This window comes from Salmonella sp. SAL00653 (genome assembly GCF_046552515.1).
GTDB lineage: Bacteria > Pseudomonadota > Gammaproteobacteria > Enterobacterales > Enterobacteriaceae > Salmonella > Salmonella enterica.
In genome coordinates this window covers 1-114,098 of the sequence record NZ_JBGDTY010000015.1, presented here as the reverse complement: position 1 = coordinate 114,098, position 114,098 = coordinate 1, and the positions used below count along the sequence as shown (strand labels likewise).

The 114,098-nt window shown below is 49.9% G+C and carries 104 protein-coding genes, 1 tRNA gene and 6 pseudogenes (1 of these 111 running past the window's edge); 53 read left to right on the top strand and 58 right to left on the bottom strand.

Annotated features, from left to right (window positions below; translation table 11 throughout):
* On the bottom strand, window positions 1-174 hold the beginning of the coding sequence (locus ACLJRU_RS17315; RefSeq protein WP_001119448.1) for an OapA family protein. Its footprint begins 462 nt before the window's first position; 174 of the gene's 636 nt are visible here — the first part of the coding sequence; it begins with the start codon at window positions 172-174; its stop codon lies beyond the left edge, outside the window.
* Window positions 175-393: 219 nt separating this feature from the next.
* Between ACLJRU_RS17315 and fklB the strand changes: the two genes are divergently transcribed.
* The 4 genes from fklB to ACLJRU_RS17295 all read left to right on the top strand — a co-directional run bounded on the left by fklB (window position 394) and on the right by ACLJRU_RS17295 (window position 5,593).
* Window positions 394-1,014, top strand: a complete 621-nt coding sequence (fklB, locus tag ACLJRU_RS17310) for an FKBP-type peptidyl-prolyl cis-trans isomerase (RefSeq protein ID WP_011264460.1) — start codon at window positions 394-396, stop codon at window positions 1,012-1,014.
* A gap of 295 nt (window positions 1,015-1,309) precedes the next feature.
* On the top strand, window positions 1,310-2,713 hold the full coding sequence (cycA, locus tag ACLJRU_RS17305) for a D-serine/D-alanine/glycine transporter (RefSeq protein ID WP_001541380.1): 1,404 nt from the start codon (window positions 1,310-1,312) through the stop codon (window positions 2,711-2,713).
* 337 nt (window positions 2,714-3,050) lie between these two features.
* A complete protein-coding gene (locus ACLJRU_RS17300; protein ID WP_023235484.1) occupies window positions 3,051-4,190 on the top strand; it encodes a DKNYY domain-containing protein in 1,140 nt (379 codons plus the stop codon).
* Window positions 4,191-4,204: 14 nt separating this feature from the next.
* A complete protein-coding gene (locus tag ACLJRU_RS17295) occupies window positions 4,205-5,593 on the top strand; it encodes a hypothetical protein (protein WP_001541382.1) in 1,389 nt (462 codons plus the stop codon).
* Window positions 5,594-5,659: 66 nt separating this feature from the next.
* Here ACLJRU_RS17295 and ytfE read toward each other — a convergent pair whose 3' ends face one another.
* The 3 genes from ytfE to ACLJRU_RS17280 form a co-directional block, all read right to left on the bottom strand.
* Complete coding sequence (gene ytfE, locus ACLJRU_RS17290) at window positions 5,660-6,322, bottom strand: iron-sulfur cluster repair protein YtfE (RefSeq protein ID WP_001541383.1); 663 nt, start codon at window positions 6,320-6,322, stop codon at window positions 5,660-5,662.
* 102 nt (window positions 6,323-6,424) lie between these two features.
* Window positions 6,425-7,390, bottom strand: coding sequence for a DMT family transporter (locus tag ACLJRU_RS17285; protein ID WP_000623290.1), 966 nt, complete (start codon window positions 7,388-7,390; stop codon window positions 6,425-6,427).
* Between the two features lie 80 nt (window positions 7,391-7,470).
* On the bottom strand, window positions 7,471-8,319 hold the full coding sequence (locus tag ACLJRU_RS17280) for an SDR family oxidoreductase (RefSeq protein WP_000560608.1): 849 nt from the start codon (window positions 8,317-8,319) through the stop codon (window positions 7,471-7,473).
* 87 nt (window positions 8,320-8,406) lie between these two features.
* Here ACLJRU_RS17280 and ACLJRU_RS17275 point away from each other — a divergent pair, with 87 nt between their 5' ends.
* Window positions 8,407-8,793: a winged helix-turn-helix transcriptional regulator gene (locus tag ACLJRU_RS17275; protein WP_001201299.1), complete on the top strand. Its 387-nt coding sequence runs from the start codon at window positions 8,407-8,409 to the stop codon at window positions 8,791-8,793.
* 57 nt (window positions 8,794-8,850) lie between these two features.
* On the opposite strand, the gene ACLJRU_RS17270 is transcribed toward ACLJRU_RS17275, so the two are convergent.
* Window positions 8,851-10,794, bottom strand: coding sequence for a bifunctional 2',3'-cyclic-nucleotide 2'-phosphodiesterase/3'-nucleotidase (locus ACLJRU_RS17270; protein WP_001541385.1), 1,944 nt, complete (start codon window positions 10,792-10,794; stop codon window positions 8,851-8,853).
* A gap of 267 nt (window positions 10,795-11,061) precedes the next feature.
* On the opposite strand from ACLJRU_RS17270, the gene cysQ reads away from it, so the two are divergent.
* Window positions 11,062-11,802 (top strand): 3'(2'),5'-bisphosphate nucleotidase CysQ, encoded by a 741-nt coding sequence (cysQ, locus tag ACLJRU_RS17265; RefSeq protein WP_000893398.1) that lies wholly within the window; start codon window positions 11,062-11,064, stop codon window positions 11,800-11,802.
* Here the strand turns inward: cysQ and ACLJRU_RS17260 are convergent.
* Window positions 11,792-12,349, bottom strand: a complete 558-nt coding sequence (locus tag ACLJRU_RS17260; RefSeq protein ID WP_001541388.1) for a YtfJ family protein — start codon at window positions 12,347-12,349, stop codon at window positions 11,792-11,794. The two genes, cysQ and ACLJRU_RS17260, sit on opposite strands and share 11 nt — an antisense overlap.
* 326 nt (window positions 12,350-12,675) lie before the next feature.
* On the opposite strand from ACLJRU_RS17260, the gene ACLJRU_RS17255 reads away from it, so the two are divergent.
* Window positions 12,676-12,882, top strand: coding sequence for a DUF1107 domain-containing protein (locus ACLJRU_RS17255; RefSeq protein ID WP_000689229.1), 207 nt, complete (start codon window positions 12,676-12,678; stop codon window positions 12,880-12,882).
* An 84-nt stretch (window positions 12,883-12,966) separates the two neighbouring features.
* On the opposite strand, the gene ACLJRU_RS17250 is transcribed toward ACLJRU_RS17255, so the two are convergent.
* The gene (locus tag ACLJRU_RS17250; RefSeq protein ID WP_000934974.1) at window positions 12,967-14,310 is read right to left on the bottom strand and encodes a hemolysin family protein; all 1,344 of its coding nucleotides are present in this window, start codon (window positions 14,308-14,310) and stop codon (window positions 12,967-12,969) included.
* 182 nt (window positions 14,311-14,492) lie between these two features.
* Window positions 14,493-15,131, bottom strand: a complete 639-nt coding sequence (gene msrA / locus ACLJRU_RS17245; protein WP_038394075.1) for a peptide-methionine (S)-S-oxide reductase MsrA — start codon at window positions 15,129-15,131, stop codon at window positions 14,493-14,495.
* A gap of 212 nt (window positions 15,132-15,343) precedes the next feature.
* Between msrA and tamA the strand changes: the two genes are divergently transcribed.
* Genes tamA through ACLJRU_RS17230 form a run of 3 tightly spaced genes read left to right on the top strand, consistent with a single transcriptional unit; the run spans window position 15,344 to window position 21,200 of the window.
* On the top strand, window positions 15,344-17,077 hold the full coding sequence (tamA, locus tag ACLJRU_RS17240; protein ID WP_038394076.1) for an autotransporter assembly complex protein TamA: 1,734 nt from the start codon (window positions 15,344-15,346) through the stop codon (window positions 17,075-17,077).
* A complete protein-coding gene (gene tamB, locus ACLJRU_RS17235; protein ID WP_001541392.1) occupies window positions 17,074-20,853 on the top strand; it encodes an autotransporter assembly complex protein TamB in 3,780 nt (1,259 codons plus the stop codon). The genes tamA and tamB overlap by 4 nt, the downstream gene beginning before the upstream one ends.
* Before the next feature lie 2 nt (window positions 20,854-20,855).
* Window positions 20,856-21,200: a gamma-glutamylcyclotransferase gene (locus ACLJRU_RS17230; protein ID WP_001219167.1), complete on the top strand. Its 345-nt coding sequence runs from the start codon at window positions 20,856-20,858 to the stop codon at window positions 21,198-21,200.
* A gap of 53 nt (window positions 21,201-21,253) precedes the next feature.
* Here ACLJRU_RS17230 and ACLJRU_RS17225 read toward each other — a convergent pair whose 3' ends face one another.
* The 4 genes and pseudogenes from ACLJRU_RS17225 to fbp form a co-directional block, all read right to left on the bottom strand.
* A complete protein-coding gene (locus ACLJRU_RS17225; protein ID WP_000203131.1) occupies window positions 21,254-22,462 on the bottom strand; it encodes an MFS transporter in 1,209 nt (402 codons plus the stop codon).
* Window positions 22,459-23,621 (bottom strand): annotated as a pseudogene (locus ACLJRU_RS17220) (metallo-dependent hydrolase). Before ACLJRU_RS17220 ends, ACLJRU_RS17225 begins: the two are co-directional and overlap by 4 nt.
* A gap of 409 nt (window positions 23,622-24,030) precedes the next feature.
* The gene (ppa, locus tag ACLJRU_RS17215; protein WP_000055079.1) at window positions 24,031-24,561 is read right to left on the bottom strand and encodes an inorganic diphosphatase; all 531 of its coding nucleotides are present in this window, start codon (window positions 24,559-24,561) and stop codon (window positions 24,031-24,033) included.
* 226 nt (window positions 24,562-24,787) lie between these two features.
* Window positions 24,788-25,786: a class 1 fructose-bisphosphatase gene (fbp, locus tag ACLJRU_RS17210; RefSeq protein ID WP_000853764.1), complete on the bottom strand. Its 999-nt coding sequence runs from the start codon at window positions 25,784-25,786 to the stop codon at window positions 24,788-24,790.
* 174 nt (window positions 25,787-25,960) lie between these two features.
* Between fbp and mpl the strand changes: the two genes are divergently transcribed.
* Window positions 25,961-27,334 (top strand): UDP-N-acetylmuramate:L-alanyl-gamma-D-glutamyl-meso-diaminopimelate ligase, encoded by a 1,374-nt coding sequence (gene mpl / locus ACLJRU_RS17205; protein ID WP_001219832.1) that lies wholly within the window; start codon window positions 25,961-25,963, stop codon window positions 27,332-27,334.
* 106 nt (window positions 27,335-27,440) lie between these two features.
* On the opposite strand, the gene yjgA is transcribed toward mpl, so the two are convergent.
* The gene (yjgA, locus tag ACLJRU_RS17200; protein ID WP_000166287.1) at window positions 27,441-27,992 is read right to left on the bottom strand and encodes a ribosome biogenesis factor YjgA; all 552 of its coding nucleotides are present in this window, start codon (window positions 27,990-27,992) and stop codon (window positions 27,441-27,443) included.
* Window positions 27,993-28,087: 95 nt separating this feature from the next.
* On the opposite strand from yjgA, the gene pmbA reads away from it, so the two are divergent.
* The 13 genes and pseudogenes from pmbA (at window position 28,088) to ACLJRU_RS17135 (ending at window position 38,256) form a co-directional block, all read left to right on the top strand.
* Complete coding sequence (gene pmbA, locus ACLJRU_RS17195; RefSeq protein WP_000852994.1) at window positions 28,088-29,440, top strand: metalloprotease PmbA; 1,353 nt, start codon at window positions 28,088-28,090, stop codon at window positions 29,438-29,440.
* A gap of 98 nt (window positions 29,441-29,538) precedes the next feature.
* A complete protein-coding gene (cybC, locus tag ACLJRU_RS17190; RefSeq protein WP_001232231.1) occupies window positions 29,539-29,925 on the top strand; it encodes a cytochrome b562 in 387 nt (128 codons plus the stop codon).
* Between the two features lie 287 nt (window positions 29,926-30,212).
* Complete coding sequence (locus ACLJRU_RS17185) at window positions 30,213-30,551, top strand: glycine dehydrogenase (protein WP_001255103.1); 339 nt, start codon at window positions 30,213-30,215, stop codon at window positions 30,549-30,551.
* 10 nt (window positions 30,552-30,561) lie between these two features.
* Window positions 30,562-30,924, top strand: a complete 363-nt coding sequence (locus ACLJRU_RS17180; protein ID WP_001541395.1) for an SFCGS family glycine-rich protein — start codon at window positions 30,562-30,564, stop codon at window positions 30,922-30,924.
* The gene (locus ACLJRU_RS17175; protein ID WP_000975187.1) at window positions 30,924-31,226 is read left to right on the top strand and encodes a DUF4312 family protein; all 303 of its coding nucleotides are present in this window, start codon (window positions 30,924-30,926) and stop codon (window positions 31,224-31,226) included. The genes ACLJRU_RS17180 and ACLJRU_RS17175 overlap by 1 nt, the downstream gene beginning before the upstream one ends.
* Before the next feature lie 22 nt (window positions 31,227-31,248).
* Entirely contained in the window at window positions 31,249-32,025 is a 777-nt protein-coding gene (locus ACLJRU_RS17170; RefSeq protein ID WP_023235486.1) for a DUF4311 domain-containing protein, read from the top strand.
* Window positions 32,026-32,036: 11 nt separating this feature from the next.
* On the top strand, window positions 32,037-32,681 hold the full coding sequence (locus ACLJRU_RS17165; protein ID WP_000392127.1) for a DUF4310 family protein: 645 nt from the start codon (window positions 32,037-32,039) through the stop codon (window positions 32,679-32,681).
* 58 nt (window positions 32,682-32,739) lie between these two features.
* Window positions 32,740-33,873: an amidohydrolase/deacetylase family metallohydrolase gene (locus ACLJRU_RS17160; RefSeq protein WP_000459940.1), complete on the top strand. Its 1,134-nt coding sequence runs from the start codon at window positions 32,740-32,742 to the stop codon at window positions 33,871-33,873.
* Complete coding sequence (locus tag ACLJRU_RS17155) at window positions 33,857-34,975, top strand: DgaE family pyridoxal phosphate-dependent ammonia lyase (protein ID WP_038394077.1); 1,119 nt, start codon at window positions 33,857-33,859, stop codon at window positions 34,973-34,975. Before ACLJRU_RS17160 ends, ACLJRU_RS17155 begins: the two co-directional genes overlap by 17 nt.
* Window positions 34,972-35,712 carry a 2-dehydro-3-deoxy-phosphogluconate aldolase gene (dagF, locus tag ACLJRU_RS17150; protein WP_000779257.1) on the top strand — a complete coding sequence of 247 codons (741 nt, stop codon included), beginning with the start codon at window positions 34,972-34,974 and terminating at the stop codon, window positions 35,710-35,712. The genes ACLJRU_RS17155 and dagF overlap by 4 nt, the downstream gene beginning before the upstream one ends.
* A gap of 16 nt (window positions 35,713-35,728) precedes the next feature.
* Window positions 35,729-37,662: pseudogene (locus tag ACLJRU_RS17145) on the top strand (BglG family transcription antiterminator).
* Between the two features lie 77 nt (window positions 37,663-37,739).
* Window positions 37,740-37,982 (top strand): type II toxin-antitoxin system RelB/DinJ family antitoxin, encoded by a 243-nt coding sequence (locus tag ACLJRU_RS17140; RefSeq protein ID WP_000212724.1) that lies wholly within the window; start codon window positions 37,740-37,742, stop codon window positions 37,980-37,982.
* On the top strand, window positions 37,972-38,256 hold the full coding sequence (locus ACLJRU_RS17135; protein ID WP_000220578.1) for a type II toxin-antitoxin system RelE family toxin: 285 nt from the start codon (window positions 37,972-37,974) through the stop codon (window positions 38,254-38,256). The genes ACLJRU_RS17140 and ACLJRU_RS17135 overlap by 11 nt, the downstream gene beginning before the upstream one ends.
* A 3-nt stretch (window positions 38,257-38,259) precedes the next feature.
* Here the strand turns inward: ACLJRU_RS17135 and nrdG are convergent, their stop codons facing one another.
* From nrdG to treR, 5 genes and pseudogenes are all read right to left on the bottom strand, one after another.
* Window positions 38,260-38,724, bottom strand: coding sequence for an anaerobic ribonucleoside-triphosphate reductase-activating protein (gene nrdG, locus ACLJRU_RS17130; protein ID WP_001009177.1), 465 nt, complete (start codon window positions 38,722-38,724; stop codon window positions 38,260-38,262).
* Window positions 38,725-38,940: 216 nt separating this feature from the next.
* On the bottom strand, window positions 38,941-41,079 hold the full coding sequence (nrdD, locus tag ACLJRU_RS17125) for an anaerobic ribonucleoside-triphosphate reductase (RefSeq protein WP_001541406.1): 2,139 nt from the start codon (window positions 41,077-41,079) through the stop codon (window positions 38,941-38,943).
* Between the two features lie 408 nt (window positions 41,080-41,487).
* Window positions 41,488-43,136: pseudogene (gene treC, locus ACLJRU_RS17120) on the bottom strand (alpha,alpha-phosphotrehalase).
* A gap of 49 nt (window positions 43,137-43,185) precedes the next feature.
* On the bottom strand, window positions 43,186-44,505 hold the full coding sequence (treB, locus tag ACLJRU_RS17115) for a PTS trehalose transporter subunit IIBC (protein ID WP_001541408.1): 1,320 nt from the start codon (window positions 44,503-44,505) through the stop codon (window positions 43,186-43,188).
* Window positions 44,506-44,642: 137 nt separating this feature from the next.
* Window positions 44,643-45,590, bottom strand: a complete 948-nt coding sequence (gene treR, locus ACLJRU_RS17110) for a trehalose operon repressor TreR (RefSeq protein WP_023235488.1) — start codon at window positions 45,588-45,590, stop codon at window positions 44,643-44,645.
* A 144-nt stretch (window positions 45,591-45,734) separates the two neighbouring features.
* Here treR and mgtL point away from each other — a divergent pair, with 144 nt between their 5' ends.
* Both mgtL and mgtA read left to right on the top strand, forming a co-directional pair.
* Window positions 45,735-45,833 (top strand): mgtA regulatory leader peptide MgtL, encoded by a 99-nt coding sequence (gene mgtL / locus ACLJRU_RS17105; protein WP_105789234.1) that lies wholly within the window; start codon window positions 45,735-45,737, stop codon window positions 45,831-45,833.
* A 140-nt stretch (window positions 45,834-45,973) separates the two neighbouring features.
* Window positions 45,974-48,682, top strand: coding sequence for a magnesium-translocating P-type ATPase (gene mgtA, locus ACLJRU_RS17100; protein WP_023235489.1), 2,709 nt, complete (start codon window positions 45,974-45,976; stop codon window positions 48,680-48,682).
* Window positions 48,683-48,767: 85 nt separating this feature from the next.
* On the opposite strand, the gene ridA is transcribed toward mgtA, so the two are convergent.
* The 4 genes from ridA to pyrL form a co-directional block, all read right to left on the bottom strand.
* Window positions 48,768-49,154: a 2-iminobutanoate/2-iminopropanoate deaminase gene (ridA, locus tag ACLJRU_RS17095; protein WP_000047544.1), complete on the bottom strand. Its 387-nt coding sequence runs from the start codon at window positions 49,152-49,154 to the stop codon at window positions 48,768-48,770.
* Window positions 49,155-49,230: 76 nt separating this feature from the next.
* Window positions 49,231-49,692, bottom strand: coding sequence for an aspartate carbamoyltransferase regulatory subunit (gene pyrI / locus ACLJRU_RS17090; RefSeq protein ID WP_000148570.1), 462 nt, complete (start codon window positions 49,690-49,692; stop codon window positions 49,231-49,233).
* A gap of 12 nt (window positions 49,693-49,704) precedes the next feature.
* Window positions 49,705-50,640 (bottom strand): aspartate carbamoyltransferase, encoded by a 936-nt coding sequence (gene pyrB, locus ACLJRU_RS17085; RefSeq protein ID WP_000013055.1) that lies wholly within the window; start codon window positions 50,638-50,640, stop codon window positions 49,705-49,707.
* Window positions 50,641-50,675: 35 nt separating this feature from the next.
* Entirely contained in the window at window positions 50,676-50,777 is a 102-nt protein-coding gene (gene pyrL / locus ACLJRU_RS17080; protein ID WP_000249504.1) for a pyr operon leader peptide, read from the bottom strand.
* Between pyrL and ACLJRU_RS17075 the strand changes: the two genes are divergently transcribed.
* Window positions 50,757-50,897, top strand: a complete 141-nt coding sequence (locus ACLJRU_RS17075; RefSeq protein ID WP_001541415.1) for a hypothetical protein — start codon at window positions 50,757-50,759, stop codon at window positions 50,895-50,897. The genes pyrL and ACLJRU_RS17075 overlap by 21 nt on opposite strands.
* Here ACLJRU_RS17075 and ACLJRU_RS17070 read toward each other — a convergent pair.
* From ACLJRU_RS17070 to arcA, 5 genes are all read right to left on the bottom strand, one after another.
* Complete coding sequence (locus tag ACLJRU_RS17070) at window positions 50,867-51,355, bottom strand: arginine repressor (RefSeq protein WP_000666051.1); 489 nt, start codon at window positions 51,353-51,355, stop codon at window positions 50,867-50,869. The two genes, ACLJRU_RS17075 and ACLJRU_RS17070, sit on opposite strands and share 31 nt — an antisense overlap.
* Window positions 51,356-51,541: 186 nt before the next feature.
* Complete coding sequence (locus tag ACLJRU_RS17065; RefSeq protein ID WP_000514421.1) at window positions 51,542-52,945, bottom strand: YfcC family protein; 1,404 nt, start codon at window positions 52,943-52,945, stop codon at window positions 51,542-51,544.
* Between the two features lie 55 nt (window positions 52,946-53,000).
* Window positions 53,001-54,005, bottom strand: coding sequence for an ornithine carbamoyltransferase (argF, locus tag ACLJRU_RS17060; RefSeq protein ID WP_000237031.1), 1,005 nt, complete (start codon window positions 54,003-54,005; stop codon window positions 53,001-53,003).
* A 111-nt stretch (window positions 54,006-54,116) separates the two neighbouring features.
* Window positions 54,117-55,049 (bottom strand): carbamate kinase, encoded by a 933-nt coding sequence (arcC, locus tag ACLJRU_RS17055; RefSeq protein ID WP_000428751.1) that lies wholly within the window; start codon window positions 55,047-55,049, stop codon window positions 54,117-54,119.
* Window positions 55,050-55,059: 10 nt separating this feature from the next.
* Window positions 55,060-56,280 carry an arginine deiminase gene (gene arcA / locus ACLJRU_RS17050; protein WP_000410844.1) on the bottom strand — a complete coding sequence of 407 codons (1,221 nt, stop codon included), beginning with the start codon at window positions 56,278-56,280 and terminating at the stop codon, window positions 55,060-55,062.
* Window positions 56,281-56,955: 675 nt separating this feature from the next.
* Here arcA and ACLJRU_RS17045 point away from each other — a divergent pair.
* Complete coding sequence (locus ACLJRU_RS17045) at window positions 56,956-57,408, top strand: YhcH/YjgK/YiaL family protein (RefSeq protein ID WP_000583455.1); 453 nt, start codon at window positions 56,956-56,958, stop codon at window positions 57,406-57,408.
* Window positions 57,409-57,481: 73 nt separating this feature from the next.
* Here ACLJRU_RS17045 and argF (ACLJRU_RS17040) read toward each other — a convergent pair whose 3' ends face one another.
* Entirely contained in the window at window positions 57,482-58,486 is a 1,005-nt protein-coding gene (argF, locus tag ACLJRU_RS17040) for an ornithine carbamoyltransferase (protein ID WP_001541421.1), read from the bottom strand.
* Window positions 58,456-58,551: a putative translational regulatory protein ArgL gene (argL, locus tag ACLJRU_RS17035; protein WP_223557565.1), complete on the bottom strand. Its 96-nt coding sequence runs from the start codon at window positions 58,549-58,551 to the stop codon at window positions 58,456-58,458. The genes argF (ACLJRU_RS17040) and argL overlap by 31 nt, the downstream gene beginning before the upstream one ends.
* A gap of 100 nt (window positions 58,552-58,651) precedes the next feature.
* Here argL and rraB point away from each other — a divergent pair, with 100 nt between their 5' ends.
* Window positions 58,652-59,068 (top strand): ribonuclease E inhibitor RraB, encoded by a 417-nt coding sequence (gene rraB / locus ACLJRU_RS17030; RefSeq protein ID WP_000002940.1) that lies wholly within the window; start codon window positions 58,652-58,654, stop codon window positions 59,066-59,068.
* Window positions 59,069-59,079: 11 nt separating this feature from the next.
* Window positions 59,080-59,892 (top strand): tRNA isopentenyl-2-thiomethyl-A-37 hydroxylase MiaE, encoded by an 813-nt coding sequence (gene miaE, locus ACLJRU_RS17025; RefSeq protein WP_000218458.1) that lies wholly within the window; start codon window positions 59,080-59,082, stop codon window positions 59,890-59,892.
* A gap of 32 nt (window positions 59,893-59,924) precedes the next feature.
* Here the strand turns inward: miaE and ACLJRU_RS17020 are convergent, their stop codons facing one another.
* The 3 genes from ACLJRU_RS17020 to ACLJRU_RS17010 all read right to left on the bottom strand — a co-directional run bounded on the left by ACLJRU_RS17020 (window position 59,925) and on the right by ACLJRU_RS17010 (window position 61,224).
* A complete protein-coding gene (locus ACLJRU_RS17020) occupies window positions 59,925-60,047 on the bottom strand; it encodes a hypothetical protein (RefSeq protein WP_001541428.1) in 123 nt (40 codons plus the stop codon).
* Between the two features lie 78 nt (window positions 60,048-60,125).
* The gene (locus ACLJRU_RS17015; RefSeq protein ID WP_000197498.1) at window positions 60,126-60,614 is read right to left on the bottom strand and encodes a DUF3617 domain-containing protein; all 489 of its coding nucleotides are present in this window, start codon (window positions 60,612-60,614) and stop codon (window positions 60,126-60,128) included.
* 106 nt (window positions 60,615-60,720) lie between these two features.
* Window positions 60,721-61,224, bottom strand: coding sequence for a GNAT family N-acetyltransferase (locus tag ACLJRU_RS17010; protein WP_023235492.1), 504 nt, complete (start codon window positions 61,222-61,224; stop codon window positions 60,721-60,723).
* A gap of 194 nt (window positions 61,225-61,418) precedes the next feature.
* Here ACLJRU_RS17010 and ACLJRU_RS17005 point away from each other — a divergent pair, with 194 nt between their 5' ends.
* Window positions 61,419-62,606: a YjgN family protein gene (locus ACLJRU_RS17005; protein ID WP_001066974.1), complete on the top strand. Its 1,188-nt coding sequence runs from the start codon at window positions 61,419-61,421 to the stop codon at window positions 62,604-62,606.
* A gap of 141 nt (window positions 62,607-62,747) precedes the next feature.
* Here the strand turns inward: ACLJRU_RS17005 and ACLJRU_RS17000 are convergent, their stop codons facing one another.
* The 3 genes from ACLJRU_RS17000 to pepA all read right to left on the bottom strand — a co-directional run bounded on the left by ACLJRU_RS17000 (window position 62,748) and on the right by pepA (window position 67,695).
* On the bottom strand, window positions 62,748-65,603 hold the full coding sequence (locus ACLJRU_RS17000; protein ID WP_023235493.1) for a valine--tRNA ligase: 2,856 nt from the start codon (window positions 65,601-65,603) through the stop codon (window positions 62,748-62,750).
* Window positions 65,603-66,046, bottom strand: a complete 444-nt coding sequence (gene holC / locus ACLJRU_RS16995) for a DNA polymerase III subunit chi (RefSeq protein WP_001523689.1) — start codon at window positions 66,044-66,046, stop codon at window positions 65,603-65,605. The genes ACLJRU_RS17000 and holC overlap by 1 nt, the downstream gene beginning before the upstream one ends.
* A 137-nt stretch (window positions 66,047-66,183) precedes the next feature.
* Entirely contained in the window at window positions 66,184-67,695 is a 1,512-nt protein-coding gene (gene pepA / locus ACLJRU_RS16990) for a leucyl aminopeptidase (RefSeq protein ID WP_038394078.1), read from the bottom strand.
* A gap of 280 nt (window positions 67,696-67,975) precedes the next feature.
* On the opposite strand from pepA, the gene ACLJRU_RS16985 reads away from it, so the two are divergent.
* From ACLJRU_RS16985 to lptG, 3 genes are all read left to right on the top strand, one after another.
* Window positions 67,976-68,026: a hypothetical protein gene (locus tag ACLJRU_RS16985; RefSeq protein WP_212724070.1), complete on the top strand. Its 51-nt coding sequence runs from the start codon at window positions 67,976-67,978 to the stop codon at window positions 68,024-68,026.
* A 63-nt stretch (window positions 68,027-68,089) separates the two neighbouring features.
* Entirely contained in the window at window positions 68,090-69,190 is a 1,101-nt protein-coding gene (lptF, locus tag ACLJRU_RS16980; RefSeq protein WP_000584132.1) for an LPS export ABC transporter permease LptF, read from the top strand.
* Window positions 69,190-70,272 carry an LPS export ABC transporter permease LptG gene (gene lptG, locus ACLJRU_RS16975; protein WP_023235494.1) on the top strand — a complete coding sequence of 361 codons (1,083 nt, stop codon included), beginning with the start codon at window positions 69,190-69,192 and terminating at the stop codon, window positions 70,270-70,272. The genes lptF and lptG overlap by 1 nt, the downstream gene beginning before the upstream one ends.
* 216 nt (window positions 70,273-70,488) lie before the next feature.
* Here the strand turns inward: lptG and ACLJRU_RS16970 are convergent, their stop codons facing one another.
* The 4 genes from ACLJRU_RS16970 to idnD all read right to left on the bottom strand — a co-directional run bounded on the left by ACLJRU_RS16970 (window position 70,489) and on the right by idnD (window position 74,752).
* Window positions 70,489-71,487, bottom strand: a complete 999-nt coding sequence (locus ACLJRU_RS16970) for a LacI family DNA-binding transcriptional regulator (protein WP_001244061.1) — start codon at window positions 71,485-71,487, stop codon at window positions 70,489-70,491.
* 63 nt (window positions 71,488-71,550) lie between these two features.
* Window positions 71,551-72,870, bottom strand: coding sequence for a gnt-II system L-idonate transporter (idnT, locus tag ACLJRU_RS16965; RefSeq protein WP_023235495.1), 1,320 nt, complete (start codon window positions 72,868-72,870; stop codon window positions 71,551-71,553).
* A gap of 61 nt (window positions 72,871-72,931) precedes the next feature.
* Window positions 72,932-73,696: a gluconate 5-dehydrogenase gene (gene idnO, locus ACLJRU_RS16960; RefSeq protein WP_410957183.1), complete on the bottom strand. Its 765-nt coding sequence runs from the start codon at window positions 73,694-73,696 to the stop codon at window positions 72,932-72,934.
* A 24-nt stretch (window positions 73,697-73,720) separates the two neighbouring features.
* On the bottom strand, window positions 73,721-74,752 hold the full coding sequence (gene idnD, locus ACLJRU_RS16955; RefSeq protein ID WP_000453360.1) for an L-idonate 5-dehydrogenase: 1,032 nt from the start codon (window positions 74,750-74,752) through the stop codon (window positions 73,721-73,723).
* A gap of 216 nt (window positions 74,753-74,968) precedes the next feature.
* Between idnD and idnK the strand changes: the two genes are divergently transcribed.
* Window positions 74,969-75,499 carry a gluconokinase gene (idnK, locus tag ACLJRU_RS16950; RefSeq protein WP_000896756.1) on the top strand — a complete coding sequence of 177 codons (531 nt, stop codon included), beginning with the start codon at window positions 74,969-74,971 and terminating at the stop codon, window positions 75,497-75,499.
* Between the two features lie 27 nt (window positions 75,500-75,526).
* Here idnK and ACLJRU_RS16945 read toward each other — a convergent pair whose 3' ends face one another.
* Window positions 75,527-76,546 carry an NAD(P)-dependent alcohol dehydrogenase gene (locus tag ACLJRU_RS16945; protein WP_000152565.1) on the bottom strand — a complete coding sequence of 340 codons (1,020 nt, stop codon included), beginning with the start codon at window positions 76,544-76,546 and terminating at the stop codon, window positions 75,527-75,529.
* 222 nt (window positions 76,547-76,768) lie between these two features.
* Between ACLJRU_RS16945 and ACLJRU_RS16940 the strand changes: the two genes are divergently transcribed.
* The 4 genes from ACLJRU_RS16940 (at window position 76,769) to ACLJRU_RS16925 (ending at window position 79,595) form a co-directional block, all read left to right on the top strand.
* A tRNA-Leu gene (locus ACLJRU_RS16940) sits at window positions 76,769-76,853 on the top strand.
* Window positions 76,854-77,042: 189 nt separating this feature from the next.
* Window positions 77,043-78,290, top strand: coding sequence for a tyrosine-type recombinase/integrase (locus ACLJRU_RS16935; protein WP_023235496.1), 1,248 nt, complete (start codon window positions 77,043-77,045; stop codon window positions 78,288-78,290).
* Between the two features lie 111 nt (window positions 78,291-78,401).
* Window positions 78,402-79,271 carry a DUF6387 family protein gene (locus ACLJRU_RS16930; protein ID WP_023235497.1) on the top strand — a complete coding sequence of 290 codons (870 nt, stop codon included), beginning with the start codon at window positions 78,402-78,404 and terminating at the stop codon, window positions 79,269-79,271.
* A gap of 120 nt (window positions 79,272-79,391) precedes the next feature.
* A complete protein-coding gene (locus ACLJRU_RS16925; protein ID WP_031606683.1) occupies window positions 79,392-79,595 on the top strand; it encodes a helix-turn-helix transcriptional regulator in 204 nt (67 codons plus the stop codon).
* A gap of 453 nt (window positions 79,596-80,048) precedes the next feature.
* On the opposite strand, the gene ACLJRU_RS16920 is transcribed toward ACLJRU_RS16925, so the two are convergent.
* Together ACLJRU_RS16920 and ACLJRU_RS16915 are read right to left on the bottom strand one after the other, a co-directional pair.
* On the bottom strand, window positions 80,049-80,303 hold the full coding sequence (locus tag ACLJRU_RS16920) for a hypothetical protein (protein WP_000586154.1): 255 nt from the start codon (window positions 80,301-80,303) through the stop codon (window positions 80,049-80,051).
* A complete protein-coding gene (locus ACLJRU_RS16915) occupies window positions 80,300-81,148 on the bottom strand; it encodes a replication initiation protein (protein WP_023235499.1) in 849 nt (282 codons plus the stop codon). The genes ACLJRU_RS16920 and ACLJRU_RS16915 overlap by 4 nt, the downstream gene beginning before the upstream one ends.
* Before the next feature lie 546 nt (window positions 81,149-81,694).
* Between ACLJRU_RS16915 and ACLJRU_RS16910 the strand changes: the two genes are divergently transcribed.
* Window positions 81,695-82,108: a hypothetical protein gene (locus ACLJRU_RS16910; RefSeq protein WP_001181684.1), complete on the top strand. Its 414-nt coding sequence runs from the start codon at window positions 81,695-81,697 to the stop codon at window positions 82,106-82,108.
* A gap of 317 nt (window positions 82,109-82,425) precedes the next feature.
* On the opposite strand, the gene ACLJRU_RS16905 is transcribed toward ACLJRU_RS16910, so the two are convergent.
* The 3 genes from ACLJRU_RS16905 to ACLJRU_RS16895 form a co-directional block, all read right to left on the bottom strand.
* A complete protein-coding gene (locus ACLJRU_RS16905) occupies window positions 82,426-83,097 on the bottom strand; it encodes a hypothetical protein (protein ID WP_000097970.1) in 672 nt (223 codons plus the stop codon).
* A gap of 286 nt (window positions 83,098-83,383) precedes the next feature.
* Window positions 83,384-84,652: a relaxase/mobilization nuclease domain-containing protein gene (locus tag ACLJRU_RS16900; protein ID WP_001541440.1), complete on the bottom strand. Its 1,269-nt coding sequence runs from the start codon at window positions 84,650-84,652 to the stop codon at window positions 83,384-83,386.
* A complete protein-coding gene (locus ACLJRU_RS16895; protein ID WP_000239721.1) occupies window positions 84,621-85,058 on the bottom strand; it encodes a hypothetical protein in 438 nt (145 codons plus the stop codon). The genes ACLJRU_RS16900 and ACLJRU_RS16895 overlap by 32 nt, the downstream gene beginning before the upstream one ends.
* Window positions 85,059-85,303: 245 nt before the next feature.
* Here ACLJRU_RS16895 and ACLJRU_RS16890 point away from each other — a divergent pair, with 245 nt between their 5' ends.
* Entirely contained in the window at window positions 85,304-85,489 is a 186-nt protein-coding gene (locus ACLJRU_RS16890; protein WP_000358702.1) for a hypothetical protein, read from the top strand.
* Between the two features lie 99 nt (window positions 85,490-85,588).
* On the opposite strand, the gene ACLJRU_RS16885 is transcribed toward ACLJRU_RS16890, so the two are convergent.
* On the bottom strand, window positions 85,589-85,954 hold the full coding sequence (locus ACLJRU_RS16885; protein ID WP_000465699.1) for a hypothetical protein: 366 nt from the start codon (window positions 85,952-85,954) through the stop codon (window positions 85,589-85,591).
* Between the two features lie 320 nt (window positions 85,955-86,274).
* Between ACLJRU_RS16885 and ACLJRU_RS16880 the strand changes: the two genes are divergently transcribed.
* From ACLJRU_RS16880 to ACLJRU_RS16860, 5 genes are all read left to right on the top strand, one after another.
* Window positions 86,275-87,546 (top strand): DNA methyltransferase, encoded by a 1,272-nt coding sequence (locus ACLJRU_RS16880; protein ID WP_001541441.1) that lies wholly within the window; start codon window positions 86,275-86,277, stop codon window positions 87,544-87,546.
* Between the two features lie 10 nt (window positions 87,547-87,556).
* The gene (locus ACLJRU_RS16875; RefSeq protein WP_223557566.1) at window positions 87,557-89,644 is read left to right on the top strand and encodes an AAA family ATPase; all 2,088 of its coding nucleotides are present in this window, start codon (window positions 87,557-87,559) and stop codon (window positions 89,642-89,644) included.
* Window positions 89,637-90,278, top strand: a complete 642-nt coding sequence (locus ACLJRU_RS16870) for a hypothetical protein (RefSeq protein WP_023235501.1) — start codon at window positions 89,637-89,639, stop codon at window positions 90,276-90,278. Before ACLJRU_RS16875 ends, ACLJRU_RS16870 begins: the two co-directional genes overlap by 8 nt.
* Entirely contained in the window at window positions 90,265-91,287 is a 1,023-nt protein-coding gene (locus ACLJRU_RS16865) for a hypothetical protein (RefSeq protein WP_011264471.1), read from the top strand. Before ACLJRU_RS16870 ends, ACLJRU_RS16865 begins: the two co-directional genes overlap by 14 nt.
* Window positions 91,288-91,944: 657 nt before the next feature.
* The gene (locus tag ACLJRU_RS16860) at window positions 91,945-92,820 is read left to right on the top strand and encodes a phosphorothioated DNA-binding restriction endonuclease (RefSeq protein WP_000199873.1); all 876 of its coding nucleotides are present in this window, start codon (window positions 91,945-91,947) and stop codon (window positions 92,818-92,820) included.
* 477 nt (window positions 92,821-93,297) lie between these two features.
* Here ACLJRU_RS16860 and ACLJRU_RS16855 read toward each other — a convergent pair whose 3' ends face one another.
* From ACLJRU_RS16855 to ACLJRU_RS16845, 3 genes and pseudogenes are all read right to left on the bottom strand, one after another.
* Window positions 93,298-94,014: a YebC/PmpR family DNA-binding transcriptional regulator gene (locus ACLJRU_RS16855; RefSeq protein ID WP_000532939.1), complete on the bottom strand. Its 717-nt coding sequence runs from the start codon at window positions 94,012-94,014 to the stop codon at window positions 93,298-93,300.
* Window positions 94,015-94,572: 558 nt separating this feature from the next.
* A pseudogene (locus ACLJRU_RS16850) lies at window positions 94,573-96,191 on the bottom strand (methyltransferase domain-containing protein).
* 4 nt (window positions 96,192-96,195) lie between these two features.
* Window positions 96,196-96,453, bottom strand: coding sequence for a YjhX family toxin (locus ACLJRU_RS16845; protein WP_001054381.1), 258 nt, complete (start codon window positions 96,451-96,453; stop codon window positions 96,196-96,198).
* A 487-nt stretch (window positions 96,454-96,940) separates the two neighbouring features.
* Between ACLJRU_RS16845 and ACLJRU_RS16840 the strand changes: the two genes are divergently transcribed.
* From ACLJRU_RS16840 to ACLJRU_RS16830, 3 genes are all read left to right on the top strand, one after another.
* Window positions 96,941-97,549: a DUF1062 domain-containing protein gene (locus ACLJRU_RS16840; protein WP_001541446.1), complete on the top strand. Its 609-nt coding sequence runs from the start codon at window positions 96,941-96,943 to the stop codon at window positions 97,547-97,549.
* Between the two features lie 353 nt (window positions 97,550-97,902).
* Window positions 97,903-98,814, top strand: a complete 912-nt coding sequence (locus ACLJRU_RS16835; RefSeq protein ID WP_001541447.1) for an STM4504/CBY_0614 family protein — start codon at window positions 97,903-97,905, stop codon at window positions 98,812-98,814.
* Between the two features lie 204 nt (window positions 98,815-99,018).
* Window positions 99,019-99,480 carry a DUF302 domain-containing protein gene (locus tag ACLJRU_RS16830; protein WP_038394080.1) on the top strand — a complete coding sequence of 154 codons (462 nt, stop codon included), beginning with the start codon at window positions 99,019-99,021 and terminating at the stop codon, window positions 99,478-99,480.
* On the opposite strand, the gene ACLJRU_RS16825 is transcribed toward ACLJRU_RS16830, so the two are convergent.
* Complete coding sequence (locus tag ACLJRU_RS16825) at window positions 99,477-100,151, bottom strand: dienelactone hydrolase family protein (protein WP_000588687.1); 675 nt, start codon at window positions 100,149-100,151, stop codon at window positions 99,477-99,479. The genes ACLJRU_RS16830 and ACLJRU_RS16825 overlap by 4 nt on opposite strands.
* 349 nt (window positions 100,152-100,500) lie before the next feature.
* Here ACLJRU_RS16825 and uxuR point away from each other — a divergent pair, with 349 nt between their 5' ends.
* Entirely contained in the window at window positions 100,501-101,274 is a 774-nt protein-coding gene (gene uxuR / locus ACLJRU_RS16820) for a Uxu operon transcriptional regulator (protein WP_000841654.1), read from the top strand.
* Here the strand turns inward: uxuR and trpS are convergent, their stop codons facing one another.
* Window positions 101,275-102,288 (bottom strand): tryptophan--tRNA ligase, encoded by a 1,014-nt coding sequence (trpS, locus tag ACLJRU_RS16815; protein WP_001094615.1) that lies wholly within the window; start codon window positions 102,286-102,288, stop codon window positions 101,275-101,277.
* Window positions 102,289-103,005: 717 nt separating this feature from the next.
* Here trpS and ACLJRU_RS16810 point away from each other — a divergent pair.
* A pseudogene (locus ACLJRU_RS16810) lies at window positions 103,006-103,537 on the top strand (Hcp family type VI secretion system effector).
* Window positions 103,538-103,775: 238 nt separating this feature from the next.
* The gene (locus tag ACLJRU_RS16805; RefSeq protein ID WP_023235502.1) at window positions 103,776-104,498 is read left to right on the top strand and encodes an aspartate/glutamate racemase family protein; all 723 of its coding nucleotides are present in this window, start codon (window positions 103,776-103,778) and stop codon (window positions 104,496-104,498) included.
* A gap of 5 nt (window positions 104,499-104,503) precedes the next feature.
* On the opposite strand, the gene hypT is transcribed toward ACLJRU_RS16805, so the two are convergent.
* From hypT to mdtM, 7 genes are all read right to left on the bottom strand, one after another.
* Window positions 104,504-105,412 (bottom strand): hypochlorite stress DNA-binding transcriptional regulator HypT, encoded by a 909-nt coding sequence (gene hypT, locus ACLJRU_RS16800; RefSeq protein ID WP_023235503.1) that lies wholly within the window; start codon window positions 105,410-105,412, stop codon window positions 104,504-104,506.
* 118 nt (window positions 105,413-105,530) lie between these two features.
* Window positions 105,531-106,703, bottom strand: a complete 1,173-nt coding sequence (gene iadA, locus ACLJRU_RS16795) for a beta-aspartyl-peptidase (protein ID WP_001541456.1) — start codon at window positions 106,701-106,703, stop codon at window positions 105,531-105,533.
* 12 nt (window positions 106,704-106,715) lie between these two features.
* Window positions 106,716-107,177 carry a YjiG family protein gene (locus ACLJRU_RS16790; protein WP_000211979.1) on the bottom strand — a complete coding sequence of 154 codons (462 nt, stop codon included), beginning with the start codon at window positions 107,175-107,177 and terminating at the stop codon, window positions 106,716-106,718.
* A complete protein-coding gene (locus ACLJRU_RS16785) occupies window positions 107,174-107,845 on the bottom strand; it encodes a nucleoside recognition domain-containing protein (protein WP_187790632.1) in 672 nt (223 codons plus the stop codon). The genes ACLJRU_RS16790 and ACLJRU_RS16785 overlap by 4 nt, the downstream gene beginning before the upstream one ends.
* An 871-nt stretch (window positions 107,846-108,716) precedes the next feature.
* Window positions 108,717-109,901: an MFS transporter gene (locus ACLJRU_RS16780; protein ID WP_000233266.1), complete on the bottom strand. Its 1,185-nt coding sequence runs from the start codon at window positions 109,899-109,901 to the stop codon at window positions 108,717-108,719.
* Window positions 109,902-110,120: 219 nt separating this feature from the next.
* Window positions 110,121-111,392 (bottom strand): DUF445 domain-containing protein, encoded by a 1,272-nt coding sequence (locus ACLJRU_RS16775; protein WP_187790633.1) that lies wholly within the window; start codon window positions 111,390-111,392, stop codon window positions 110,121-110,123.
* Window positions 111,393-111,478: 86 nt separating this feature from the next.
* The gene (mdtM, locus tag ACLJRU_RS16770) at window positions 111,479-112,720 is read right to left on the bottom strand and encodes a multidrug efflux MFS transporter MdtM (protein WP_023235506.1); all 1,242 of its coding nucleotides are present in this window, start codon (window positions 112,718-112,720) and stop codon (window positions 111,479-111,481) included.
* Between the two features lie 478 nt (window positions 112,721-113,198).
* Here mdtM and ACLJRU_RS16765 point away from each other — a divergent pair.
* Window positions 113,199-114,023: pseudogene (locus ACLJRU_RS16765) on the top strand (Rpn family recombination-promoting nuclease/putative transposase); the annotation flags it as partial.
* Window positions 114,024-114,098 lie beyond the last annotated feature (75 nt).

Sequence of the window (114,098 nt, the reverse complement as noted above, 5' to 3'; positions counted from 1 at the left end):
GACAGGTGAGTCGCTGGTCTCGCTGGCGGGCAGCAGGAAACCGATCACCAGCACGATAGCGGCAATGATAATGCCACGACGATGCATAGGCGGCAGCGGTTCCATGATGCGAAAATTATCCGGCGCGTGCCAGATTTTCGCCAGGGTTGGTTTTAATTCAAAGCGCCCGGGCATGGTTTACCTCCTGCTCCGCATCTCGTTCCTTAATCATAGAGTATAGATGGCTAACGCTATGATACTGGTAGTGCTATCCGCTTTCGTGACATCAATACGGATAATCTATTGTTTCTTTTTCCCTGCGATTTGTCATCCTCCCTGAGACAAAGTTTTACCAGAAGAAGCGTGGCTGTTATGCTGCCCGCTACTTTTTTGATATCCGATGAAGGAAAAATAATGGCCACCCCGACTTTTGACACTATTGAAGCGCAAGCGAGCTACGGCATTGGTTTGCAGGTAGGGCAGCAGCTCAGCGAATCCGGTCTTGAAGGGCTGTTGCCTGAAGCGCTGGTTGCAGGCATTGCTGATGCGCTGGAAGGTAAACACCCGGCGGTTCCTGTTGATGTGGTGCATCGTGCGCTGCGTGAAATTCATGAGCGTGCGGACGCGGTGCGTCGTGAGCGTTTCAAAGCGATGGCGGCCGAAGGCGTGAAATACCTGGAAGAAAACCGCGAAAAAGACGGTGTGAACAGTACTGAGTCTGGTTTACAGTTCCGCGTTCTGACGCAGGGCGAAGGCGCGATTCCGGCGCGTACCGACCGCGTACGCGTGCATTACACCGGTAAGCTTATTGATGGCACCGTATTTGACAGCTCCGTCGCGCGCGGCGAACCGGCTGAATTCCCGGTAAATGGCGTGATCGCCGGCTGGATTGAAGCTCTGACTCTGATGCCGGTAGGTTCCAAATGGGAACTGACTATCCCACAGGAGCTGGCCTATGGCGAGCGTGGGGCCGGGGCCTCTGTTCCGCCATTCAGCACCCTGGTGTTTGAGGTGGAACTGCTGGAAATTCTCTAAGCGCCCCGGGTTTGCCGGATGATGGCGTAAACGCCTTATCCGGCAACCCTGACTTCAGCAGATGCCAATATTTTATTTTGCAAATGGCGTCGTTACGTGTATTTTTGTGAGCTAATTCGCATTATCAAAGTGATATAACACTCATTTTAAACATAAAATTAACATTGTATTTGAATCTTAGTATTCATCCCGCCGATTCTTACCTAATATCGATGAGTCCTGATAACAGGATCGTCGTATCATAGACCAAAGGCCGTAGAGCCCGCACAACACAGACAGGTACAGGAAGAAAAACATGGTAGATCAGGTAAAAGTCGCAGCCGACGAACAGGCTCCGGCTGAACAGTCGCTACGGCGCAATCTTACAAACCGTCATATACAGCTTATCGCTATTGGCGGCGCTATTGGTACCGGTCTGTTTATGGGATCGGGTAAAACGATCAGTCTCGCCGGACCGTCGATCATTTTTGTATATATGATCATCGGTTTTATGCTTTTTTTCGTGATGCGCGCCATGGGGGAATTGCTGCTCTCGAATCTGGAATATAAATCGTTTAGCGATTTTGCTTCCGACCTGCTTGGCCCCTGGGCGGGATATTTCACCGGCTGGACGTACTGGTTTTGCTGGGTGGTGACCGGTATGGTTGACGTGGTGGCGATTACCGCCTACGCGCAGTTCTGGTTTCCCGGCCTTTCCGATTGGGTCGCCTCGCTGGCGGTAGTGATCCTGCTGCTAAGCCTCAACCTCGCCACCGTTAAAATGTTTGGTGAAATGGAATTTTGGTTTGCTATGGTCAAAATCGTCGCCATTGTGGCGTTGATTGTGGTCGGGCTGGTGATGATTGCGATGCACTTTAAATCGCCGACAGGCGTTGAAGCGTCTTTCGCGCATCTGTGGAATGACGGCGGCTGGTTCCCGAAAGGTATTAGCGGGTTCTTTGCCGGTTTCCAGATTGCAGTGTTCGCTTTCGTGGGCATTGAGCTGGTTGGTACTACCGCCGCAGAAACTAAAGATCCGGAAAAATCGCTGCCGCGCGCGATTAACTCAATACCGATCCGTATCATCATGTTCTACGTCTTTGCGCTGATTGTCATTATGTCGGTGACGCCGTGGAGTTCCGTGGTGCCGGATAAGAGCCCGTTTGTTGAGCTGTTTGTACTGGTGGGTCTGCCTGCCGCTGCGAGCGTGATCAACTTTGTCGTGCTGACCTCGGCGGCGTCTTCCGCCAACAGCGGCGTCTTCTCGACCAGCCGTATGCTGTTTGGCCTGGCGCAAGAAGGCGTGGCGCCAAAAGCGTTCGCTAAGCTATCGAAACGCGCGGTACCGGCGAAAGGCCTGACCTTCTCCTGTATCTGCCTGCTGGGCGGCGTGGTTATGCTGATGGTCAACCCGAGCGTGATTGGCGCATTCACCATGATCACTACGGTTTCGGCTATCCTGTTTATGTTTGTCTGGACCATCATTCTGTGTTCATACCTGGTGTACCGCAAAAAGCGTCCCCACCTGCATGAGAAATCCATCTATAAGATGCCGCTCGGTAAGCTGATGTGCTGGGTCTGTATGGCGTTCTTTGCGTTCGTGCTGGTATTACTGACGCTGGAAGACGATACGCGCCAGGCGCTGATCGTGACGCCGCTGTGGTTTATCGCGTTGGGTCTGGGCTGGCTGTTCCTGCGTAAGAACAAACTGGCTAAATGACGGATTTATCCCTCTCGCTTAGGCGAGGGGGTATGCGCATAACGTACCCGCCGGGGCGCTTTCTTCATTTTTACGCCCCATTTTGTCGCTTCCCGCTCCTTAACGAGCTATTTTTCTCGCCACATTTGATAGCGTATGGAGATGAAAAGCTCAGGAAATGAGTGTTTGTCCGCTGATGCAATGACGCGAAAAACGTTTCTTCAGGAAGGGCAGCTGTAAATTGCAGGCTGACGGTAAGTGCCGCCTTGATGAATTCCTATAATGGCGGCTCGCGCTGGATAATACGTTGAAAAAGTGGTTTAAGTAACAAATTAATCTCCTATTTCAAACTGTAATTATGACCATTCGACGCTGGATTTTAAGCGTTACGCTTTTGCTGCTGCCTGTTCCTGCGTTCGCAGATTTTCAGTATCAGCAGGATAAGGACGGCGTTTTTTATACCGCCGACGACGAACCGCAAATTCTCTCCCGACTGCCTGACGTTAGCTATTCGCATTTACGGCGTATTGCCGATTTATCTCACCCGCAAGACCCTCGCCCGTTAATAGAAATCAATCCCGACAGCCATAACTGCGACGACAATCATATTTGTCAGCACGCTTATCTCAGCGATGGGCTCTTTATCCTGTGGGCAGGCAAAATCGTCCAGAATACCGGGGATGAGCCTGCCGTTGATGTTGCCAGCTTTCAGTCTTTTGGCGCCTTTGCCGCCGATAAACACGGTCTCTATTTTGATGGTAAACGTCGTGATAGCAATGCGGGTGAAAAACGTGTGGATATGGCGACTCTGGCAGAGACGAAAATCTGGAATCTGCTGCGGGATAAAAATAATCTCTATTATGAAGGCCGCTGGCTGGGGCGGGCCGATGGGTTTCGCGTGTTGAGGCTGGATTCCACTTCGGCAAGGGAGTTTATTGTGACGACGGCGCAACGGGTGATTGTGAACGGCATACCCATTACCGCTGATGCTAATACGTTTCAAATCATTCGCTGGATGCCTGGCGAGGTACTAATTTATCGTGATAAAACCGGTAAGCATGACTATGAGATTGATAATTCCAGTCGGTACTGCGGCTATTTTAATATTGGCCTGCGTGAGGTGACATGGCTGAAACATGAGGCAACCAACGCCGGGAGCAGTTGTAAAGTGGAAACCCTGCCGGGTGTCGATCCGGAGTATTTTTTTCGTCTGAACGGGAACACCGGTTGGTATAAGGATCGTATTTATCAGGTGAGCACGAATGCGTTGGGCGAGGGGGTACTGCGCATTTTTACGTCGCAGGAAAAACTTCCGGCGCTGAAAATAGATAGAGTTACCTATAATTACTACCATCTGGCTTTGTCCGCGGATGGGCAATTATATCGCCAGATCTCACGTGATCAATGGCAGCGCTATAACCCGATATTAACAGAGTGGACGACGGTATCACCAGCGCCCACTGACGTTATCTCTTTGCTTCCCTCTGATTACCACTAGCGCAGGATGGCGCAATGTTGAGAATAAAACAGTTCTGTTTATCGATTTTATTAATGCTGGCACCAGTGTTAGCTCTGGCCTGTTCCGGCATTCCATATGCTTTGTTTCACTATCAGCCGTGGGGGCAGGGAACGAAATATGTAGTTGAAGAAGATTATGATTATGGTATTAATTTTAAAGATATTGAAATTCGAGAGGTAAAATTTAGTCAACTACGGCACGTTCCTGACCGCATTGTTAATGAATATAATGACCGTGGAAAAATGAGTAATGATTTTGTTCATGTCGCCGCTTTTTCATCGCTAATAAAAAATGATTTCTGGCAGTTTTATTGGCTAACCGACGGCCAGCATATTTTATGGGCTGGGAAAATCGTACAAAATCCACCGGGTAAGCCGCCAGTGGATGCAGCGACTTTTCGGGCGTATGGACGCTTTGCCGCTGATAAAGATAGTCTTTACTTCGACGGCGAGCGCACAGATGATAATCATGGTGAAAAAAGGGTCGATATAGATTCGTTGCAGCAGGTTGGCGGCAACATCAAATTAAGCGACTCCGGCGATGTGCTTAAAGACAGGCGCAACCTCTACTTTCAGGGACGCTGGCTGGCTAGTGCGCAGGGATATTCCATCCTGGGCGTTAAATCCTGGGAGCAGCGTAATATTCTGTTTTCGCCGACCAGCTGCGATACTACATCTAATCCTGGCCCGTGGGACACTATTCTACGTACCGCCACGCAGGTTTTTGTTAATGGTGTGGCAATTGATGCCGATCCGAACTCTTTTCATGTTGTGCGCTGGGTCGCTGGTGTGCAGTTACTCTATCGCGACAAAGCAGGCGTAAAACGCTATTACTTCGGCAAAGACTGTCTCAATACGTTTAATGTACAGCGGGATAAGGTGACATGGATGACGCGAGAGGCATCGCGCCGAGGCGATGACTGCCGAATAGCGACTATTCCCAATGTTGATCCAGAATATTTCCATCCCATTCATTACAATTGGACGGTAGCACAGTACAAAGATCTATTGTACCAGGTGAAGTATGTCTCTCCGGTCGACAGGGTATTAACCATCACCCGCTTGCCTGATCCGCAGGTACAGCTGAAAGCTGGCGCTAATTTGGTGGGTAAACAGATCTATTTTATCGGCGATGGGGGCGTGCAGATTATCGATCCTATTGGACCATTGGTGTGGTTTAAAAATCCCGATGGTTCATTTTCTGATGTTTTTGCTCATGACGATCGTTATCTCTATTTCTTCGGTGATACGCTGGTGGATAGCGGGCAACGGCGTAACGTAACGCGGACGCTGGATACTGCGCATATCGACAAGAGCGGTTATTATCTGGTCACTGAGGAGGGGAAATATGAGGTTATTAATAATGCATTCACCTCTCGCTAAAAAGCGTTAGTCGATTCAGAATAAACGATCCTGTCTATACGTTCAGGATCGTTTATTGGCGGTGGATTATTCCCCGGCCAGCGCGCGTGGGAACAGCACGTTATTCTCCAGGCTGATGTGCTCCATCAGATCATCAATCATCTCATTAATGCCGTTATACATCGCTTTCCAGGTGGTACAAGCTTCTGGCGGCGGCGTTACATTTTGGGTGACGTGTTTGATGACGTCTACCAGCTCTCCCGCCTCGTCATGCTCGCTTTCCATTACGCTTATCGGGCCCGTTGCCTGGCGACCCATACCCTGTTTGATCATGGGGAACAGGATCTGTTCTTCTTTCATCATATGGCTGGAAAGCTCTTCATGCAGCGCGGTGAGATATTTTGTCAGGCCGCGTGGGACGTTTGGCTTATCCGCGTGGACGCGTTCCACTTTGGTTGCCTGCAGGATAAGCTCCGGCAGTTGCTCGCGATGTCGGTCATGATAGCGCACAACGATATGGTCAATAATGTCTGCCAGCGGAACGGCGCGCCAGTCTTTTTCGATGGGCTGTTCAGCCAACTGCGCCAGTTGCGCTTCAATGATGTCAATATCGACGTCGTGACGCGTGGCGGCGCGCGCCAGCGTCTGTTTTCCGCCGCAGCAGTAATCCATATCGTACTGGCGAAACAGCGCCGATGCGCGGGGAATAGAGAGCGCCAGTTCGCCTAAAGGTTGATCGCGATAAGCCATAGCCGTTACCTCATTTGCAATAATATAAGTTGTATTTTAAATGCATCTTTAAGGCAAGGCTATAACTCTTTCGGGGTGCGTATAATTTAAGCGAGTATGAAATTAGCGTTCCGTGACCGGAACGACGGTCGCTTTTTCCGGTTTCGCTCTCACGGCAATGACCACGCCCGCCACCAGGAGCGCAATGCCGCTTAACGTCAGGAATGGCGGGATTTCCTGGCGCAGAATGAAGGTATAGAGCAGTCCCGCCAACGTCTCAAAAACAATCAGCGGCCCTAAAATAACGGTTGGCAATTTTTGGCTGGCGATATTCCAGCACAGCGCGCCCACCCAGGAACACAGCACTGCGATGGCGATCATCAGACCGATAAACAGCGCGGGATGCGGGCCAAAGGGCAGGGTAAACAACGGTTTCTGGATACTCAGCCACAGACAGACCGCCGCATAGCCGATTAACGAGACCGGCAGCGTAACCAGCGCCTGCGCCGTTGCCCACATCATGGGATGTTTGTCGGGATTTTCCCGCAGCCAGCGGGCGTTGCGCAGCGCATACCATGCCCAGCACGCTACGGAAATCAGCGCCAGCACAATGCCTGAACCATAGCGCCAGCCGCTAACATCGGATAATCCCTGACTAAGTTCAGCAATATTGACGCACAGCAGGCCAAAACCGATAAGCGCCAGCGCGGGCGCTAAACGCCGCCAGGATAATCTGCCGTCTCGTTGGCTATAGAGAACGTTAGCGAAAAGCGGAATGACGACCGGCAATGTCCCGATGATCATCGTCGACACCGGCGCGCCGGTTCGCTGAATGGCGCTGGCGAGGCAGGCGTAATAGATTACATTGCCCATCAGGGTCAGCGACAGGGCGGTGGACCAGTCTTTGCGCGTTAACTGGCGTAACCGCGTGCGGCCTAACCAGGCAATCGGCAGGGCAATCAGCCCCAGCGCCAGATAGCGTCCCATTGACTGTAAGAGGGCCGGGTAATCCGGCACGATTAACGGGCCGACGAAAATCAATCCCCACATTAGCCCTGCCAGCAGGGCGTATAGCACGCCGCTAATCATCAGATTCTCCTCACAAACCGTTCCGTCATTATCAGAGAAGGTCTATGAGGATGCCACATAAATTAACTAAATTTTAACACTTACAGTACGGAGCGAAGGCTTTCTGTGAGCGTCGTCGTCGGGCGACCGATGAGTTTACGCAGTGTATGGCTGTCATCAAACAGACCGCCTTTCGCCGCGCCAGCGTCAGAATTGGCCAACATATCCGCCAGTCCGTCAGGCAGGCCTGCGCCTTTCAGCGCGGTGGCAAAATCGACTTCGCTCAGGTTCTGGTAGACGATTTTTTTTCCGCTTTGATGAGTAAGTTCATCCGCCAACTGGCTTAATGTCCAGGCGTCATCACCCGCCAGTTCGTAGACATTCCCGGCGTGACCCTCTTCACGGATGACGCGCGCGGCGGCGGCGGCATAGTCAGCGCGCATTGCGGAGGCGATTTTCCCTTCTCCCGCTGCGCCAATAAAGACGCCATGCTTCAGCGCGGCAGGGACGCTCGCCAGGTGGTTTTCCGTATACCAGCCGTTACGTAATAGCGTGTGAGGAATACCTGACTCAGCCAGCATTTTTTCCGTTTCAATATGTTCATCGGCGAGCGCCAGCGGCGATTTATCTGCATGTAGCAGGCTGGTATAGGCGATGAATTTCACCTTCGCGGCAATGGCGGCCTGAATGACGTTGCGGTGCTGCGCGGTGCGTTGTCCCACTTCGCTGGATGATATAAGCAGCAGTTTATCAACGCCCTGTAAGGCGGTGGTCAGCGCGGCTTCGTTAGCGTAATCCGCCTGGCGAACGGCAATCCCGCGCTGACTGAGCGGGGCGGCTTTTTTCGGGTTACGGACGATCGCGATGAGGTGACTGGCGGGCGTCGTTTTTAGCAGGTTTTCAATAACGTGTTGGCCCAGTTGGCCTGTTGCGCCAGTGATAGCAATCATGGTGAACTCCTCAGTGTTGGTCTTGTGTTTTATTACGCTACCACCTAAACTTACTTTTAGTAAGTACGTACAAAAAGGTAAGTATCAATGCGCGCTCATACTCTTTCCCGGCAGTTGCGTGAAGGCAATCTCTTTGCTGAACAGTGCCCGTCCCGTGAGGTGTTAAAACATGTCACCAGTCGCTGGGGCGTACTGATTCTGGTCGCGTTACGCGACGGTACACACCGTTTTAGCGACCTGCGTCGCAAGATGGGAGGCGTGAGTGAAAAGATGCTGGCGCAGTCGTTACAGGCGCTTGAACAGGACGGATTTCTCAACCGGGTGTCATATCCAGTTGTTCCGCCGCATGTAGAGTACAGCCTGACGCCGCTTGGCGAGCAGGTGAGCGATAAAGTCGCCGCGCTGGCGGACTGGATAGAACTGAATTTGTCCCAGGTATTGGCGCAACGGGACCGTTTATCAGATGGCGGCTAGCGCTTTATTCGGCCTGCCAGTCAGGCCGAATAAACGCAGCGCCATACGGGACTCACGTTACTTGCTCAAATCCACCTGATAAATGGCAAAACCAATATCATCGACGGCAACCTTCTTCATCGGATACTGTCCTTTCGCTTTAATGAAGGCAGCGGCTTTATCGCCTGGCGATGTTTCAAAGCGGATATCCAGCGCCGTATCGCTGTGGATTGGCGCCAGACGCCAGTTATTATCCGCCGCCGGATGGATTTCGCCCGCGCGTTTTGATTCTGCGCCAATCCATGCCGCCAGCACGGCGCGATTTTCATCCGGAGACGCAAAGGCGATATGGCTGTCGCCCGTGCCGGCAAACTTGCCGCCGTAAGCGCGATAGTTATTCGTGGCGACTAGGAACGTAGCGTTCGGGCCGACAGGCTTACCCTTAAAGGTCAGGTTTTTAATACGTTCTGCCTGCGGATTCACCATCTGACATTCGCCATCATAGCGGGCGGGCTGTGACACATCGATTTGATAATTCACGCCGTCAATGACATCGAAATTATAGGTGCGAAAGCCATCCCAATTGATCAACGATTGCGGTTTGTTGCTGTGAATATCAATCTGATTAAACTGTCCGGCAGAACATTCCAGCCACTCTTTTACCTCTTTGCCGCTGGCTTTCACCACCACCAGCGTATTCGGATAGAGATAAAGATCGGCGGCGTTACGGAAGGTCAACTGGCCTTTTTCCACCTCGACAAAGCTGGCAGGATCGTTCTTACGCCCGCCAACTTTAAACGGCGCGGCGGCGGACAGCACCGGCAGTTTCGCCAGATCCGGATCGCCCTGAATAAAGTGTTCCACATACGCTTTTTGCGCGTTATTCACCACCTGTACGGTAGGATCGTCCTGCACCAGAGCAAGATAACTGTACATATTATCGGCGGATTTACCGATGGGCTTGCTGACAAACTCGCGGGTGGCATCGTGATCGGCTTTCAGAATACCGACCAGCTTACTGTCTTCCGCCGCCAGCGACTTTTTAGCGGCGGCGTCATAGATAGGCCGCGCTTCCGCTTTCGCCTGTGTAACCTGCCATTTGCCGCTGTCGTTATTGAGCACCAGATCGACCACTCCCAGATGGTCGCCCCACATGCCAGGCATTACCGCAGGAATGCCGTTAAGCGTACCTTTGGCGATATCCGCGCCTTTGATGTCGGCAAAATCTTTACCGGGGAGGACGGCATGAGCGTGGCCAAACATAATCGCGTCGACGCCGGGAACTTCGCTGAGGTAATAAACCGAGTTTTCCGCCATGCTGTGGTACGGATCGGCAGAAAGGCCTGAGTGAGCAATGACTACCACGATATCAGCGCCTTTCTCGCGCATTTCGGGCACATATTTCCGGGCGGTTTCCGTAATGTCATTGACGGTAACTTTGCCGCTCAGGTTCGCTTTATCCCAAATCATGATTTGCGGCGGAACAAAGCCGATATAGCCGATTTTCAGAGTTTGCGGGTTGCCGTCTTTATCAATAACGCTCGTCTCTTTAATCAGATAAGGCGTAAAGAGCGGTTTTTGGGTTTTAACGTCGATAATATTGGCGTTAACATAAGGGAATTTCGCGCCAGCCAGCGCGTTATGCAGATAGTTCAGACCATAATTAAACTCATGGTTGCCGAGGTTTCCAACCGCGTAATCCAGAGTGTTGAGCGCTTTATAGACCGGGTGAACATCACCGTCTTTGAGCCCTTTTGCCGCCATATAATCGCCCAGAGGGCTCCCCTGAATCAGGTCGCCGTTATCCACCAGCACGCTGTTTTTGACTTCATTTCGGGCGGCATGAATCAAACTTGCGGTACGTACCAATCCGAATTTTTCGGTTGCGGTATCCTTGTAATAATCGAAATCCATCATGTTGCTATGTAAATCAGTAGTTTCCATGATACGGAGATCGACGGTGGCCGCATTCACGCTGGCGGCGATCAGCGTAGCCAGAAGCGTTGCACTAAACTTAATCATCAGAGGCACCTTTTAAGAACGCAATAGAAAAGCCGGATAGTGAAAAATAGCGATGATAAACAGTGAAACCCGATATCGTTCCGACCGTCGCCAGAAGAAGGCGAAACCGCCCCATCCGGCCGATTTTTTGCGAGTGTTCACAGAAGGGTGAATCATGCCATGAAAGGTATTATCAAAACCGCAGACGGTATCACAGTTGGCGGAACCCTTAACGATCGGGTATAAGTAAAACAACGAGTTAACGCCCCTGTCATAAAGAGGTGGAGAATGTTAGAACAAGTATGCCAGCTTGCACGGAACGCGGGCGATGCCATTATGCAGGTTTATGATGGAGCCAAACCGATGGAGTACGCCCGCAAGCAGGACGATTCTCCAGTCACTGCGGCGGATATCGCTGCACATACCGTGATTCTCGAAGGGTTACGCACGCTCACGCCGGATATTCCGGTGCTTTCAGAAGAAGATCCGCCTGCCTGGGAAGTGCGCCAGCACTGGCAGCGTTACTGGCTGGTCGATCCGCTCGACGGCACCAAGGAGTTCATCAAGCGCAATGGCGAATTCACGGTCAATATCGCGCTGATTGAGCAGGGCAAGCCGGTGTTGGGCGTGGTCTATGCGCCGGTGCTGAAAGTGATGTACTACGCGGCGGAAGGTAAGGCCTGGAAAGAGGAGTGCGGGGTGCGTAAGCAGATTCAGGTCCGGGATGCCCGCCCGCCGCTGGTGGTGATTAGCCGTTCGCATACGGATGATGAACTCACCGAATATCTCCAACAGCTTGGCGAACATCAGACAACCTCTATTGGTTCCTCGCTGAAATTCTGCCTTGTGGCGGAAGGCCAGGCGCAGCTTTACCCCAGATTTGGGCCGACCAGCGTCTGGGACACTGCCGCAGGTCATGCCATTGCTGTTGCAGCCGGGGCGCACGTTCACGACTGGCAGGGAAAAACGCTGGACTATACCCCTCGTGAGTCGTTCCTTAACCCCGGCTTCCGGGTGACTATTTACTGAGGAGCTTATGCAGCAGGTCGACCACCTGCTGTACCTCTTGCTGGGTTAACGCGCCATCTTTCACCCATTGAACCCGACCGTCTTTGTCAAGCACGATGACGGCGGACCCCTCTTCTTTTAATTGCCAGGCGTTACGCGCCACGCCATTGCTGTCGACAATAAATTGCGACCACGGGTAGAGCTTTTTATTACTTTCTATACTGCTACGCACGAACATACCGGAGCCGGGGATCGCATCATCGGTGTTCACAATTGTGGTCGTCTGGTATCTGTCATGCGGAAGCCCGGCGGATTTAATCGCTTCAATCAGCGTGGCGTTTTTTTCCTTCGCTGACGTTCGACCCGCAATATGCAGCAGGACGCGCACTTTTCCCGCCAGCTGCGCGCTATTCCAGTTTTTATAACTAAACTCATCTTTATTCAACGTCAGTTCGCCACGGTCGGCAATGCCTACCGGCGGCACCCGTTGGTTATCTTCAAGGTTATGCGCACAAGCCATTATGGGGAGTAGCAGACACGATATCGCCAGAATTTTACGTAGGGTCATGGTCATTCCTTCTTTATTTTTTTGCAGGTGATCCGACCACTTTGGGCCGATAGTTAATCATATGTGCGATTGATGCTTTTTCTCGCAAAGGGGATGCCAGTTTGCGGGCGGGCGCTCACTTCCTGTGAAAAATGAAGGCATATACTGAGAAAAATGAGCTGATGTTTAGATAATTCTGAATAACTGTAATCAAAAGGTAAATATACTTATGCACACTGGAAACGACGTAGATATGGTCTATAGTCATATGGCATTAAAATTTGCGCCTTAAAACTGTTGGGCCGATTGTGGCACCGCAAGGGCGTAATACTCTGCAGGAGACAACAATGAAAATTTTCCAACGCTACAACCCGCTACAGGTGGCGAAGTACGTGAAGATCCTGTTCCGTGGACGGTTATATATCAAGGATGTTGGCGCTTTTGAGTTCGATAAGGGTAAGATTCTTATCCCAAAAGTGAGGGACAAGCAGCACTTGTCTGTGATGTCTGAAGTTAACCGTCAGGTTATGCGTCTGCAAACTGAGATGGCGTAACCAAAAGTGCTATGCAGTAGGTTAAAAAAGTAAAAAAAAACGGCTCCTGAATCAGGAGCCGTTGATGTTTCTGGCAAACGGATTTCAGGCCGCGCTGTCTTCTTTACCTTGCGCATCGGGCAGTTTCGGCGCCGGTACGTTGCTTTTATTGTCGAGACGCGTCACCAGCAACTGATCGATACGGTAGTTGTCGATATCCACCACTTCAAATTTGTAGCCGGAAAACTTCACCGAATCAGTGCGTTTTGGGATCTTGCGCAGCATAAACATCATAAAGCCGCCAATGGTTTCATAGTTGCCGGATTGCGGAAACTCATCGATATCCAGCACGCGCATGACGTCGTCAATCGGCGTGCCGCCGTCAACCAGCCAGGAATTTTCATCGCGCGCCACAATTTGCTCTTCCAGTCCCTGGCCGACCAGGTCACCCATTAGCGTGGTCATCACATCGTTCAGCGTAATGATACCGACGACCAGTGCGTATTCATTCATAATGACCGCGAAATCTTCGCCCGCCGTTTTGAAACTTTCCAGCGCCTCAGAAAGGGTCAGCGTATCCGGCACAATCAAGGTATTGCGAATTTGCACGCCGCTATTCAGCGCCATACTTTGGTTCGCCAGCACGCGATTTAGCAGATCTTTGGAGTCTACATAGCCGATGATGTGGTCGATATCTTCATTACACACCAAAAATTTTGAGTGCGGATGTTCGGCGACCTTTTTCTTCAGGCTTTGTTCGTCTTCGTGCAGATCAAACCAGATGATACTTTCGCGCGACGTCATAGAAGACGGTACGGTGCGGGATTCAAGTTCAAACACATTTTCAATTAGTTCGTGCTCTTGCTTGCGCAAGACGCCCGCCAGCGCGCCGGCTTCCACCACTGCATAAATATCATCAGAAGTAATGTCGTCTTTCCGCACCATTGGAATTTTGAACAGGCGGAAGATGTTGTTTGCCATGCCGTTAAACAGCCACACCAGCGGGCGAAAAACGAACAGGCAGAAGCGCATCGGGTTGATGATACGCAAAGCCACAGCTTCTGGCGCAATCATACCGATGCGTTTCGGGGTTAAATCCGCGAACAGGATAAACAGCCCCGTCACCAGCGAGAAAGAGAGAATAAAGCTCAGCTGCTCGGAGAGTTCTGGCGACATATAGTGCGAGAAAAGGGCGGAAAAGGCGGGCGAAAATGCCGCATCGCCGACGATACCGCCAAGAATAGCGACGGCGTTCAGGCCAATTTGCACAACGGTGAAAAACATGCCGGGATTTTCCTGCATTTTCAATACGCGTTGTGCGTTGATACTGCCTTCATCAGCTAATAACTTAAGTTTAATCTTACGTGATGCGGCAAGCGAGATCTCGGAGATGGAGAAGAACGCACTTACAGCGATCAGGCAGAATATAATGAATATACTGTTTAACATATCTTATCCGGCGAAACGCCAGATCCTCGGAAGGGAAGTTTATAAATCCGTGTGGTAACGTTTAATGAAAACCGGCTCGTAGCAGTGAGCCGATAAGTTCAGGGCTAGTATAGCGTAAGCTACTGTAAAGTCGCCAGAGGGTTCATTTTCAACTCCGACAAGTTCCCCCTACGCCAACGTCGTCACGCGTCAGGCGGCAGGCAAACGCCGATCCCGCCAATCCCGCAGTAACCGTATGGATTTTTGTGCAGATACTGTTGGTGTTCATCTTCGGCGTAGTAAAACGGCGTCGCATGGGCGATTTCCGTGGTAATAGGGCGATGGTCTCCGGCGGCGGCCATTGCCGACTGAAAGCGCTCGCGACTGGCGTGAGCGGCGGCATTTTGTTCCGGCGTTAAGGGATAAATCGCAGAACGGTATTGCGTACCGTGATCGTTACCCTGTTGCATCCCCTGCGTCGGATCGTGATTTTCCCAGAAGGTCTGTAAAAGCTGCTCATAACGGATAACGGCAGGATCGTACACTATCCGTACCGCTTCGGCATGACCGGTCTGCCCGGAGTAGACTTCCCGGTAGGTTGGATTAGGCGTGTAACCGCCCGCATACCCTGCCGCGGTGCTATATACGCCGGGCAATTGCCAGAATAAACGTTCTACGCCCCAGAAACAGCCCATAGCGAAGTAGGCGATCTCCATCCCGGCAGGGACATTGGTCATAGAGTGTTCATTTACCGCATGCAGAGTGGCGATCGGCATCGGGGTGTTGCGTCCTGGTAACGCATCTGCTTGAGTAACCAGATGTTTTTTATCAAATAAATTCATGAGCTATTCTCCCGAAAGCGTTAATTGGCGTTAAGGTTGTAACGAGACGCATCTTTGCACACAATAACAACATTAATGTATCTGGATTTAACCATAAGAAATATTTGGGCAGTCGTCTGCTTTTCAATCGAAATTGTTGATTTTATGTTAAGCCGCGGAGCGGTAGTGTGATTTTTTCCAGGGGTGGGAATAGGGGATATTCAGGAGAAAATGTGCCACATATCCGTCAGTTATGTTGGGTTAGCTTACTGTGCCTGAGCAGTTCTGCGGTAGCCGCAAATGTTCGTCTGAAAGTCGAAGGGCTATCCGGAGAGCTGGAAAAAAACGTTCGCGCACAGCTCTCTACGATTCAGAGCGATGAGGTGACGCCGGATCGGCGCTTTCGCGCCCGAGTTGATGATGCGATTCGCGAAGGGCTTAAAGCGTTAGGCTATTACGAACCCACTATCAAATTCGACTTGCTTCCACCGCCTGCGAAAGGACGGCAGGTATTAATCGCCAGGGTTACGCCCGGCCAGCCGGTGTTGATTGGCTGTACAGAAGTCATTTTACGCGGCGGCGCGCGTACGGACAAAGATTATCTGGCCTTACTGAAAACGCGTCCGGCAATCGGCACGGTGCTGAACCAGGGAGACTATGACAATTTTAAAAAGTCGTTAACCAGCGTGTCGCTACGTAAAGGCTATTTCGACAGCGAATTCGTTAAAAGTCAGTTGGGAATTGCTCTGGGCCGCCATCAGGCGTTTTGGGATATTGATTATGATAGCGGTGAGCGCTATCGCTTCGGACCTGTCACCTTCGAAGGTTCGCAGATTCGTGATGAATATTTACAAAATCTGTTGCCGTTTAAAGAGGGTGATGAGTACGAATCGAAAGATTTGGCGGAACTAAACCGCCGACTTTCCGCTACCGGATGGTTTAATTCTGTCGTGGTGGCGCCGGAATTTGAGAAATCGCGTAAAACAAAAATTCTGCCGTTAAAAGGCGTGGTATCGCCGCGAACCGAAAATACGATTGAAACCGGGGGGGGGTACTCCACCGACGTCGGGCCGCGCGTGAAAGCGTCGTGGAAAAAACCGTGGATGAACTCTTACGGTCATAGTCTTACCACCAGCACCAGTATTTCTGCGCCGGAACAGGTGCTGGATTTTAGTTATAAAATGCCGCTGCTGAAAAAACCGCTGGAGCAATACTATCTGGTACAGGGCGGTTTTAAACGTACCGATTTGAATGATACGGAGCAGGACTCGACCACGCTTGCCGTGTCGCGTTACTGGGACCTTTCCAGTGGTTGGCAGCGGGCGATTAACCTGCGCTGGAGTTTCGACCACTTTACCCAGGGGAACGTCACCAATACCACCATGCTGTTCTACCCGGGCGTGATGATCAGCCGAACCCGCTCGCGAGGGGGACTGATGCCAACCTGGGGCGATTCGCAGCGCTATTCAGTAGACTATTCGAATACGGCCTGGGGCTCCGACGTGGATTTCTCCGTGCTGCAGGCGCAAAACGTCTGGATTCGGACTTTGTACGATCGCCACCGTTTTGTGATGCGCGCCAATTTGGGCTGGATAGAAACCGGTGATTTCGACAAAGTTCCGCCGGATTTACGTTTCTTCGCCGGGGGCGACCGCAGTATTCGCGGCTATAAATACAAATCTATTTCGCCTAAAGATAGCGACGGCAATCTTAAAGGCGCCTCAAAACTGGCAACCGGATCGCTGGAGTACCAGTATAACGTCACCGGTAAATGGTGGGGGGCAGTGTTTGTCGATAGCGGCGAGGCGGTGAGTGATATTCGCCGTAGCGATTTCAAAACCGGGACCGGGGGCGGCGTGCTCTGGGCGTCGCCGGTTGGGCCTATCAAACTCGATTTTGCCGTACCGGTCGGCGACAAAGACGAACACGGTTTACAGTTTTATATCGGTCTGGGGCCTGAATTATGAGTTTATGGAAGAAAATAAGCCTCGGCGTGTTGATTTTCATTGTGGTGTTACTGGCGAGCGTTGCGTTTCTGGTCGGGACGACGACGGGGCTGCATCTGGTATTCAGTGCGGCGAACCGCTGGGTGCCGGGGCTGGAGATTGGGCAGGTCACCGGCGGCTGGCGGGACTTATCGTTAAAAAATATCCGCTATGAGCAGCCGGGCGTTGCGGTAAATGCGGGCGAAATTCATCTGGCCGTCGGGCTTGATTACCTGTGGCGCAGTAGCCTGTGCGTCAATGATCTGGCGCTAAAAGACATTTATGTCGCTATCGACAGCAAAAAAATGCCGCCTTCCGAACCGGCGCAAGAAGAGGAAGAAAGCGGACCGCTGAACCTCTCCACGCACTGGCCCATCACGCTGTCGCGCGTGGCGTTGAATAACATCAATATCAAGATTGATGACACTACCGTTTCGGTGCTGGATTTTACCTCCGGGCTGGCATGGCAGGAGAAAAACCTGACCCTGAAACCGACGCGGCTTCAGGGATTGCTGATCGCGCTGCCGAAGGTCGCTGACGTGGCGCAGGAAGAGGTGGTTGAACCCAAAATCGAGAAACCTCAACCGGATGAAAAGCCGCTTGGCGAAACGCTAAAAGATCTGTTTGCAAAACCAGTAATGCCGGAGATGACCGATGTTCACCTGCCGCTCAATCTGAATATCGAGTCGTTTCGCGGCGAGCAGCTACGCATCACCGGCGATACCGATCTGACGGTGCGCACGATGCTGCTTAAAGTCAGCAGTATCGACGGTAATATGAAGCTGGATACGCTGGATATCGACGCCAACCAGGGCACGGTGAAAGCCTCCGGTACGGCGCAGCTCGCCAATAACTGGCCGGTTGATATTACGCTCAACAGTACGCTAAATATCGATCCGCTAAAGGGTGAAAAGATAAAACTCAAGGTCGGCGGCGCGTTACGCGAACAACTGGAGGTCGGGGTGAACCTTTCCGGGCCGATGGATGTCGCGCTTCGCGCCCAGACGCGGCTGGCGGAGGCCGGTTTACCGCTCAATCTTGAAGTCGTCAGCCAACGCATTGCCTGGCCATTGACGGGTGATACCCAGTTTCAGGCTGACGATCTGAAGCTCAAACTGAGCGGTAAGATGACCGACTATACGTTGTCGATGCGAACCGCCGTGAAAGGACAAGATATTCCGCCGGCGACCATCACGCTGGATGCCAAAGGGAATGAGCGGCAGATTAATCTCGATAAACTTACCATCGCCGCTCTGGAGGGAAAAACCGAACTGAAAGCGCTGGTGGACTGGCAGCAGGCGATTAGCTGGCGTGGCGAACTGACGCTGAATGGCATCAATACCGCTAAAGAGATCCCGGACTGGCCCGCGAAGCTTAACGGCGTCATGAAAACCAAAGGCAGCCTCTACGGCGGCACCTGGCAGATGGATGTCCCGGAGCTCAAGCTGACCGGCAATGTGAAGCAGAACAGCGTTAACGTCAACGGGACGCTAAAGGGCAACAGCTACATGCAGTGGACGATCCCGGGGCTGCACCTTGCGCTGGGCCCAAACAGCGCCGATATAAAAGGCGAGCTTGGCGTTAAGGAGCTGAATCTTGACGCCGCCATCGATGCGCCAGGGCTGGATAATGCGCTGCCAGGACTGGGTGGCATGGCAAAAGGAATCGTTAAAGTCCGCGGTACGGTAGAAGCGCCGCAGCTGTTGGCGGATATCACCGCCCGCGGTCTGCGCTGGCAGGAGCTGTCTGTCGCCCAGGCGCGCATTGAGGGCGATATTAAATCCACCGATCAGATAGCGGGCCATCTCAACGTTCGCGTAGAGCGGATTTCGCAGCCCGACGTTAACATCAATCTGGTGACGCTTGACGCCAAAGGCAGCGAGAAGCAGCATCAGCTACAGCTCCGTGTTCAGGGAGAACCGGTATCCGGTCAACTCTCCCTGACAGGCAGTTTTGATCGCGAGGCGGCGCGCTGGAAAGGGACGTTAAGCGACACCCGTTTCCAGACGCCAGTGGGGCCATGGTCGTTGACCCGCGCGATTGCGCTGGACTACCGTAATAAAGAACAGAAAATCAGTATCGGGCCACATTGTTGGCTGAACCCGAACGCCGAGCTGTGCATCCCGCAAACCATTGATGCGGGCGCCGCAGGACGGGCGGTGGTCAATCTCAACCGCTTTGATCTGGCGATGCTGAAGCCATTTATGCCTGATACCACTCAGGCCAGCGGGATCTTTAGCGGGAAAGCGGACGTGTCGTGGGACACCACCCAGGAGGGATTGCCGCAGGGGAAGGTCACGCTTTCCGGTCGTAATGTGAAGGTCACGCAGACCGTCAATGACGCGCCGTTACCGGTCGCGTTTGAGACGCTGAACCTCAGCGCCGATCTGCACAATAATCGCGCCGAGTTGGGATGGCTGATTCGCCTGACGAACAATGGTCAATTCGATGGCCAGGTGCAGGTAACCGATCCTCAGGGGCGGCGCAATCTCGGCGGTAACGTCAACATGCGCAATCTCAATCTGGCGATGGTCAACCCTGTCTTTTCGCGCGGCGAAAAAGCGGCGGGAATGTTAAACGCCAGGCTACGTCTGGGCGGCGATGTGCAAAGCCCGCAGTTGTTTGGTCAGTTGCAGCTTAGCGCGCTGGATATTGACGGTAATTTTATGCCGTTTGAGATGCAGCCGAGCCAGCTCACCATGAACTTTAGCGGGACGCGTTCGACACTCGCCGGTATCGTGCGAACACAACAAGGGCAAATTAACCTGAACGGTAACGCCGACTGGAGTCAGATTGACAACTGGCGCGCGCGGGTGACGGCGAAAGGCAGCCGGGTGCGGATTACCGTTCCGCCGATGGTGCGCCTGGATGTCTCGCCGGATGTGGTCTTTGACGCGACGCCTTCGCTGTTCACGTTGGATGGGCGTGTGGACGTTCCGTGGGCACGAATTGTGGTGCACGACCTGCCGGAGAGCGCGGTCGGCGTCTCCAGCGATGTGGTTATGCTCAACAATGACTTGCAACCAGAAACGCCGCAGACAGCGTCTATTCCCATCAACAGTAATCTGACGGTCCACGTCGGCAACAACGTGCGCATCGACGCCTTCGGGCTTAAAGCGCGTTTGACCGGCGTTTTGAAAGTCGCGCAGGATAAGCAGGGGCTGGGGCTGAATGGTCAAATCAATATTCCTGACGGCCGATTCCGCGCCTACGGCCAGGACCTGCTTGTCCGTAAAGGCGAGCTGCTGTTCTCCGGCCCGCCGGATCAGCCGCTGCTCAATATCGAAGCGATCCGTAACCCTGACGCCACCGAAGACGATGTCATTGCGGGCGTGCGCGTCACAGGCACTGCTGATGAACCCAAAGCGGAAATCTTCTCCGATCCGGCGATGCCGCAGGCTGAAGCGCTTTCTTATCTGCTGCGTGGGCAGGGGTTGGACAGCAATCAGAGTGATAGCGCAGCAATAACTTCCATGCTTATTGGCCTGGGGGTTGCGCAAAGTGGTCAGGTTGTGGGTAAAATCGGAGAGACATTCGGTGTAAGTAATCTGGCGCTGGACACGCAAGGGGTGGGCGATTCGTCCCAGGTTGTGGTCAGCGGCTATGTACTGCCGGGTCTACAGGTGAAGTATGGTGTAGGGATATTTGACTCTCTGGCGACGCTCACGTTACGTTATCGCCTGATGCCTAAGCTATATCTGGAAGCAGTGTCTGGCGTAGATCAGGCACTTGATTTGCTCTATCAGTTTGAGTTTTAGCAATGCGAATATTTGTCTATGGCAGTTTACGACAGAAACAAGGCAACAGTCACTGGATGACCAATGCCCAATTGCTTGGCGATTACCGTATCGATAACTACCAGTTGTATAGTCTGGGCCACTATCCAGGCGCAGTTCCGGGAAACGGAGCGGTATACGGTGAAGTTTATCGAATTGATAACGCCACGCTGGCCGAACTTGATGCTTTGCGCACCAGGGGCGGTGAATACGCACGCCAGTTAATCCAGACGCCTTACGGCAGCGCATGGATGTATGTATATCAACGTCCTGTTGATGGGTTAACTCTGATTGAAAGCGGTGACTGGTTAGACAGAAACCAGCCCTGAACTGAACACGCCACCCTCGGGTGGCGTTGTTTTTTACATTCTGGCTGATGGCGCTAGCGCCGGGCATGGTGAGCTCTTATTCTGCCGTAGATCAATAATGACGCGCCGCCCAGGATAACAATGCATCCGAGAACCATAAATCCCTGCATGTAGCTGCCGGTTGTCCGGTAAAAATAGCCGACCATAAGGCCTGCCAACGTACCGCCGCCGCCGGCGCCGATGCCATTAATAATACCGGAGGCTGGGCCAATCGCATGGGGTTTAACGTTCGACTGGATAATCGACCAGATATTGGGGGTAAAGCTGGCGGCATAATAACCCATCGCCAGGGTAATGAGCGTGATTTTAAAGCCCGGCGCATCGACAAATGGCAGGAGAAATAACATCACACCGGGGATTAGTAGGCCCAGTGAAGCAATAAGTACACGTTTTTGTGTCTTATCACTGATCCATGAGATAGGGATTGCCAGTATAACCGCAGTCAGATAAGGCAGAGAACTGACCAATGCTTTACTGAATCCGGTATAGCCGAGAGAATTGACAACCATGGGTATCCATAACGTAATTCCCCAGAACAACATCCCTTGAGTGATGTAGGTAAAAATAAGAAGTAGGAAGGGGGTTCCGCCCAGCGATTCCAGGGTAAGTTTAGTTTTCTCTGTTGGCGCCGGCGCACGATAATAAGGCGCTTCTTCCTGTTTTTTCAGCATTGTTATATAAAGTGGAACCACAACAACAATGCCGATCACACCAGTGATAATAAAAACATTTCGCCAACCGAAGGCAGCATCCAGCGGGGACAAAATCATAAATCCCAGGCCTAATGCTAGGAACTGTCCATAATACTGGATAATGCTGTTCGCCTGCGTCCGTTCTTTGTCTGAAAACCAGTCGCTGGCGAAGCGGGACTGCTGCGGCCAATAAATGCCTTCGGTAATACCAAGCACCAGCCGACAAATCAAAATAACGTATACTGATGAGGTAAATCCGACAAAAACGGTCGCAATCGACCAGATTAGCACCATCAGAATGACTATTTTTTTCGGATCGTATCGCTGGGTAAATACGCCGCCAAAAATATTTGAAAAGGCATAGCCAATAAGAAATATGGTTAATACAATGCTGGCCGTTGCGCCATCAATATTCAGGTCGTGTGTAATCGTAGGTAACGTAACGGAAAGATTAGAACGGTCAAGATAAGCAACAAAAAGGCCGAACATTAATGTCGCGCCGATCCGTAGCCATTTTTGCATTGAGGTCATTTTTCAACTCCGTTTGGCCGCGCGCCAAAATCAATTTGACGAAATAATATCTCACCGGATTTTATGGTCATTTGTGGTACCAGCACATGCGTCCCCGTGAGCGTTTCACCATGAATATCGGCAAATTCAACATGCCTGTTTTTTAATTTAAAGATGGCGATATCGGCAAATGCCCCGGGGCCAGCGTACCAATTTCTGCTGCCATGCCCAATAAAACTGCTGGGGTATGGGTACAGGCGTTAATGACATCGGTAAGCGCGACGCCGAGTGCTAAATATTTCGATAAAATCCATGGTAAGGCGTAAACAGGCCAGGCGAGTTTAGTGATGGTTGAGAGAACGCTACTGATGATATCCGGAAGAAAGCCATTGGCGATGGCCCGGCGTGCCGTGTTCATTGAAAAATGGCTGCGACCATTGGCGGCATCAAATATAACGCCTCTTTCCCTTGCCTGATGGACTTCGGCTAAGACAGCGCCTTCATCAGTAAGAATGGTGCTACCTTTGCCGTGAAACGCATGAGCGATAATATCGCCGCGGCGTAGCAAGGAGACAAGTTCTTTCATGGGAATGACGGGATGAGTCGAGTGTATTGCCACGGGGCACTTTAAATCGTTGGCAATACGAAGGGATTCAGTCAGCGGTTTTAAGCCATATTCAGCAATGTCCTCAGTCTGAACCTTGAGTTTTAATCCCTGAAGAACGTTGCGATACTGACGAAACAGCGCGTGGATCTTATTTTCATCAATATTGTCAGGATCATAATTTTCTTGTGACCAGGTTTGGCCCGGCGGCGACACGGTCAGAAACGCTTTGATTCGAACTTTGCTGGCGCAAATCACCGTTCGGTAGAAGGCATCAAAGTTTGCCGTACCGGCAGAACCTGCATCCACGACGGTGGTGACGCCATTCGGCGGCATGTACATATCAGGCCTGACGCCGCCTTCCGTCGCGTCATAAAAAACATGCGCGTGATAATCGATAAGACCGGGAGTGACGATCATGCCGTCGGCATGGATAATCCGGGTCTCCGAAGTTACAGGATATTTATCGGCATCAACGATAATATCGTTAATGATGCGTAAATTGTTAATCTCATTAATATTACGAGCGGGATCGATGATATGTCCACCGGTAATTAATATATCATTTTTCATCATAATCTCTTAAAATAGTAAATAATTATGGCAACCCTTAAAAATATATTAAAAAGTGTGTTTTGAGCGGATATTATGTTGGATTAAAAATACGGTTATTGGTAGGGAGAGCTTAGGATACCTTATTAAAAAGGTAATCGGGCCTATGCACTAAATAAGAATTTGGCGCTTGCTAATATTTAGGGCGTAAGTCCAGAGGAGTCTGCGGGCATTCACAAAACAATTATTATCTTAAGCTTTTTAGAGAAAATGTGAGCGTATTCAACCCTTTTTAATAAAAAATAAGGTAAAGTCTTATTCATTCCGTGAATGTTAAACTAATAATGATAAAAATTGTGTTCTATTCATTAGCCAATAAAAAGGCCCTCATTACTATGAGAGCCTTTATCTTGACGCTTATGTAAAAGCGAACTTATTTCTTCGCTGCGCGCTCGAAGGAGGCAACGATTTCCGCTTTAGCCGCTTCGGCGTTGTCCCAACCGTCAACTTTCACCCATTTGCCTTTTTCGAGATCTTTATAATGCTCGAAGAAATGAGTGATCTGCGCTTTCAGCAGTTCCGGCAGATCGTTCACATCTTTAATGTGATCGTACTCTTTGCTCAGTTTGGTGTGCGGTACGGCAACCAGTTTCGCATCTTCACCGGATTCGTCGGTCATTTTCAGTACGCCAACCGGACGGCAACGGATGACGGCGCCTGGCTGCAGCGGGTACGGCGTCGGGACCAGAACGTCTACCGGGTCGCCGTCCAGAGACAGGGTATGGTTGATGTAACCGTAGTTGCACGGATAGAACATCGCGGTGGACATGAAGCGGTCAACGAACAGCGCGCCGCTCTCTTTGTCAACTTCGTATTTGATCGGATCTGCGTTAGCCGGGATCTCGATAACGACGTAGATATCTTCCGGCAGTTCTTTACCCGCCGGGACGTTGAGTAAGCTCATGTCTGTTTCCTTTGAATTTATGACAAACAAGTGGCGAGTATTATAGCCAACTCACGCCGAAAGTCTTCGCTTGTTTTCGTTTCCGCCTCATCTGGCGCGTCGTTGCGGAGCATGAACGCCAAAGGTTAAGAACCGGAAAAATCACGTGTCTGATAAGGCAACGCCGCCATTGGACATGTTATTGCCCAATGGCGGCTTCATGCGTTATTCCGCATGGTGGTAAAGATTACGCGTCCGGGTATTCGCGGATAAAGCGTTCCACATCGTCAACCATATGGCGGTTGCCGACGAAGAACGAGCGGCGCTGGTGCAGGCTTTCCGGAATGATATCCAGAATACGTTCTTTACCATCGCTTGCTTTGCCGCCGGCCTGTTCCGCGAGAAACGCCATCGGGTTGCACTCATACAGCAGACGCAGTTTTCCCTGCGGATGGCTGGCGGTGCTGGGGTAGAGATAGATGCCGCCTTTCAGCAGGTTGCGGTGGAAATCGGCCACCAGAGAGCCAATGTAACGTGAGGTATAAGGGCGACTTGTTGAACTATCCTCTTCCTGGCAGAATTTGATGTACTTCTTCACGCCATTCGGGAACTTAATGTAGTTGCCTTCGTTAATGGAGTATGTTTTACCCTTTTCCGGGAAACGCATACGTTCCTGGCACAGACAGAACACGCCCAACGACGGATCGTAGGTGAAAGCGTGTACGCCGCAGCCGGTGGTGTAAACCAGCATGGTGGACGAGCCATACACGACATATCCCGCAGCGACCTGTTTGTTGCCGGGTTGCAGGAAATCTTCTTCGGTGACCGGCGTGCCGACAGGCGTCACGCGGCGATAAATCGAGAAAATCGTACCGACAGAGACGTTAACGTCGATGTTAGAAGAGCCATCCAGAGGGTCCATCAGCACCACATATTTCGCGTGTTCGCAGCCTTCAAAGACGACAATTTCGTCCTCTTCTTCCGATGCGATGCCCGCTACAATATCGCGCGCTTTTAGTGCAGCTTTCAGTTTCTCGTTCGCGAACAGATCGAGTTTCTGCTGAACCTCGCCCTGTACGTTCTCAGCACCGCTGGCACCCAGGATATCGACCAGACCGGCCTTGTTGATATCGCGGTGGATGATCTTGGCGCCCAATTTTATTGCCGACAGCAAAGCAGTGAGCTCACCGGTAGCCTGAGAGAACTCGTGCTGCTTTTCGACAATAAATTCACCTAACGTTTTCATAACACTTTCCCTGCAATTGATTGGAGTAAAGCGACCGTAACAATCTTAACAAACATTTCAGATGATGCGCTCAGGTGAATCGCGCCAGCAAAGTACAGATTTACCTGAAATGCGTTTCTCACTTGCCAGACATGTGCGTAAAATGGCTCGCAGATAAAAAAAGGATAGTGACGTATGCGCATTCATATTTTGGGAATTTGTGGCACTTTCATGGGGGGGCTGGCGATGCTGGCTCGCTCGCTTGGTCATGAAGTAACGGGTTCGGACGCCAATGTGTATCCGCCGATGAGTACCTTACTTGAGAAGCAAGGCATTGATCTGATCCAGGGTTATGACGCCAGCCAGCTCGATCCGCAGCCGGATCTGGTGATTATCGGCAATGCGATGACGCGCGGGAATCCGTGCGTGGAAGCGGTGCTGGAAAAAAACATTCCCTTTATGTCTGGTCCACAGTGGCTGCATGACTTTGTGTTGCGCGATCGCTGGGTACTGGCGGTCGCCGGTACCCACGGCAAAACCACGACCGCAGGCATGGCGACCTGGATACTGGAAGCGTGCGGGTACAAACCGGGCTTCGTGATTGGCGGCGTACCGGGCAACTTTGAGGTTTCCGCGCGCCTGGGCGAGAGCCCGTTCTTTGTTATCGAAGCGGATGAGTACGACTGCGCGTTCTTTGATAAACGTTCTAAATTTGTGCATTACTGCCCGCGGACGCTGATCCTCAACAACCTTGAGTTTGATCATGCCGACATCTTCGACGATCTGAAAGCGATCCAGAAGCAGTTCCACCATCTGGTGCGCATCGTGCCGGGGCAGGGGCGCATCATCTGGCCGGAAAACGACATCAACCTGAAACAGACCATGGCGCTGGGCTGCTGGAGCGAGCAGGAGCTGGTGGGCGAGCAGGGACACTGGCAGGCGAAGAAGCTGACTACGGATGCTTCCGAGTGGGAAGTGTGGCTGGACGGCGAAAAAGTCGGCGATGTGAAATGGGGCCTGGTCGGCGAACATAACATGCACAACGGGCTGATGGCGATTGCCGCCGCGCGCCACGTGGGCGTCGCGCCCGCAGAAGCGGCCAGCGCGCTGGGGTCATTTATTAACGCCCGCCGCCGTCTGGAGCTACGCGGCGAAGCGAACGGCGTGACGGTGTATGACGATTTTGCTCACCACCCGACGGCAATTCTGGCCACGCTGGCGGCGTTGCGCGGTAAAGTGGGCGGCACCGCGCGCATTATCGCAGTGCTGGAGCCGCGTTCTAACACGATGAAGATGGGGTTATGCAAGGATGACCTGGCGCCGTCGTTAGGGCGTGCGGATGAAGTGTTCCTGCTGCAGCCGCCGCATATTCCGTGGCAAGTGGCGGAAGTCGCTGAAGCCTGCGTACAGCCTGCTCACTGGAGTGGCGATGTCGATACGCTGGCGGAAATGGTGGTGAAAACCGCACAGCCTGGCGATCACATCCTGGTGATGAGCAACGGCGGTTTCGGCGGCATCCATCAGAAATTGCTGGATGGGCTGGCGAAAAAAGCACTGGTTGTGGAGTAAAAAATGCCCGGTGGTGCTGCGCTTACCGGGCCTACAATACGTACATTCCTGTAGGCCGGATAAGGCGCCGGCGCCGCCATCCGGCAGACGCTACCAACGTGTAAAATTACCCTTCGTTTTCCGCCAGCTCGCGCAGATACTGGAAGATCTGACGCGCTGATTTCGGCGGTTTGTTGCCTTCTTTCTCTTTCTTCGCATTGCGGATCAATGAACGAAGCTGTTGACGATCGGCGTGCGGCCACAGGGTCAGTACTTCGGCTACCGCGTCATCGCCTTCGACGATCAGACGATCGCGCAGATGCTCAAGCTTGTGAAACAGCACCACCTGCTGATTATGGCGGTTTTTCAGCTTGTCCAGCGCCTGGCGAATAGGTTCAACGTCGCGTTGGCGCAGCATTTTTCCGATAAGCTGCAACTGGCGGCGGCGTCCTTCCATTTTGATACGCTGGGCCAGTTCAATGGCGTCGCGCAGATCGGCGTCCAGCGGGATCTTATCCAGCGCGTTTTTCCCCAGATCCACCAGTTCCGCGCCCAGGCGTTTTAATTCCTCGGCATCGCGTTTAATTTCACTTTTACTGACCCAGATAATTTCATCGTCTTCGTCTTCGATGTCATCACCGGGAACGTCGTCGAGCCAGTCTTCGGGCTGCTTTGTCATGTCAGGCTCCTTAAAAAAAGAGGCTAATGTTACCAGTTAAGATGCGCACTGAAAAACGGTTCTCTGTTAGACTTCAGAGAAACTCTCTCTACATTATGGCATTTGCAATGAAAGTAATCTCACAAGTTGAAGCGCAGCGTAAGATTCTGGAAGAAGCAGTTTCGACAGCGCTGGAGTTAGCCTCAGGCAAATCGGATGGGGCGGAAGTCGCCGTCAGCAAGACCACCGGCATTAGCGTCAGCACCCGTTATGGTGAAGTAGAGAATGTCGAATTTAATAGCGACGGCGCGCTGGGCATTACGGTGTATCACCAGAACCGCAAAGGCAGCGCCTCTTCGACGGATTTAAGCCCGCAGGCGATTGCCCGTACCGTGCAGGCCGCGCTGGATATCGCGCGTTACACGTCGCCGGACCCGTGCGCAGGCGTGGCGGACAAAGAACTGCTGGCGTTTGACGCGCCGGATCTGGACTTGTTCCACCCGGCAGAGGTTACACCAGACGAAGCCATTGAACTGGCCGCGCGTGCGGAACAGGCTTCTCTAAAGGCGGATAAACGCATCACCAATACCGAAGGCGGGAGCTTTAACAGCCATTACGGCATTAAAGTGTTCGGCAACAGCCACGGCATGTTGCAGGGATATTGCTCCACGCGCCATTCGCTCTCAAGCTGCGTCATCGCCGAAGAGAACGGCGATATGGAGCGTGATTACGCTTACACCATCGGTCGGGCAATGGCGGATCTGCAAGCGCCGGAATGGGTCGGGGCCGAGTGCGCGCGCCGCACCTTATCCCGCCTGTCGCCGCGCAAGCTCTCCACCATGAAAGCGCCGGTCATCTTCGCCAATGAAGTGGCGACAGGGCTATTTGGTCATCTGGTCGGGGCGATTGCCGGCGGCGCGGTATACCGTAAATCCACTTTTCTGCTCGACTCGCTGGGCAAACAAATTCTGCCGGAATGGTTAACCATCGAAGAACACCCGCATCTGCTAAAAGGGCTGGCGTCTTCGCCGTTCGACAGCGAAGGCGTGCGTACGGAGCGCCGGGACATTGTGAAGGATGGCGTACTGACGCAATGGTTGCTGACCAACTATTCCGCCCGCAAACTGGGGCTGAAAAGTACCGGTCATGCCGGCGGCATTCATAACTGGCGTATCGCCGGGCAGGGGCTGAACTTTGAGCAGTTGCTAAAAGAGATGGGCACCGGCCTGGTGGTGACGGAACTGATGGGCCAGGGCGTCAGCGGTATTACCGGCGACTACTCCCGCGGCGCTGCGGGATTCTGGGTTGAAAATGGTGAAATCCAGTACCCGGTAAGTGAAATTACCATTGCCGGTAATTTAAAAGAGATGTGGCGTAATATTGTCACCGTAGGTGATGATATTGAAACGCGCAGTAATATACAGTGCGGTTCGGTATTGTTACCGGAGATGAAAATCGCCGGACAATAATACCCGTCATACTTCAGGCTGCAGGCGCGTTGGCTGCCTGCAACCCGAATTATTCAGGGTATTACACTTATCGTTAATAATAAAAAAGGAAGTGAGCAATGCGTAAAAGCCTGTTAGCTATTCTTGCTGTGTCATCGCTGGTATTCGGTTCGGCTGTTTTTGCTGCCGATCTTGAAGATAATATGGATATTCTCAATGATAACCTGAAAGTTGTTGAGAAAACGGATAGTGCCCCTGAACTGAAAGCGGCATTAACCAAAATGCGCGCGGCCGCGCTGGATGCTCAAAAAGCTACGCCGCCAAAGCTGGAAGATAAAGCGCCGGATAGCCCAGAAATGAAGGATTTTCGTCACGGTTTTGACATTCTGGTCGGCCAAATTGATGGCGCGCTGAAGCTGGCGAACGAAGGTAACGTTAAAGAAGCGAAAGCGGCGGCGGAAGCGCTAAAAACCACCCGCAATACGTATCATAAGAAGTATCGTTAATTTTTGTGGGATGGCGGCTTCGCTTTATCCGCAGGTCGCCATCCGGCAAAATGTAATACCCATCACACTTTCTCGCTTTATACGACAACGTCATTGTTTGTTTCTGCCACGCTATTTCCTCTTTATGCCGCGATAGATCTCACACTTTCCCGGCGATAATTCATTAATGCCGCCTTTTCTGTGGCGCAGATCACCTATCCCACTCGCGTTTCCACTTCGAGGTGGAAAATAACTCGCTACAAACTTTTAACCCTTACCGCTAGTTTTATCTCATTGCCATTAACGGGGTGAGACGCGTGGATAACGGAGCAGTAAAACACGATGCCGGTGAGCGAATTAACGAACTGGCTGAACAGGTGTTAACGCAGGTGGATGGCCTGCTGGGGCGGCATCACATTGTCCCCAATGCGGTACAGACGCAAATGCTGACCTCGCACGTTCGCGCGATGGCGCACCGGTCAATTACCGGCGAGCCTTTACCGGAAGTTGATGCCAGCTTGTTTGATGAAATCTCAGCCGAATCAATGGCGCTCGCCCGCGAAATCGTGGCGGCGTTTGGCAACCTTCCTGACGAAGAGGCCTGGCTATTATCGGTACATTTTGAAGTCGCGAAAGACAACCTCTAAGGAGCAAAAAATGGAACAGATTACCGTCGTGATTGGCGATCGCCTGGGTAAAGGCCAGAAAGTGGCGGCAGGCGTGGAAAAAGCGGGCGGTCGCGCGGTCGTCGTACCGGGCGTCGCGGCAGACATGAAGCTGGGCGATGTGATGAAAGCGGAAAACGCCACCTTCGGCATTTCATTTTGCGGCAGCGGCGGCGCGGGCGCTATCACCGCGCAAAACAAGCATGGCTACAAAGCCAAATATGGAATGCGGTCAGTGGATGAAGGCGTCACCGCTATCAATGAAGGCTGCAACGTGTTGGGTTTCAGCTTTATGGATAAAGAAGAGCTCGGCGAGCGCCTGGTGCAGGCGTGGCAAAAGAAATACGGCGCCTGATGATGAAAGAGCAATTCACCACCACGGTGAGAGTAAAAGGCAAGGGCGACGCCAAAGCACGCGCCTTTGCCGATGCGCTGAACCATGTTCAGTCGGCGGTGATGAGAGAGTCGCCGTATATCTTACTGCGTATTGAGCCACAGGATGTGCGGATTGTTCAGGCGCATGAGTCGGTGCGTAAAGAGGCCTTTCTGTTTTTCTTTTTGCGCCGGGAACGACGCACTTACAGCGTGGAGCTGGATGTGACCGTCAACGTGACCGCCATCAATCTCGACAGGGTGGATTTCGTCGCGAAACGCTGATTTTTATTAAAAAGGCATAGTTATGTTCCTGATAATACTAATTAAATCGCTCATTATCGGCGCGCTGGTCGGCGTAGGGGTGGGCGCTGGGGCTGCACGCATGTTTCACGCGCCAACCACGCAGGGGATGGGCGCGTTCCGTACGTTGGGCGAACTGAACCCTTGTGAAGGCGACCCGGCATCTCACTTCTCCTTTGGGCTGGGTTTCTTCTTTAACGCCTGGGCCTCGTCTGTGGCGGCCGGATCGTTCACCCAGGATGTCGATCACCGCATCATCCCTAACTGGGGCGCGGCGGCGCTAATGATCAAAAACCGTAACGTCGGCGAGACGCTGCACGACCCGAAAAAAATGGCGATCGCCTGCGCCGTCATCGGCATGATAGTCGTGACGTTCCTTAACCTGACCGCCTCATCCGTGCCAGAAGCGCTACAGGTAACGGCGGTTAAGGTGCTGGTACCGGCGGCAAACCTGCTGGTCAACATCGTCATGCCTGTGATCTTCTGGTTAGCGGCGATCGACGCTGGTAAAAAATCGGGCTTCTGGGCCACCGTTTTCGGCGGCGCGGCGCAGCTCATCATGGGGAACGCTGTACCGGGGCTGGTACTGGGTATTTTGATCGGTAAAGGCCTAGAAGAGAGCGGCTGGAACCATGTCACCAAAGTGATGATGGTCGCCATCGTTTTGCTGTTTGTGTTGAGCGGCTTCTTCCGCGGCTTCGACATGAAAATGATCGAGTCTTTCAACATGACGGTACCGAACTGGCTTGAACTGATCCACAACTCGCTCAGCGGCAAATAACGGAGGCCACAATGGAAGAGAATAAAGGTTTTTGGTATGCCGACTGGTCGTTCCCGATCTTTGTTGGCCTGCTCTCCTCCGGCGTTTTCGCCGGGACGCATATGTACTATCTGTACGGTATCGGCGCATTTAACGAAGTCGCTTTTGTGGCGATGTTGAAAGCGGGGATGGATACCGGCGTCTACGGCGCGGTCGCCGCTTTCGGCGCCAGCTTTTTATTTGCCCGCATTATCGAAGGTTCGCTGGTCGGGATTCTGGATATCGGCGGGGCAATTCAGACTGGCGTGGGCTTAGGGGTTCCGGCGTTACTGCTGGGGGCTGGCTTTGTCTTCCCGGTGGCGAACTTTATCGCTTCGCTGATAACCGGTCTGGTGATTGGCCTGGCGATTGGCTACATCATTATTCTGGCGCGTAAGTTCACCATCAATCAGAGCGACTCCACGTACGGGGCGGACGTCATGATGGGGGCCGGTAACACTTCAGGCCGTTTTCTGGGGCCGTTGATTATCCTCAGCGCCATGACGGCATCGATTCCCATTGGTCTGGGCTCTCTGGTGGGCGCGCTGCTGTTTTATATCTGGCAGAAGCCGATTACCGGCGGCGCGATTTTAGGCGCGATGATCCTCGGTTCCATCTTCCCGATTGCGATTAGCTAACTGTTGATTTGTAGGCCGGATAAGGCGGTTGCGCCGCCATCCGGCAAAGGAGAGAACGATGTTTGATTTACTCCTGCGCCATGCGCGTCTGGTCGATGACACGCTGACTAATATTGCCCTGCAAGATGGCAAAATCGCGGCGTTGGGTGACGTTGATGGTCCGGCGCTGAAAACCATTGACCTGCGCGGCGAGTGTTACGTTAGTGCGGGTTGGATTGATTCTCACGTTCACTGCTACCCGACATCACCGATTTATCACGACGAACCGGACATCGTGGGTATTGCCACTGGCGTTACCACAGTGGTGGATGCAGGCAGCACTGGCGCAGACGACATTGATGATTTCTATGCTCTGACGCGTCAGGCGACCACCGACGTTTATGCGCTGCTGAATGTTTCACGCGTTGGGCTTATTGCCCAAAACGAGCTGGCTAACATGGCCAATATTGACGCCGATGCGGTCCGGCAGGCGGTAAAACGCCACCCGGATTTTATCGTCGGCCTCAAGGCGCGGATGAGCAGCAGCGTGGTAGGCGTTAACGGCATCACGCCGCTGGAACGCGCTAAAGCCATGCAGCAAGAAAACGGCAACCTGCCACTGATGGTACATATTGGCAATAACCCACCGGATCTGGACGAAATCGCGGAGCGTCTGACGGCGGGCGATATCATTACCCACTGTTACAACGGTAAGCCGAACCGTATCCTGACGCCGGAAGGCGAGCTGAGCGCCTCGGTGACACGAGCGCTGGCGCGCGGCGTGCGTCTGGACGTCGGGCATGGCACCGCCAGCCTGAGCTTTGCGGTGGCGAAACGCGCCATTAGCCTGGGGATTTTACCGCATACCATCAGTTCCGATATCTACTGCCGTAACCGCATCAATGGCCCGGTGCATTCGCTGGCTAATGTGATGTCGAAATTCCTCGCCATCGGCATGTCGCTGCAGCAGGTCATTGCGTGCGTGACGGCCAATGCCGCCGATAGCCTGAATCTGAAAACCAAAGGTCGCCTTCAGCCTGGTCTGGATGCCGACCTGACCCTCTTTACGCTTAAACGCCAGCCCACCGTGTTGGTAGACGCGGAAAACGACAGCTTACAGGCTGAAGAATTGCTGACGCCGCTTGCCGCGATACGCGCAGGCAAGGGCTATATGACCGAACAAGGGAGCGCGGAACATGCCTTCGATTTTTGAGAAGTATCAATTAAAACAGGTGATTAACGCCTCCGGACGTATGACGGCGCTCGGTGTCTCTACGCCGCGCCCGGAAGTGATAGACGCGGCGATGGCCGGAATGAATCAGTATTTCGAGATGAAAGATCTGGTGAATAAAACCGGTGAGTACATTGCGAAATTGTTGGAGGTGGAAGGGGCGACGGTAGTCTCCTGCGCCAGTGCGGGTCTTGCCCAGTCGGTTGCCGCGGTACTGGTTCAGGACAGCGACTGGCTGCTGGAAAACCTGCACGTTACACCGATTGAAAATAACGAAATCGTCCTGCCAAAGGGCCACAACGTCAACTTTGGCGCGCCGGTGGGAAAGATGGTGGCGCTGGGCGGCGGCAAACTGGTGGAAGCCGGTTACGCCAACGAATGTTCCGCCGCGCAGTTGGCGGCGGCCATTACGCCGCGCACGGCGGCTATTCTCTATATCAAATCTCACCACTGCGTACAGAAAAGTATGCTCAGCGTGGAGCAGGCTGCGGTGGTGGCGCGCACGCATAATCTCCCGCTGATTGTGGACGCGGCGGCGGAGGAAGATTTGCAGTGCTACTACCGCGTGGGCGCAGATCTCGTTATCTATAGCGGCGCGAAAGCGATTGAAGGGCCGACCAGCGGGCTGGTGATTGGCAAAACGCAGTATGTTGAGTGGGTAAAACGTCAGTCAGCGGGCATTGGCCGGGCGATGAAGGTCGGCAAAGAGGGAATTGTTGGCCTGACCTGCGCCATTGAATTGTACCTGCGGGCGCAAAAAGAGAGCGGCGCGGAGATGGTAGAAAAAATGGCGCCCTTTATCGACACGTTGAACACGTTTAACGGCGTCAGCGCCCGCGTGGTGTGGGACAGCGCCGGACGCGACATCGCGCGCACGGAAATTAAGTTTGATGAAGCCGTTACCGGCATCGCCACTGGCGACCTGGTCGACGCGCTGAAGCAAGGGGAATACGCGATTTACTTTCGCGGATACAAAGCCAACGAAGGGATTATTGAAGCGGATGTCCGCAGCGTCGATCGCGCGCAGTTAGCGATTGTGGCGCGTCGTATTGGCGAGGTGATTAATCAGGAGAAAAAAGCATGAAACTGACCCCTAACTTTTACCGCGATCGCGTTTGCCTGAACGTACTGGCCGGTTCGAAAGATAACGCCCGGGAAATCTACGCGGCGGCGGAAGGTCATGTGCTGGTTGGCGTGCTCTCCAAAAACTATCCGGATGTGGCAAGCGCAGTCGCGGATATGCGTGAATATGCGGCGCTTATCGACAATGCGCTCTCCGTCGGACTGGGGGCAGGCGATCCTAACCAGTCGGCGATGGTGAGCGAAATCTCGCGTCAGGTACAGCCGCAGCATGTCAACCAGGTGTTTACCGGCGTAGGGGCCAGCCGGGCGCTGCTGGGGCAAAACGAGACGGTGGTGAACGGTCTTGTCTCGCCGACCGGCACGCCGGGGCTGGTGACGATCTCTACCGGCCCGCTAAGCCACCGCGCGCCGGAGGGCATCGTACCCATAGAAACGGCGATTGCGCTGCTCAAAGATATGGGCGGCAGCTCCGTTAAATACTTTCCGATGGGAGGACTCACCTGTCGCGACGAGTATAAAGCGGTGGCTGACGCCTGCGCCCGCCATGATTTCTGGCTGGAACCGACGGGCGGCATCGATCTGGAAAACTTCGCCGAGATTCTGCACATCGCCCTTGATGCAGGTGTAAGCAAAATCATTCCTCACATTTATAGTTCGATTATTGATAAGGTGAGCGGCAACACCCGTGCGGACGATGTGCGTCAGTTACTCGCTATCGTCCGGTCGCGTGTCGGCTAATCATGAGGAGAGAGACGTGCGATTCCCCAACCAACGTTTAGCGCAGCTATTTGCGATGCTGCAAAACGAGACGCTGCCGCAGGACGAACTGGCGCAGCGGTTGTCGGTCTCCACGCGTACCGTTCGGGCGGATATCGCCGCGCTGAACATGTTGCTGACGCCGCATGGCGCGCAATTTACTCTCAGCCGCGGCAACGGGTATCAGCTCAAAATTGATGATCCGGCACGTTATCAATCCCTGCAAACGCAGCAATCTCCCGCCCTGGCGCGCGGTCCGCGCACCAGCCAGGAGCGGATACACTATTTGCTGGCGCGTTTTTTAACCTCCGCCTTCTCGCTGAAGCTGGAGGATTTAGCAGATGAATGGTTTGTCAGCCGTGCGACGTTGCAGAACGATATGGCGGACGTGCGCGAGCATTTGCTGCGTTATCATCTGACGCTGGAAACGCGTCCGCGTCATGGCATGAAATTGTTTGGCGGAGAGATGGCGATTCGCGCCTGTCTGACCGACCTTTTATGGACGCTGGCGCAGCAGGAGTCCTCCCATCCGTTAATTGTTAGTACCACGCTGAACACCGAGGTGTCTCAACGGCTGCAGTCTCTTTTGCCGGATATTTTCTCTCATTGTCAAATCCGCCTGACCGATGAGAGCGAGCTGTTTCTGCGTTTATACTGCGCGGTGGCGGTACGGCGTATTCGCGAGGGGTATCCGTTATCGGAATGCGTGGCAGAGGAGGTCGATGAAAAGGTGCGCCATGCGGCGCATGAGATTGCGGAGCTACTACAACAGCTGGCCGACAAGCCGCTGTCGGAGCCGGAAGTAAGCTGGCTGAAGGTGCATATTGCCGCCCGCCAGGTACAGGAAATTGCCCCCAGCGCCATTAATGCCGATGATGAAGAGGCGCTGGTGCGCTATATCCTCAATTTTATTAATACCCAGTACAACTATAACCTGTTGAATGATAAACAGCTCCACGCGGACTTGCTGACCCACATCAAAACGATGATCACCCGCGTGCGCTACCAGATCATGATCCCCAACCCACTACTGGAAAATATTAAGCAGCACTATCCGATGGCGTGGGATATGACGTTGGCGGCGATATCGAGTTGGGGAAAATACACGCCGTATACCATTAGCGAAAACGAAATCGGTTTTCTGGTGCTGCATATTGGCGTTGGGCTGGAACGTAGTTACAACATTGGCTACCAGCGGCAGCCGCAGGTACTGCTGGTGTGCGATGCTGGTAATGCGATGGTGCGGATGATTGAAGCGGTACTGGCGCGGAAATACCCGCAGATTGAGATTGCCCGCACTCTGACACTACGCGACTATGAGGCGCGGGACAGTATTGTGGAGGATTTTGTGATTTCCACGGCGCGGATCGGCGAAAAAGATAAACCGGTTATCATGATCGCCCCCTTTCCTACCGACTATCAATTGGAGCAGATCGGTAAGCTGGTGCTGGTGGACAGAACCCGTCCGTGGATGCTGGATAAATATTTCGATGCCTCGCATTTTCGCATCGTGGAGGGGGAAATAGATCAACAGACGCTGTTTAAAACGCTGTGCGATCAGTTGCACGAGGAAGGCTTTGTTGATGCGGCGTTTCTCGATTCGGTTATTGAACGTGAAGCTATCGTCAGTACGTTATTAGGCGACGGGATTGCCTTGCCGCACGCGCTGGGGCTGCTGGCGAAGAAAACGGTGGTTTATACGGTGCTCGCGCCGCAGGGGATTGCCTGGGGTGACGAAACGGCGCACGTTATTTTTTTACTCGCCATCAGCAAAAGTGAATATGAAGAGGCGATGGCCATCTACGATATTTTCGTCACTTTCCTGCGCGAACGCGCCATGACGCGCCATGACGCGCCATGACGCGCCTCTGCGCATGTCAGAATTTTACGCAATTTAAAACGGTCGCAATGGAGTGCGTGAGTCGTTTTTGAGAGGCGTTATCCAGAATTCGATGTAATGCGAATGTAATGCTAAACTGCATTACACATTCGATTTTACTGGAGGCATAATGGCCACGCTGAACGTCCGTCTGGATGACAAACTCAAAAATGAGGCTTATGCCGTGCTGGAAAAACTGAACATTACTCCAACGGAAGCCGTGCGATTACTGTTCCAGTACGTCGCGGAAACGGGGCGCATGCCAGTGAAAACTGTCACTCTTAGCGACAGTGAAGATGCATTGATTCAGACAGTTCGGGAGAGGCTGTCTAGTCCGCAAAAGGGAATCAAGGTTAGTCTGGATGACTTATGAACTGGAATTCGACCCGAGGGCCTTAAAAGAGTGGCATAAGCTGGGCGATACGGTGAAGGCTCAGCTTAAGAAAAAGTTGGCTGATGTGCTATTGAACCCCAGAATCGACTCTGCCCGTTTAAACGGTCTTCCTGACTGCTATAAAATTAAGCTTAAATCGTCCGGTTATCGTCTGGTGTACCAGGTTCGGGATGACGTTGTGATTGTGTTTGTTGTCGCGGTCGGCAAGCGAGAACATTCAGCCGTCTATCACGATGCAAACAAACGGCTTTAGCGATCAACGCAAATGATGCACTACCTGGTTGCTGCTACCGCGCCAGATAAGCGCCGGGTCTTTCAGATCCTGCACAAATTTGCCATCGACCAGCACGTTGATGAGATCGACTACCTGCATTTGCGCGGCGTTGAGTTCATCGAGCTTGTAGCCGGTCCACACCCAGATATCTTTCCCCGGGCACTCTGCGCGGATGCGTTGTACCAGTGCCAGGATATCCGGTACGTTTTGCGGATGCAGCGGATCGCCGCCCGACAGCGAGATCCCCTGACGGTGAATGCGCGTGTCGTTCAGATCGGCAATGATCTTATCTTCCATCTCTTTGGTAAACGGCTGGCCGGAATTGAGCCGCCAGGTGCTTTTGTTGTAGCAGCCAGGGCATTCATGCACGCACCCTGACACAAACAGGGTGCAGCGGGTGCCGGGGCCGTTAACGATGTCTACGGGGTAGTATTGGTGAAAGTTCATGTTTCCTCGTTGCATTTGGCGCTGTAGCGGCGTTGGCCGCTCTCACTTACCCAGGTCACTTACTTATGTAAGCTCCCTGGGATTCGTTCGTTTGCCGCCTTGCTACAACACCAACTGCTTAGAGGAAACTCATGAAATTGGAACTATAGCCAGCGGTTGTAGGCCGGATAAGGTGTTTACACCGCCATCCGGCATTTACGCATTGCAAACGGAGGATTAACCGATCTGCCCATTGCCTAAATGCTTCACGCGGCGCTTCACTTCTTCCTGCTTACCGGCGTTAAACGGACGCGCGTCCGGGCTGCCTAAATAACCGCACACGCGGCGGGTGACCGAGACGCGCGCGGCGTCGTGGTTGCCGCATTTCGGGCAGGTGAAACCTTTACTGGTACATTCGAACTCGCCGGTAAAGCCGCACTCGTAGCATTCATCGATCGGCGTGTTGGTGCCGTAATACGGTACATGCTGATAGCTGTAATCCCAGACATCTTCCAGCGCTTTCAGGTTGTGCTGAATGTTCGGGTATTCGCCGTAGCAAATGAAACCCCCGTTCGCCAGCGGCGGATACGGCGCTTCGAAATCGATTTTGTCGTACGGGTTGACCTTCTTCTCCACGTCGAGGTGGAAGCTGTTGGTGTAGTAACCTTTATCGGTTACGCCCGGCACCACGCCGAACTCGGCGGTATCCAGACGGCAGAAGCGGTCACAGAGGTTTTCACTTGGCGTGCTGTACAGGCTAAAGCCGTAGCCGGTCTCGTCTTTCCACTGATCCACGGCCTGGCGCAGACGCTCCACAATCGCGATGCCTTTAGCGCGAAGTTGCTCGCTGTCGTACAGGTGTTCGCCGCCGAACAGCGCGTTAATGGTTTCATGGATACCAATGTAGCCCAGAGAGATGGACGCACGACCATTTTTAAAGATTTCAGACACGTCGTCGTCCGCTTTCAGCCGCACGCCGCAGGCGCCTTCCATATACAGGATAGGCGCGACGCGGGCTTTCACGCCTTCAAGGCGGGCGATACGGGTCATCAGCGCCTTCCGCGCCAGCGCCAGACGTTCATCCAGCAGTTTCCAGAATGCGGTTTCGTCGCCTTTTGCTTCCAGCGCGATGCGCGGCAGGTTAAGGCTAATCACGCCCAGGTTGTTACGCCCGTCGTGGATCTGTTCGCCGTTTTCGTTCTCCCACACGCCGAGGAAGCTGCGGCAGCCCATTGGCGTTTTGAACGAACCGGTGACTTTGACCACCTGATCGTAGTTGAGAATGTCCGGATACATGCGCTTGCTCGCGCACTCCAGCGCCAGTTGTTTAATGTCGTAGTTCGGATCGCCAAACTTGTGGTTCAAACCGTCGCGGATAGCGAAGACCAGTTTCGGGAACACGGCGGTTTTGCGATTTTTACCCAGACCGGCGATACGGTTACGCAAAATAGACGCCTGGATCAGACGCGACTCCCAACTGGTGCCGAGGCCAAAACCAAAGGTCACGAAAGGCGTCTGGCCGTTAGCGGTGTGCAGCGTGTTAACTTCGTATTCCAGCGACTGGAAGGCGTCGTAGCACTCTTTTTCGGTGCGAGAACGCGCATATCCTTCGGCATCAGGAATCTGCCACTCATCGGCGGTTTTGCGGTGCTTGTTATAGCTTTCGGTGACAAACGGCGCCAGCACTTCGTCGATACGGTTAATGGTGGTGCCGCCATAAATATGGCTGGCGACCTGCGCGATAATCTGCGCGGTAACGGCAGTGGCGGTAGAGATAGATTTTGGCGGTTCGATCTCGGCGTTACCCATCTTAAAGCCTTGGGTCAACATGCCTTTCAGGTCGATCAACATACAGTTGAACATCGGGAAGAACGGCGAATAGTCGAGATCGTGATAGTGGATATCGCCGCGCTCATGCGCTTGTACTACGTCACGCGGCAACAGGTGCTGGCGGGCATAGTGTTTGGCGACAATCCCGGCCAGCAAATCGCGCTGGGTGGGAATGACTTTACTGTCTTTGTTGGCGTTTTCATTGAGCAACGCGGAGTTAGTTTGCTCTACCAGGCCGCGAATTTCCTGGTTCAGACGACCACGCTTTTCACGCTGAATGTCGCGATCGTGACGGTATTCGATGTAGGCGCGGGCAAGCTGTTTGTACGGGCCGGACATCAGTTGGTTTTCAACCGCAGTTTGGATCTCGTTAATATCCACCTGACTGCGTGCGTTCATTTGGCTGCTAACGACTTCTGCGATGGTGGCACAGTAATCTGCGTCATCGACTCCCGCTGCTTTAGCTGCACGTAGAATGGCTTCCTTAATGCGCTCTGATTTGAATGGCACTTTACAGCCATCTCGTTTCATCACATGCGGTGTCATGATCACTCCATATTTGTAAGAACAGGTTATCCACAGAGGCCGGGGAAGCCATAACAGGTTTATTCATCTCTTTTCCAACGACTTCCCGCAATCCTGACCCAGGTTATCCACAATTCACCTTGTGTCGAGTGAACGGATGTTGTAGCAATTGTAGTCAATTAATACAACATATTGGGTCGGCGTGCATTTTAAAGTCTATATGTAGTGATTTGCATCAAGGATGTTTGCAATTTTATTGATGTAGAACAAGGTAAAAATCAGAGCGTACAGATGGCGGGCGCTGTAGCGTTTGTAAAAGATAGCAAGAAAAATCTGATTAATTATTCAACAAAAACAGACAGTAACCTGGAGCAACGCCACAGCCCGTGTCAATAGGTTTGTGGCGTTTATCCGTATAAGGACGTCGCGTTAGCGTTGTAACCACCAGATGGCTTCAAATGGGCGGAGCGTCATCGCGGCTGGCTGGCGACCTCGCCATAATTATGCAGTAGCGCCTGCCACTGTCCTTTGATATGCGGTGGATGCCACTCCTGACACTGGTTACTCAGATTAGCGACAACCAGCAGGATTTGCCCCTGCCACTGGCGGCGATAACACCATACTGATGGGCTATCCGGGAGGAGATCCTGATAATCGCCCCAGATCAGTACAGGCTGGGTTTTACCTAGCGCAATCAGCTTTTGATAGGTGTAAAACACCGAGTTTTTATCGCGTAATGCCGCCGCGACATTAACCTCCGTATAGTTATCGCACAGGCTTATCCACGGCTCGCCCTGGGTGAAACCGGCGTTTTTACCGTTGTCCCACTGCATCGGCGTGCGGCTGTTGTCGCGGGATTTACTGGCCAGGATAGCCAGTAGTTCGTCGGGGTCGCGTCCGGCGGCGCGTAGCGCGGCAAACATGTTATGGCTTTCCACGTCGCGATAATCGGTGATGCGGGTAAAGTGTGGGTTGGTCATGCCGATTTCTTCGCCCTGATAGATATAAGGCGTCCCTTGCATACCGTGCAGCGCCATCGCCAGCATTTTCGCGGCTGGAACCCGGTATTCACCCTCGTCGCCAAAGCGGGAAACGATGCGCGGCTGATCGTGATTACACCAGAATAACGCGTTCCAGGCGACGTTATGCATCCCCTGTTGCCAGTGGCGGAACAACGCTTTCAGCGCCACATAATCAGGTTTTGCCAGCGTCCACTTTTCGCCATTGGGGTAATCCACCTTCAGATGATGAAAATTGAAGGTCATCGAGAGTTCGTCGCCGCTAAGCGCGGCATATTGCTGGCAGTTTTCCAGCGTGGTAGAGGACATTTCGCCTACCGTCATCAGATTACGCGGCGTAAAAACGTCACGGTTCATTTCGCGTAAAAACGTATGCGCGCGCGGTCCGTCGGTATAAAAGCGGCGTCCGTCGCCCGTCGGATCGTCAGGAAAATCCTGATCTTTGGCGATCAGGTTCACCACGTCCAGACGCAGGCCATCCACGCCGCGATCGGCCCAGAATTCGCAGACCTTTTTCAGCTCGGCGCGCACGGCGGGATTTTCCCAGTTCAGGTCGGACTGTTCAGGCGCGAAAAGGTGTAAATAATATTGTTCGCTCTGGCTATGCCAGCGCCAGGCGCTGCCGCCAAATTTGGATTGCCAGTTATTCGGGCAGACATCCGGCGTGCCATCGCGCCAGATATAAAACTGACGGTATGGACCCTCTTTGTTCAGCGCTTCGCGAAACCAGGCGTGCTGGGTAGAAGTATGGTTAAACACCATATCCAGGATGATACGAATACCGCGTGCTTTCGCCTGCGCGACCAGCTCGTCAAAATCATCCAGCGTGCCGTAGGTCGGGTCGATAGCCGTATAATTTGCGACGTCATAACCGTTATCCACCTGCGGCGAGATATAAAACGGCGTGAGCCAGATGGCATCTACGCCGAGTCGCTGTAGATAGTCAAGGCGCTGCGTGACGCCGCGTAAATCGCCAGTGCCGCTGCCGGTCGTGTCCTGAAAACTTTTCGGGTAGATCTGATAAATAACGCCGTTTTGCCACCAGAGGGGAATAGTCATTGTTGTTTCCTGCAAGTGCGTTGGGACGCAACTGCGCCCCGAAGAAGTATTAGACAATTTGTAATGTGCCCTGACGATGCTTACGCTGATAGATAAAGGTGGTCAGGATCACCGGGATCACGATCGCGATAACCATCGCCATGCCGTACACCTGCCAGTAGCGCGGCGGTATAGACAGGATGCCCGGCAGGCCGCCCACGCCGATACCGTTGGCGATGACGCCGTTCAGACCGCAGAGCAGTCCCGCCAGACCAGATCCGATCATCGCGCACAGCATCGGAAAACGATACTTCAGGTTGATACCGTACATCGCCGGTTCAGTTACCCCAAGGTAAGCGGAAATGGCGGCAGGAACGGAGATCTCGCGTTCATTGTGTTTACGGCTGGAGATGATGATGCCCACCACGGCGGAGGCCTGCGCGATATTCGACAGCGCAATCAGCGGCCAGACTGGCGTACCGCCCATGCTCTGGATCATCTGCATATCGATAGCGAGCGTTGTCTGGTGGACGCCGGTAATGACCAACGGGGCATACAGGAAGCCGAACAGCGCTGCGCCTATCGGGGCGAAACTGCCGGTCATCAGATAACGTACCGCAAAGGCCACGCCGTCGCCGATCATACGACCAAAGGGGCCAATAAAGGCGTGGGCGAGAAAGACGGCCAGTATCAACGAACACACCGGGACGACGACCAGGTAGAGATAATCCGGCACGATGCGTTTCAACCGCGTTTCAATAAATCCAAGCGCCAGTCCTGTCAGTAGCGCCGGGATAACCTGCGCCTGGTAGCCTATTTTCTCAATACTAAATACGCCGAAGTTCCAGACGTCCGGCGTTTGCTGGCCCAGCAGATACGCATTCATCAACTGCGGCGACACCAGCGTCACGCCGAGCACGATACCAAGAATCGGCGTGCCGCCCATTTTTTTCACCGCCGACCAGCAGATCCCCACCGGCACATCGCCGATCACGTTACGAAAGCCTAAGATCAAACCGCCGCTGATCAACGCCGGTAGTAGCGGAAAGAAGATCTCCGCAAAGTGGGAAATTAACTGCTCATGCCACTTCATGTTCTGGCGAGCGGCTTTTTTGGCCTGCTCTTTATCGGCATATGCTTTGCCGGTGGTCTCCAGCAGCGCGTTATAGTAATCGCCGACTTCGGTGCCGATCACCACCTGAAACTGCCCGGCGTTGGTGAAACAGCCTTTAACCATCGGTAATTGTTCGATCTCTTTTGGCCTGGCGTTCGCGGGCTGGTGGAGCACAAAGCGCAGGCGAGTAATGCAGTGGCTCACCGTGGCGATGTTGTCGCGCCCGCCGACCAGGTCAATCAGCCGGTCGATATCGGCTTGTTTTACTTTGCTCATCGTAAAGCCTCATGGCAGAGGAGGTATGTTATGGGTTGGCGCAAGAGTATCTCTTCAACGTTGGTTTAAAAATGGGAACGTTCCCGAAACACAGCGACGATCACAAATTACTCGTGGTATTCCGTTTAATCAGTCACTCAGGCGAGGGTAGAAGGAATGACGATCCGGCGCGGCTCGCAGCGGCCATTGATCTGTTCGATCAGCTGCGAAGCCGCCTGTCGTCCGGCTTCAGCATAGCCAGGATCGACAGTGACGATCTCCGGGTGCAGGAATTTTATCAGCGGCGTATTCCCGACGCTTGCCAGTTGCAGCGTCTCAATACGTTGCTCCTGTAAATACTTACTGGCGCCCAACGCCAGCGTATCGGTGGCGCAGACTAACGCGGTGGTATCCGGCATGATGACGCTTGCCGTATGCTCATAGCCCTGCTTCATGGCAAGACCGGGCAGGGCGGCGACGGGATGAAGTTTATGTTTTTTGCAAAACGCCAGGTATGCGTCATGCCGACGTTTGCCGGGGGTAATATCGCTATGGGGAACGCCCAGAAAGCTAATGTTGCGGTGTCCCTGCTCATACAGCCGCTGCATAAGGATATGAATCGCGCCCTCGTCGTCGTAACAGACGGAGGCAAAACCTTGCGCATCTCTTGCCAGCAGCACCAGCGAGGCTTTCCAGGGGGCGATCAACTCTTCTGTGATGCCGGTAAAGCCAAACAGCACCACGCCATCAATGTTACGTCGTCTGAGTATGCCCAGATGTTCCATTACCAGCGTCGGCGAGAACTGACTTTCCATCATAATAGGGTCGTAGCCCTGTTCGTAAAACGCAGGCAGCATGGTCTGAACCGCGAGGTTTTCAGACAACGAATCAAGGCGAGTGACGATAATAGCGACCACTTTATCGCTTTGTCCTCGCATCGCGCGGGCGGAGCGGGACGGAGAGAAACCGTGTTGATTCATCACCGCTTCGACACGCTCGCGGGTACGTTCGCTTACGCCGCTTTCATTGTTAAGCACGCGGGAAACGGTTGATTTCCCTACGCCGCTCAGGCGGGCGATGTCTTTGATAGTGAGCCGGTTTTGCATCCTGTTTTCCCGTGGCGTGACGCTGATGGTGATAAAAAGAGTAACTTTACTCAAGCGAAGGGCAATGGGCAAAGTCTGGTTTATCGTTGGTTTAATTACGTAACGGTATGATACCGCCATAATTGCCACAAAACTTATGGATTTATGCGTATAATCCGCGGCGCAAATTATTTACTTACCGGAGGCGACATGGACCCTGAACCCACCCCTCTCCCGCGATGGAGAATTTTCCTTTTCCGGTAAGCCTGCCTCTGCTGTCTTACCGGTGTGTAAGACAGTGACACAATAACGTCCCTGTTTTTATTTAAACATTGCTCATCGGGCAAGGCTTTGCCGTGCCTGAAGAATTTTCTGCGCCTGACTTCGGCGCGGAGGGATTACCTATGCTAAAAACCATTACCCGCCAGCTTTTTGCCCGGCTTAATCGCCATTTGCCTTATCGTCTGGTTCACCGCGATCCGCTGCCCGGCGCGCAGACCGCGGTAAATGCGACTATCCCGCCTTCGCTGAGCGAGCGCTGTCTGAAAGTCGCGGCAATGGAGCAGGAAACTCTCTGGCGCGTTTTTGATACGCACCCGGAGGGATTAAACGCCGCCGAGGTGACGCGCGCGCGTGAAAAGCATGGCGAAAACCGCCTTCCGGCACAGAAACCCGCGCCGTGGTGGGTGCATCTGTGGGTATGTTATCGCAATCCTTTCAACATCTTACTCACGATTCTTGGCGGCATTTCTTATGCCACGGAGGATCTGTTTGCCGCAGGCGTTATCGCCCTGATGGTCGGTATCTCAACGTTGCTGAATTTTGTGCAGGAAGCACGCTCGACGAAAGCGGCGGACGCGCTAAAAGCGATGGTGAGCAATACCGCTACCGTACTGCGGGTTATTAATGAAAATGGCGAAAACGCCTGGCTGGAATTACCCATCGATCAACTGGTGCCCGGCGATATTATTAAGCTGGCGGCGGGGGATATGATCCCGGCGGATTTACGGATTATCCAGGCGCGCGATCTGTTTGTCGCCCAGGCGTCGCTGACCGGCGAATCTCTGCCAGTCGAGAAAGTCGCCGCGACGCGTGAGCCCCGGCAAAATAACCCGCTTGAGTGCGACACGCTGTGCTTTATGGGGACGAACGTCGTGAGCGGAACGGCGCAGGCCGTGGTGATGGCGACCGGCGCCGACACCTGGTTTGGTCAATTGGCGGGGCGCGTGTCGGAACAAGATAACGAGCAGAACGCTTTCCAGAAAGGAATTAGCCGCGTCAGTATGTTGCTGATCCGCTTTATGCTGGTCATGGCGCCGGTAGTACTGATTATTAATGGTTACACGAAAGGTGACTGGTGGGAAGCGGCGCTATTTGCGCTCTCGGTCGCGGTAGGGCTCACCCCGGAAATGTTGCCGATGATCGTCACCTCCACCCTCGCGCGCGGGGCGGTGAAGCTCTCGAAACAGAAAGTTATCGTGAAGCACCTTGATGCGATTCAGAACTTCGGCGCGATGGATATTCTGTGCACCGATAAAACCGGCACACTGACGCAGGATAAAATTGTGCTGGAGAATCATACGGATATCTCTAGTAAGCCCAGCGAGCATGTACTGCATTGCGCCTGGCTGAACAGCCATTATCAGACCGGTCTAAAAAATTTACTGGATACGGCAGTCCTGGAGGGAGTAGACGAAACCGCCGCGCGTCAGCTCTCCGGACGCTGGCAGAAAATCGATGAGATTCCGTTTGATTTTGAGCGTCGCCGGATGTCGGTGGTGGTGGCCGAAGATTCGAGCGTGCATCAACTGGTCTGCAAAGGCGCGTTACAGGAGATCCTGAACGTGTGTACTCAGGTGCGCCACAACGGCGATATTGTGCCGCTGGACGACAATATGCTGCGCCGGGTGAAACGCGTTACCGACACGCTGAACCGTCAGGGGCTACGCGTGGTCGCCGTCGCGACCAAATACTTGCCTGCACGTGAGGGCGATTACCAGCGTATCGATGAATCTGACCTGATCCTGGAAGGGTATATTGCTTTTCTCGATCCGCCGAAAGAGACCACCGCGCCGGCGCTGAAAGCGCTGAAGGCGAGCGGAATTACGGTGAAAATTCTCACCGGCGACAGCGAGCTGGTAGCGGCGAAAGTTTGCCATGAGGTTGGGCTGGATGCGGGCGATGTCGTTATTGGCAGTGATATTGAGGGGTTAAGCGACGACGCGCTGGCGGCGCTGGCCGCCCGTACGACGTTGTTTGCGCGTCTGACGCCGATGCATAAAGAGCGCATCGTCACTTTGCTCAAACGCGAGGGGCATGTGGTCGGTTTTATGGGCGACGGGATTAATGATGCCCCGGCGTTGCGGGCGGCGGATATTGGTATCTCGGTAGATGGCGCGGTGGACATCGCCCGTGAAGCCGCCGATATTATTCTGCTGGAAAAGAGCCTGATGGTGCTGGAAGAAGGCGTCATTGAAGGTCGTCGTACTTTTTCTAATATGTTGAAATATATCAAGATGACGGCCAGCTCAAATTTCGGTAACGTGTTTAGCGTGCTGGTAGCGAGCGCCTTTTTGCCGTTCCTGCCAATGCTGCCGCTGCACTTGCTGATTCAAAACCTACTGTACGATGTATCCCAGGTGGCGATTCCGTTTGATAATGTCGATGAAGAACAAATTCAAAAGCCGCAGCGCTGGAATCCGGCGGATTTGGGGCGCTTTATGGTCTTTTTCGGTCCGATCAGCTCGATTTTCGACATTTTGACCTTTTGTCTGATGTGGTGGGTATTTCATGCGAATACGCCAGAAACGCAAACTTTGTTCCAGTCCGGCTGGTTTGTGGTGGGATTACTGTCGCAAACGCTGATTGTGCATATGATCCGTACCCGCCGTCTGCCGTTTATTCAAAGTCGCGCCGCCTGGCCGCTGATGGCGATGACATTGTTGGTGATGGTGGTGGGAGTCTCGTTGCCGTTTTCGCCGCTGGCGTCTTACCTGCAGTTGCAGGCGCTGCCGTTAAGCTATTTCCCGTGGCTGATTGCCATTCTGGCGGGATATATGACGTTAACCCAGTTGGTGAAAGGGTTTTACAGCAGACGTTATGGCTGGCAGTAAGCGTCGAAGTATTGTGAATCGGCCTGGATGGCATATCAGGCCGAATAAGCGATAGCGCCATCCGGCCACTATCTATAAACGAGCGTTAGCGACGAACAGCGATCGCTTCAATCTCAATTTTCACGTCTTTCGGCAGACGGGCAACTTCCACGCAGGAACGCGCCGGGAAGGTGGCGTTGTGCTCGGTGAAGAAGGCTTCGTAGGTGGCGTTGACGGTCGCGAAATCGTTCAGGTCTTTCACGAAGACGGTCGTTTTCACAATGTCGCCTACTTTCAGGCCAGCGGCTTCCACGATAGCTTTAACGTTTTCCAGCGACTGACGTGCCTGAGCGGATACGTCTTCCGCTACGGCACCGGTTTTCGGATCGACCGGGATCTGACCGGAAGTGATTACCATGCTACCCAGGTCAACGCCCTGTACGTATGGGCCGATTGCTGCTGGTGCATTTTCCGTCGCAATAGTTTTGCTCATGATTTCTCCTGAATTACAGCGGTAATAGAATGTCCCCGCTCATTATAGGGAGCCAGGATCTCATAACCAACCCAAATTAGTTGGCCAGCACCACATAATGCGAAAACTCTTTTTCACAGTATTTGCATTTGAGGGCGATATCATTGGCGCGTTTTTTCACTGCAAAGCTGGAGGATACTGGTTCCGCGTGGCTGATGCAGTTGCTGTTCGGGCAAACCAGCACATTATTAATACGCTCTGGCAGGCTGGGGCGTGATTTCCCGACTACGTCGTAGTTGTCGATGCGGTTAACGGTGGCCTGCGGCGCGTACAGAGCAAGTTGGTTAACCTGCTCTTCGGTGAGAAAGGTGTTTTCTATTTTGATTAAGTCTTTACGCCCCATCTCGCCAGACGGGAGATTCAGACCGATAGTGATTCGCTGATCGGTTTCGGTCAATTTAAACAGACTCAGCAGTTTAAAGCCTACCTGCGCAGGGATATGGTCAATCACGGTGCCGCATTTAATGGCTTCAACCTGCAGTTTGTTATCGTGTGTCATCGTTTTTCTCCCTTACAGACTCAGTTCGCTATTCAGTACTAACGCCAGTAACGCCTGGCGAGCGAAAATACCGTTGCCCGCCTGTTGGAAGTACCAGGCGTGTGGCGTTTTATCCACATCCGTGGTGATTTCATCAATCCGCGGCAGCGGGTGCAGCACTTTCATATTTTCACGCGCGCCGTTCAGGTCGCTGGCGCGCAGAACAAACTGCGCCTTCACATTGGCGTACTCCGACGGGTCGAGACGCTCTTTCTGTACGCGAGTCATATAGAGGATGTCGACGTCGGCCATGACCTCTTCAATAGAACCATGCAGGCTCCAGGCCATCCCTTTTTCATCCAGCATATCCAGAATGTACTGCGGCATCGCCAGCGCGTCCGGCGCGATAAAATAAAAACGGTTGCCGCTAAATTTCGCCAGCGCCTGGGTTAGCGAATGCACGGTGCGGCCATATTTCAGATCGCCGACCATCGCGATATGCAAGTTATCCAGACGGCCCTGCGTTTCCTGGATGGTGAACAGATCCAACAGGGTTTGCGTCGGATGCTGATTCGAACCGTCGCCCGCATTGAGCACCGGCACCTGACCGGAAAACTCCGTCGCCAGACGTGCCGCGCCTTCTTGCGGATGGCGCATCACAATCGCGTCCACGTAAGTGCTAATCACTGAGATCGTGTCGGCTAACGTTTCTCCTTTTTTCCCCAGCGACGTGTTGGCGCTGTCGGAGAAGCCCACTACGCTGGCGCCCAGGCGATGCATTGAAGTTTCAAACGACAGGCGGGTACGCGTGGAGGCTTCGAAAAAGCAGCTGGCGATCACTTTATGTTTCAAAAGCTCCGGCTGCGGGTTGGCTTTTAATTTCGCCGCCGTCGCCAGTACCAGATTAAGATCGTCGCGGCTGAGGTCGTTTATGGAAATGATATGTTTTTGATATAGCGGGTTAGCCATGTTTATCTCCTGACGCCTGGGCAAAAAAAAGCCCCTCAATTGAGGGGCTTGGTATTGGTTTTCAACGGAAAGAAAAACGGCAGGCCTGCGTCTTTTTTCAGACGCGGTAAGACAGAATGTCGTACACACTGAACCATGCTTCCTCCCGGCAAATTGTCCGCGATTATACTCAGCTCTGTTTTGGGATCAAGCGATTAATGCATGATTTACTCATCGCAAACGGTTCTTATGAATTTAAATTCATTTTAAGCAAATAATTAATTTGTTTGTGTACCAGCGCCGTGCGCTGAACGACCCGTGGTGCGACCCAGACAATACTGCTACCGGCAACGACGCCGAGAATTTCCGGCAATGCGTGGTAATCCAGAATTCTCGCGACGGCGCGACCATAACCTGCCGCCGTATGGATAAGGATAAATTCGCTATTATGTTCAACGCTAACGACCATTTCGGCTATTGAACGTCCGGCATCCGGCGAAGGTCGCCGCTGGGGATTTACGGAATAAATCTTTTGTCCCTTCGTATTTCTGATTTTTATTGCGCCCAGCAGCTTGAGCAGGCGCGAAACCGTAGACTGACTGATACCTTCAAATCCCTCATTTTGTAAATCGCGGCGAATCTCCTCCTGGGACAGGTAACTTTTTTCACTAATCAGGCGCTGACAAACCGCCAGTTGCTGTTGTTCTTTGGCGGAGTAATCATCGTATTCCTTCATAAATGCACCTTATCTTTATTATTAATATCAACGGACTGGCGAAATTCATCGCATTTGTCACATCGATTGCGGATCAATCGGGCGGTTTTGCAGGAAAATGAGAAGCCGATCAAAAAAGGTGACGACGTGCCTGATGGCGCTGTGCTTATCAGTCCTGTCGGATAAGACGCGTCGCCATCTGGCTCGTTACATCATCGCTCCGATGCTCAGTACCGCCATATTCAGCAATGTCAGGATCAGCAACAGTGGCGCGACCCATTTCAGATAGCGGACATAGGGAACCCGCGCGATTGCCAGACCGCCCATGACCACGGCGGAGGTGGGAGTAACCAGGTTCACAATCCCGGAGGCCGACTGGTAGGCGGTTACGACTAAATCCCGCTGTACGTGGGCAAAATCCGCTAACGGCGCCATAATGGGCATTGTCAATACGGCAAGACCGGAAGAGGAGGGCACCAGGAAGGAGAGCAATACTTCCAGCCAGTAGGTTACGTTTATGAAAATGGTGGTAGAGAGGCCGGAAACCAGACTTTCCGCGCTGTGCAAAATGGTGTGGGTAATCATACCGTTATCCATGACCACCACAATGCCGCGCGCGATACCAATAATTAGCGCCACGCCGAGCAAATCCCGCGCGCCGTCGATAAAGGTACTGGTGAACGCTTCCTCACCCATCCGCGTTATCACGCCAACGATAATCGCCGCCGCCAGAAAGACGCCGGAGATTTCCGCCATCCACCAGCCGAGAACCGCCACGCCGTAAATCATCACCGCGAAAGAGGCGGCGAAGATCAGCAGCACCCATTTCCGGGTAGCCGTAAACTCCAGCAGTGTATTGGCGCGATTGCCGAGGAAATGGGTGCGATTTTCCTCCATTTTATCCGCCACGATAGAAAGCTCAGGATGGGCGCGGACTTTGCGCGCATAGCGCATTACCCAAAACACGCACAGTACGTAGCCGACAATTAACAGCAGTACGCGCATCAGCATTCCCTGAGTAAAAGGAATGCCGGCGGCGTTGGCGGCAATGACCGTGGCGAAAGGGTTAATGGTCGAACCGAGCGTGCCTATCCCCGCGCCGAGCAGTACGGTTGCCGCCGCCACTAACGGATCGAAGCGGGCCGCCATCATAACCGGCACCAGCAGCGTGTAGAAGGGCAACGACTCCTCCGCCATGCCATAGATAGTGCCGCCTGCGGCGAACAGCGCCATCAGAATGGGGATCATCCACTCATCTTTGCCGTTGAGTTTGGCTGTTACCCGTTCAATACCGGCATCAATCGCCCCCGTTTTATTCACCACCCCCAGAAAGCCGCCGATAATCAAGACAAACAGCGCGACGTCAATGGCGCCGGCGGTGTAGGTTTCGTGGTTATAGAGGCCGTCAATCGGCGCCAGTAAAACAGCGGTAATCCCTTGCGGATGCGCGTCCACGGGGGCATACGTTCCCGCCACCGGCACCTCTTTTCCCAGCGTGGCGTTCATCGCCATTTGGTATTTTCCCGCCGGCACAATCCAGGTCATCACCGCGACCAGGGCAATAAGAATAAACAGGATGGTATAAGCGGTGGGAAATTTAAATTTACCCATGATGTTCTCTCCTGATATCACGGATATGCGCCGCGAGGGCGCATATCCTGTGGGATTAGTCGCCGAGCGTCGCCACCATGACCGCTTTGATGGTGTGCATCCGGTTTTCCGCTTCATCGAAGACTATCGAGCCTGCGGACTCGAACACCTCTTCCGTGACCTCCAGTCCTTTCAGGCCGTAAGCCATTTCGATTTCGCGTCCCACTTTGGTGTGCTCGTTATGGAAGGCGGGCAGGCAGTGCATAAACTTCACATCAGGATTACCGGTAGCGTTTACCACCTGCTGGTTGACCTGATATGGCGTCATCAGACTGACGCGCTCCGCCCAGGCTTCTTTGGGTTCTCCCATCGAGACCCAGACGTCGGTATAGAGGAAATCCACGCCGTGAACGCCATCTTCAACGCTCTCCGTTAAGGTGATACGAGCGCCGGTAACGCTGGCGATTTCCCGGCACTGCGCGACCAGCGCGGCATCAGGCCAGAAGGACTTTGGCGCTATCAGGCGGATATCCATGCCCATCTTCGCCGCGCCCACCATCAGCGAGTTGCCCATGTTGTTGCGCGCGTCGCCCAGGTAGGCGAAGCTCAGTTCCGGCAGCGTTTTACCCGGCGCGTGTTCCAGCATGGTCATTAGATCGGCCAGGATCTGTGTGGGGTGAAATTCATCGGTCAGGCCGTTCCAGACGGGAACGCCCGCGTATTCCCCCAGCTCTTCCACAATGTGTTGACCAAAACCGCGATATTCGATGCCGTCATACATCCGCCCCAGGACGCGAGCAGTATCTTTCATGGACTCTTTATGGCCGATCTGCGAGCCGCTTGGGCCGAGATAAGTCACCTGCGCGCCCTGGTCGAACGCGGCGACTTCAAACGCGCATCGGGTGCGGGTAGAGGTTTTTTCAAAAATCAGCGCGATGTTTTTGCCGATCAGTGTTTGCTTTTCGCATCCGGCTTTTTTTGCGGCTTTCAGCTCAATAGCCAGATCTATGAGGTGTTGGATTTCCGCCGGGGTGTAGTCAAGCAGCTTCAAAAAGTTACGATTTTTCAGTGAAATAACCATTACAATATCCTTGTTAAAATGAATTGCCTGATGGCGCTGCGCTTATCCGGCCCACGGTTATGCGCGCTCTGTAGGCCGAATAAGGCGGAAGCCGCCATCCGGTAAAAAGCCTTATGCGTCAACGTCGGCGGTTTCACACCGAATCAAAGTACCTTTCTCGCCCGCGAGAATGGCTTGCCCATCCGCCAGCGAGCCGATTCCGGCAATGCCGCGGCAATGGCTGACAAACTCAGCGCAGGCGGTCACTTTCGGGCCCATCGAACCGGCGTCGAACTGCATTTCACGAAGCAGCTCCGGCGTAACCTGCGCCAGCGGGCGTTGGGTGGGCTTGCCCCAGTCGAGATACACCGCGTCGGCATCGGTCAGAATGAGCAGCGCGTCGGCGTGAATTTGGCTGGCAAGCAGGGCGGCGGACAGATCTTTGTCGATCACCGCCTCGATACCGTGGTAGCCATCGGCTTTTTCCACGACCGGCACGCCGCCGCCGCCGTTACAGATAACCAGGTGATCGCGGCTAATCAGCGCGCGGATGGCATCGTTTTCCACAATGCGTTTCGGCTGCGGGGAGGGCACAACGCGGCGGAAGGCGTTACCGTCGGCTTTGAATACCCAGCCCTTTTCTGCCTGTAACGCACGGGCCTGCGCTTCGTCGTAAATGGGGCCGATATATTTGGTTGGATTGAGGAATGCCGGGTCGTTGGCATCGACTTCGACCTGGGTGAGCAGGACGCTGATTTCACGCTCCGGCAGATGATTCTTCAGCGCCTGTTGCAGCATGTAGCCAATCATGCCCTGGCTTTCCGCACCGAGAATATCGAGCGGGTAGGGCGTAACGTTAGCGTAGGCGCTATTTTGTAGCGCCAGCAGTCCTACCTGTGGGCCGTTGCCGTGCACTAACACCACGCGCCATTGCCGCGTAAGCTGGGCGATGGTTCTGGCCGCCAGTTCGATATTTTTACGCTGAATATCAGCCTCCAGCGGTTCGCCGCGTTTGAGCAGCGCATTGCCGCCCAGCGCGACGACCAGTGTGCGTTTGTTTTCCATAACGTCTCCTTTAAATACCATCGCGTTCCAGTGGACAGCTCATGCAGCGTGCGCCCCCGCGCCCGCGACCCAGTTCATCGCCGGGAATGGGAAGGACGGTAATGCCGGCTTTGTCGTATTTTTCGTTGGTCCAGATGTTGCGCTCATAGCCCACCACCACGCCGGGACGCAGGGTGAGCACGTTATTGGCGTCATTCCACTGTTCGCGCTCAGCTTCAAATGCGTCGCCGCCAGTGGTGATTAAGCGCACCTGATCGATGCCAAGCGCTTTTTCAAGAGCATGAACCAGCGTGCTCTCTTGGGTTCGTTTCAGACCGCCGCGTCCGTCTGGCGTCAGCGTCCAGCACTGAACGTCCGGGCGAACGACTTCCGGATAGACGGAGAAGGTGTCGATATCAATGTGGGTCATGACGGTGTCAAGGTGCATGCAGGAGCGATGTTTTGGCAGTTCAACGGCAATGACGCGTTCCGCCTGACGATGTTTAAACAATGCCTGCGCCAGGAACTCGACGCCCTGCGGCGTAGTACGTTCAGACATACCGATCAACACCGCGCCGCGGCCAATCACCAGCACATCGCCGCCCTCTAAAGTGGCGTGGTCGTAATTAATGTCCTCGTCGCCGAAATATTTAATGAAATCACCGCCTGCGAATTGAGGATGCCAGCGATAAATAGCACGTAAATTATTCGTTTCACGTTGGCGTGCAGGTTTCGCCATGGGGTTAATTGAGACGCCGTTATATATCCAGCAGGACGTGTCACGGGTAAATAGGTGATTCGGTAATGGCTTCATAATAAAGTCATTAATATCGTGAGTATCGACCACCATATTTTTTATGGAGGCGGGAATTTCGCCGTAAGTTAAACCGCCGCTTAAATGGCGAGCCAGTTCACGGTGCGGCATATCCGCCAGCCAGGCGCGAATATCTGCGGCAAAGGTGGGCCCAAGGCGATAATCGGAAATTTGCGTATCCAGTAGCCAGGCTTTAGCGTCAGCCACATCCAGCGTTTGGGTGAGCAGGTCGGTTAACAGCAACACTTCTATCCCTTGCTGGCGCAGCGTGTTGGCAAAAATGTCATGCTCTTCGCCAGCGCGCTCTACGGATAATACATCGTCAAAAAGTAATTCCTGACAATTTGAAGGGGTAAGTCTTTTTAGGCTGAGATTGGGCCGATGCAACATTACGCTGCGTAATTGACCGATTTCAGAACCGACAAAATGCTTTTCCATCATTATACCTTTTACATAATTTCAAGAATAAAGAAGGAGTGGCTGCAAATATTTAGCGTGCTTGCAGTCGCGGCGTTTCAGTTAAATTCGGGAGCAATGATTGAATTTTATTTGGGTTGTTAATGTGATGAGATTCACATCAATCAAGGAGTGCTATTTTTCTTACTTAATATATGAGCCGGGTCAGAAAAATTCAAAAAACAATAAGGCATTAAATGAATTACTACGCAGCTATATGGTTTGTTATTTTTTTATTGTTAATTATTTGTTTGTTGTATTGAATGATATTTAAATCTTAACTCATTGAAAATAAAATGATTATTTTTAATGGTTGCATAACTATGCGTGAGGGGGATTTTATTATCGGGGATATTTAAATAATTTAAAAATAACTATGGATATAGAAGTCATTTATGCAGGGAGAGCGAATTGTGATCGCTAAAACGTTTTTATGTTAACGCCTTTAATATCAAAGCGTTGTTAGTGATGGCAATTTGGCGCCGCTGGGGTTTATGCATAGGTACTGCATAAAGTTGGGCGAACTATTAACAATATATAAACACCGCTGGCGATAAACATGCGCTGGCGCAAAATCGATGAGAGTAAGGGTAGTATGGCAGCCATTTTTCTCGTATAAAGAGAAAAATAACACGCTGTTTTAACTAAGGGGATGCGATGATTATTGGCAATATTGAACATCTGGAGGCCTGGCTGCCGACGGCGTTACGGCAGGCGATTGAGCACGTCAATGCGCATGTCACGGCAACGACCGCGCCAGGTAAGTATGACATTGACGGCGACAGGCTGTTTTATATGATTTCTGAAAATATGACGGAGCCGGGCGAATCGCGCAGCGCAGAGTATCACGCCCGTTATCTTGATATTCAGATTGTGCTACAAGGTCAGGAAGGGATGGCATTCAGTACCCGGCCTGCGGGAACGCCGCACACGGACTGGCTGGCGGATAAAGACATTGCATTTTTACCGACGAGCGTCGACGAGAAAACCGTCGTCCTGAACGAAGGCGACTTTGTGGTGTTTTATCCCGGCGAAGTGCATAAGCCCCTGTGCGCGGTGGGAGAACCGGCGCGGGTACGTAAAGCGGTTGTGAAAATGCTGATGGCGTAATATTTTGTGCCGGATGGCGGCGCCTGCACGTTGCGATCTTGTAGGCCAACCGCCATCCGGCATCATCACGACATTATTTAGACAGCGTCGCTACCATTACTGCTTTGATGGTATGCATTCGGTTTTCCGCTTCATCAAAGACAATGCTGGCCGCAGACTCAAAAACCTCGTCGGTCACTTCCATCCCGCCATGTAAACCGTACTCTTCGGCCATTTTTTTGCCGAGCGTGGTTTCGTCATCATGGAACGCAGGCAGACAATGCAGGAACTTAACCTGCGGATTGCCGGTTAACGCCATCATCTGGCTGTTGACCTGATAATCACGCAGCAGGGCAATACGCTCCGCCCATTTCTCTTTGGGTTCGCCCATAGAGACCCAAACATCGGTATAGATAAAATCCGCGCCTTTTACGCCTGAGGCGATATCTTCGGTCAGGGTGATGGCGCCGCCGTTCTTTTTCGCCATGGCGCTGCACTCCGCCACTAACGCGGCTTGCGGCCAGCAGGCTTTTGGCGCGACCAGACGGAGATCCAATCCTGTTAACGCGGCGGCTTCCAGCATGGAGTTACCCATGTTATTACGCGCGTCTCCGGCATAGACCAACGTCATCTCGTTAAAGGCTTTACCCGGCAGATGTTCCTGCATGGTGAGCAGATCCGCCAGTAATTGCGTTGGGTGATACTCATCGGTTAAACCGTTCCATACCGGCACACCGGAATATTCAGCCAGCGTTTCGACGATCTCCTGGCCATATCCTCGATACTGAATACCGTCAAACATCCGGCCCAGGACGCGGGCAGTATCTTTGATGGACTCTTTATGGCCGATCTGGCTCCCGCTGGAACCCAGGTACGTCACGCGCGCCCCCTGATCGTATGCGGCAACTTCGAAAGAGCATCGTGTCCGGGTCGAGTCTTTTTCGAAGATGAGCGCAATATTCTTACCCACCAGCTTTTGTTCTTCTTTACCGTTTTTCTTATCGGCTTTCAGTTTGGCGGCAAGCTGCAACAGAGCAGTGAGCTCGCTGGTGGTGAAATCAAGTAACTTTAAAAAAGGTTTTTGGTAAAACGTATACATACTTCCCTCACATGGCTTAGGCCTCTCATTGAATTAAAATTCACTTTATATGGATGATTATTCATTTGCAACCCTGTTTGATAAAACTTTTCTCGATAAGGTGGAGGCAACGTCGGCGGTATGTGACAATAAGAGTATCGGCAGGACATCTATGAGGAACGAGCTATGGCAAACCCGGAACTACTGGAAGAGCAGCGTGAAGAAACGCGGTTAATTATTGAAGAGTTACTTGAGGACGGCAGCGATCCGGATGCGCTGTACACTATCGAGCATCACCTTTCCGCTGACGATTTCGAAACGTTGGAAAAAGCCGCGGTAGAAGCCTTTAAACTCGGCTATGAAGTGACGGAGCCGGAAGAGCTGGAAGTGGAAGAGGGCGATACGGTTATTTGTTGCGACATCCTCAGCGAGTGCGCGTTGAACGCCGAACTCATCGACGCTCAGGTTGAGCAACTGATGAACCTGGCGGAAAAATATGATGTTGAATACGACGGCTGGGGAACCTATTTTGAAGACCCTAATGGCGAAGAGGGTGATGACGACGATTATGTCGATGAAGATGACGACGGCGTGCGTCACTAAAGCTGCATAGTATGACGGTACGGCAGCGTCTGCTGTCGTATTTTTTTAACAGGTTACGTATGAATTACCCGCAAATACTCTCTCCGGTGCTTAATTTCCTGCATTGCCCGACGCCGCAGGCGTGGATTGTCCAGGCCCGCGATCCGCAAAATCTTCCTCTTCTGCTTACCGATCACTTGATCTGCGAACTGAAGGCTGCGCAAACCGCGTTGCTGTTGGTGCGTAAATATGTCGCCGATAAATCGGGCGCCGACGCGCTGCTCGCCTGGCTGCAACCTTACGAGGCGTTCGCGTTTCGTCAGGGGCCGGAGCCGGATTTTGTTGCCCTGCATAGACAGGTTAGCAAAAGCGCCATGCCGCAAACTGATGACCCCTGGGGTCGTCAGCTTATCGACCGTATGGTGTTATTGATTAAAGAGGAGTTGCACCATTTTTGGCAGGTACGCGAGGTCATGCAGGCCAGAAACATTCCTTATGTGAAAATCACCGCCAGCCGCTACGCGAAAGGAATGTTGAAAGCGGTACGCACGCACGAACCGCTCACCTTAATTGATAAGCTGATTTGCGGGGCGTATATCGAAGCCCGCTCCTGCGAACGTTTTGCCGCTCTGGCGCCCTGGCTGGATGAGGATTTACAGACGTTTTATCTCTCGCTTCTGCGCTCCGAAGCGCGGCATTATCAGGATTACCTGGAGCTGGCGCAGCAGATTTCCGCCGAGGACATTTCTGCGCGCGTGCGCTATTTTGGCGAGGTGGAAGCTGATCTTATCTTGTCGCCAGACCGCGAGTTTCGTTTTCATAGCGGCGTGCCAGCCGCCGGATAAAGGGTAAAATTAAAGATTAGCGTTTTTATCTTTTACGCTGTCGCCACCTGCGTGGTCATCCGCCCGACATCAAACTGCTGGCGAGCAGAAAAAGTCATTTTCATGATATTCTGTCCTGAGTAAAGCCTGCCCTGCGGCAGGCAAAAAGAACTCATTCAGTGTTATATTCCCGAAAGGTGACCTTGAACAATGCCATTTTTGCATCATCACTACGGGTTTTTGTGTTGAAATAGTTACTGTTTCACGCCTTTTGACGCTTCAGAGCAGGTCTTGCCAACAAAGGTTTGTTTAATTTTGTTGATGGAGGTTGTTTTATTACCTCCTGCATCGACATCCGATTTCATGGTCATCGCAAATTCTGTATCGCTTATTTTCGTCGTTTCTACAATAGAGTGCGATTTGACATCAGGATTATTACAGACAGTCTCATTGATCAGTTTGGTATCCGTACTTTCTACAAATGTTGTCGTGCAACCGCCTGCACTGGTAGAAAACCCCTTCACCATTTTTTTAGAATCTTCAGACATTTTAGGGGTATAACACATAAGCGTCGCTATGCCCGAATTTTTTTCATCCATTAATACTTCTTTTGTATCTGGATTGATGGTGCGCATTTCTATATTTTCCATTTTCCATTCGCCGGGCTGTATATCTAATGCATATACATTAGAGATACTAATAAACATAGCGGGGAAAACAATTGCTGATAATAGGCGTGTCATTTATAACTTCCTTGAATAATAAGTGATTCCCGGATAACAGGATGTTTCCGGGATTACTTATATCAGCAAAAATAATACCTGACGAGGATAAATAAACGCCTGGTTTTCAGAGATCCTTTAACATCCTCACTTCGCAATCGACATGTCCGGTGCAGCCGAGCGGCTCGCTAATATGTTCAAATCCTAAACGTTCGTATAGCGCAATCGCCTCGCGTAAAAAAGCCGTTGTTTCCAGATAGCAGCGTTTAAAACCCTGTTCACGGGCATGCTCCAGCGCCATCAGCGCCAGCTTTTTCGCCAGCCCCTGACCACTAATCACCGGTAAAAAATACATTTTTTGCAGTTCACAAATGTCTGGTTCGCTACAGGATAACGGCGCCACGCCGCCGCCGCCCACCACACAACCGTTTTGCTCTACCACCCAGTAGGCCGCGCCCGGTTGGCTATAAACCTGATACAGTTCATCCAGATTGGGGTCGGCAACGGTATAACCTTTATCGGCGGTAAGTCCGTATTCCGCTGAAACCTGACGGATGACACGGGCAATAGCGGCATTGTCGGCGGTAGTGATTCGGCGCACCGTGAGCGTTGGCGAGGCGACATTATTCATAATATGGCTCAATTTTTAAAATTTATTTATAGATTACTTTAATACCACCGTCTTGAGTTACGCGCAAGGAGATCCTGAATCAGACAAAATAAAAGGCGGAAAAATTAAACAAAAATAGTATCGTAGTCAAATCAGTAACAATTTACTGGTTTTTATTATTAATTCTAATAGATTGTAATTCAGGGATATGATTCATGAATAACGTTATCAGTAGTAAAGATAACCATAATCACACGTTGGTGTTTACAGGCAAGGGCGGAAAGTATTTTGTTATTTGCCTTGTGAATTTCTTGTTGACGTGTATCACGTTGGGAATCTATGCGCCGTGGGCGATGGTGAAATGTCGACGTTATATTTATACTAATATGACGCTAAACAATCAGCCTTTTGCTTACAAAGCCACGGGCGGCGCATTATTTATTAGTGTGTTGTTAGTTTTTATTATTTATATTGTTAGCCTCTCTCTTATTGAACACGGTCATCCCGGTCTCGGTTTTACGCTATTCGGCTTATTAATTGCGATTATTCCTTTTATGGCGGTGAAAGGATTACAGTATCAGGCGATGATGACTTCGCTTAATGGCGTACATTTTGGATTCCAGTGTTCCATGCGGCGCGCCTGGTGGTACATGTTCGCTCTCCCGGTACTCCTGATGGTGGCGCTTTATATTGTTCTTTATATTATCTCACTGGTAACCATCGCCGTCGGCGGTTTAGTGTTCAATATCGTTTTTCTCGGTTTGCTGGCTATTATTGGGATAGGGGTCATTAACGGTATTACCTACAGCAAATGGATGACCTTGTTTGGCAATGGCGCAAACTTTGGCATTCATCGTTTCTCGATTCAGGTTAATGTTAAAACGTGCATCAGAGGGTGCGTGTTGGCAATGTTGACCCTTTTCCCTTTTGCTGTCGTGATTGGTTATCTAATCGCGCCGGTGTTCACCGACATGATTCTTTTGAGTATGATGGGGAATGCGCAGGCAGGAGGGGCGCTTATTCTGCAATATTATGGCCAGATAATGGCATGTTATTTCCTCTATTTTCTCGCGATTATTGTGGTAACCAGTTACTTATATGTGGCGTTACGCAACCTGTTTTTAAACAATTTGTCACTGGCGAACGATTCGATTCGTTTTCATTCCTCTGTCACTGCACACGGTATGCTGTGGCGGTTACTGGTGGTGTTTGTGATTTCCGGCGTGACCTTAGGGCTGGCTTATCCGTGGTTGAAAATTTGGCTGGTGAGCTGGCTGGCGCAGAATACACAGGTCCAGGGCGATCTGGATTCGCTTGAGTTAACCAATGATGAGAAGCCGCTGGAAAACAGCCTGCTAATGTGGATTTCTCGTGGCATCATGCCTTACTTCCCGTTTATCTGATGTAAAAAGGCCGACGTTTACGTCGGCCCATAATTCATGTTGTCGGATGGCGGCGTGAATGCCTTATCCGGCCTACCGATCGCGCCATTTCAATAAGCGAACGTGTAGGCCTGGTAAGCGAAGCGCCATCAGGCTTTCAGATTACAGCGCGCTAATAACCGCCTGCTGCTCAATCAGTTTCGCTTTGGCTTCTGCGTAACTGTCCAGCTTCTCACGCTCTTTGGCAATCACCGCTTCCGGCGCACGGGCGACGAAACCTTCGTTGGACAGCTTGCCTTCGATACGGGCAATCTCACCTTCGATTTTCGCCACTTCTTTCGCCAGACGCGCCAGCTCATCGTCTTTGTTGATGAGGCCAGCCATCGGGATCAGCAGTTCGGCGCCGTCGATGATTTTGGTCACGGAAACCGGACCTTTGTCATCGGCTGGCAGCACGGTGATGCTTTCCAGACGCGCCAGGGTTTGCAGGAAGCTACGGTTGTCGTTAACACGACGAACGGCTTCTTCACTACAGCCGCGCAGCAGCAGTTCCAGCGGTTTGCCCGGGGCGATGTTCATTTCCGCACGAATGTTACGTACGGCAACGATCGCCTGCTTCAGCCACTCGGTATCGGCCAACGCGGCTTCATCCACCTGTGCGGCGTTATATTCCGGGAACGGCTGCAGCATGATGGTGTCGGCAGTAATACCGCAAATGACCTTCACACGCTGCCAGATGGTTTCGGTGATGAACGGAATGATCGGGTGCGCCAGGCGCAGCAGACCTTCCAGTACGGTGACCAGCGTATGGCGGGTGCCGCGCAGTTCAGACTCGGAACCCCCGGTCATTACCGGCTTGGTCAGCTCCAGATACCAGTCGCAGAACTGGTTCCAGGTGAATTCATACAGAATGCCCGCGGCGATGTCGAAGCGGAAGTTATCCAGTGCTTCGCGGTAGGCTTTAACGGTCTGGTTGAATTCCGCCAGGATCCAGCGGTCCGCCAGCGACAGCGTCATTTCGCCGCCGTTGAAGCCGCAATCCTGCTCTTCGGTGTTCATCAGCACAAAGCGGCTGGCGTTCCACAGCTTGTTACAGAAGTTACGGTAGCCTTCCAGACGCTTCATATCCCAGTTGATGTCGCGACCGGTCGAGGCCAGCGCCGCCAGGGTAAAGCGCAGGGCGTCGGTGCCGTGCGGCTCAATGCCGTTCGGGAACTGCTTCTCGGTACGCTTGCGGATTTTCTCCGCCATCTGCGGCTGCATCATGTTGCCGGTGCGTTTTTCCAGCAGTTCCGGCAGGGAGATGCCGTCCACCATATCCAGCGGGTCGATAACGTTACCCTTGGATTTGGACATCTTCTGGCCTTCGTCGTCGCGAATCAGACCGGTCATGTAGACGGTATGGAACGGCACCTGCGGCTTGCCGTTTTCATCTTTGATGAAGTGCATGGTCATCATGATCATGCGGGCAATCCAGAAGAAGATGATGTCGAAGCCGGAAACCATCACGCTGGTCGGGTGGAACTGACGCAGCGCGTCGGTGTTTTCCGGCCAGCCGAGGGTAGAGAAAGTCCACAGCGCGGAGGAGAACCAGGTATCAAGAACGTCTTCGTCCTGACGAAGCGCAACGTCGGCGCCGAGGTTATTTTCCTGACGCACTTCGTCTTCGGTACGGCCAACGTAGACGTTGCCGTCGTTGTCATACCATGCCGGGATACGGTGACCCCACCACAACTGACGAGAGATACACCAGTCCTGGATATCACGCATCCAGGAGAAGTACATGTTTTCGTACTGCTTCGGCACGAACTGAATGTCGCCGTTTTCAACCGCTTCCACCGCCGGTTTCGCCAGCACGTCGGCACGGACGTACCACTGGTCGGTTAGCATCGGTTCGATAACCACGCCGCCACGGTCGCCGTAAGGGACGGTCAGATCGTGCGGTTTAATTTCTTCCAACAGGCCCAGCGCGTCAACGGCAGCAACGATGGCCTTACGGGCCGCAAAGCGTTCCAGCTTTTGGAACTCAGCCGGAATCTCGCTGGAATAAACGTCAGACTCTTCACCTTTGGTATCGAACACTTCCGCGCTTTCGCGAATGTCGCCGTCAAAGGTCAGGATGTTGATCATCGGCAGGGCGTGACGTTTCCCGACTTCATAGTCGTTAAAGTCGTGCGCCGGGGTGATCTTCACGCAGCCGGTGCCTTTTTCCATATCGGCATGTTCGTCGCCAACAATCGGAATGCGGCGGTTAACCAGCGGCAGAATAACGAATTTACCGATAAGACTCTGGTAGCGCGGATCTTCCGGGTTCACGGCCACGCCGGTATCGCCGAGAATAGTTTCCGGGCGGGTGGTCGCGACAACCAGATAATCTTTACCGTCTGCGGTTTTCGCGCCATCGGCCAGCGGATAGCGGATGTGCCACATCGAGCCTTTGGACTCGCGGTTTTCCACTTCCAGGTCAGAGATGGCGGTACGCAGTTTCGGGTCCCAGTTCACCAGGCGTTTGCCACGGTAAATCAGGTCTTCTTTGTACAGGCGAACAAAGACTTCTTTCACGGCATTGGAAAGGCCTTCGTCCATGGTGAAGCGCTCGCGCTCCCAGTCCACCGAGTTGCCGAGACGGCGCATCTGACGGGTAATGGTGCCGCCGGATTTCGCTTTCCACTGCCAGATTTTGTCGATAAACGCATCGCGGCCGTAGTCGTGACGGGTTTTACCTTCTTCAGCGGCAATCTTGCGCTCAACCACCATCTGGGTCGCTATCCCAGCGTGGTCGGTGCCGACCTGCCACAGGGTGTTTTTACCCTGCATACGCTGGTAACGGATCATGGTATCCATGATGGTTTGCTGGAAAGCATGTCCCATATGCAAACTGCCGGTGACGTTCGGCGGCGGGATCATGATGCAGAAGGACTCTTTGCTTTCGTCGCCGTTAGGCTTGAAATAGCCCTGCTTTTCCCAGTGCTCGTAAAGCGGCTGTTCGATATCTTGGGGGTTATATGTCTTTTCCATTATTTCCAGGTTGCCGTATTCAGGTTAAAACCAGCCACGCGGTAGGCTTTGTAGCGTTCGCGCGCCAGTTGTTTCAAAGTTTCTTCGTAAGGGACGAAGTCTACCACTTCTGTGAAAGCGGTGGCAAAATCTGCAAAGCTTGTACGCAGGCTGATTAAAATATCGCGCGGGCTGCTGTTGCGTTTTTGCGGCCAGGCGATTTCAACCGGCGCGCCGCCGCGTGGGCCTTCGCCTGCCAGATTGTGCGGGACAAAACTTTCCGCCGGTCTTGCCCACAGCGCTTCATCCAGCCGAATGGCCTGCTTCTCATCTTCGCAGGCGATCAGCACGCGCTTGCCGGCGCGCCAACGTTCTGCGGCAATTTCACACACCAGTTGTTCAACGGCGCTTAAACCGTTGACGGTGGTGTCATTGTCCAGAAGATAGAACGTCGCATTCTTCATAGTATGGGGCTTCTTGTGGTGGATTTAAATGCGTTGCCATGATGCCTCCCGTAGGCCGGATAAGCGCAGCGCCATCCGGCAAAACGCCTGATGGCGGCGCTAATGCGCCTTATCAGGCCTACGGGGTAATCTCAAACTTACTCTTCGCCGTTAAAGCCCGCACGATTGAGCAGGAACTGCGACAGCAGCGCTACCGGACGACCCGTCGCGCCTTTCGCTTTGCCGGATCGCCAGGCGGTGCCGGCGATATCCAGGTGCGCCCAGTTATACTTACGGGTAAAGCGCGACAGGAAGCAGCCCGCGGTGATAGCGCCGCCAGGACGACCACCAATATTCGCCATATCCGCAAAGTTGGACTCCAGTTGTTCCTGGAACTCATCGACCAGCGGCAGACGCCACGCGCGGTCGCCCGCTTGCTCGGACGCGCCGATCAGTTCATGCGCCAGCGGGTTATGGTTCGACATCAGACCGGTAATGTGATGGCCCAGCGCAATCACGCAGGCGCCAGTTAGCGTCGCGACGTCAATGACGGCTTCCGGTTCGAAGCGCTCAACGTAGGTCAGCACGTCGCACAGTACCAGACGGCCTTCAGCATCGGTATTCAGCACTTCAACCGTCTGACCGGACATGGTGGTCAGTACGTCGCCCGGACGATACGCGCGTCCGCCCGGCATGTTTTCACAGCCCGCCAGTACGCCGATAACGTTAATCGGTAGCTGAAGCTCGGCGACCATACGCATCACGCCGTAAACCGCCGCCGCGCCGCACATGTCGTACTTCATCTCGTCCATCCCTTCAGATGGCTTGATGGAGATGCCGCCGGAGTCGAAGGTCAGGCCTTTACCCACCAGCACGATCGGGCGCGCGTCTTCGGATGGATTGCCCTTGTACTCAATCACCGACATCAGCGATTCATTCTGCGAACCGTGGCCGACCGCCAGATAAGCGTTCATACCCAGTTCGCGCATTTGCTGTTCGCCGATCACGCGGGTAATGACATTTTTGCTGTAGCTGTCGGCCAACTGGCGCGCCTGTGACGCCAGGTAGGCGGCGTTACAGATATTGGGCGGCATGTTGCCGAGATCTTTCGCAGCCTTAATCCCGGCGGCGATGGCCAGACCGTGCTGAATGGCGCGTTCGCCGCTGGTGAGCTCACGGCGGGTCGGCACATTAAAGACCATCTTACGTAGCGGGCGGCGCGGCTCGCTCTTGTTGGTCTTGAGTTGATCAAAGCTATAAAGCGTCTCTTTGGCCGTTTCGACGGCCTGACGCACTTTCCAGTAGTTGTTGCGGCCTTTAACGTGCAGTTCGGTCAGGAAACAGACGGCTTCCATCGAACCAGTATCATTCAGAGTATTTATCGTTTTCTGAATAACCTGCTTATACTGACGTTCATCAAGCTCGCGCTCTTTGCCGCAACCAATGAGGAGGATTCGCTCGGAAAGAACGTTAGGAACATGGTGCAGCAACAGAGTCTGCCCCGGTTTTCCTTCCAGTTCGCCGCGACGCAGCAATGCGCTGATGTATCCGTCGCTAATTTTGTCGAGCTGTTCTGCAATCGGAGAAAGGCGACGCGGTTCAAAGACGCCCACGACAATGCAGGCACTCCGCTGTTTCTCCGGGCTACCGCTTTTTACACTGAACTCCATGCACTATGCTCCTGAATCTTAAAGACAACAGTGGTGGCTACAGCTATACTCGTCGTCTTTCAAGTTGCAGATGCGTTGGCTGCGCCTGCTCACCCCTGTCACTTACCTGATGTAAGCTCCGGGGCTCCACAGTCCTGCCGCCTGCCTGCAACTCGAAATCCATTAGAGTATAGAAATTGAAAGCTTTCGTAACTCATGTCCGCTGTTGCGGTGACTTCGTGTTAATCTTAACGTTATTACGGCATTGGCACGTCAGAACAAGTTCTGAGAGGTGAATCCGCTGAGTATAATGATCTTAGCGATGATTTCGACGACTCAAGAGAATAAATGACGTTTAAGCCATGAAACAAGCTAAATTCCAGCAAAAAAATGGGTTTTTACGGGCGTATTTAAAGTGATAATCATAAGATATCTGGTGCGGGAGACGCTCAAAAGCCAGCTGGCGATACTCTTCATCTTACTTTTGATCTTCTTTTGTCAAAAGTTAGTGAGGATTCTCGGCGCGGCGGTTGACGGCGATATTCCCGCAAATCTGGTGCTCTCGCTTCTGGGGCTGGGCGTACCGGAAATGGCGCAGCTCATCCTGCCTTTAAGCCTGTTCCTGGGGCTGCTGATGACGCTGGGCAAACTGTATACCGAAAGTGAAATTACGGTCATGCACGCCTGTGGGTTGAGCAAAGCCGTGCTGGTAAAGGCCGCCATGGTACTGGCGTTATTTACCGGTATCCTTGCGGCGGTTAATGTGATGTGGGCCGGCCCCTGGTCGTCAAAACACCAGGATGAAGTGCTGGCGGAGGCGAAAGCGAACCCCGGTATGGCGGCGCTGGCGCAGGGGCAATTCCAGCAGGCGACCAACGGCAGCTCGGTGCTGTTTATCGAAAGCGTTGACGGCAGCGACTTCCACGATGTTTTCCTGGCGCAAATTCGCCCTAAGGGCAATGCTCGTCCTTCTGTGGTAGTGGCCGATTCCGGACACCTTACTCAGTTGCGCGATGGTTCCCAGGTTGTCACCTTAAACAAAGGGACGCGTTTTGAAGGGACGGCGTTGCTACGCGATTTTCGCATCACCGACTTCCAGAACTATCAGGCGATTATTGGCCATCAGGCCGTGGCGCTGGACCCGAACGATACTGACCAGATGGACATGCGCACGCTGTGGAATACCGACAACGATCGCGCTCGCGCCGAGCTGCACTGGCGTATCACGTTAGTCTTTACCGTATTTATGATGGCGCTGATGGTCGTGCCGCTCAGCGTGGTGAATCCACGTCAGGGGCGTGTCTTGTCTATGTTGCCCGCCATGCTGCTTTATCTGCTGTTCTTCCTGATCCAGACCTCCATTAAATCGAATGGCGGTAAAGGCAAACTGGACCCGGTTATCTGGATGTGGGCGGTCAACCTGATCTATCTGGCGTTGGCGATTGGTTTAAACCTGTGGGATACGGTGCCGGTCCGCCGCCTGCGTGCCCGTTTTCTGCGTAAAGGAGCGGTATAATGCAGCCATTTGGTGTACTTGACCGCTATATCGGTAAAACCATTTTTACCACCATCATGATGACGTTGTTCATGCTGGTGTCGCTCTCCGGGATCATCAAGTTTGTCGATCAGCTGAAAAAAGCGGGGCAGGGTAACTACGACGCGCTGGGCGCGGGTATGTACACCCTGCTCAGCGTACCTAAGGATATCCAGATCTTCTTTCCTATGGCGGCGCTGCTTGGCGCGCTGCTGGGACTGGGGATGCTGGCGCAGCGTAGCGAACTGGTGGTGATGCAGGCATCGGGTTTCACCCGTATGCAGGTGGCGCTGTCGGTGATGAAAACGGCTATCCCCCTGGTGCTGTTAACCATGGCGATCGGCGAATGGGTCGCCCCGCAGGGCGAGCAGATGGCGCGTAACTATCGTGCGCAGGCGATGTATGGCGGCTCGCTGCTTTCCACCCAGCAAGGTCTGTGGGCGAAAGACGGGAATAACTTTGTCTATATTGAACGGGTGAAGGGCGACGAGGAGCTGGCCGGCATTAGCATTTACGTTTTCAACGATCAGCGTCGTTTGCAGTCGGTGCGTTACGCCGCTTCGGCAAAATTCGACCCGGAGCATAAGGTCTGGCGTTTGTCGCAGGTGGATGAGTCCGATCTGCAAAACCCGAAACAGATCACCGGTTCGCAGACGGTGAGCGGCACCTGGAAAACGAATCTGACGCCGGATAAGTTAGGCGTGGTGGCGCTGGACCCGGATGCGCTTTCCATCAGCGGTCTGCATAACTACGTTAAATATCTGAAGTCGAGCGGACAGGACGCCGGACGTTATCAGCTCAATATGTGGAGTAAAATCTTCCAGCCGCTCTCCGTGGCGGTGATGATGCTGATGGCGCTGTCGTTTATCTTTGGCCCGCTGCGTAGTGTGCCGATGGGCGTGCGCGTGGTGACGGGGATTAGCTTCGGCTTCGTCTTCTACGTCCTCGACCAGATTTTTGGCCCGCTGACGCTGGTATACGGCATTCCGCCGATTGTCGGCGCGCTGCTGCCGAGCGCGTCTTTCTTCCTGATTAGCCTGTGGCTAATGCTGCGTAAGTCGTAATCACAGGCCGCCATCCGGCAATGCAGTAAAGCGCAGTGCCTGATGGCGCTGCGCTTATCAGGCCTACCATGACCCGTAGGCCTGATAAGTCCTTTCCGCCGCCATCCGGCAGATAGCCTGGTATTCCTCGAATGATGTAGTGCGTAACCTGACGCGTGGCGCTTTTGGCTACGCGTTAAGCTCAGGCAAGCTGCGGGAAAAAGTAGATCAAAAAATTTATAACGTGCTGCCGTGATAAATCTGATAACCCAAATCAATCGTATTATGGTTGAGATCATTATTTTTAATTTTGTTGAGCAACATCTGCGCGGCTCTGCGCCCGATCTCAAAACGAGGGGTAATTACGCTGGCGAGGCTCGGTATCATTTGCCTGCCCATCTCCAGACCGTGGAAGCCGGCGATGGAGATCTGCTCCGGTACGGCCAGTTGACGCTCGCGGCACCACAGTAGAGCGCCCATTGCGATATCGTCATTAGTACAAAAGACGCCATCCACGTCCGGGTGCGCAGCAAGCGCATCACGCATTAGCTGTATCCCCAGATGGATAGAGGAGATAGCGCGGGGATTGATGCGCAACGGCGCCAGCCCCCGGCGCGTCATTGCATCGCAGTAGCCGTGATAACGCTGCTCATCACGGATATCGTCTTTTGAACCCAGATAGAGAATTTTCCGCCGCTGGCGTTTATCCAGCATGGTGCTGACCATATCAAAGGCGGCCTGACGGTTATCAAACCCCACCTCCATATCTAAGCGATCGCCCTGGATATCCATGAGTTCTACAATCGGAAGGGTAGCTGAGCGCAGGAATTTGACGGTTCTGAGGGTATGATATTTTTCTGAAAGAATAATGCCGTCGATATTGTAAGACAGTAAATTGATAACGGACTCTTCTTCCGAATCGCGATTGTAATTGTAATTCGCAATGAGAGTTTGGTAGTTATGACCCGACGTTACGGATTCAATCCCGGCAAGAATGTCGGCAAACAACTGGTTCTGAAAAGAGGGGATCAGCACGCCCAGAGTGTAACTTTGCGCGTTTAACAGCATAGCTGGCGCGCGATTTGGTATGTAGTTAATTTCCTCCATGATCTGCGCAATACGCTCGCCGGTTTCCCTGGCGACTTTTTTCGGCGAGCGGATGTAACGGCTCACCGTCATTTTTGTCACGCCTGCAAGCGTAGCGATATCCTGCAAAGAAATTCTGTGATTCCTCATGTTTTCTCCAGTACCGGGGGCGGGAACGTCGCCCCCATGGTTAATTGGGCTGCGGATGATGAATTAATGCAGAACCGCATTCAGCGCCAGTACGCCCAGCAACCCCATGACAGAAATCAATGTTTCCATAACGGTCCAGGTGCGTAGGGTTTCCCCGACGCTAAGATTAAAATACCCTTTAAACAGCCAAAAACCGGGATCGTTAACATGTGATGCAATAACGCTTCCTGCGCCTGTCGCCAGTACCATTAACGCCGGATCGGCGTGGGTTACGTTAATAATCGGCAATACGACGCCCGCTGTGGTTATCACGGCCACGGTCGCGGAACCTAACGCAATACGCAGCACGGCGGCTACCGTCCAGCACATTAATAACGGAGATAGCGAGGTGCCGGTCATTAATTGCGAGATATATTGGCCCACGCCGCTATCCACCAGCACTTGCTTAAACGCGCCGCCGCCCGCGATGATAAAAACAATCATCGCAATAGCGCCAATGGACTCGCCGACGATATCCATCACCTGCTCAACCGTACGTCCATTGCGTCGGCCCAGCGTAAAAATGGCGATGATAATGGCAATAAACAACGCCACTGCTGGATTACCAATAAATTCGAAGAAAACCCGCACGGCATTCGTTTTTGGCAGCGTGATTTCACATACCGCTGCGATGGCCATCAGAATGACCGGGATCACGGCGGCAAAAATACTGTTCCAGAATGACGGCATCTCCTCTTCACTGAATAGGTGAGGATTAAATAATCCTTCAGGCGGCGCTTTCTCAAAGCGCGCCAGCAATTTTGAAAACAGAGGGCCGGCAACAATCACGGTCGGTATGGTAATGATTAACCCATACAGCAGGGTCGTACCGAGATTTTCCTCAAAAATTGTCGCAATAGCGGTAGGGCCGGGATGCGGCGGCAGGAAGCAGTGCGTAACGGATAAGGCGGCGACCATTGGAACCCCGACATACAGCAAGGGCAGTCCCGATGAGGCCACAATCGTAAAAACGAGCGGCAACAGCAGTACGAATCCGACTTCAAAAAACATTGCCAGGCCGACGATAAGCCCGGTGATCACCAGCGCCCATTGCACGCGTTTTTTGCCGAACGTATTAATGAGCGTCGTCGCAATGCGCTGCGCGGCGCCGGTATCGGAAATTAATCTTCCCAGCATCGCGCCAAAACCGAGGATCATGGCGAGTCCGCCCAGAGTACCGCCAATTCCGTTTTGTATGGAGTGCAGGACGTCTTGCGCGCCCATCCCTTCGGCAAATCCCACCACGGCGGCAACCAGAACAAGGGCGATAAAGCCGTTAACTTTAAAGCCAATCATTAAAACCAACAGCAGCGCAACGCCTGCCGCAATAATTATTAATGGCATATTCGTCTCTCTTATTAGCGCCAAAATAGCAGCGCTTACGCGCTGCGTCGTATTTCCCTGGTCAGACGGCAACCAGCATACCGCCATCGACAAACAGCAGATGTCCGTTAACAAAGTCGGAGGCTTTTGACGAGAGAAACACCGCTGCGCCAATAAGCACCTGGGGATCGCCCCAGCGTGCGGCAGGCGTACGTTTGCATAGCCAGGAGGTGAAGGCTTCATCTTCAACCAGCGCTTTGGTCATCTCCGTTTTGAAGTACCCCGGCGCAATACCGTTGACCTGGATATTATGACGCGCCAGCTCCACGCACATGCCGCGAGTCAGCATCTTCACGGCACCCTTCGACGCGGCGTATGGCGTAATCGTGTCGCGGCCCAGCTCGCTTTGCATCGAACAGATGTTGATCACTTTTCCTGCCTGCCGCGCCACCATACGGCGCGTAACGGCCTGAGAGACGAGAAAAACCGCGGTCTGATTTACGGCGATGACATCATTCCACTCCTGCTCGGGAAACTCAGTAAACGGATGACGGCGCTGGATACCGGCGTTATTTATCAGGACGTCAATGGCGCCGATATCTTTTTCGATATGTCCAACCGCAGCTTCAATGTCCTGTTTATGGGTGACATTAAAAGGAGCGGCAATAGCCTTTATTCCTTCCTGCTGAAGTTTCGTCACGGCTGTTTCGGCGCGCTCCGGGGTAATATCGTTAACAATAATGCGCGCGCCATAGCGACCAAGACCGGTCGCCAGCAAATAACCAATTCCCTGAGCGGCTCCGGTGATAAGGATATTTTTACTTACCAGTGAAAAAAGATCGTTCATGATAGTGTCCCTTATTTTACTTTCTCAGAAAACGAGCTGAACTTTTGCCGCCTGTGTTTTGTCTCCGGCAAAGATCAGCGCTGCTTCCAGGTCGGTAAATGGATATTCCGCGCTTAGTAACGGCAGCGGATTGATAACGCGGTTGGCAAGCCAGGAAACCGCAGTATTAAATTCGGTAGTAAAGCGGAAAGAGCCTTTCAGGGAGATCTCTTTGCTTATTACCATCATCATCGGGAAGTTGGGAACTGCGCCGCCCATGCCAACCTGCACCATCACGCCTTTTGCCCGTGTGACTTCCAGACACGTTGAGATTGAGGAAGGATGCCCAGAGACTTCAAAACTGATATCGAAATACCCTTTTTCTGCTTTCCAGCCATCAAGAGAATCATGCTGTGGGTTCACCAGCGTATCCGCGCCCATCTGCCGGGCCAGCGAGAGAGAACGGGTACTGATATCGGCACATACCACTTCCGCCGCGCCCAGCGTTTTTACCGCGCTAACAATCAGGCAGCCGATAGGACCAACGCCGGAGATAAAGACGCGTTTGCCCTGCAGATCGCCCGCCTCATGAGCCGCATGAATGGCAACCGCCAGCGGTTCGGCAAAGGCCATGGCTTTTTCGTCCGCCTGTTCCGGCCAGGGAATGCACTGAGCGGTATCGACAGCTTTAAATCGGGTAAAACCGCCATCGACATGCGGAAAATACATGGCGCTGCCAAAGAAGCGCATTTCAATACAGTGGTTTTCTTCATGCTGCAGACAGTATTTGCAATGACCGCAAGGCTTCGATGGATTAATCGCTACCGGTTGTCCTTCTCGTAATAAATCTGAGTCGCTACGAACGATTTTGCCAATCACTTCATGCCCTAAAATCATTGGCGCTTTTACTGTAAAATTGCCGACTTTGCCTTCCTGATAATAATGTAAGTCAGACCCACAAATGCCGCCACGGGTAATTTGTACGAGTGTTCCTTTATTATTCCATTCAATATTTTGTTCCGTAACGGCAACAGCACGCTTACCCGCAACAACGCAGGATTGAGTTTTTACTTCCATAAATTCCTCACTGGTCAGGTAGTTACCCTGAACGCATTTAAGCGGTTTTATTTGTCATTATTTGTGACTTATGTCACGCTGGAAAATTGTTACACTACAATGTTACGCATAACGTGATGTGCCTTAGAGTTCTTCTCTATGGAAATTAAAAAACGTGAAATTGTCGAACGTAGAGGCGTAATATTGTGGAGTGGAATATGACTCAGAGGTATTTAAATGGCCGGGGAAAGCTATATTTTAATGGGTGTTTCAGGTAGTGGTAAGTCTTTAATAGGCAGCAAAATTGCAACATTATTTTCTGCGAAGTTTATTGACGGCGATGATCTCCATCCGGCGAAAAACATTGATAAAATGTCTCAGGGAATACCGTTAACTGATGAAGACCGCTTACCTTGGCTGGAACGATTAAATGACGCTTCATACAGTCTTTATAAAAAAAATGAGACGGGATTTATTGTCTGCTCGTCATTAAAAAAACAGTACCGCGATATTTTACGTAAGAGTAGCCCTAACGTACATTTCCTGTGGCTCGACGGCGATTACGCTACCATTCTGCAGCGAATGCAGCGTCGTGCCGGGCATTTTATGCCGCCAGACCTGCTGCAAAGTCAGTTTGACGCGCTGGAGCGACCGTGTGCCGATGAACATGATATTGCGCGTATCGATGTTAATCATGACATCGAGCACGTGACGGAGCAGTGCCGACTGGCTGTACAGGCTTTTCGTCAGGCACTCAGCGCTTCCTGATCATTATCAAAGCGCTGAGTCAGGCGGTCAGAAGTCAGCTTTTAGCACTACACGATAGCGGGCTTTGCCGTCGCGGACGTGCTGGATAGCCTCGTTGATTTGTGACATTGCGAACAGTTCCGTGGTGGGCGCGACTTTACTGCGTCCGGCGAATTTCATCAGTTTGCGAAGTTCATATGGCGTTCCGGTTGCCGAGCCTGAGATACTGCGATCGCCGGCAATTAATGTAAACGCCGGTACGGGCAGCGGCTTCAATACGGCCCCAACGGTATGGAAGTTACCGCCATACGTCAGCGCTTCGAAGTAGGGCTGCCAGTCGAGATCGACGTTGACCGTGTTAATAATGAGATCGAACTGGCCCGCCAGTGCTTTTAACGCTTCCGGATCGCGGCTGTTCACCACGTTATTGGCCCCCATCGCCAGCACTTCCTGCTCTTTCGATGGATTTGAGCTGAACGCGGTGACTTCGCAGCCCATTGCGTGTAACAGCTTTATGGCGATATGCCCCAGCCCGCCGATACCGATGACGCCAACGCGGCTGGTAGCAGTAATATGGTGCATCAATAGCGGTTTAAAGACCGTAATGCCGCCACATAACAGCGGGCCTGCGGACGCCGTATCTATATTCTCCGGAAGAGGAATTACCCACTGCCAGCCCGCGCGAAGCTTCTCGGCAAAACCGCCACGATTGAGGATAGTGGGCACTGCGCCTTCCTGGCAGTTAATTTGATTGCCGCTGATACAGGCATCGCAGTGTCCGCAGCTGCGCGCCGTCCAGCCGATTCCAACGCGCTGGCCGACTTTTAGCCCCTTATCCTGTGCCGCGCTGCCGAGTGCGGCCACCCGACCGATGACCTCATGTCCGGCAACCAGAGGGTATTGAGAGAACCCCCATTCATTGTCGATCATCGACAGATCGGAATGGCAGATCCCGCAGTAGTCGACCCGTACCTCGACATCTTCCGGTTGGAGTTCTCCCGCATCATATTCATAGAGTTCGAGCTCGCCGCCCGCCTCTTTGGCGGCATAGCTTTTTATTATCGTCATTGTGTTTCCCTTAATGTGGTGTTGAACTGAAAAGTGTAGAGCATGGAGGCAAGGGACGCCCGGCGTTAATCTGCTGGAGAAGGCGGGAAGTAGCCTGATTATTCTATTTAATACTCAATGCTGCTGAAATTTTCAGCACTTAGCGAAACAGGTGTACGCTCGTGCTTGCATGGCGGCGTATGACAGGTATAATCCACAACGTTTTCCGCATACCTCTTCAGTGCCGAAGTGGCGAAATCGGTAGACGCAGTTGATTCAAAATCAACCGTAGAAATACGTGCCGGTTCGAGTCCGGCCTTCGGCACCATACAAAGCTTTTTTCAAGTCTACTAACGTCTACTTTAGTCCATAAAAACAGTAAGTTAAGCAGGTTTCTAGCTTTTCTTAGTCTCTCAACGTCTACTCAATTCCTTGAACATATACCAACTGATGATGGTATAACTGATGGTATTCCCAGTTCGATTGATTTTGGTACCAGCACTGGAGGTATCAACTGATGGCCCTTACCGATATCAAAGTTAGGACTACTAAGCCTTCCGACAAACCCTTCAAACTTACAGATGGGCAGGGTATGCACCTGCTGATCAACCCCAATGGTTCAAAATACTGGCGACTCCAATACCGTTTCGGGGGCAAGCAGAAAGTTTTAGCATTGGGTGTTTATCCAATGGTCTCTCTTGGTGAAGCCCGCAGGAAGCGAGATGAAGCCAAAAAGTTGGTATCTGATGGTATCGACCCTTCTGAGAAGAAAAAAGCAGATAAGATTGAGCAAAGCGAAGCCCTGACATTCGAAGCTGTTGCGAGAGACTGGCATACTGCCTGTAAAAGGAAATGGTCAGATTCCCATAGTGAAAGGGTTTTAAAGAGCCTTGAAGACAACCTTTTCTCTTCCATAGGACAGAGAAAAATAGCCGAGCTTAAAACTAAGGATCTTCTCGATCCAGTCAAAACTGTTGCGGCTTCTGGACGACTAGAAGTAGCTGCACGTCTGCAACAACGAACCACAGTAATAATGCGATATGCCGTCCAGAATGGCTTAATTGATTATAATCCAGCACAAGAGATGTCTGGAGCAATTGCTGTTGCGAAACGAACCCACAGGCCAGCATTACCATTTGATAGGTTCTCAGAGCTTTTAGAGCGCATCGAGAGTTTTAAAGGTAGGAAACTTACTAAATTAGCTGTGAAGCTGACATTGCTCATTTTTATCCGTTCCAGTGAACTCCGATTCGCAAGATGGTCGGAGATCGACTTTGTAAATGCGATGTGGACTATCCCAGGAGAACGCGAGCCATTACCAGGGGTCAAACATTCCCATCGAGGCTCAAAAATGAAGACTCCACACCTCGTGCCGTTAAGTCGTCAGGCTTTAGAACTTCTAAAAGCCATCAGAGAAATCAGTGGGGAATGCGACCTTGTATTCATTGGCGATCATGATTTCAGAAAACCTATGAGCGAGAACACAGTGAACAAGGCACTAAGGTCGATGGGGTATGACACAACCGTTGAGGTATGTGGGCATGGGTTCAGGGCGATGGCTTGTAGTGCCTTAATCGAATCAGGAAAATGGTCAAGGGATGCTGTTGAACGGCAGATGAGCCACCAAGAGCGAAACTCCGTTCGTGCTGCCTACATTCATAAAGCAGAACACCTCGATGAGAGAAAGCTTATGTTGCAGTGGTGGGCTGATTATCTTGATGAAACAACTAAGAGAAGAATTGCACCTTTTGATTTTGATAAATAACTGATTTTTATAAATATAATGGCGTATTCAATAACCAATTGAAACGCCATTTTTTTATTTGCGATTTATGTGCTATTACGAAGTAAGACTTTTTACAACGGAGTGGCATTAATGAAATCTTGGGTAAAAATGAATAGTTGGACATCAGAAGACACTAAAGCAGTGAAAACGTGGTTTGATTTAGACAAATATCGCGAGTTTGAAAACATTTCTATTAATATGCTTTACCATGAAATATGGGCGAGAACATATTTCTTCAAACCAGTAATAGAAGAAGGAATGCAGAAAACGGTATTGAAAAACTATATGCAGATATTGGATGGTGATCCTTTTCTTATCAAAGAGAAGCACTTAAATTATATGGATTCCGAAAATAAATCATATCAACCCCCATACTTTTTTATTACTACTGTTGATCGAATAGCAAATATCAGTTTTGCTTGCATGAGAAAGGCTTTATTCATAAGAGCAAATACAGAACAATATAAAATTGATTCCACTATTGAGAATGAATACATATCCGAAATAATTCCTGAACAATTTCCTACTACCATTATGTTAGAAATCGATCTTGCGGGTGGAAGCGATGATGAGATAGCAGAAGCCCTGCGAGTATCATTACCGCAATGGCGAAAAGTAAAGGGCGTTAAACCTGCACCACTTGATGCAGTCAGGTTTGGTTATGGGGCAATAAAAAAATTAATTAGCTATCGAATAATCCCCATGCTTGATTTGCTTGCATGGTCAGAAAGAAAAAAAGTACTTCTGTCAGACGATAGACTATCCCGATTGCTATACACGGATGAAGACGATGATAAGGCAATTCGCCAAGGATATCATATTAGGGATGCGGATCGCCCTTTCGCAATGAAAACTGTAGAAACTGATTTTCTTAGGCAGTTTAATTTTTTTATCAATAAAAATCAGCATGTTAAAGAAATGAGGGTTTCGGATGTTATGAAACTCTCAGACTCTGAGTGATATGAATCTCCATAGACTCATAGTTTCGAGCCAAGGATGGCTCTGGTGTTCGTAATCTCGCTTCATCCATTTGAAATTCATTTGTATTCTATCCCTGTAGAAACAACAGAGGACATACATATGGAAAATCAAGCTCGTCTCATCCGTTTACCAGAAGTCATGAAGAAAACTGGATTTGGTAAAGCGTGGATCTATAGGCTTATCAGCAAGGGATGTTTTCCTCAACCAGTAAAAATTGGTCTTCGTGCAGTAGCCTTTGTAGAAAGCGAAGTAGATAAATGGATTCATGAAACGATTAATTCTTCGAGAAATAAAGTTTCTTAGGAAATAAATAAAAAATATGAACACAAATTGTTAGAGTTGAGGATTGATGTTAATTAAGAGACGATTATGGTTATTAATATAATTTATGAGGTTGAAGCCATTTTAGACAATAGGGTAATAAAAGAGGGTCGATTTAGAAGCAATTATGCATAGTTATTCGAAATATTAACTAATTAATTAGAGAATACCTTTCTTATTTTAAGAATGGTTATTGTGGTTCTTTCTTTAAATGTCAATTTCCTTAACATATTAAATTTGGTGATCACCGTAATGTATAAGAGTGAGCAATCCGTTTTCATTAGATTTTACTTATGAATATTTAGTCGTTTGCATTCAGGTATTAAATTGTTGATGAACATATGCTGATTTTTGATTCAAAACAAAATGGTCTATTCCTTATATATTTGATATAAAAGATTATATTGGTATGCTGTACATCAGAAATGATATGCTTTATTTGTTTTTCTCTAATGCTAAATATCGTCTATAATATGCAATTGCGCTATATTTTGTCGTGTTCATTTTTTCAGCAACTTCTTTCCATTTTAAACCTGATGCTCTTAGTTCAAAAGCAAGCTTCCTTCTTTCAGTTGCTACCCTTTCGTAATTCTCACGGCTAATGCCGTAATATTTAATCACTGTTGAACGAGATACACCTGCAGCCTTAGCTAAGTCTTTTGCTTTAATTAATTTCCCATTAATTATCATAATAACGTCTCCAATGCTATTTCTAATTTTTTTTGCGTTTTTCTTGTTTTCTTTGCTCTTATTGATTGTATTGTCGAAAATCTCTGAATTGAAAAATTACGCCATGTCCATTTACAAATACTGCTACAAATTTGTTTTGTCTCTTCATGAGATAATGGATTTTGAGGGTTGCTATGATTATTAAGTAAAGTCGCTTTTGATAGCATATCATAAAAAAAACAACGATAGTTTTTACTCTTTTTAAAACTTAATACTTCTTTATAAGCAATAATTCTCAAATCTTCGAACAAGTTAACGTTGCGGCCCAGCCCATGTATAACACTTTTCTTTTTACTCGAAATTCTTATCTTGTCTGGGATAAAATCTAAGAGGTATTGTAAATCATATGCTGAAGTATTTGTCCATGTCGTTCTCCATTCATGCATGTTGAGAGGGTTTTTCATTAAAACATCAGCATAAGCTCTGTCTGCATCTAACCTTTCTGTAAATCCACTCTGGACAATAGCGGCCAACTTTAAAGGCTTATCTCTTGCCATGTCTGTTTTTAATACCGGACTTTTTAAAGCATAAAGTAAATGAGCATGGCCATTTTTTATGTTTTGTATGATCGTATTTGGTATTGGTAAACCAACTAAGTCCCATGCGACCGCTCCATATTTGTGATCTACATCAAAAACCAAACCGTTAATAAAAGATTTGTTATTAAAACAAATATATTTCTTTAGAAGGGCTTTGTCTTTAGGGGCTCTGTATACCCCATCTCTAAAATCATCACAGCATAAAGCATATTTTTGAATTTGCAGTTTGTATTTTTCTACATTATATATATTTTCGTTATTTAACATTTCTGATCTCCTTATTGTGTTCTCCATTTTATTGTATTTTTCTAAAAAGGAGATACGTGTTATTTTTATAATTATTTAATAAGTGATTTTAAAAGTTTGTCAAGTGTCTAAAAGCCATATCAGATATTAGGTGTTTCTTGTAGGGTTATAATAACAAAAGGGAAGTGCTTCAATAAAAATATAAATGATGATAGCTTTTTTAAGTGCGACTCATAAATCATAGTTGCATACTGTAATATGATTGCTTTTTATCTGGTAAAAACTAAATATTGATTGCAGGTCCTTTAATTTAATTATTAATTCAATAATCTGACCTTGTCAAATTTTGTATTGTTAAACTTCAACTTTCTTTATATACAAAGAAGATGTTTTAAATTTATAACAACAATATTTTTAACTATAGGAGATATAGAATGTATAAGTTAAGTTTTTTCTAATTAATATCTGTGGTAGATTTTATTTTGTTGATATGGTTTATTAGTTGACAATTTAAATAAAGTATATGTAAGTATTTAAATTGATATAGTTAAATTTAATGGTGGCATTATGCAGAATACAAAATTTAATATTATGGAGAGATATTTGATACTGCTCGATAAGTTTGTCGATAAAATTATCGAATCAGGAGTTTCTGAACAACAATTGATCGAGAGGTCGTATGTGTTTTGTGCTGGGTATTATATTAAGTACCAGCAAGAAATTGAAAGGCTGACATTCTCAAATAAAGATGTTGTTTTAACATTTCTATTATTTTCATACTACAATTATATTAATGAGTTAGATAATAATTTAATTGATAAAGTAAGAATGAGAAGAACGTGTTCATTACTTATTAATTTCATTGTCGATAATGGTAGTCAGACAGAAAAAATTTATGTGCAGGAAAAGAAGAAGTACAAATCTTATACATTGAAAAGGGATTTATCAGTAAAGAATAAAAGGAAAAAATATGGTTTATAACAATATAAAAACTTCCGTGATTTAAATTTAAGGCTTTCACTTTATTATCAGATGCCTACATGAAAAATGCCAAAACTTACATAGCTTGCTTCAGCACAAGCAATGTAGAAATCAACTTTATCTCCTTTAAACATAATCGTGATTGTTTCGTTGTTTTCACGGAGTACCGATGGCAGGGATGTATATCTTTGTCTGGAACTGGCCGTTATGCTTATTGTATAAACATTTATCTTTGCTGCCAGAAGGGCTCAGGCTGTAAGATTTGTTAAGGATGATAACATATTTTATTCGTGATTTTACCGTTCAAGATTTTAATTTTAAAATTTTAATGACTTAATAATTCTTCTGAGTGCGTTATCAAACTTTTGGCTTCTTCTCTTTATCCATTTAATGCAGGTAAAGCTTCCAATTCGTGAAGCGAAATAGGTTAGCCACATATATTTGTGTTCATCAAAAACATATCCAGATTTAAAACCCCATGGCAACACAAAAAATGAAACAACTGCAGTGCAACAAAGCAAGATAAATATGGTCGAAAAAAAATTAGGAACAGGCATCGCCCTAAAATAAAATGCCATCGAAGTGTTAGGGAAAAGTACGGTGAGAAACGCCGGGATAATAACTGTCTTTCTATCTAAGTTGACTTCGTATTCACCAGTGGTTGCATTAACAATGAGAGCATCTTTGAAGACACTAAATGAACCATCAACTCTATACTGGCGAAGCTCGTATTTACACATTTTGTGAGATTTTCTAAATGCGATACCAAAGGCTGGAATCTGTGTCTCATCCCCAGTATCGGTTTTAACCCAAACCTGGTCAGTGATTGGGAGGGGACTAATGACAGTTGCAGAAAAGGTCTCAACGAACATGTAGGTTTCGCCGAACAACTCGAATTTGGGTGTTGTCATCTCAGCTTTCGTTTCTCGGCGACTTAACGGGTCAATGCTAACTTCTTCATTGCAGTGTTTCGTGATGGGGCTGCTCATACAAATTCCTATGTTTAAGATGAAATCAGATTTGATGATGTATGAAATCGTTTAGGTCTAAAGATGGAATAGTAACTGCCATTTCCAGAACCGGTGAATTAAGGAAAAGGATATAGGCTAGTTAAATCATAATGTTAGCATTACAGTGTGAACTAACATTTTGACTGGGTTTACAGGAAACGCAAATCACTTGTACCGATCGATTAACATATAATGATAGGTTGTATCTATCAACAGATCCATATCGATCGGTATAAGCGATCAATTTAGCGAGTTATGTTGCTTACTAAAATCTACATGTAAGGTGGTAATGTTGCCTTGGTGGCACTAAATTGCTGTCAAGTAAAGGCGCCTTAAGAGTGTTTTTGGGATTGATGGGATGGATTTCTATCTTCATCGCTTCAGTGATGACTTGGTGCTTTGCGGGGCGTTTAAGAATTGGGATTTTAAGTTGTTTCAGCAGACGATAAATCGTATCAAGGTAAGGTATGGTTTCCATCCATCTGAATGCTGAGACCTCGTAGCTTTGATTAGGCATCTCTTTTACGGCTTTAGTTGTTATCGCTTTATTACTCCCTGCTAAAGCTTCCGAGGAACACTTCTCTTCTACATAAGCGACAGCACTTTCGTCTTTACCTGCATGCCTATCAATAATAAATGCTTCGAAGGAGTTTTTAACGGTTTCCTTTAAGATTTCGTTTGCATTCGCTTTAGTGATAGTTGCTTTTAGGTCAAACAGAAAGCCGTTATCGCGTTCCGGTCTATAATCGAGTTTACCCTGCAAGGTCGACCATGAATAACACTTAGCTAATTGCGAAGCTTTGAAAGCAATCCCGGCGTATTCGAATGAGAAACCATTCATTTTACCTGTAGATGTGATATTGGGTAATGCATTAATATTTCGTTCAAAAAGCTGTTGGACAAACTCAGTGGTCGATACTCTTTTAGAAACTAACGTCTCTAAAGCGTTCTGGATGATGGTTTTTGGGCATTGTTCACCTGTCCTTTTCTCTTGCATCGCTTCATTTCGTGTTTTTTTTCGTTTTAGTTTAGGGCAGGGCAATGCTGAAGAGGTTTTTGTTTTAGGGCCTTTAGTTCTTAGTAGCGAATAGTCGTGTTCAAGCTGTTGGATAATGCGTGTACTAATCAGGTTTTCATTTTTTCCGAGATAGAGTTTGCCTGTATTACGGTCTATGCGGCTGGCGATAATGTGGATGTGTTGACCGACTGCATCGTCATGCAACACGTAGCATCTGAGATGCGTTTCCGAGAAGCCGATGCGCTTCATATAGTCATCAGCTATAGCGGACCACTGAGCATCGGTTAGCACTTCGTCCTTTGGTAAACGAAGCGAATTGTGCCAAACAGGTTTATCCACATCAGGGCGAAGCGTTTTTGTTAGATTGAATTCAGTGATCAGATCTTTCGCTGCACATCCATCCATATTTCCCCCGATCACGACAGGAGCTACCCTATGATGAGAATCTGGTTTTAACGTATAGAGGACGATCCCGATAAAATTCTTACCTCTGCGGATCTTTTGCATTCCCTTCATCGGAGTCTCCCCACAAGTCGGCGGTGATGAGATGTAAGCGAAGATCGGTAATTTGTCGCTTCACTGCAAATAGTTCCGTTTTTGTCAGGTGGCTTCCGGTACTTTTGTTATCAAGGTGGGCAACAATTTTATTTAGTTTCTGTGAAAGGTCAGCTAAAGATCTCCATGCTTCTATATTAATAGCTGGAACAACACCAGGAAGCGCATTAAGAAAAGATAAACGAAGCCATTCCCCTTTGCGATGGCTGCCACGTTTATCATTTAGAAGCGTTAGCTCTTCATTATTAAGCCTGACACTCACACAATGAGAACGAAGTTGCTTCTGTGGAAGCTTCGTTTCGCTACCGCTTCTATAATGGGAACGCTTACTAAAGGTGGTCTTGATAAAGTTATATTTTTTGACCATACGAACTCCTATCAATTTAAATAAGTAAAAAACATTCATTAATATTTATTTATATGTTATAAATGGATAATGTCAATATATGCTTTTTTTTGATTTTAATTTTTTTCAACTGTAAGGCGAAAAAAACAAGGGAGAACTCGAAGAAGCAGCGTAGCGCTTCGTAGAGTTAGCCCTTGCTTGTTTACAAAATAATAAAAAGAGAGATATGTATTAAATAAATTTAAATATATAAAAGAGGATTGGCAATGGATAAGAAATTAACATGGTTTACGATTGGTAGTATAGTGAATATCAATGATTTCGCTGATGAGAACAAAGGAGGTCTTGAGAGTAAAATGCTTGTCAGGGTTAAGCACTTAGGTGGTCATGAGCAAATATATGTATATGTTGGTTTGAATAAATTAGAAGCAACAAAGGATGAGTTAATATAATTCTTCTTTGTTGCTGATGAGAGTGATAATTATTATGAGATAGTTGAAGTTATTTAATCTGTGATTTTAATTGAGTTTTTCTTGATAATAGATCATTAACTATATCATTTTTTCAATAATTATCTTCAGGTATTCAGAAATCACAATAATAATGTTGTCATTTTCCTTGATATAGGGAGAGTTTATATTAATATCATTGTTATTATATGTCGCCTTTGCTTCAATAAGAATATGGCAATGAAGATCTTTGTTATTAAGTTCATGGCAACATTCGAAAGCTTCACTATCGCTTTCAAAATAATTATAAACGCTATTGTTCTTTTTATCAAAAACTAAAAAAATTACGTCTTTTCCAAAAAATGTATCCAGACCATAGATTGCAATAACAATATATCTTGCTAGCATTGCCAATACCTCATTTTGCGATGATTTCAAATATTTTATGAGAGTCTTTAAAAAAAACATAAATATTTTTCCTTTTTGTGATCTGAAAACTGGATTTTCTCTCGATTTAAGTTTTCCAAAGGCGTTTAGGTGTTCAGGTAAAGCGATGTTGTATGCCGAAGCAAATAGGATTATATTTTTTAAAATAAAAGTTTAGTAAATTCAGTTTCTTATATGCTTTTTGTTGGGTTGGGGGGAAGAATCTATACATGGAGCCTTCAACTCAAACATGCGGTTAAGTTATTGAATAACAAAAAAGATTGCACTTTTTTTGCGTTTGTTTATAATGCAATAACTACTAATAGATTAATTGAATTGCTGAAATTTGGGTGTGCGGACATATGAATGGTATAGAGAGTTTATTAAAACAACAAGATTTGTCTGTGCCATTAAGCACTGCTCAAGGTGTTTCTAATGTTCCTTTTCAAAGATGGTTTAAATTTAAGGAAGCGTTTTCCCCAAAATTCGTACATGATACTATACAGAAGTCCCTCATCAAAGTTGATAAGATACTTGATCCTTTTGGTGGATCTGGAACGACAGCACTTACATCTCAATTAATGGGAATAAATCCAACGACAATAGAAGTTAATCCTTTTCTAGCCGATTTAATAGAAAGTAAATTAACTGAATATAACACTCAAAAATTAATTTCAGATTGGGTCTTTGTTTCTAAAAATGTAGGGTTAGAAAATCCATCGTTAGAGACAATGTTTTCAAATGCCCCAAAAACTTTATTTGAAGACAAAGACGTTGAACGATGGATTTTTAATCGTGAAATTATATTCAGGATTGCTCAATATAGAGAAATTATAAAGAAACTTGATGATTTAAAAAATTCAAGATTATTCAGAGTGCTACTTGGTAGCATTATGATTCCATTTAGTAATGTTATAATTAATGGTAAAGGACGCCGGTATAGAAAAAACTGGGAGATTCTTTCATTCACGAAAAGTGCATTCGATGAAGCTTTCAGACTAAAGGTTGAAGAAGCTATTTTTGATATAGTTCGATATTCCAATATAAAGTCTGGAACTTATGATTTCTTCAACGGGGATTCCCGAAGTGTACTTAGTAGCTTGGATTGTAAACAAGATTTAATAGTTTTCTCGCCACCCTATCCTAATAGTTTTGATTACACTGATATTTATAATGTTGAGCTTTGGGCATTAGGTTATCTAAATAGCGCAAGTGATAATAAGCTATTACGCTCAAATACATTACGTTCCCATGTCCAAATAAAAATGGATGCATCACCAATGCCTGATTCTTTAACTTTGTCATCAACATTAGAAAAATTAGATGCTAAAGTTAAACTGCTTTGGAATAAAAACATTCCTTCAATGGTAAATAACTATTTCTATGATTTAAATGTTATCTTAGAAAACTCAATGCGATTGCTCAATAATAACGGAATGGCTGTTGTCGTTATTGGCGATAGCAAATATGTAGATGTGAAAATTGATACTGTAAAAATAACATGTGAACTTGCTAAAAAAATCGGATTTACAGTTAGAGAGACTCAAGAAATTAGGATAATGAAAGCCAGTGCTCAGCAAGGGTGGTCAAAAAGTCTGAGCGAAACAGCAATATACTTAGGTAAAGATATTTAAGGGAATGACAATGATCAAACTTCCAGTAATTCGTTCTGTGGATATTAATAATTATCAAGTTTATCAAAATGACACTAATTCTGGAATATCCCATATTATTCATGGCGGAGTTCATTTGATCATTGGTGTTAATGGACTTGGCAAAACAACATTGCTAAATGCGCTTTACCGTGTATTAGTTGGTCCTAAAGATGTTCCCAAAAACGATACTGCACTTTTAGGAAGCGCTGGCCACACCCTTACGGGTTGGCGGAATAGCAACTATTTTCGTTCGAGGGTTAAAGATGGGGCCTTAAATGCAACTATTGCTTGTAAAATTTCTTTTGGGGATGAATATTTAGAAATCACAAGGAAATTGTCGAATTTAGAAGTGATTTCATTGAAATTAAATGATGTCATTTTACCTTCTTCACAAGATGAGTATGAAAAAGTCGTAGTCGATATATCTGGAACCGCTGATTATGTAGATTTCTATTCAATTGTTAAATATCTCATTTTCTTTCTTGAAGACCGAACTGAACTTATTTGGGATGAAAGAGCACAATTCGAAATGCTTCGAATTTTATTCTATGATGCTGAATCATCGAAAGCAGCAGTTGCTCATTATGATCGCGCACAGAAAGCTGATAGTAAATATCGTAATATTCATGCCTCACTTAAAACTATAAAAGACAGAATAGCAGAACAAAGCAATCAGGAAGTCGAGGGAGCAAAAGCGCAGTTTCTGATTGAAAAGGCCAAATTAGCAGCCTTAGAAGAAAAATTAGCATCAACGCTTGAAACGCAGCAACAACAAATAAACAATATTGATGAAGCTAAATTGGCGCGAGCAACAATCTCCCGCGAATTAGATGAATTAAAATATGCTGTAGATTATAAACAACATCTTATTTATGAACATTTTCTCCCGACACAAGACTCTGCTATAGAATATGTATTAAGAAATTTAAGTTCTGGAAATGGTTGCTTAGCGTGTGGTAATAAGAGTGCTTCAAGTGAATATTTCGAGGAAAAATTCAAAGTACTTCATCAATGTCCTATATGCAACTCACCATTAGAGCAACAAAATGTCAATACTATTGATCTTGATGTATTAAATAAAGATCTACAGGTCCTATATAGAAAAATTGAGATCCTTGAAAAATCTTATGCTTCTCAAGATGTTTTGCTTGAAAAATTTAAGAATGAGCTTTATAAAACTGAAACTCTACTTGGCGAGACTTTAATAGATTTAAAGTCGACTCAAAAACAAGTCAGGAAAATAGAAAGCGATCTACCTCCAGATGAATTTGAATTACAAGAGTTACGACGTATAGTTGCATATCGAGAAATTGAGCTGCGTCAGGAAGATCGTATTAGAATTGATTCACATAATGAATATGTTAAGATTCTTGAGAGTAATAATTCTTCATTACAAGATAAGATGAAATTATTAGAGGTTAAATTTTCATATTACAGCAAAAACCTTTTGGCAGAAAAAGTTTTTATTAAATGTGAGAAACAACCCAGAAAAATAGGTCAAGGTATTCCTTCAATAGAATTTCCTTCCTTCAAAGTATTAATGACATCAGGCGTTTTTGATAGAGAACCGTCGCGGCGGGACGATGCTAATTCCGTTTCAGAATCACAAAAAGAGTTTATTGATTTAGCGTTTAGATTATCATTAATTGATATCATTACTAATAAAAATAATTCTCCTGCTATGATTGTAATGGAGACGCCAGAGGCTAGCTTAGATAGCTTATTTATGCATAATGCAGGTAGACTCTTTCGTGAGTTTTCATATGCCCAAGGTCAACGAAATGTATTTATCGCCAGTACCAATCTAAATAAAAGCGAAATGATACCAACGCTGTTAGGTTCTATAAATTCACCAAAAATCTTTGATAAAACTGATATAGACTTGATACTAGATAGGGCTGGTGTTGAAGAGGATAAGGTAGAAGTTGGAGTTATTCCACCTAACCAGCGTGCTAATCACATAATAAACCTGTTGGAGTTATCTGCACCAAATCTTTCGTTGAAAACTCACAGAGATGAGTATTTTGATATGTATAATAAAGCTGTATATCCTGAAGGAGGCAAAATAAATGAATAAACAGACTCGCTTGGCCTCATTAGGATGGTTGACGCTTTTTTTTGAGGCGGCTGAAAGATGTGCTCTATATCCCATTTCTATGGAGATGTTGCATAGATTCATTTATTTAGCAAATGTGTTATCCCCATTGTCTAAGGTAAAAATGCCTAATGAATACACGCTAAAACATCGTCGTGGACCATATTTTCCGCAAGCCCAATATGATATTGGTATTCTCGTTGCACAAAGAGTTATTGAGGCTACTGATATCTCTGTGATTCAGGATGAATATGGATTTTGGTTAAAAGGTAATTATCGGATAACGAAGTATGGCTTATCTATTACAGATAAAATAAATGAACAGTCAATTTTAGAAAACTATTCTTTCTTTCTGCGAGAGTTTTTTGGAGCTTTATCTCTGCTTCATCACGAAGAAATATTAAATATAAATAGCTACGAGATACACTATAAAGCAGTAGAGGATGGCCAGGGCGTTGATATTTCAATTCCTGATAATAATTACACAAGATATGCTGTTTCAAAATTATTTCCTACAAGTCGCTTGCAAACACCAAGAGAAGGTATTCATCGCTACATTTCATATTTAACTAATACCCTCCATGTGCAAGAGGAGAATTATCATGAAGATAGATAAAAATAAATTTAATGAAATGATGAATCCTGAAGGTGTAGCTTTGACTCAAAACAGCATACCTGATTCTTGTAATAGTTTACCGTCAGGAGCTATTTCTGACCCCTATAATTTTGCTGCAAATGTTAAAGCCTTTCTTAGAAAAAGGATGCGGTTTGTTAATGACAAATTAACCGGCGATTGTTTGTTTATTCTTATCCCTAACGAAATAAAAAGAGATGTAGAGCATTTGGGGAGGGGAGTTGATAGATTTTTTTCATCAATGAATATAGGGATAAAAGGCAAAGTAATTCTTTCATTAGATGTGCGATTATCTAAGGTTAGAATATTGGATGTAGGTTGTGATTCCAGCACAGACGAAATAGAAATGCATAATATTTTTTCGGCAGAGATTGAAAAAATATTAAGCTTAAGTCCTGTCAATATTAGTTATTGTCAATACGCTCATGATTGTTCCATGCTTAGTGCTTTCCCGGACGCAAAAAACGCTGATGCTGATGCAGATATCTATGATCTAAATGCTAAACAAATTACTTACAATTGTGCTGAGCTTGAAAAGCACACTGACGATTTTTATCAAAAAGAACTTAAATATCCCAGTTCCACTATGATGATCTGGGATAAGCAAACTGAATTTAAACTTATAGCAAAAGCTGAGACACGTATTTCCGCAAGATTGGGAGATAGCTTGCAAAATAAGTTAGGTAAGGAAAATGTAGCTGCTGAGCCTAATGTGAACAGTGGAAGGATTGACATCTTTATTCATTCGAATGCGATGGGTGTAGATCAAGGTCCATGCATTATTGAGCTAAAAGTATTGAGGCATGAAAAAAGCGATAACTACAACCGACGCTGGTTATATAAGGGAGTCTTACAAGCAAGAGACTATGCTTTAGATATGGATGCCAAATCTAAATATCTTTTTTCATTTGATGGGCGTGAAAAGAATAGTGAGTTTGCTGTTATCCCATTAGTCGCTGGAAAATATGATGTGAAATACATAAACATATAGAATGTACAATAAGACAGACCTGGCTCGTGATGAGGAAATTGAAAATCAAGCTGTTTAGTTTGATACGGTAGTTCATATACAATTCATTGAAGGTATGTTAGAAAGTAGAACAAGCTTTACATCCCATTGTAAAGCCTGTTCTATTTTACTATCATATGTTTTGTGTGGGCTTGAATTACTACTTTAGTATGTCTATCTTGCCCATCAATAGTTATATACTGAATGCTTATAAATCGTTTTTTTAACGAATAGTCTTCTTTTTTTATTAAAAATGTATATACTTTTCATAAGCATAAATGCTGCCAACTGATTATAATCAAACCGATATGTATCAATCGGATCTGATGGTATCAATGATGGTATCATACCCTCTTTGGTAAATTTTAATCTCTTAAGATCATAAGGATAGTTGCGATGTTCGAGTCCGGCCTTCGCACCAGGAGCATGTAAATGGACCTCAACTGAGATCTTTTTTATGTCTAAAATCCAGAAGTTACCTACCTTTCTCGGTTGAGCGCTGTGTTTTTTCCGTTGTTATCAGCATGCTAACCGTCAGGACAGAGCCGATAGACAAAAAGTATGTCTGCAATAATGTCTTGAATGTACATATAGTTGCGAGCATCATCGCAACTATGTGCTCATGAATTCTTCAATGTAATGACCTCTGACAAAACCCTAAAGCAAGCGATATCAAATATTACTATTTGGCGCAAAGGCGAACAGCGAGCGCCGCATAAGCCGTTATTGCTGTTATATGTCCTCTCGCACTATCGGCAGGGTCACGATCGTCTGTTTGATTATGGTTCTGAAATTCATGAGCAATTGCTGGATTTGCTGGAGCGCCATGGGCCACAGCGCCGTGAGCAGCGCCCGGATATGCCGTTCTGGCGTTTGAAGGGCGATGGTTTCTGGGAATTGCAAAACACGGAATTCTGCTCAACCAGCGGTAGCCGCCAGCCACCTAAACGTGAACTCATTGAATATAATGTTGCTGGTGGGTTTGATGTCGACAATTTCGCGCTGGTAACAAAAAAACGTAAGCTAATCGACGCGCTGGCGCAGCAGATCCTTGAGGCGCATTTTCCGACCAGTATTCAGGAAGACATCGCTGACGAGATGGGTTTTGATATTCGCACCTCTCTCAGGCAACGCGATCCGAAATTCCGCCAGGCGGTGCTACGAGCTTACAATTATCAGTGTGCGGTCTGCGGCTTCAATATGCGCCACGACAACGCCCCTATAGCCCTTGAAGCAGCCCATATCAGATGGAAGCAGCATCATGGTCCTTGTGAAGTACCTAATGGCCTGGCGTTGTGCGCAATCCATCATAAAGCGTTCGATCGTGGTTCGATTGGCCTGGATGAAAATATGCGCGTAGTGGTTTCCGACGCGGTGAATGGTGGCGGAGTGGTACAGCGGTTGTTCTGGGATTTTGCGGGGAAAGAGATCGCGTTGCCCCCGGTTAAAGAAAATTATCCGGGTGAGCGGTTTGTGGAATGGCATAGGAAAGAGGTGTTCAGAGGAGGGCATTGATCTGGGGGAGTATTTTGAGTGGGGTATACGTTATCTGCTAAAAACAGAATCATATCAAAGGCATCAAAGTAATCGGCCACGGTTCTCGCACTATGGTCTGTAGCGCGCTGGTGGAGTCACACCTGTGGTCAATCGACGCGTAGAGCGCCAGATGAGCCATCATGAGCGCAAGCGGAATTTATAAGGCGCGGCGCCTTAAAGAGCACAGGGAGATTGTAAGTAGCCCGATATTGCTGGCTTTTGCTTAGCTTGCTGACGGGATTCGTCGTATGAAGCATGAAAATTACCTCATGTTTTATATGAGGATTCAACACCATATCAAAACCGGTAACTCTCAATCTTTCAAGGCTATGTGTCAGATCAGGTCGTGATAAGACACATAAATTTAAAAACCTATATCTGGCTAAATAGACTTTTTTATAACAGCTTTATAAATTAAACAAATCTGCCATAGAGACAGATTTGTTTAATTTATAATTAGAGGTTTGCAACGTTATGATATACTTTTTGCACATCATCATCATCTTCAAGGGCATCAACAAGTCCTTCAAAGATTTCTAAATCTTCTGGTGAAAGTTCAACTTCTGATTGAGCAATCATTTCTAATTCTGTTGTTGAAAATTCAGTAATTCCAGCTGCTTTTAGCGCTGCAATTCCTTTGTGCAGGTCTGTAGCTTCAGTATAAATAACGATGTTTCCTTCTTCTTCGGTTACATCACGAACATCAACTTCAGCATCAAGCAAAATTTCAAAAATATGGTCAGGGTCTGTTCCTTTAAATACAATCACTCCAGTATTGTCAAACATATAGCTGACAGCACCTGCCGCTCCGATATTCCCGCCTTTTTTATTAAAAATTGTGCGGATATTAGCAATCGTACGGTTAACATTAGACGTCAACGTTTCAGCGATAACCATTGAACCATTTGGTCCAAAGCCTTCATAACGCCCTTGCACGAACGTTTCATCTCCGCCACCTTTGGCTTTATCAATGGCTTTATCAATAACATGTTTTGGAACCTGTGCCTGTTTCGCACGTTCAATAACGAATTTTAAAGCTGAGTTTGATTCCGGGTCTGGTTCACCTTGTTTAGCCGCAGCATAGATTTCTACACCAAATTTTGCATATACTTTAGACGTTGCACCGTCTTTAGCCGTTTTTTTAGCAACAATATTTGCCCATTTACGTCCCACTGGAAACATCTCCTCAAAACATTATTTACATTAATGGCAGGTTAATAACCTGCATATTTTTCTACCGTATTATATCATAATATATAAATTCTCGTCTATGAGAAATAAAAACATCCAGCTTTTACGAGGGATTACTTTGATTTTAACAATAGCTAATATGGTGGATAAGTCCTTTTCTGATTTTCTTCTGGTTCTTTTTTATTCTTAATAATTGAATTGCAGCAATAACGTCTTATTGAGGGTGGTTTCGCTCAGCAGGTGAGGTGGAACGCTTGCACGTCTTGCGACATATTGTGGCAGAAACTTAATGGCGAAATTAAGAGCCTATCCCATTAGGGCTATTTTACTTGCCATTTTGGACCTGGGCAGTGCTCAAAATCCTCACGTACTACGTGTACGTTCCGGTTTTTGCGCGCTGTCCGTGTCCAAACTGGCTGCGCCAATAACGCCTACTGGGATAGTCTCTAAGACGATATATTCCCGCCTTGAGCCGCGTTAATTTGTTGCATACTTTTAAATGGAGGTATACCTCTTGTAGGGTATACCTCCTGCTTTACGTTATCGCGCGATTAACGCAAATACGCCCCAGCCAAAGTATTCTCGCGTCCAGGTGACGTGACGTTTGGGGGCTACCGTCAGTTCTGTTCGAACCTCTTGCGCAAACTCATCGTCAGGGTTTTCCTCCAGCCAGCGACGCATGGTCATCCACTTCGCGGCTTCATATCTGTCCCAGCCTTGCGGGTCCGCCAGCACCATTTCCACTACGTCATAGCCGAGTTGGTCGAAAAAGGCGACCAGCTCGGGCAAGGGGCGAAAATCGGCGACGGATGAGACGCCACAGGCGTGGGCGATCTCTTCCGTTGCGGGGATCTGACGCCAGTACGGTTCACCGATGAGAATGATCCCGCCAGGTTTGAGGCTTTTGGCCAGCAGATCTATTGTCCCCGCGACACCGCCCGCAATCCAGGTCGCGCCTACGCAGGCCGCCACGTCATATTTTTCCTCGTCGATATAACCGGCCGCGTCGTTATGAATAAAATGTACGTATTCACTGACGCCGAGCTCTTCTGCACGTTGTTTTAGAGCGGGCTTATGTCAATGCCAGTACCTGTAACACCGTAATCGCGAGCCCAGGTGCAGAGCATCTCACCCGAACCGCTACCGAGATCGAGAATCCGCATGCCTGGTTTCATGCGTAACGCATGGCCCAGCGTGGCGTACTTTTCCGCTGTAAACGGATTATGGATACGGTGTTCGCTTTCGCTAATGGTAAAAATACGTGGGATATCCATTGGGTTATTCCTTTTACTGAGGGCAATACCCTCAGAAGTGGATGCTTTTTCAGCCAGCAGCGCAAACAGCTTGCCTGCAAAAGTCTCGCCGACCGGCCAGGTGTGACTGTCCGGGCGCTGCAACACAGTGAAGCCAGCATCACCAAGCAGGCTGATATATTCATCATCGCGCCAGGCCTTCATTTGACTGCCGAAACGGGTGGTACAGCCGTTTTCCGCTATCGCCCAGAACTGCGTTGAGCTGGTTTGGGCCTCTTCATCCCAGGCATTTTCCGTTAACAGCAGATGAGGCTCGGCAAGAAACAGGCCGTGCGGACAACGCTGCCAGCCTGGCTGCGCCATGCCCTGGCGTTTAACTTCATCGAAGGTATGCACTTCAACAAGCAGTTTGCCATCCGGTTTCAACCACTGAGCGCAATGACTGATGAGGCTTTGCGCATCAGCAGCGCTAAAGACATTCAGTTCCCCAAACGTCATCATAATGAAATCAAAAGGTTCCGTGGGGTGGTATGTACGAATATCCTGCTGAATGTAGTCAATATTCAGGTTTGCGGCTTGCGCCTGCTGGCGAGCCCATGTGATGGATGCCGGAGAGAAATCTACGCCTGTGCAGTGAAACCCACGCTCCGCTAACAGGCGGGTATAAAAACCGGGGCCACAGCCGAGATCCAGAATGCGGGCGCCAGCGGGTAACTGACGGGTAATCCATGTTACCTGTTGCTCAATCACGGTTAGCCGGCGGCTGGCCCAGTCGTGGTCCTGCGACAGATGATTTTCCAGCATGCGTTGGCTGAAGGCTGGCTCGTCCCAGGGGATTTTGCCTTCATCGGGTAATAGCCGAATGTGATGCGTTGCAAAAATAACGGCGCTGATATCCATCATCATCTCCTTAGCGATTATCAGGCTGGGCGCGAACGCTGTTCAGCCCGGTTGTATTAATGCGGTAGGGCTGACCGTTAACGGATTTGATCAGCTTTTTGGTTTTGAGTTTTTTGAATACAGCGAGCGTGCAATCGGCGAGCAACAACCCTTCGCGGCTATAGCACTCAACGGCGGTGACGCGGCCTGACGCATCGCGGATGTGCGTAATGCGTCCGCCTTTGGCGAGAACGTGTAAGGTACGTTGTTCCTGACGGGATAAATTCATACTGAAGAACCTGTTTAATCATCATAGGCTAAACGTGCAAACACACTGCAGTGTCCGCATTCGATTTCGGCGCATTGATAATCAGTCCGGCCTGAAAAGGTCGGGTAACTGATTATCAGATGATGACATTCTCCAGCATCAAAGCCTCGGGTTGAGTTGAAAGGTATTTACGTCGTGAATTATAACACCTGATTTCTGTAAGTGAATAACCGGGAGTGAAAAGTGTGATCTCAAAGGGAGGCTCATGACGTTTAGCGTATCAGATGAATAGCTCCCGCAATTACCATAATGAATATTGATTAAACTCATATACCCGATAATGACCGCTTTGATAGTCTCGACGTATCTTTTGGCCGTTGACAGGGTTGTAGCGTTGGAAATCTTTTTTTAACCCGCTGAAAAATATCACTTAAATATTTTTCATACACAAACATTTATGGTCCGCTGAGTTCGGATCCGGTTTTGTATGGGTTAAAAAAGGTACGTTATGAAAGTCATATGGACTGTCACTCCTGTGGGGTATCAGCGCATAGCGAAACGTTGCCCTTCATGCAGCGTAAAACGGGACTTCACGCCTTCTGGGGCATTTCGGGTTAATTCGCAAAAGAAGGTACTCGATGTCTGGAGTATCTATAAATGCACACACTGCGATTACACCTGGAATATCTCCTTGTTCTCACGCCTACCAGTCAGCAAAATTAACCGCGATCTTTATTGCCGGCTGATGGCGAATGATGCTGCCACGGTGCAATATTTTGCTTATGACAACGCGATCCTGAAGCGAAACAATGCTGAATTATCGGGGCAGCCTGATTTTCACATTCAGGAACGGTGGCTGGTCAGTATCGCCTCCCACAAGCAGGTCAGTGTTAGCGTCAGGATTTCCCGTTCTTTTCAGGTCAGCCTGCTGTCGATTTTGAAGAAGCAACTCCTGCTAAGCGCAGCCGAAATCAAGAGACGGATTGAAACAGGGCAAATAAGTGACGTCACGATGAAAATGCTTAAATCGCGAAAACTGAAGAATGCGAAATATGATTTGCAGCTCTCAGTTGAAACACTGTATGACCGGCGAAGGATTGTTCTGACCCGTCGATAAAAATAATAAGCTCACCTTTCGTTTAAGTGTGCTGGTATGGCAACGACGTAACGGAATGAAAGAAGGACTAAGGGACAGGTGAGCTTTAGTTGAATAACCCTTGTCTGTGGCATTCAGTGAAGGCTGAATGCCATGGATAATCCAGACGTTTTCGCACCAGTGATGATCAGCAGAATGACAAAGGGCGATGGGTTACAATTATCTGTAGAGTAAATAAATATTTACGCAACACCATTAAAAAATAAGAAAAAATGGCTCACTGTTGAGCTGATATTAATACCTGAACCACTGAATTAGAGTAATGTGGCGCTATTCATAGCGTAATTTTTTCTGTTGCGGTTACAGGGGGAGGAATGTACACCTTTAGACCATACTCACTAAGGCATAGCGATCTGTTATATGAAGATATTCCGTTAGAAATACGCGAGCAAATAATCTTATTGATTATTAATACGTTAGGGAATTGCTCCTCTTTTTATGATATGACATTATACTGCTATCATAATAGTCATTCTGACGAAGTTTATCGAAGAATATGTAAAACGTTGCGCAAAGAGTATGGCTTATTCACCTTATATGCGCATTCAACGTCATATCTGGATGAAATGAGTAATCTGTTATTAAAAACAGATGATAAAAGAAAGCATATTGATACCATTGAGCTTGCTTTTAACTATATAGATACCTACCTTCGGACCTATGAAGTTACGCTTGGGTTAGAACCGGATAAGGCGATTAGTGAATTAAATAATATATTTCATGAGCATGGTTTAAAATATCGATATGAAAATGGTAGGATTGTAAGGTTGCGCAGAATAAAACGGCTTAAAAACATATGTTATTATTTGTACTCTCCTGGAGAGTATGGCTTTGTCGAATATGATCTTATGGAAGCGTATAATCGCCTGATGCTTAATGATTTTGCCTGTGTCGTAAAGGAATGTCATGCAGTCTTCAGAAGCGTTCTTCTCAGAATTCATGAGAGAAAAGGTATCGTATATCATGAACAAGATAGTTTAAATACCTTAATGACTAATCTGATGGCGAGAGGCGTTATATCTGCTGAATATGCACATAAATTTCATTTTTTAAGTAACGTGCTGGAGTCAGAAATATTTCTGCCGATGGCGCCAGAAAAATCGCATCATCACTACGCAATGATGCTCCGTATCTCTGAAGAGTTGGCCTGTAGTATTTATTATCTTACTGAGCGGAGTATATTTTTTCTTACCCAGCGGGCTGAAGAAGATAGTGTCTCGCCATAATAATGATCGCGCTGTCGCTCAGTCAGACTGGATCATCGTTATTTAAATTTGTTCAGACGTCGGAATTTTTTGTTCTGCCGTCTGTTTTTTTAGTGATGAGCTGTTCAGTGCAATAATAAGGGGTACAGTACGATGACTGATTTTTAAACTGCATATCATCTGTGTCGCATTTACTCATGGGTATTGGGTCAGGGAGAGAGAAGAATGAGCACTATTTTAAAGCCTTTTTTATTGGCGGTAACCCTGATGTTAATCTTAATAAGGCCTGGCTTTGCAACGGAGGATGGAGCGATAACCATGGTTAAAACCTACAGCTCTTATGACTATTTGCAGACCCGAGCGCGGTTGATGCACGCTGTCGCCGATCACGGTCTGGTGTTATTTGGGGAATTTGATCATGCCAGAGCGGCACAGAATGTTAACCTGAAAATGCCGCCGACAACGGTTCTGGTCTTTGGCAATCCTAAAGGCGGAACGCCTCTCATGCTGGCGCATCCCGAACTGGCACTGGATTTACCGTTTCGGGTGCTCATTAGCCAGCAAGCCGATGGGCGAACGTTGGTCAGTTATCATCCCGCTGAAGCGCTGCAACGTTATGGTCTTGATGCCGCAGCCATACAGACTTTGAAAAAACTGGAACAGCTCGTTGAAAAAAGTCTCCACTAAAGCTGAAAATCGGGCGATGTGTTTGCACAGGTGATGTCGCGAATAAATGCGCTCACATCGTCCATTACCTGATGCGATAAGGCGGCATCGAAGGTGGCGCAATCAGCATCACAGAACCCGTGCCGCGCATCGTACATTTTACACTGCACCCGGGGGCGCTTTTCCAGCGTCTGTCGCATGGCGAGGGGATCAAACGCCGGCTCATAGCGCGCGATAATAACCAGTGCCGGACAGAGAGGCGCAAGATGAAGGTACTGGCGTATACGGGAACCGTAATAGCAAATGACGCCATCGCATAACCCACTGGCTGCACTTAGCCATGCGAGCGTTGCGCCGACGCTATATCCTACGACGATTAGCGTCTCGTACTGCGTTCTGAGATCGTGGAGTAATGTGGTAACGACGGCGGGATCAAAGCCGACATTTGCTGAAAAGTGACGGTAAGCCTCCTCCTGCTGTTCATAGCGAAAGGGGGTATGGTGAGGAAACAGCGCGGGAATATAAATATCGAATCCGCGCGTCATCCATTCATGGCCTGCGCGTTGGATATGAGCGTTAATACCATAAATTTCATGCAGAATAATCGCTGCCCGGCGATGGCGGCTCGACAAACTGGAGGCGTTGCTTCCCCCGGATACGCCTGGGGCGAAAAACACGGTGTCTTTTATCATAACGCGTTCTTGATACAAAGAGAGCGGCTGGATTTTCGCCGATCACGCTATGTCAGAGGCATTATTCCTGTCAATGTACAGACACATTTTATGGCCTGATTTTTGGTTGATAAATTTTATATTGGTAAACCAATATGCTGTTCATATTCAGGCATCAGGGCTAAAGGTGGAACATCAGTCGTGTATTGTCTATTGCCTTTCCTTTCATCTGGCCTCATTAGCGAAACGGGGCGCATTATTATTTTGTTGGTTGACCAGTTTCGCGTTTTTGGTGTGCTACGCGTGCTATCCCTCTTTACAAATGCTATAGTCTGATACCGGGAAATCGCATCGGACGGGCACGACCAATATGAAATCAAACACTTCTCAGCAAAGACCTTACCAGGAAGTGGGCGCAATGATACGGGATCTGATTGTTCAGACGCCGTACCGCCCCGGGGAGCGCTTGCCGCCGGAAAGAGAGATCGCTGAGAGGCTCAATGTGACGCGTACCGTCGTGCGTGAAGCGCTGATCATGCTGGAAATTAAAGGTCTGGTTGAAGTCCGCCGCGGCGCCGGGATCTACGTGCTCGACAGCGCGGATAATAACGAGATGGAAGGCGCTGACGTCAATCACTGTAATGACGCCGGGCCGTTTGAACTGTTACAGGCGCGTCAGTTGCTGGAAAGCAATATCGCTGAATTTGCCGCTCTGCAGGCCACCCGCGAAGACATCATTAAAATGCGCCAGGCGTTACAACTGGAAGAGCGAGAGCTCGCCTCCAGCGCGCCGGGCGGCTCAGAAAGCGGCGATATGCAGTTTCATCTGGCCATTGCCGAAGCGACCCATAACAGTATGTTGGTAGAGCTCTTCCGTCAGTCTTGGCAATGGCGTGAAAATAATCCGATGTGGCTCCAGCTTCATAGCCATCTGGGCGATACGCTTTACCGTAAGGAGTGGCTGGTCGATCATAAGCAGATCCTCGCGGCGTTAATTAAGAAAGACGCCCGCGCAGCGAAGCTGGCGATGTGGCAGCACCTGGAAAACGTGAAGCAGCGTCTGCTGGAGTTTTCCAATGTTGATGACATCTACTTTGATGGCTATCTGTTTGAGTCATGGCCGCTGGACAACGTTGATGCCTGATTATACCTGGAATAGCGTGGGCAGGCCCAGTCCACGTTTTACTTCCTGTAGCGTCTTTTGAGTGACCTCATGCGCCCGCTCGCTACCTTTTTTCAGCAATTCCATTAGCATTCCCTTATCTGCAATAAAGGTTGCCCGTCGTTCGCGTATGGGCGCGATCAGTTCTTGCAGGCAGGTCTCCAGCTCATTTTTACAGACACGGTCGCCTAATCCGCCTTGTTGATAATGTGCTTTCATCGCCGCGACTTTGGTTTTATCCGGATGGAACGCATCCAGCCACGTAAAGACGACGTTACCTTCTATTTTTCCCGGATCGCTAATTTTTAAATGATTGGGATCGGTGTACATCGCGCTGACCGCACGGTGGATGGTCTCTTCGCTGGCGGAAAGAAGCAGGGTATTGCCGAGCGATTTCGACATCTTGGCGCTGCCGTCAATGCCTGGCAGACGGCCCGTATCGCTCAGGAGCGCCTGACAGGGTCGCAATACCGGCGAGGAGAAAAGACTATTCATCTTATGAACGATCTCATTCGTTTGCTCAATCATGGGCAATTGGTCGTCGCCAACCGGTACCATTTCGGCCTTAAAGGCGGTGATATCTGCCGCCTGGCTAATGGGATACGCCATGAACCCGACCGGCAGGGAACGGGTAAAGCCTTTTTGGGCAATCTCATTTTTTACCGTAGGATTACGCTCCACTCGGGCGACGGTAACAATATTCATATACAGCACCGTTAATTCGGCGAGGGCGGGTAACGCGGATTGCAGGCAGATCGTCGTTAGCGCGGGATCGATGCCGACGGCCAGATAGTCAGCTAACACTTGCGGAATATTATCGCGGATTTTTTGCGGATTACTGCCGTTATCGGTGAGTCCCTGCAGGTCGGCAATCAGGACATACTGTTGGTGATCCTGCTGTAGCGCGACGCGCTGGCGCAGTGAACCGACATAATGGCCGAGGTGCAGCGAGCCGGTGGGGCGATCGCCAGTCAGAATGATAGGAAGGGTGTTCATTAAGGACTCCTTTATGCTTACTGTAAAGCCGAAAGACGTCCCGAAACACAGTAGCCGCCTTTCGGCGGCTACTTAAAGAGGGATAGTGATCCGTGCCGCCTTCAGGAAGGCAGCCACCAGCGGAGATGACGTTGCGTAGCGTTGGATCGTTTCGTGTTCATGTGATCTAACGTATCACGACTAAACGTAAGGGTAAAGCGGCTGGCGTGTCGCCCGGGCATAAAGTCATATCGCCTGAACAGAGAACATGTTACTGACTTTGAAACGCGATTTTATAATTTGCTGCTCAAAAATACGTGGCGCTGAAAGGCACATTTTTGATGCAAATCATTTATTACTGTGATAACACTGCGCGCGATAAAAACATTAAATATATTCACATAGTAAATATGTTCTATTGGAATGGTTGTTTTCGATATGACAAAAGTCTAAAAAACCCATTGATGTGAAAAGGAATAAGAATTGTCTATATTCCGATTCTGTGAAATTAAGTAATTTCTCGGATAAAAATAAGAAATGATATTGATATTTCTTTTTTGATATGGTTCTTATAGCGGCTATGGTTATTCAGGAAACGATGCTTGAATGCTAGGCGTAATAGATTTCAGGTCAGTAGCGCTATTGTAAAATGGATTGTTGATGGCAGAAGGCATTTAGCAAGAATCCAGTTATAGCAGATTGTCGGTATTTAATCTGGTATACAGAGACACCAACGAAATGGCTGGAAAATGGAACGTTCTTTCATTGTTGGCGTTCCGTCCTTGTCAGCCTGCTTTGCCGCATGATAATCACGGAGGGGGGGATGGACGCCATCTATTTAAAACTGGACGGTATTGAAGGCGAAAGCCAGATCAAAGGTTTTGAAAACCAAATAAAACTTATTGCTTACAACCACAACCCAACGAAACGGGAGTCCGGCGAAGCGAGAGGGACATATATTGGAGGGTTGACGCTGACAAAGCCTGTCGATCTTGCTACGCCTGGCCTCTATGAGCACTATTGTAACGGGAAAACGGTGAAAGAAGGCGTGCTGACATTATGCCGTCGTGATAAGGGCGCAATGCTGCCATTTATTATTTATACGCTCACTAATGTGCAAATTTCACGCATGAGCAATCATGGCGACGCCGAAGGCAGCGCCACGGAGACTGTGGATTTGGTTTATAGCCATATTCGCTGGGATATTCCCGCATTAGCGTCGAAAAGCAAAACACGGCGGCCCCTTCACCGACAGGCGCTGTGGCGATGAGGATAAAACAAGCTTGCGGACTCGCAGTGGGCGATGCTGTATAGCGAAATGGCATTTAGCGGCTTGCGAAGGTCGATGAGCGCTCATGTAACCAATCGATTGCCTGAAAAGGCGATAACGCGTGGCCCTTACACCCGTTATGATTTTTACGCATAGCCGCTAATAAAACGGCATTTTTTATATACACATCAAGTTGATAGTGTGTTTCTGACCTTGACGTAAATAAGCGGGAAAAGCGATGAAACACACCATTGGGATACTGGGGGGGATGGGACCTGCGGCAACGGAGGATATGTTGGAAAAATTTGTTGAATTGCGACATGCCAGTTGTGATCAACAACACATCCCGCTCATTGTCAGCTCTATCCCTGATATTCCCGATCGTACAGCATGTCTGTTATCCGGCGGGCCTTCGCCATACCGTTATCTGCATATGCTGGAAGACGCCGGGGCGGAGTGTATCGTTATCCCATGCAACACTGCGCATTATTGGTTTGATGATTTACAGAACGTCGCGAAAGCGCGAATGATCAGCATCCTGGACGCCACCCTGGGGGATATTCCGCCATCGGCGCGGCACGTTGGTCTGCTGGCGACCAATGCGACGCTGGCGACCGGGTTATATCAAAAGAAAGCGCTGGCGCGGGGGCTGACGTTAATTCAGCCAGAAGAAGCGGGACAGGCGTTGGTAATGCAGGCTATTTATACGCTTAAACGTGGCGATAAAACTGCGGCGCAAGCGCTGCTGCTGCCGCAAATCGATAGCCTTATTGCCCGTGGCGCTCAGGCAATTATTATGGGGTGTACCGAAATTCCGCTTATTGTGGCCGGACATGAACGCGCGATAGCGTGCCCGATGATTGATTCCACCGCGTCGCTGGTGCGCGCGGCGATTCGTTGGTATGAGTCCTGGCCGGACACCCGCGCCTCTTTGACCGGGGAACAACGCCTTACCGCCTGAGGTGTTTACAGCGCGGCCTGAAGCCCACGCAGGTCGCGCCAAAATGTTTCGGCTACCTGACTCATGCGGGTATTCATGCGATAAGCATAAGCCTGGATCGGAATAACCAGTTCGTCGGCATCAAGCACTATCAGGCGTCCGTCGGTAATCTCCTGACGGACAGCATACTCGGGCAACCAGGCGATTCCGCAGCCGTCCATCGCAACCTGTTTTAACAATTCACTCATCGAAGAGACGAAAGATGTACTGAAACTCAGTTCAGCATGGCGAGTCAGGGTACGATTTATCAGCCGACCCATATAGGAGTTTTGACTGTAATTAAGCAGGGGAAAGTGCGGCTGCTCAAGCGTATAGCGCGGCTCGCCCCGGCCATTGTTGGCGCAAACCGGAAACAGTCTCGACTCAAACAGGCGGATATTATCAAACGGCGCTTGTTGCAGATTTTCATCGTGATAAGAAAAGATAAAATCGCTTTGCCCCTCACGTAACATATCCACCGCCTGGTCGACATCTATCGCCTCAACGGCGTAGGTAAACTGCGTCGGCATCTGCTTAACGATGGTCGGCAACAGGCCGAGGGAGAGCGAGTGGGCGGCGGCAATCTTGATTTTACGCAGCGTATAATCGCTGCCGCCGCGCAGTTCGGTCAGATTGCTTTCCAGCTGCTGTAACAGGTGGCGAACCTGGGAGTGAAAGATTTTACCCTGTTCGGAAAGCTGTAGCGGCGAGACCTGGCGGTTAAACAGTTCAACGCCCACGGCATGTTCCAGGGCGCGAATCCGCCGGATAAAAGCGGGTTGCGATACGTTGCGGATAATGGCGGCCTGAGAGAAATTGCGGCACTTTTCCAGTGTCAGAAAATCATATAGCCATTTTGTCTCAATATTGTGCAAACCTGCTCCAGTTACATCCATTTACCGTTATCCTGTCAGCCGCCCGAAGGGGCATTCTACGTCCATTCGGGCGGCTGACAACCGCTTATCCCGTCCTCTTTCAGAATGCCGTGGTGGGGCAGCCTGAAACTAGTGGGAATTACGCCGGTTCAAAGGTACCTTTTACGCAGGCTTTCCCCTCATTGACCATGCGTTTGCCGCGCGCATACACCTGCTCAATGCGTAAATCTGCGCTAAAGACGAGCAGATCCGCATCGTTACCGGGACGAATCTCGCCTTTGCCGTCCAGACTGAGGAAGGCGGCTACGCTGGTTGTCAGCGGACGCAGAGCATCGGTCAGGCTGAATCCGTAGTGGTTAACCAGCGTCTGCAACGTCTCCAGCAAACTTTCGAAGCCCGCGACGCCGATACCCGTCAGATTTCCGGCAGCGTCAAATAGCGGCTGGCTGCCGTTGCCGTCTGAACTGAGCGTCACCCGGGAAAGCGGGACGCCGGCTTTTACCGCTCTGGCAATGCCCTCCGCCGGCGCGACGGGATCCGGGATACTGGTGGTAATGTCGATCACGCCGCCTTTAAGCGCAAACGCCAGCGCCTGCTCGAAAAGAGATTCGCTACGGTTGACGTGGGTAGGCAGCAGTTTACCGATCGGCACGTCGCTGTTTTCCAGGATGTCATACAGCGGCTGTAACCCTTTTTTGCTGCTGCCCATATGAAAAACGCTGACACCGGGTTTGCCGCCCAGCAGGCCGCCAACGCGTGATTCGGCGGCCATGCTGGCGAGTTGATTCCCGCCGGGCGCGGCGGAACGGTGGTCGGAGACTGCGCATTTCACGCCAATGACGCGGTCGATCAGCGCGACGTCTTTTTCTACCGAGCCAGTAATGGTCGGCGACGGAACGTGATAAGCGCCCGTGAGCATCCAGGCGGTGATCCCCTCCTCATTTAGCGCTCGCGTTTTGGCTAACAGCGACGCGGGATGACGGCTGACGGAGTCGGTGCCAAGCAGGCCGACGACCGTTGTTATCCCGGCTTCCGTCAGGCGGCTCAGGGAGACTTCCGGCGTCCGCGTCGTCGGCCCCGCTTCGCCGCCGCCGCCGATCAGATGAACGTGTTGGTCGATAAAGCCCGGGCACAGCATACGGCCGCTAAGATTAATCACCGTACAGTCCGGTACGATATCGCTGGGGATGTCAGCGCCGACGGCAATAATTTTGCCATTCGCGAGCAGAACATCGCAGATGCCCCGGTCTTCTGGCGCAAACAGGTGCGCACCCTGTAATAAGGTAAACTCCGCGGCGGATAAATCAGGCATGATAACTCCTTATTAAACAATAAGCTGCATGACCCAGATCGACAGCAGCGCATTGATGGCGCAGACTGCGATAATATGCGGGTAATATTTGGCGTTGACTTCGGCAGTACCGAGACAGCGGCCGACATTCTGTACCGGGTTTCCCATCAGGTAAATGGCTGGCAGTAGTACGGTAACATCGTGGCCGCTTAGCGCGCCGGCGGTAGCCAGACTGGCCGCCACGCCAACGGCGCCGCCCATACTCATCAGCGAAGCCAGAAGCACCGTAGCCGCTTCGCCGGGAAGCCCCCACAACGCCATCACGGGCTGGCAGATATGGCCTACCCAGTCGAGCAGACCGGTAATTTTCAGCGCCTGAATAATGACAAATGCCATGACCACATTGGGTAACAGGTTGGTCGTGGCGATGGTAAAACCGCGGCGTGCGCCATCGATAAACATATCCATGACATTCTTACGTACCTGAGTCGTCATGATTGGGCTCCTTGCGCAGGGTGACGGCGTTCTTCGATGTTAATCCAGATGCGCAAAAGGTTTGCGCCGATAAATTTGAATAGCAGAATGACCACCAGCGGGATAATGACTGACGTTCCCAGAAAGGCGAATACCGCAACGCCGGAGGAGAAATAGTTGGTGATAATAGCGCTGCCGCTGGTCTGCCAGGCGGCAAAAATCACTTTATCGCGTTCGGTGATTTCGCCTTCCTGCGCCAGCTCTTTAGTCATACCCGCCGCGGCGTCGGTATTTTGCAGGTTGGCGATCAGCGCCAGTGAGCAAATGCCGGGAATGCCAAGCAATGGTTTCAGGATAGGCGTCATCAATTGCTGCGCCGCCCGCAGACCGCCCAGTCCATCCGTAATCGCGATGATACCCAGAGAAAGGATAACCGACGGTGCCAGCTCCAGCGCAAAAAGGAAGCCATCTTTCGCGCCCGTTCCGCCCGCGCTGCGAAAGGTCTGCGTACCGGTCACATGACCGAATGACCCGTTGAGTACGGTAAAATCAAAAACGCGCCACCAGCCTTCGCTTCCGGAAAATACGCCGGAAAAGAAAATAATGGTGAGAAAAAACGCCAGGTATCCCTTTATCCCGACCTTTTCTGTATCAAGCGGCATGGCCGCCCCGTCCACTTGTTGCGCCATAGCGATCCCCGAATTTTTTTGATGATGTGTTGGTTGTAGCCACAGGCCAAAAAGCCCGAAACAGAAAGACCTTATCAGTCATGAGGGTAAGGGCAAAATGCAAGTATGTATCGTGCTATGCGTTTCTTGCATAGCAGCGCGAAAAATCACCATCTTCGCTACTGCCGGAGGCGCGGGGAACCGTGGACGGTATAACGCGAGGTAAAAAAGCAAAGAAACAGGTGTTGGCGCAGGCCGGAGTCGGGAGCAGGAAAAAGGGGAAATAAATTTGACGTTAGTCAATTTCACGCCACTTAATTATCGTTGTTAAAAAATAGAATTTTTTAACCTAAATTTTACTTTTTACTGTAATTTTTCACGCCTTAAGAGGAATTGTCACGGTCAGGTCAGTGGCCGCTGATGGGTCAGCTTGCGCCCTAAGAATCCTACGGGCAGGTAATAAAAAACGAATAATCGAATTAATTTCTTGATGTGATTTATTTATAATTGTGATGATTTGAGAGGAAGCGATAATCATCATAATGGAATATATAGCCAAAATAATTCGAGTTGCTTAAAGGCGGCAAGGGAGTGAGTCCCCAGGAGCATAGATAACGATGTGACTCGGGTGAGCAACGGCCCGTCAGGGCGAGGCCCATGGATGGGCCGAGTAATCCCGTAGCCAACACATAAGCCACTTGAAGTAGGAAGGGTATATAAAATAATAGGCAGATTGATAACACTAAAAACCATAGAATAAGTATGGTTTTTAGTGGCATCTTTACCGTGAAATAACGTGTTGAGGATGTGCTATTAAAAACAGATCCGCATTGCGCCGCGAATAGCGTTAAAGATACAACCCGGTGCAGATAGCGCGGGTTTACTCTACCGCTTATTCACGTATCACAAACCGTTTTTGTTTTATCTGCTGCGCGGCGCTGATCAGCGCGGCAAAAAAGAGCGCCGCGGCGCCGCAAAGCGTGGCGTTGATAATTGCCGACGCGCCATTGCCTGACAGACTGGCGGCGAGCGGACCGAGAATTTGCCCAATACCATACGTTAGCGTCACCAGGCCTAATAAATTAATATTGCCCGGCGCGCTGAGCTGTCGGGCAAGCGGCATCACCAGCGAGGTTGTGCCCATAAACGTGGCGCCAAAACCAATACTGCTCAGTATTAACAGCAACAACGAGTCGCTGGCGAGAGACAGCAGCACGCAGGCGCTCTGGATCAACAGGTTCGCGGTCAGACATGGCAGGACGCCCCAATGTTTTGCCGCCCACAGCCAGCCGAAGCAGCCGGGAATGATCGCCAGGCCGACCAACGACCAAAGGTGCGCCGTGAGTAGCGGAGAGCCCGCGCTTTTCGCCATCAGCGGCAAATAGGTAGCGACAATGATGTAGCCGAATCCGGCGAAACCGTACAACAGCGCCAGTTGCCACCAGGGCATAGGCTGATTTTCGATTCTTGCTAAGGGCGCAGGCGGCAGCGCATGAGCGCGGGGGGGAATCAACATTGCCACGATTAATAGTAATATACCGGCGAGCGCTCCGGCCCCCAGCCATAGCGAATGGGCCGAAAGCGCATAATGTAAACCGCCAATGACATATTCGTTGCCCAGTGCAATCCCGGCCCCGACGCCGGAAAAGAGCGCGGCGATCACAAACGGATGGCGGGTATGATGCAACACAATCATTGATCCAAAAATCATCATTCCCGCACTCGCGACGCCTGCCAGGAAGCGCACCAACATGACGACCGCGGGCTGAGTAAATATCGCCATAGACAGAATAAGAATACCGGTGGCGACCGCCGAAGCCAGCAGCATGGGGCGTAGACGAGAGGGGAGATGAAAAAGGCCAAAGGAAAACAGTAAGCTTCCCGCTAGGTACCCTGCATAATTGGCGCTGGCAATCCAGGAGAGTTGGTTAAACGTTAGCTGCTTTTCCGCCAGCATTACCGGCAGCATGGGCGTATACAGAAAGCGGCCAACTCCCATCCCCAGCGTCAATACCATCATACCGAAAAGCGCCGTAAAAATGGGATGGCGAGGTGAAGCGCTCTGAGCATGAACCATGGTTTTTCTCTTTGCTAAAGTAAGGCAGGAATGCCGGATTGTTGTTGTAAATGATAATAAAAAGTAAAATTAATGTTTCAAATTTGCAAGAAAAGAAAGTGAAGCGCAGGCGAATAACGGATTGAGAAGAGGGGCATCGGTGGGAAATGGCATTAAATTAATGCCTCCCGCGTGCGGGGTTTGGCAGTTAATCTGAACGAGAATTGCGCCTTCCCCTTCTTAGATACTGAGCAGTGCCGGTATTTGCGACAGCAAATATAACACCAGACCAATAGCGCCGCCGACCAGCGTGCCGTTCACGCGGATAAACTGCAAATCTTTACCGATATTAAGCTCAATCTGCTGCGACATATCGCGCGCATCCCAGCCTTTTACGGTATCGCTGATGTGGCGCGTCAGGAAGGCGGCGAATTCCGGCGCGACGCGGTGCGCGGCCTGTTCCAGATGACCGTTAAGCGAGGCGCGTAATGCGTCGTCGGCGATCAGCGTCTCGCCAAACCATTGTCCGGCATGAGCGATGCGCTGCTTCACCTTCGAGTCTTCGGCGTTGATATCTGTTTTTAACCACTGGCGTAGATCCGCCCAGATCTCGCCGAGATAACGGTTAAACGCCTCATCTTCCTTCAGGTAACTTTTAATGTTTTCTGCCCGGGCAGCCATTTCCGGATCATGTTTAAGTTTATCGATCAGCTTATACGTCGCGCGATAGAAGGCATGACGAATCTGATGCGCGCGGTCGTGACTGATATCATCCAGCAGAGAATTTACCGCGTCGGAGACCAGTTCAGCGCTGTGTTCTCCCAGCCATTCGGTCGGCAGAATCTTCGCTTTTAACGGATGTTCGGTCTCCAGCCAGCGTATGATCTGTCTGGCGATAAATGTTCGGGAGCTGTCACGCTGTAACAGGGCGATAAGCTGGGCGATCAGCGTATCGAGTAACACCTGGTGACGATCGTTTTTGGTCATGCTTTCCAGCATCAGGGCGCTGGTGCCGGAAAGATCCACTTTATCAATCGCCTTATGTACCGCTCGCTTGAGCAGCCGCTGAATACGGGCGTCATCGGTTAGTTCCAGAAAGCCGCTCATAATTTGCAGCAGATGCTGCCCGACCCGGCTGGCGTTGTCCGGCTGGCTGAACCAGTTTCCGATAAGCAGCGCGGGTTCATGGCGGCGGATGAGTGCGATCAGCGACTGTGTATCAAGGAACTTCTCCTGCACAAATTGCCCAAGATTTTCGCCGATTCGGTCTTTGTTACGGGGAATAATCGCCGTATGTCGTGAAATAAACGGAATGGGAATGCGGCGAAACAGCGCCACCACGGCAAACCAGTCCTCCAGCGCGCCAACCATCGCCGCTTCGGCAATAGCTTTTACGCCCAGCACCCAAAAAGTGGGCGGCAGGAAAAGCGTGGTCACAAACGTCACGGCGGCTATCAGCAACAGTGAGAGCGCCAGGCGTTTGGCGCGTTTGAGTTCGGCGATTTTATTCATAGGGTTAAGGATAGAGCCAGACGGCAGGAACGTGCAAAAAACATCAGATTATCCTGTGCCGGATAAGCCTCTATCCGGCAGAGTGTTTACTTCTCAGCGGCCAGTTCTGCCGCCTCATGCTGGCGCACGCGCTGTAATAATGTCGCCAGGGTGAAGACCACAATCACCCCGGCCACCGCTGCCAGCAGGTGAAACGGCAGTCTCCCGCCGTGAAACCACAGCCAGCGGCCAACTTCGACCGACACCGCCATCACCGTCAGAATCACCATGTTCAGCGAGGCCGAAACCGTCCCTTTTGGCAAGTTGTTGGAGAAAAGCGTGAAGCGAAACAGCGTCGGGAAAATCATGCCAATGCCGAACGCGTACAGGCTGGTGCCCAGCACAGACCAAAGCCAGACGTGCGGCAGAAGAAGATTACCGAGGAGCAATGTCGCCAGCCCGCTTAACTGAATTGGTACGGCGCGCCAGATAAAACGCGGTCGGGTCGGATCTTTCACCAGGCGCACAACGATCATATTGGCCACGATCACCGCGCCGAATACGGGCACCTGCGCCCAGGCGAATTGCGAAGTACTCATCCCGCCGGCATCGATCAGGATCACCGGCGACACCGCCACCCAGCTCATCATCGGGATGTAGCTCAACGACAGCGTCGCCGCCCCGGTGAGAAAAATCGGGTTGCGAAACACATTACGAAAATCGCGCAGTACGCTCACCGCGCTGAACGGCACCGCGCCGCGTTGCACCGTTTCCGGCATCGCCAGCAGCAGGCCGCACAACGCCAACAGTCCCATCACCGCAATAATACCGAACAGCACCTTCCAGTGAACGAAGTGCATCAGCGCGGCGCCGGAGAGCGGGCCGATAACCGGAGCGACCAGCACAATGGAGGTAATAATCGCCATCAGCTTAATGGCTTTGGTTTGACCGAAGGCCTCCTGTACCGTGACGTAGCCGACCGTTGCGATAAAGCAAATGCTGGTGCCCTGCACAAAACGGGCAACCAGAAACTGCGTCATTGAGGTCGTCAACAGCGTTGCCGCGCAGGCGAGAGTAAAAATTAATGCCCCTGCAATCAGCACTGGCCGGCGGCCAATCCTGTCGGATAGCGGCCCCAGAAGCCATTGCAACGCCATTCCGCCCGCCAGATAGAGACTGACCGAGGCCGGCGCAAGACTGACGTTAGCATTAAAATCGCGCACGACGTTAATGATGCCAGGCTGAATCAGATCCGTCGTCAGATAGGCGGCAAAATCGTACAAAATCAGCGCCATCGGGAAAAATAACGTTGTGGCGCGTTGGGAGAAAAACTGAATAATCCGTTGCATAAAAAATGCGCTCCATGTCGGAGAACCCCATGATGGGATAGCGAAACTCAATACCGTCATCGTGACGTCAGGCAGGCGATGGAAACAGCGGCTGCGGATGTACTGAATTTCATGTAATCAAAAACGCTGCCGGTGAAAACACAGACAGGAAGAGACGCGTTCTGAATCTCGTCAGAACGTGTGGCGATTACAGATAACAATCAGCACATCACACCTCGGGAAATTTACGTTGCACGGAAAATATACACATTAAGTGTAATTAAATTTTGATGTTAATCAAAAGAGTTTGTCTGGTTAATAAAGATAAAGGCAGGGCGCGCAGGCTGGTATTTTGCGTGTTCAGTTCCGAAAATGCATGTGCATTACAGATAACAGGATTTATCTTCCGTCGCGCCTCGCAATGCTGAAAAGGTACGGATGAGAAAGGAATTTTCAGGAGGTAGAGTCGCAGCATCCTGGTTTGGGATGACGGAGCGCCATGAAAAAATCGACGACCTCAACACCGCATGATGCGGTGTTTAAAACCTTTTTGCGCCACCCGGAAACCGCCCGCGATTTTATGGAGATTCATCTGCCGGTGTCGTTACGCCAGCTTTGCGACCTGCGGACGCTAAAGCTGGAGCCCGGCAGTTTTATTGAAAAAAATCTGCGAGCCTATTATTCCGATGTGCTTTGGTCGCTGAAAACGCGCGAGGGCGACGGCTATATTTATGTCGTGATTGAACATCAGAGCACGCCGGATGCGCATATGGCGTTTCGGCTGATGCGGTATGCGATGGCGGCAATGCAACAGCATCTGGATGCGGGGCATAAGCATCTTCCGCTGGTGGTGCCGATGCTGTTTTATCACGGTGTTGATAGCCCGTATCCTTTTTCGCTGTGCTGGCTGGATGAGTTTGCGAACCCGGAAGTGGCAAGAAGACTCTATGCCGCTGCCTTTCCGCTGGTCGACATTACGGTGGTATCGGATGATGACATTATGCAGCACCGCCGCATTGCGCTGCTGGAGCTCATCCAAAAACATATCCGCCAGCGGGACCTGCTGGGACTGGTTGAACGAATTGCTTCGCTGTTAGTTACTGGTTGCGCTAATGACAGGCAGCTTAAAGCGCTGTTTAATTATCTTATGATTCAGCACGGACATACGCCTCGTTTCACCACGTTTATTCGTGATGTGGTAGGGCATGTCCCGCACACTAAGGAGAGACTGATGACGCTGATAGAGAGGATCCGCGCAGCGGATCGCAGAAAAGGGGAACGGCAAGGAAGACAGCTCGGTCTGGAGGAAGGATTAGCAGAAGGTGACTAGTCCTGATATAGGTTGACAGTTTTTTGTCTGTAAAACGCCTGATGAACATCATCGGGCGTTTTGTATTTC

What these genes read in the sequence shown, in the direction of transcription:
- pmbA (WP_000852994.1), top strand. Translation starts at nt 28,088, where the DNA reads ATGGCATTTGCAATGAAAGTAATCTCACAAGTTGAAGCGCAGCGTAAG.
- mpl (WP_001219832.1), top strand. Translation starts at nt 25,961, where the DNA reads ATGCGCATTCATATTTTGGGAATTTGTGGCACTTTCATGGGGGGGCTG.
- idnO (WP_410957183.1), bottom strand. Translation starts at nt 73,696, where the DNA reads ATGAACGATCTTTTTTCACTGGTAAGTAAAAATATCCTTATCACCGGA.
- uxuR (WP_000841654.1), top strand. Translation starts at nt 100,501, where the DNA reads ATGAAATCAAACACTTCTCAGCAAAGACCTTACCAGGAAGTGGGCGCA.
- ACLJRU_RS16915 (WP_023235499.1), bottom strand. Translation starts at nt 81,148, where the DNA reads ATGTTAAATAACGAAAATATATATAATGTAGAAAAATACAAACTGCAA.
- cybC (WP_001232231.1), top strand. Translation starts at nt 29,539, where the DNA reads ATGCGTAAAAGCCTGTTAGCTATTCTTGCTGTGTCATCGCTGGTATTC.
- ACLJRU_RS17070 (WP_000666051.1), bottom strand. Translation starts at nt 51,355, where the DNA reads ATGAAGGAATACGATGATTACTCCGCCAAAGAACAACAGCAACTGGCG.
- ACLJRU_RS17300 (WP_023235484.1), top strand. Translation starts at nt 3,051, where the DNA reads ATGACCATTCGACGCTGGATTTTAAGCGTTACGCTTTTGCTGCTGCCT.
- ACLJRU_RS17260 (WP_001541388.1), bottom strand. Translation starts at nt 12,349, where the DNA reads ATGACCCTACGTAAAATTCTGGCGATATCGTGTCTGCTACTCCCCATA.
- fbp (WP_000853764.1), bottom strand. Translation starts at nt 25,786, where the DNA reads ATGAAAACGTTAGGTGAATTTATTGTCGAAAAGCAGCACGAGTTCTCT.
- ACLJRU_RS16880 (WP_001541441.1), top strand. Translation starts at nt 86,275, where the DNA reads ATGAATGGTATAGAGAGTTTATTAAAACAACAAGATTTGTCTGTGCCA.
- ACLJRU_RS16780 (WP_000233266.1), bottom strand. Translation starts at nt 109,901, where the DNA reads ATGGTTCATGCTCAGAGCGCTTCACCTCGCCATCCCATTTTTACGGCG.
- ACLJRU_RS16865 (WP_011264471.1), top strand. Translation starts at nt 90,265, where the DNA reads ATGAAGATAGATAAAAATAAATTTAATGAAATGATGAATCCTGAAGGT.
- ACLJRU_RS17075 (WP_001541415.1), top strand. Translation starts at nt 50,757, where the DNA reads ATGTCGTACACACTGAACCATGCTTCCTCCCGGCAAATTGTCCGCGAT.
- miaE (WP_000218458.1), top strand. Translation starts at nt 59,080, where the DNA reads ATGACGGTACGGCAGCGTCTGCTGTCGTATTTTTTTAACAGGTTACGT.
- ACLJRU_RS17230 (WP_001219167.1), top strand. Translation starts at nt 20,856, where the DNA reads ATGCGAATATTTGTCTATGGCAGTTTACGACAGAAACAAGGCAACAGT.
- ytfE (WP_001541383.1), bottom strand. Translation starts at nt 6,322, where the DNA reads ATGGCTTATCGCGATCAACCTTTAGGCGAACTGGCGCTCTCTATTCCC.
- ACLJRU_RS17135 (WP_000220578.1), top strand. Translation starts at nt 37,972, where the DNA reads ATGACTTATGAACTGGAATTCGACCCGAGGGCCTTAAAAGAGTGGCAT.
- argL (WP_223557565.1), bottom strand. Translation starts at nt 58,551, where the DNA reads ATGAATAATCATCCATATAAAGTGAATTTTAATTCAATGAGAGGCCTA.
- ACLJRU_RS17285 (WP_000623290.1), bottom strand. Translation starts at nt 7,390, where the DNA reads ATGATTAGCGGCGTGCTATACGCCCTGCTGGCAGGGCTAATGTGGGGA.
- ACLJRU_RS17170 (WP_023235486.1), top strand. Translation starts at nt 31,249, where the DNA reads ATGTTCCTGATAATACTAATTAAATCGCTCATTATCGGCGCGCTGGTC.
- idnK (WP_000896756.1), top strand. Translation starts at nt 74,969, where the DNA reads ATGGCCGGGGAAAGCTATATTTTAATGGGTGTTTCAGGTAGTGGTAAG.
- fklB (WP_011264460.1), top strand. Translation starts at nt 394, where the DNA reads ATGGCCACCCCGACTTTTGACACTATTGAAGCGCAAGCGAGCTACGGC.
- ACLJRU_RS16870 (WP_023235501.1), top strand. Translation starts at nt 89,637, where the DNA reads ATGAATAAACAGACTCGCTTGGCCTCATTAGGATGGTTGACGCTTTTT.
- ACLJRU_RS17160 (WP_000459940.1), top strand. Translation starts at nt 32,740, where the DNA reads ATGTTTGATTTACTCCTGCGCCATGCGCGTCTGGTCGATGACACGCTG.
- ACLJRU_RS16825 (WP_000588687.1), bottom strand. Translation starts at nt 100,151, where the DNA reads ATGATAAAAGACACCGTGTTTTTCGCCCCAGGCGTATCCGGGGGAAGC.
- argF (WP_001541421.1), bottom strand. Translation starts at nt 58,486, where the DNA reads ATGTATACGTTTTACCAAAAACCTTTTTTAAAGTTACTTGATTTCACC.
- holC (WP_001523689.1), bottom strand. Translation starts at nt 66,046, where the DNA reads ATGAAGAATGCGACGTTCTATCTTCTGGACAATGACACCACCGTCAAC.
- cycA (WP_001541380.1), top strand. Translation starts at nt 1,310, where the DNA reads ATGGTAGATCAGGTAAAAGTCGCAGCCGACGAACAGGCTCCGGCTGAA.
- mgtL (WP_105789234.1), top strand. Translation starts at nt 45,735, where the DNA reads ATGCGTATAATCCGCGGCGCAAATTATTTACTTACCGGAGGCGACATG.
- rraB (WP_000002940.1), top strand. Translation starts at nt 58,652, where the DNA reads ATGGCAAACCCGGAACTACTGGAAGAGCAGCGTGAAGAAACGCGGTTA.
- ACLJRU_RS16790 (WP_000211979.1), bottom strand. Translation starts at nt 107,177, where the DNA reads ATGACGACTCAGGTACGTAAGAATGTCATGGATATGTTTATCGATGGC.
- yjgA (WP_000166287.1), bottom strand. Translation starts at nt 27,992, where the DNA reads ATGACAAAGCAGCCCGAAGACTGGCTCGACGACGTTCCCGGTGATGAC.
- idnD (WP_000453360.1), bottom strand. Translation starts at nt 74,752, where the DNA reads ATGGAAGTAAAAACTCAATCCTGCGTTGTTGCGGGTAAGCGTGCTGTT.
- ACLJRU_RS17270 (WP_001541385.1), bottom strand. Translation starts at nt 10,794, where the DNA reads ATGATTAAGTTTAGTGCAACGCTTCTGGCTACGCTGATCGCCGCCAGC.
- ACLJRU_RS17005 (WP_001066974.1), top strand. Translation starts at nt 61,419, where the DNA reads ATGAATAACGTTATCAGTAGTAAAGATAACCATAATCACACGTTGGTG.
- ACLJRU_RS17275 (WP_001201299.1), top strand. Translation starts at nt 8,407, where the DNA reads ATGCGCGCTCATACTCTTTCCCGGCAGTTGCGTGAAGGCAATCTCTTT.
- ACLJRU_RS16890 (WP_000358702.1), top strand. Translation starts at nt 85,304, where the DNA reads ATGGATAAGAAATTAACATGGTTTACGATTGGTAGTATAGTGAATATC.
- cysQ (WP_000893398.1), top strand. Translation starts at nt 11,062, where the DNA reads ATGTTAGAACAAGTATGCCAGCTTGCACGGAACGCGGGCGATGCCATT.
- ACLJRU_RS17225 (WP_000203131.1), bottom strand. Translation starts at nt 22,462, where the DNA reads ATGACCTCAATGCAAAAATGGCTACGGATCGGCGCGACATTAATGTTC.
- treR (WP_023235488.1), bottom strand. Translation starts at nt 45,590, where the DNA reads ATGCAAAACCGGCTCACTATCAAAGACATCGCCCGCCTGAGCGGCGTA.
- dagF (WP_000779257.1), top strand. Translation starts at nt 34,972, where the DNA reads ATGAAACTGACCCCTAACTTTTACCGCGATCGCGTTTGCCTGAACGTA.
- pyrL (WP_000249504.1), bottom strand. Translation starts at nt 50,777, where the DNA reads ATGGTTCAGTGTGTACGACATTCTGTCTTACCGCGTCTGAAAAAAGAC.
- ACLJRU_RS16875 (WP_223557566.1), top strand. Translation starts at nt 87,557, where the DNA reads ATGATCAAACTTCCAGTAATTCGTTCTGTGGATATTAATAATTATCAA.
- ACLJRU_RS17250 (WP_000934974.1), bottom strand. Translation starts at nt 14,310, where the DNA reads ATGTTAAACAGTATATTCATTATATTCTGCCTGATCGCTGTAAGTGCG.
- ACLJRU_RS16830 (WP_038394080.1), top strand. Translation starts at nt 99,019, where the DNA reads ATGAGCACTATTTTAAAGCCTTTTTTATTGGCGGTAACCCTGATGTTA.
- ACLJRU_RS16840 (WP_001541446.1), top strand. Translation starts at nt 96,941, where the DNA reads ATGAAAGTCATATGGACTGTCACTCCTGTGGGGTATCAGCGCATAGCG.
- ACLJRU_RS16845 (WP_001054381.1), bottom strand. Translation starts at nt 96,453, where the DNA reads ATGAATTTATCCCGTCAGGAACAACGTACCTTACACGTTCTCGCCAAA.
- ACLJRU_RS17255 (WP_000689229.1), top strand. Translation starts at nt 12,676, where the DNA reads ATGAAAATTTTCCAACGCTACAACCCGCTACAGGTGGCGAAGTACGTG.
- ACLJRU_RS17065 (WP_000514421.1), bottom strand. Translation starts at nt 52,945, where the DNA reads ATGGGTAAATTTAAATTTCCCACCGCTTATACCATCCTGTTTATTCTT.
- ACLJRU_RS16910 (WP_001181684.1), top strand. Translation starts at nt 81,695, where the DNA reads ATGCAGAATACAAAATTTAATATTATGGAGAGATATTTGATACTGCTC.
- ridA (WP_000047544.1), bottom strand. Translation starts at nt 49,154, where the DNA reads ATGAGCAAAACTATTGCGACGGAAAATGCACCAGCAGCAATCGGCCCA.
- ACLJRU_RS17000 (WP_023235493.1), bottom strand. Translation starts at nt 65,603, where the DNA reads ATGGAAAAGACATATAACCCCCAAGATATCGAACAGCCGCTTTACGAG.
- ACLJRU_RS16970 (WP_001244061.1), bottom strand. Translation starts at nt 71,487, where the DNA reads ATGAGGAATCACAGAATTTCTTTGCAGGATATCGCTACGCTTGCAGGC.
- mdtM (WP_023235506.1), bottom strand. Translation starts at nt 112,720, where the DNA reads ATGCAACGGATTATTCAGTTTTTCTCCCAACGCGCCACAACGTTATTT.
- ACLJRU_RS16785 (WP_187790632.1), bottom strand. Translation starts at nt 107,845, where the DNA reads ATGGCGCAACAAGTGGACGGGGCGGCCATGCCGCTTGATACAGAAAAG.
- ACLJRU_RS17010 (WP_023235492.1), bottom strand. Translation starts at nt 61,224, where the DNA reads ATGAATAATGTCGCCTCGCCAACGCTCACGGTGCGCCGAATCACTACC.
- pyrB (WP_000013055.1), bottom strand. Translation starts at nt 50,640, where the DNA reads ATGGCTAACCCGCTATATCAAAAACATATCATTTCCATAAACGACCTC.
- ACLJRU_RS17045 (WP_000583455.1), top strand. Translation starts at nt 56,956, where the DNA reads ATGATTATTGGCAATATTGAACATCTGGAGGCCTGGCTGCCGACGGCG.
- ACLJRU_RS17140 (WP_000212724.1), top strand. Translation starts at nt 37,740, where the DNA reads ATGGCCACGCTGAACGTCCGTCTGGATGACAAACTCAAAAATGAGGCT.
- iadA (WP_001541456.1), bottom strand. Translation starts at nt 106,703, where the DNA reads ATGCCTGATTTATCCGCCGCGGAGTTTACCTTATTACAGGGTGCGCAC.
- ACLJRU_RS16935 (WP_023235496.1), top strand. Translation starts at nt 77,043, where the DNA reads ATGGCCCTTACCGATATCAAAGTTAGGACTACTAAGCCTTCCGACAAA.
- ACLJRU_RS17165 (WP_000392127.1), top strand. Translation starts at nt 32,037, where the DNA reads ATGGAAGAGAATAAAGGTTTTTGGTATGCCGACTGGTCGTTCCCGATC.
- ACLJRU_RS17015 (WP_000197498.1), bottom strand. Translation starts at nt 60,614, where the DNA reads ATGACACGCCTATTATCAGCAATTGTTTTCCCCGCTATGTTTATTAGT.
- arcA (WP_000410844.1), bottom strand. Translation starts at nt 56,280, where the DNA reads ATGGAAAAGCATTTTGTCGGTTCTGAAATCGGTCAATTACGCAGCGTA.
- hypT (WP_023235503.1), bottom strand. Translation starts at nt 105,412, where the DNA reads ATGGATGTAACTGGAGCAGGTTTGCACAATATTGAGACAAAATGGCTA.
- pepA (WP_038394078.1), bottom strand. Translation starts at nt 67,695, where the DNA reads ATGGAGTTCAGTGTAAAAAGCGGTAGCCCGGAGAAACAGCGGAGTGCC.
- ACLJRU_RS16885 (WP_000465699.1), bottom strand. Translation starts at nt 85,954, where the DNA reads ATGTTTTTTTTAAAGACTCTCATAAAATATTTGAAATCATCGCAAAAT.
- arcC (WP_000428751.1), bottom strand. Translation starts at nt 55,049, where the DNA reads ATGGAAAACAAACGCACACTGGTCGTCGCGCTGGGCGGCAATGCGCTG.
- pyrI (WP_000148570.1), bottom strand. Translation starts at nt 49,692, where the DNA reads ATGACACACGATAACAAACTGCAGGTTGAAGCCATTAAATGCGGCACC.
- ACLJRU_RS17280 (WP_000560608.1), bottom strand. Translation starts at nt 8,319, where the DNA reads ATGATTGCTATCACTGGCGCAACAGGCCAACTGGGCCAACACGTTATT.
- ACLJRU_RS16945 (WP_000152565.1), bottom strand. Translation starts at nt 76,546, where the DNA reads ATGACGATAATAAAAAGCTATGCCGCCAAAGAGGCGGGCGGCGAGCTC.
- ACLJRU_RS17295 (WP_001541382.1), top strand. Translation starts at nt 4,205, where the DNA reads ATGTTGAGAATAAAACAGTTCTGTTTATCGATTTTATTAATGCTGGCA.
- ACLJRU_RS16775 (WP_187790633.1), bottom strand. Translation starts at nt 111,392, where the DNA reads ATGAATAAAATCGCCGAACTCAAACGCGCCAAACGCCTGGCGCTCTCA.
- ACLJRU_RS16930 (WP_023235497.1), top strand. Translation starts at nt 78,402, where the DNA reads ATGAAATCTTGGGTAAAAATGAATAGTTGGACATCAGAAGACACTAAA.
- ACLJRU_RS17155 (WP_038394077.1), top strand. Translation starts at nt 33,857, where the DNA reads ATGCCTTCGATTTTTGAGAAGTATCAATTAAAACAGGTGATTAACGCC.
- ppa (WP_000055079.1), bottom strand. Translation starts at nt 24,561, where the DNA reads ATGAGCTTACTCAACGTCCCGGCGGGTAAAGAACTGCCGGAAGATATC.
- mgtA (WP_023235489.1), top strand. Translation starts at nt 45,974, where the DNA reads ATGCTAAAAACCATTACCCGCCAGCTTTTTGCCCGGCTTAATCGCCAT.
- lptG (WP_023235494.1), top strand. Translation starts at nt 69,190, where the DNA reads ATGCAGCCATTTGGTGTACTTGACCGCTATATCGGTAAAACCATTTTT.
- idnT (WP_023235495.1), bottom strand. Translation starts at nt 72,870, where the DNA reads ATGCCATTAATAATTATTGCGGCAGGCGTTGCGCTGCTGTTGGTTTTA.
- ACLJRU_RS17180 (WP_001541395.1), top strand. Translation starts at nt 30,562, where the DNA reads ATGGAACAGATTACCGTCGTGATTGGCGATCGCCTGGGTAAAGGCCAG.
- ACLJRU_RS16905 (WP_000097970.1), bottom strand. Translation starts at nt 83,097, where the DNA reads ATGAGCAGCCCCATCACGAAACACTGCAATGAAGAAGTTAGCATTGAC.
- ACLJRU_RS17020 (WP_001541428.1), bottom strand. Translation starts at nt 60,047, where the DNA reads ATGAGTTCTTTTTGCCTGCCGCAGGGCAGGCTTTACTCAGGACAGAAT.
- ACLJRU_RS16835 (WP_001541447.1), top strand. Translation starts at nt 97,903, where the DNA reads ATGTACACCTTTAGACCATACTCACTAAGGCATAGCGATCTGTTATAT.
- ACLJRU_RS16925 (WP_031606683.1), top strand. Translation starts at nt 79,392, where the DNA reads ATGGAAAATCAAGCTCGTCTCATCCGTTTACCAGAAGTCATGAAGAAA.
- argF (WP_000237031.1), bottom strand. Translation starts at nt 54,005, where the DNA reads ATGGTTATTTCACTGAAAAATCGTAACTTTTTGAAGCTGCTTGACTAC.
- ACLJRU_RS16805 (WP_023235502.1), top strand. Translation starts at nt 103,776, where the DNA reads ATGAAACACACCATTGGGATACTGGGGGGGATGGGACCTGCGGCAACG.
- ACLJRU_RS16900 (WP_001541440.1), bottom strand. Translation starts at nt 84,652, where the DNA reads ATGAAGGGAATGCAAAAGATCCGCAGAGGTAAGAATTTTATCGGGATC.
- ACLJRU_RS16860 (WP_000199873.1), top strand. Translation starts at nt 91,945, where the DNA reads ATGACCTCTGACAAAACCCTAAAGCAAGCGATATCAAATATTACTATT.
- ACLJRU_RS17175 (WP_000975187.1), top strand. Translation starts at nt 30,924, where the DNA reads ATGATGAAAGAGCAATTCACCACCACGGTGAGAGTAAAAGGCAAGGGC.
- trpS (WP_001094615.1), bottom strand. Translation starts at nt 102,288, where the DNA reads ATGAACACCCTTCCTATCATTCTGACTGGCGATCGCCCCACCGGCTCG.
- nrdG (WP_001009177.1), bottom strand. Translation starts at nt 38,724, where the DNA reads ATGAACTTTCACCAATACTACCCCGTAGACATCGTTAACGGCCCCGGC.
- msrA (WP_038394075.1), bottom strand. Translation starts at nt 15,131, where the DNA reads ATGAATTTATTTGATAAAAAACATCTGGTTACTCAAGCAGATGCGTTA.
- treB (WP_001541408.1), bottom strand. Translation starts at nt 44,505, where the DNA reads ATGAGCAAAGTAAAACAAGCCGATATCGACCGGCTGATTGACCTGGTC.
- ACLJRU_RS16920 (WP_000586154.1), bottom strand. Translation starts at nt 80,303, where the DNA reads ATGATAATTAATGGGAAATTAATTAAAGCAAAAGACTTAGCTAAGGCT.
- ACLJRU_RS16895 (WP_000239721.1), bottom strand. Translation starts at nt 85,058, where the DNA reads ATGGTCAAAAAATATAACTTTATCAAGACCACCTTTAGTAAGCGTTCC.
- tamB (WP_001541392.1), top strand. Translation starts at nt 17,074, where the DNA reads ATGAGTTTATGGAAGAAAATAAGCCTCGGCGTGTTGATTTTCATTGTG.
- nrdD (WP_001541406.1), bottom strand. Translation starts at nt 41,079, where the DNA reads ATGACACCGCATGTGATGAAACGAGATGGCTGTAAAGTGCCATTCAAA.